Source organism: Nocardia sp. NPDC059177, from assembly GCF_042755165.1.
In the GTDB taxonomy this organism is placed as follows: domain Bacteria; phylum Actinomycetota; class Actinomycetes; order Mycobacteriales; family Mycobacteriaceae; genus Nocardia.
In genome coordinates this window covers 1-106,995 of sequence record NZ_JBHZBX010000022.1, presented here as the reverse complement: position 1 = coordinate 106,995, position 106,995 = coordinate 1, and the positions used below count along the sequence as shown (strand labels likewise).

The following is a 106,995-nucleotide window of genomic DNA, read 5'->3' as shown; positions in this document are numbered from 1 at the left end:
ACTGCTCACCGAACCGGTCCACATCCCCTGAAAACGACACGGTCGCCGCAACCTCTCAGATCGAGAGTGTTGCGACGACCGCGTGAACCCAAGCAGCTTCGGGGCCATTTTCGCGTCAACTCCACTCACCCCCACCCGTTCTCGGCGGTTAAGGGCCGAGAACCGCGGCGCCAGCCGCCCATATCACGGGATGGTGAGGACCTGGCCCGCGTTGATGAGATCCGGGTTGTCGATGCCCGAGGCCGAGGCGATCTCGTGGTAGCGGTTGCCGTCGCCGTAGAAGCGCTCGGAGATGGCCCACAGGGTGTCGCCCGGCTCGACCGTGTAGGTCTGCGCGGCCGGCGGCGGGGGCACTTCTTCGGCGACGGCGGCGGCGACCACCGGCTCCGGGGCGGGCAGCGGGTTGTCGGTATTGGTGGCGGTGGCCCACGCGACCGAGTCGTCGGTGCCGTAGAGCACGACGTTGCGGTCGGGCTGCACGACCAGGCGCTCGACATTCTTGCCGCTGGTGTCGGTGGCCCATGCGCGCGAACCGTCGCCCTTGTAGAGGACGAGGTCGCCGTCGGTCTGCAGGGCCGCGCGCTGCACGTCCTGTCCATGAGTTTGTGCGGCCCACACGACGTTTCCGTCGGGCTCGGACAGCACCAGGTTGCCGTCCGGCTGCAGGGCCAGGGTGTACGCACCGCCGGTGAGGGACTGTCCCAGTCCCAGTTCTTCGCCTACGCGCAGCGTGTCGCCCACGTTCGTCCTTTCGAAGATCCAGTTGCAGAGCATCCGATGAAATGATGCTCGCCGTATGCCACGGCGCCACATCGCAGCCGAATGTAGTCCCCGCGGCGCGGAAATGGACGAGTTATGCGCACGGTTCGCGGAAAGTTCACCACGCGGGTGCGTGCGGCGGGAACGCACCGCCGCGCGGTCTAGGCTGACCGCATGAGAAGCGTCGCGCGCACCGCAGCCCTGCTGGCCGCCCTCACCCTCACCGCCTGCGGCAGCTCCGAATCCCCTGCACCCCAACCGAACACCACCACTGTCGCCGAGGCCCCCGACGCCGCCATCGGCCACCGCTTCACCCCCGACCCCACCATTGTCAACCCCCACTCCGTCCCGATCGATTCCTGGACTCGCCTGAGCGACAACACCATCGCCGTCAACTTCCAGACCGGCAACCCCGAATGCTTCGGCGTAGACGCCACCGTGACCGAATCCCCCACCACCATCACCGTCACTCTCCGCGGCGGCACCCGCGCCGACGCCACCGGCAAAATGTGCACCATGAACCTCATCTTCGGCACCATGGAACTCCCCCTGAACTCCCCCCTCGGCACCCGCCAGATCCTCGGCACCGAATAGCCCGGCTACCCTGATCATCCAGGTAACCGGCGAGTGCCTCGAGCTTCGTTCCCCGCGAACGGCAACGGGCGCCACACCGTGGTAGTGGTGCGGCACCCGTTGGAGCTCAGGCGAACTCAGTGCGCGAAGTGGCGGGCGCCCGTGAGGTACAGGGTGACGCCGGCTTCCTTGCACAGCTCGACGGTGTCCTTGTCGCGAATCGAACCACCGGGGTGGACGATGGCGCGCACACCGGCGGCGACCAGGATCTGCGGCCCGTCGGAGAACGGGAAGAACGCGTCGGAGGCGGCGACCGAACCCTTGGCCCGCTCGCCCGCGCGCTCGACGGCCAGCTTGCAGGAGTCGACCCGGTTGACCTGCCCCATGCCGACACCGACGGCGGCACCGTCGTCGGCCAGCAGGATGGCGTTGGACTTCACGGCACGGCAAGCGCGCCAAGCGAATTCGAGGTCGGCCAGGGTGGTGGCGTCGGCGGGGTCGCCGGCGGCCAGGGTCCAGTTGACCGGGTCGTCGCCCGCGGCGTCGAGCACGTCGCGGTCCTGCAGCAACGCGCCACCGCTGATCGGGCGCAGTTCCACACCCTTGCGCTGCGGCGCCTCGGCGACGAGCACGCGCACATTCTTCTTGCGCTGCAACACTTCCACCGCACCGGGCGCGTAGCCCGGCGCCACGATGACCTCGGTGAAGATCTCCGCGACCTGCTCGGCCATCTCCACGCTGACCTCGCGGTTGGCCGCGATCACGCCGCCGTAGGCGCTGACCGGGTCGGTGGCGTGGGCTTTGCGGTGGGCCTCGGCGATATCGGCGCCGATGGCGATGCCGCACGGGTTGGCGTGCTTGATCACCGCGACGGCGGGCTCGTCGAAGTCGAAGGCGGCGCGCCAGGCGGCGTCACCGTCGGTGTAGTTGTTGTACGACATCTCCTTGCCGTGCAACTGCTGCGCCTGCGCGATACCGACGGTGCCGTCGTTGCTGGTGTACAGCGCGGCGGCCTGATGCGGGTTCTCGCCGTAGCGCAGCACCGCGGCGCGCTCCCAGGAACCGGCGACCCAGCCGGGGAACTGCTCGGTGTCCTCGGCGACGGCGGGCACGGCCACCGAACCCATCCAGCTCGCGACGGCCACGTCGTAGCTCGCGGTGTGCTGGAAGGCCTTGGCGGCCAGCGCGGTGCGCTCGGCGAGGGTGAACCCGCCCGACTTCACCGCGGCGAGCACATCGTCGTAGTCGCTGACATCGACGACCACACCGACCGACGGGTGGTTCTTGGCGGCGGCGCGCACCATCGACGGCCCGCCGATGTCGATCTGCTCGACGCACTCGTCCACGCTCGCGCCGCTGGCCACGGTCTGGGTGAACGGGTAGAGGTTCACCACCACGAGCTGGAACGCCTCGACACCGAGCTCGACGAGCTGCTCGACATGCTCCGGACGGCGGGTGTCGGCCAGGATGCCGGCGTGCACGCGCGGGTGCAGCGTCTTGACGCGACCGTCGAGGGTCTCCGGGAAACCGGTCAGGTCCTCGACCTTGGTGACCGGGATGCCCGCCTCGGCGATCTTGCCCGCGGTCGACCCGGTCGACACCAGTTCCACGCCGGCGGCGTGCAGTCCGGTGGCCAGCTCGACGAGCCCGGTCTTGTCGTAGACGCTCACCAGCGCCCTGCGGATCGCCTTACGTTCACTCACCGGTGTGCTCGCTCATCTGGAATTTCTGCCTTTCGTCCGTCGGAGACAATGCCTCGTGTCGCGACGGCGGCGATGACCTCCGCCAGCAACCGTCGCTCGACAACTTTGATGCGCTCGTGCAGGGTGGCCTCGTCGTCGCCGGGCAGCACGTCGACCGCCTCCTGGGCGAGGATCGGGCCGGTGTCCACACCGCCGTCGACCAGGTGCACGGTGCAGCCGGTGACCTTGGCGCCGTAGGCGAGCGCGTCGCGGACCCCGTGCGCGCCGGGGAACGACGGCAGCAGCGCGGGATGGGTATTGATGAACCGGCCGCCGAAGCGTTCGAGGAACGCGGGGCCGACGATCTTCATGAAGCCGGCGGAGACGACCAGGTCGGGCTGGAAGGCGTCGACGGCCTCGGTCAGCGCCTTGTCCCAGGCGGCCCGGTCGGGAAAGTCCGGCACGGCGACACGGAAGTGCTCGATGCCTGCGGCCTCGGCGTGTTCGGTGGCCTGGCACACCCGGTCGACACCGACCGCGACGATCTTCGCGGGATAGCCGGGCTCGCGCGCGGCGGCCAGCAGCGCGTTGAGCAACGAGCCGGTGCCCGAGGCGAGGACTACGACGGTGGCCGGATTGCTGGTCAGCGCTCTACTCCTGCGTGTGTCGGGTGGCGGCGATCGGCGATACCGCCGGGTCGAGCTTAACGACCGGGTGTCGTGTCACCTTCCGGCAGGTCCGACTCGACCACCTCGGCATCGACGATCTCCGCGGTGGGCTCGGTGGTCGAGCCGGGCGCGGCGATGTTCACCTCGACGTCGTCGTCGATGTCCTCGACGAGTTCGGCGTCGACTTCGACGGCGGGATCGTCCGCGTCGTCGAAGTCCTGATCGTCGTGGTCTCGATCGTCGTAGTCCGGATCGTCGTAGTCCGGATCGTCGTAGTCCGGATCATCGTCTTCCTCGTCGTCGTAGTAGTAGTCGTCTTCGGCGTAGTCGACGTACTCGTCGTCGTAGTCGGCGACCGGTGCGGCCGGGGCCAGGAAGCGGCGCGCGAACACCATCCCAGCGAAACCGCCGAAACCGAACCAGGTCACCATCAGCGGGACCAGCACCAGCAGATCCAGTCCGACCCAGCCCACGGCACCGAGCTGCCCGCTACCGAGCACGCCGAGCACCAGGAACGCCAGCGTCGACAAGCCGGCGCAGGTGAGGGTCGCCCACGGGGCGCCGGGGCGGTCGTCGCTGGTACGGCCGAGTTCGATCCCGCCGAGCACGCCGACCGCGAGCGGGACCAGCAGCAACACCGGCCACCAGGGCGAGGCCGGACCCTCGGGTACCGGGATCAGCGCGGGCACCGCGGGCACCGAGGCCGCGCTCACCCCGAACAGCCCGACCGAGCCGGTGCCGAACTGCACGGCCGCGCCGGTGAGCAGCCCAGCCGCGGCGATCACGACATTGGGCAGATACAGCAGCGACAGCAGGCTCATCCCCAGCACATCGGTGAGGTTGTGCGCCTGCTGGTAGGTCGCCTCGAAGCGGGACAGGTGCGCGAACAGTGAGATCACCGTGGCCAGCGCGGCACAGCCGAGCATCCGCAGCACCGTGCGGCGCGCGGCGCGGGCGCCCAGGACCGCCCAGCCGGGAATCTCGAACGGCAACAGCGCGCACAGCTCGGGCCAGGCCCGGCGGATGATCCCGGCCGCGGCGGCGCCCAGATACAGCACGATCACCCAGCCGAAGGCCGAGACCGGGCCCGGCTGTTCGAGCGGGGTGACACCCGCGGCATCGCCGGTGACGGCCAGGCACACCGCGGTCATCAGCAGCGGTCCCGCCAGCACGGCGGCGGTCAGCCAGGCCAGGTCGATCGGGCGCGGCCGGTTCGGCACAGCGCGCGCGCATTCCCGCGCGGCCAGCCAGATCAGCACGGCGGTGGGAACCAGCGGCAGCAGACCGAGCGTGGTGCGGCCGATGGTGAGTGGAACCTGATGGGCGGCGAGCCAGGCGGCCCCGACCGCGCCGGGCGCGCTGGTGAGCGCGGTATCGGTGGTCAGCATGACCACCAGCACGAGCGTCACCGTGGCCGCCAGCGCGCAGATCGTCGGCCGTGCGGCCACCAGCAGCAGGGTCCGGGCGCGCTCGGGCGACGGTGTCCACCAGCCGGGTTCGCGCCCCGGCGGCGATGCGGCGGTCACCCCGTGGCCGAGCGACCCGGAGGTCCGGCGCACCAGGGCGTTACGGGAGCTCATGACGATTCAGCGTGGCAGCTTCCCCGGCGGGCGCGGGTCAGGCGCGCCGCGAGCCCACAGGCGTACCTGTGGGCTCGCGATCGCCGTCCTGTGCCACCCGCGACGGCCGTGTGTATTCCGGCATGCTCGCCGCGCACGGGCGCCGGGCATACCCGCGGTCTCTACTTCTGGTCGTCGTTCGGGCGGAACGCCGTGGTCGCGTCGGCCGCCGGATCGGCGGTCTGCTCGCCGCCGAACGGCTGTCCGGGCGCGGCGCCCGGCTGCGCGGCGGGCGTGCCCGGCTGGGTGCCGTAGGACGGCGAACCGAAGGCCTGCTGACCCGGCTGGCCACCGAAGGTCTGCGTGGCGCCCTCGTCCGGACGCGGCTGCTGCGGCGCGGCGCCGTAGGGCGACTGCTGCTGCTGCGGCGCACCGTACTGCTGGCCGTACGGCGACTGCTGGCCCGGCTGCTGACCATAGGACGGCTGACCCGGCTGCTGGCCGTAGGACGGCTGCGGCGCCTGCGGCACCGACGGCTGGCTCTGCTGGCCGTAGGGCGACTGCGTCGGGAACTGGCCGCCGGTCGAGGGCTGGCCGTAGCCACCGGGCTGACCGTACTGCTGCTGACCGTAGCCACCCTGCTGGCCGTACTGCTGCTGGCCGTACTGGCCGTACTGGCCCGGCTGCTGCGGCTGAGCCGGTTTCGGCGCGGGCGCCTTGATGATCCCGAGGTCGAACAGCAGCGCCAGCACCAGCAGCACCGCGACGACCAGCGACAGCGCGGTCATCACGAACGAGCCCCACTGCAACTCGGTGCCGTCGCCCGCCTTGATCAGCGACACGACGATGCCGGCGAGCGCCGCCACCGCCACGGCCGCCGCCACACCGCGCACATTCTGCTTGGGTAGCAACGACAGTCCGGCCAGCAGCGCGGCCAGCAGCACCAGCGTGGCGTTCCCCGAGCCGGTGGTCTCGAAGACGGACGCGGTCTCGGTGGTCTTGAGCAGGGTGATGCCCACGAACGGCGCGAAACCGAGCAGGAACGTCACCACACCGAGACCGGCTGCCGCGGCGGTCAGGAGGAAGGGCAGGCTCTTCATGTCCGGACCGTCCGCGGTCGATGGTGCAGCCGCGGCGGCTCCGGTGCTCGGGCCCTGGCTGGGCGCGGCGGGTGTCGCGGGTGCGTTGTACCCGGAGCCCCCGGTCGGGTATGACATGTCGTCGTCTCCTTGTCGAGTCGTGCGCATCGGTCGCGTCGAACTGACTGGTGGTGATCCGGTACTTGACGCTACTGCACGCGCTCTCGCCGGTCATCACCAACCGATCGGGCTGTGGATAAACCACGCCCTGTGGATAAGTCGACGAAGGCCGCCTCCCGTAAACCTGGGAAGCGGCCTTAGTCGTGTGAGATCGATCAGGCGGTATTCAATTCGCCTGTCCCGGGGCCCCTGCGTGGCTACGCAAGCTACCGCCTCCGGGGCCTGACCGGGTCAGGCGGAAGCGATAGACGCCTTCTCCAGGATCTCGCGAGCCAGCGCGGCGGTGGCGGACGGCGTCTTGCCGACCTTCACACCGGCGGCCTCGAGGGCCTCCTGCTTGGCCTGCGCGGTACCGCCGCCACTGGAGACGATGGCGCCGGCGTGGCCCATGGTCTTGCCCTCGGGCGCGGTGAATCCGGCGACGTAGCCGACGACCGGCTTGGTCACGTTGGCCTTGATGTAGGCCGCGGCACGCTCTTCGGCGTCGCCACCGATCTCGCCGATCATGACGATGATCTTGGTCTCGGGGTCCTTCTCGAACGCCTCGATGGCGTCGATGTGGGTGGTGCCGATGACCGGGTCGCCGCCGATGCCGATCGCGGTCGAGAAACCGAAATCGCGCAGCTCGTACATCATCTGGTAGGTCAGGGTGCCCGACTTCGACACCAGGCCGATCGGGCCCTTGCCGGTGATGTTGTTCGGGGTGATGCCGACCAGCGCCTCGCCGGGGGTGATGATGCCGGGGCAGTTCGGGCCGATGATGCGGGTCTTCTCGCCCTTCTCCACGTTGTAGGCCCACGCGTAGGCGGAGTCCTGCACCGGGATGCCCTCGGTGATGACCACGAGCAGCGGGATCTCCGCGTCGATGGCCTCGATGATGGCGTCCTTGGAGAAGGCGGGCGGCACGAACGCGATGGAGGTGTCGGCGCCGGTCTTCTCGATCGCCTCGGCGACCGAACCGAACACGGGCAGCTCGATCTCGTTGCCGTCTTTGTCGGTGTGGGTGACGGTGGTGCCCGCCTTGCGCGCGTTGACACCGCCGACGACGTTGGTGCCCGCCTTCAGCATCAGCGCGGTGTGCTTGGTGCCCTCGCCGCCGGTGATGCCCTGGACGATGACCTTGTTGTCCTTGTTCAGGAAGATGGACATGTTCGTGGTTCCTTACTTGGCGCTGAAGGCGAGTTCGGCGGCCTTGTCGGCGCCCTCGTCCATGGTCTGGGCCAGCGTCACCAGCGGGTGGGCGGCCTCGGCGAGGATGCGGCGACCCTCTTCGACGTTGTTGCCGTCCAGGCGAACGACCAGCGGCTTGGTGGCCGCGGCACCGAGCACCTCGAGGGCGCCGACGATGCCGTTGGCGACCGCGTCGCACGCGGTGATGCCACCGAAGACATTGACGAACACGCTCTTGACCTGCGAGTCGCCCAGGATGACGTCCAGGCCCGCGGCCATCACGGCCGCCGAGGCGCCGCCGCCGATGTCGAGGAAGTTGGCCGGCTTCACGCCGCCGTGGTTCTCGCCGGCGTAGGCGACGACGTCCAGGGTCGACATGACCAGACCGGCGCCGTTGCCGATGATGCCGACCTCACCGTCGAGCTTGACGTAGTTGAGGTCGTTCTCCTTGGCCTTGAGCTCGAGCGGGTCGGTCGCGTCGACGTCGGCGAACTCGAGGTGGCCGGGCTGGCGGAACTCGGCGTTCTCGTCCAGGGTGACCTTGCCGTCCAGGGCGAGGATCTCGTCGGACGGGGTGCGCACCAGCGGGTTGACCTCGACCAGGGTGGTGTCTTCCTTGGTGAAGACCTCCCACAGCTTCTGGATGGTCACGGCCGCGGCGTCGAGCACGTCGGCGGGCAGGTGGCCCTGCTCGGCGATCGACCGGGCGAAGGCCAGATCGACACCCTTGACGGCGTCGACGGGGACCTTGGCGAGGCGCTCGGGGGTCTTCTCCGCGACCTCTTCGATCTCCATGCCGCCCTCGACCGAACACATGGCCAGGTAGGTGCGGTTGGAGCGGTCGAGCAGGAAGGAGATGTAGTACTCCTCCGCGATGTCCTTGGCCTCGGCGACCAGGAGCTTCTTGACGATGTGGCCCTTGATGTCGAGGCCGAGGATGTTCTGCGCGTGAGTGAACGCGTCCTCCGGGGTGGCCGCGTACTTGACGCCACCCGCCTTACCGCGGCCGCCCACCTTGACCTGCGCCTTGACCATCACCGGCTTGCCGATTTCCTCGGCGATCGCGCGCGCTTCTTCGGCCGTGTCGCAAACGCGGCCCTCGGACGAAGGCACTCCGTGCTTAACGAAGAGCTCCTTCGCCTGATATTCGAAGAGATCCATGTACTCACCGTCTCGTCTGCGTTGTTATGACAACGTCTTTGTTGGGGGCCCGACATGCCGTAGCGACTGTTTGCGGGTCGCTCGAAATGCTCAGCTTGTGGGTCGGGTCGGACTCTAACCAGTCACATGGAGGGCCAATCGGCCACATTCATCCTAAGTGGCGCAGGTCACGGCCCTTTACTCGAGGTGCGGAAAACCGCTGGCCACGCCTACTGGCGAGTAGCTTTCGGGCGTTTGCCGACGCTGTGGCAGGTCGGGCCGGGTAAAGCGGATCCGGTCCGACATCTACTACGTTATGTCGTCGACAGACCTCACCCAGGGCGGCCGAAAACGGTGAGTAATCCACTCGCGTTACAGTGACGAATCTCACAGGTAGGTGTAGGTTTCCGGGCAGCGCTTGCCACTCTGCAATCGCTTCGTTACCGTCAATGCGGTCGAAGTCACAACCAGGTCACGACAACCAGGTCACGACTGGCAGGTCAGGACTGAGGAGGACGACAAGCTTGAGGCACTTCAGCACTCGCTTGACACAGCCGTCGGCGATTCGGCGCAGCCGATGAACCACCGCTCCACCTTCTCTCTCGACAATCAGCCGAGCACCGGACATCGTTACCGGTACACCGACGAATACACCTCGCATCCGCAGGGTCGCCGCGCGCCCGCCGCGCAGCCGGAAACCGCATGGCCGCAGACCGATTCGTGGCACGCGGGCAACAGCTGGTCCGACGGCTCGGCCTGGACCCCCGCCGAGGACGAGTGGACCGCCGACGAGTCCGACTCCTACGACTCCGGCACCTACAGCAGCGCCACCTGGGAGCCCCCGGCCGACGGCGCCTACGCCGACCCGCCCGAAACCCATCGCGCCGAACGGCGCGGTGGTGCCCATCGCGTCCCCGCCCCGCCCGCCGCGCTGAAGGGCCGCGCCGCGGTCATCGCCGTGGCCGCCGGCGCGGTCGTCGCCGCGGGCCAGGCCGCGATGGCCTCCCCCGAACAACCCGGCCACGGCGTCGATTACGAGGCCGCGGGCCAGATCCACGAGATCGCCGCGCAGTCGATGAACACCGCGGGCCTCGAAGACAGCGCCACCGCGCCCCAGGTACTCGACGCCAGCACCGTCGCCGACAAGAACGAATTCGGTGACATCCTCGCCAAGGGCGCCAAGTTCGCCGAGGACCTCGCCGCCCAGGAAGCCGCCAAGCTACGACCGCTGTTCGCCAAGTTCGCGTCGGGCAGCTACACCTCCGGTTTCGGCGCCCGCTGGGGCGTCCAGCATCTCGGCATCGACGTCGCCGGTCCGATCGGCACCCCGATCTACACCGTCGCCGACGGCACCGTCATCGAGGCGGGCCCGGCCTCCGGCTTCGGCATGTGGGTCCGCGTCCTGCACGACGACGGCACCGTCACCGTCTACGGCCACATCGACACCGCGACGGTCGCCGCCGGTGAGCGCGTGCTGGCCGGCGATCAGATCGCCACCATGGGCAACCGCGGCTTCTCCACCGGCCCGCACTGCCACTTCGAGGTATGGCTCAACGGCACCGACAAGATCGACCCGGTACCGTGGCTGGCCACCCGCGGCATCAGTTTGGGCTACCAGCGCGACTGAGGACGAGGTGATCAGCGGCACCCTTCCCAGTGCCGCCACACCCGGTTAGCGTTCCAGTCATGGCTGGTACGACGAAGTACACGCAGTTCATCGCTCTCCCACCGGAATCGGTGTGGAGTGTGCTGGGGGATCTCGAGCAGTGGCCGGAGTGGAATCCGGGGGTGCGGTCGGTGCGGATGCACGGACCGGTCGCCGTCGGTGCCACGGGTGACTATCTGCCCGACGGGGATTTCTCGGCGCGCATCCACGGACGATTCGGCAAGCCGTTCACCGTCACCACGGTCGAGCCCGACCGTGAGTTGGGCATCGAACAGCCCGAGCCCGCGGGCACCATGCACCTCACCTGGCGGCTGACCCCGCGCGACGGCGGCACCGAGATCAGCCAGGAGCTGCGCTTCACCGGCCCGTCCGCCGCGGCGGCCCGCGCGATCGTACGCCCCTACATCGAAACCGATGCGCGCGTGAACTTCTCGCGGCTGGCCCGGCTGGCCGGAGTGGTGCCCGCCGACGACGCGCTCACCACCGTCATCGCAGGCGGCACCGGCGCGCTGGGCCTGCAGATCGCCGCCGACCTCACCTGCCGTGGCCATCGCGTCACCCTGCTGACCCGGCGACGCAATCGCGCACTGCCGTTCCGGCAGACCGAATGGGACGGCCGGTCGGTCGGCGCCTGGGCCGCCGAACTGCGCGAACCCGGCCGTCTCGCGGTGATCAACCTCGCGGGCAAGCTGGTCGACTGCCGGCCGACCGAACGCAATATCGCCGAATTGCGTTCCAGCCGAGTCGATTCCACCACCGCGCTGGTCGCCGCGGCCGGGTTGCGGGAGACCCCCGTCGACTACTGGATTCAGGCCAGTACCACCGCGATCTGGTCGGACGCGGGCGAAACCCGGTGCACCGAAACAACTCCCCTGCCGGTCGGCCTGCCGCAGATGACCGGTGTCGCCCAGCCGTGGGAGGACGCCTTCGACCCGGCCCGCGCCGAGCACTGGACGATCCTGCGCACCTCCATCGTCCTCGACCCCGACGCCCCCGCGCTCGAACGCCTCGGCCAGCTCACCAAGGCGGGCCTCGGCGGCCGGGTCGGCCCCGGCGATCAGTGGTTCAGCTGGATCCACATCGAGGACTGGCTCGCCATCGTCCGCGCCGGCCTCGGCCTGGACCCCGAGGTGAGCCTGCCCGACGGCATCCTCGTCGCGGCCACCGACTTCCCGGTCCGCAACACCGAACTCATGGCCACCCTGCGCCGCCTGCTACACCGACCCGCGGCCCCACCGACGCCGGCCGCCCTGCTGGCAGTCGGCGCGGTCGTCCTGCGCACCGACCCCGCCCTGGGCCTCACGGGCCGCCACGCCACCTCGGAAATCCTCCCGAAGACCGGCTTCACCTTCCGCTACCCCACCCTCGACGAAGCCCTGCTGTCCCTGCTGGTGTCCTAAAGTTTCACGATGGTGCGGCTGAACTGGGGGATCAGGCGGATTTTGCCGGCTGAGCCGAAATCGATGGTGACCGTGGCGACCGGGCCGATGCCGTCGACGGCGACCACGCGGCCGAGGCCGTACTTGTCGTCGCTGACTCGATCGCCCACGGCGAGGACGAGGCCGGTGTTGTTGCGTTTGATCGCGCCGCCCGGGGCGGGCCTGCGTTCGGCGGTGCCGCCGCGCACGCCGGGGCGCTGGTCCCAGCCGTCACCGCGGGTCCAGTCGCGGTCGAAGCCGCTGTCCTCGCCGCGGCGGCGGCCGCGCTGGACCGGCGACACCACCGGTTCCAGGCGGCGCCAGTCCAGCAGGTGCTGCGGGATCTCTTGCAGGAAGCGCGATTCCGGGTTCGACACCGGCTGGCCCCAGCCCGAGCGCACCACCGCGCGCGAGAGGTAGAGGCGCCGGCGGGCGCGGGTGATGCCGACGTAGGCCAGGCGGCGTTCCTCGGCGAGTTCGGTCGGGTCGCCCAGCGCGCGCATGTGCGGGAACTGGCCGTCTTCCCAGCCGGTCACGAAGACCACCGGGAACTCCAGGCCCTTCGCGGTGTGCAGGGTCATCATGGTGACCACGCCGGTGCCCTCGTCGGGGATCTGGTCGGTATCGGCCACCAGCGACACCCGCTCCAGGAAGGCCGCCAGCGAGCCCGGTTCCGGTTCGCCGTCGCCGGCCTCGGGCACCAGGCCTTCCTCGCGCGCCGCCTCGGCGTTGTTGAACGCCTCGGAACTGAATTCCCTGGCCACGCTGACCAGCTCGTTGAGGTTGTCCAGACGCGCGCCGTCCTGCGGATCGTCGGAGGCCTCGAGTTCGGCGCGGTAACCGGTGCGATCGAGCACCGCGTCGACGACATTGCCCACATCGGGGTACTCGCTGTCGGCGCGCGCACCCGCCGCGCGGATCTCCTCGAGCAGCTCGAGGAAACCGGCGATGGCCCGCTGCGCCCTGGTGTTGAGCAATGCGACCTTGCCATCGGCCGCGTCGCGCAATGCGGCGGCGAAACCGATGTCGCGCTGTTCGGCGTGCACGGCGACGCAGGCCTCGGCCCGATCACCGATGCCACGGCGCGGGGTGTTGAGAATGCGGCGCAGGCTCACCGCGTCGTCGGCGTTCTCCAGCACCCGCAGGTAGGCCACCACATCGCGGACCTCCTTGCGCTCGTAGAAGCGCACCCCGCCGACCACCTTGTAGGGCAGCCCCATCCGGATGAAGATCTCTTCGAGCGCTCGCGAGTTGTTGTTGGTGCGGTAGAACACCGCGACATCGCCATAGCCTGCGTCGCCCGCGTCGACGAGCCGATCGATCTCCTTGGCGACGAAGGCGGCCTCGTCGTGCTCGTTGTCGGCGACGTAGCCGGTGATCAGTTCACCCTCGCCGGAATCGGTCCACAACTTCTTCTCGCGCCTGCCCTCGTTGCGCGCGATCACCGCGTTGGCGGCGGTGAGGATGTGCTGGGTGGAGCGGTAGTTCTGTTCCAGCAGAATGGTTTCCGCGTCGGGGAAATCGCGCTCGAATTCCTCGATATTGCGGATCGTGGCGCCGCGGAAGGCGTAGATGGACTGGTCGGCGTCACCGACGACGCACAGTTCACCCGGGGCGACAGTGTCTACGGGTTCGTCGCCGGGGGCGCTGTGGTGCCCGACCAGTTCCCGGACCAGTACGTACTGGGCGTGGTTGGTGTCCTGGTATTCGTCGACCAGCACGTGCCGGAACCGGCGCCGGTAGTACTCGGCGACCTGCGGATGGTTCTGCAACAGCGCGACCGTCTCGCCGATCAGGTCGTCGAAGTCCAGGGCATTGGCCGCGCGCAGCCGCTTCTGGTACTCGGTGTAGACCCGGGCGATGAGGGCGGGCAGTTCGGAGTCGTCGGACTCGGCGTCGGCGGCGGCCTTGGCCGGGTCGATCAGTTCGTTCTTCAGGTTGGAAATTGCGGTGGCGAGCAGTCTGGCCGAATATTTTTTGGTGTCGATGTCGAAATCGCGGCTGATCATCGTGAGCAGGCGGCGCGAATCGTCGGCGTCGTAGATGGAGAAATTGGAATTCAGGCCGGGCAACAGGGCAGCCTGCATCCGCAGAATCCGGACACAGCTGGAATGGAACGTCGAGACCCACATGCTGGCCGCGCGCGGGCCGACCAGCCCGGCCACCCGCTCACGCATCTCGGCGGCGGCCTTGTTGGTGAAGGTGATCGCCAGGATCTGCCCGGTCTGCACGCCACGGGCGGCCAGCAGGTAGGCGATGCGGCGGGTGAGCACCGCGGTCTTGCCCGAGCCGGCGCCCGCGACGATCAGCAGCGGCGAACCGGCGTGCACCACCGCGGCGCGCTGCTGCGGATTGAGCCCGTCGAGCAGCCGCTCGGTCTCCTCCGCGCGGCGCTGTTCGCGCTCCTTGCGACGCTGCTCCTGCTCGGCGCTGTGCCGGGCCGCGGCCTCGGCCAGACCGCCCCCGGACGCGGCGCCACCACCGACGTCCCGATTGCGTAACACGGCGCCGCTGGACGCGGCGGCGGGCGCACCGGGATCGGCGGCTGAGGCGTCGTTGGATGAGGAGGTAGCGACCGTGATATCCATCGTCTGTCCACGCTACCGGCGGGCACCGACACACATCGAACTGCCACCGGTCCGTGACGCTTCTCAGGTAATTCACAAACACAACTGTTTTGCATACCTACCGCCCCGTGGCACACTGGGCCACATGGTCAGCGCTTCTCCGCATGCCCGGATCGGCCGACGATCCGATATCGTGGTGTTGGGCCAGGCCATTTGCGCGCTCCCGGGGGGATCAGGTACTGCCCGTCGGGAAAGTTTCAGGGTGAAGGAACAGATCGGGTAACAGGGCGTCCAGTCCAACCGATCCAAGTTCTGACACGAGGAGATGAATGATGAGCACCCCTGCTACGACGACCGGGTCCGATTCGGCACTGCCGCAGTCCGAAGCGGAGATCGAGAAGCTTCGCCTCGAGATCGACCAGCTCGATGCCACGATCCTCGCCGCGATCAAGCGCCGCAGCGAGATCTCCCGGATCATCGGACGCACCCGGATGGCCTCCGGCGGCCCGCGCCTGGTCCACAGCCGGGAGATGAAGGTGCTCGAACGCTTCAGTGAGCTCGGCCAGGAGGGTCACACCCTCGCCATGCTCCTGCTCCGTCTGGGTCGCGGCCGCCTCGGCCGCTAGACCCTCCCCCCAGAACCACGCGGCGAGCCTCCAGTTCGCCGCCTCCGAAAAGGCCGCCCCGGGTGCAACACCATCCCCGGGGCGGTACTTATTTCCAGACCGTGCTCAGGTGAGCGCGATGTACTTCGTGTTGAGATATTCCTCGATGCCCTCGGTGCCGCCCTCGCGACCGAAGCCCGATTCCTTGACGCCGCCGAACGGGGCCGCCGGATCGGAGATGACGCCGCGGTTGACGCCGACCATGCCCGTCTCCATCGCCTCCGCGATCCGCAGCGCCCGGTCCAGATCACGCGTGTAGACATAGCTGACCAGGCCGTATTCGGTGTCGTTGGCCGCCGCGACACCCTCGTCCTCGGTGTCGAAGGTGACGATCGGGGCGACCGGTCCGAACACCTCCTCGCGCAGGATGCGCGCGGTCGGCGGCACGTCACCGAGGATGGTCGCCGGGTAGAACCAGCCGGGACCGCCGGGCGCCTTGCCGCCGAGCAGCAGCTCGGCACCCGCGGCGACGGCGTCGTCGACCAGATCGCTGACGATCTCGCGCTGGTCCTCGCTGACCAGCGGGCCGAGGGTGGTCGCCGGGTCGGTGCCGGGGCCGAGCACCACGGACTCGCTCATCGCGGCGACCAGCTTCGCGGTGAACTCAGCGGCCACCCCGCGCTGCACATGGAACCGGTTGGCCGCGGTGCACGCCTCGCCGCCGTTGCGCAGTTTGGCCAGCATCGCCCCGGCCACCGCGGCATCGATGTCGGCGTCGTCGAACACCACGAACGGCGCGTTGCCGCCGAGTTCCATCGAGGTGCGCAGCAGCCGGTTCGCCGAGGCCCCGACGAGCTTCTTGCCGACCTCGGTGGAGCCGGTGAAGGTGAGCTTGCGCAGGCGCGGATCGTCGATCAGCGGGCCGGTGACAGCACCGGAACGCGAGGTGGTGACGACCGAGAGCACGCCGTCGGGCAGCCCCGCCTCGCTGCACAGTTTCGCCAGCGCCAGCATGGTCAGCGGCGTCGCCCCGGCGGGCTTGACGATCATCGTGCAGCCGGCCGCCAGCGCGGGCCCGATCTTGCGGGTGCCCATGGCCAGCGGGAAGTTCCACGGCGTGATCGCCAGACACGGACCCACCGGCTGCTTGTGCACCATGATCCGGCCGGTGCCCGACGGCGCGTGCAGGTAGCGCCCGTGCACCCGCACCGCCTCCTCACTGTTCCAGCGGAAGAACTCGGCGCCATAGCGCACCTCGTTGCGGCTCTCCGCGAGCGCCTTGCCCATCTCGAGGGTCATCAGCAGCGCGAACTCCTCGGCCCGCGCGGTCAGCTGCTCGAACACCGTCCGCAGGATCTCGCCGCGCTCCCGCGACGGCGTGGCCGCCCACGACTCGCTCACCGCGGCGGCCGCGTCCAGCGCGCGCAGGGCGTCCTCGGGCGTGGCGTCGGCGACCTCGGCGAGTACCGACCCGTCGGCCGGATTGTGCACCGCGAAAGTCCCTCCCCCCGTCGCTTCGACCGGCCCGGAACCGATCCACAAACCCTTGGGCACGAATTCGAGTACGTCGCGTTCAGACACCATGCAGCCAGCCTAAGCCGGAGTGGGGCGAGGCACACCGAACACGGGCGACCACGGTTCCGGTGAGCGAACGACACGGAGCCGGGCCTGACCCGACACGGTAGCCTCGCAGGCGTGAGCAGCGACATCACCGCGTCGGCGGCCTGGCAGGCACTGCACGACCATCATCGCAGCGTCGCGCCGGTACATCTACGACAGTTGTTCGCCGATGATCCGGCGCGCGGCCGTGCGTTGACCGTGCAGGTGGCCGATCTGCACATCGACTACAGCAAGCATCGCGTGACCCGCGAAACCTTGCGCCTGCTGGTCGATCTCGCCGAGGCCGCGGGCGTGCCGCGGCGCCGCGACGAGATGTATGCCGGCGCGCATATCAATACCTCCGAGGACCGCGCGGTCGGGCACATCGCGTTGCGGCTGCCGGTCGGTGACCAGTTGTGTATCGACGGTGCCGACGCCGACGCCGCGGTGCACGAGGTGCTGGACCGGATGGGCGAGTTCGCCGATTCGGTGCGTTCGGGCAAGTGGGTCGGCGCCACCGGTCAGCGTATCCGCACCGTGGTCAATATCGGGATCGGCGGCTCGGATCTGGGGCCCGACATGGTGTATCGCGCGCTGCGCCATTACGCCGACGCCGAGATCGAGGCCCGGTTCGTCTCGAATGTCGACCCGGCCGATCTGGTCGCCAAGCTCACCGGGCTCGACCCGGCGACAACGCTGTTCATCGTGGCGTCCAAGACCTTCTCGACGCTGGAGACGCTCACCAATGCCACGGCCGCGCGGCGCTGGCTGGTGGCCGCGCTGGGCGAGGTCGCGGTGGCCAAGCATTTCGTGGCGGTGTCGACCAATGCCGAGCGGGTCGCCGAGTTCGGCATCGACACCACGCACATGTTCGGTTTCTGGGATTGGGTCGGCGGCCGCTATTCGGTCGATTCCGCGATCGGCCTGTCGGTGATGGTGACCATCGGCAAAGAGCATTTCGGGGAGTTCCTCGGCGGAATGCACGCGGTAGACCGGCATTTCGCATCGGCGCCGCTGGCCGAGAACGGTCCGGTGCTGCTGGCCATGCTGGGTATCTGGTATTCGAATTTCTTCGGCGCGGAATCGCGTGTGGTACTGCCGTATTCGAATGATCTGGCCCGGTTCCCGGCTTATCTGCAGCAGTTGACGATGGAGTCCAACGGTAAGTCGGTGCGGGCCGACGGCACCCCGGTGACGTCGTCGACCGGCGAGATCTTCTGGGGTGAGCCGGGCACCAACGGCCAGCACGCCTTCTATCAGCTGCTGCATCAGGGCACCCGGCTGATTCCGGCGGATTTCCTCGGCTTCGCCCGCTCCACCGACGATCTGCCCACCCGCGACGGCACCGGCAGCATGCAGGACATCCTGATGAGCAACCTGTTCGCGCAGACCAAGGTGCTCGCTTTCGGCAAGACGGCCGAGGAGATCGCGGCGGAGGGCACCGACCCGAAGCTGGTGCCGCACAAGGTGATGCCGGGTAACCGCCCGAGCACGACCATTCTGGCGCCGGAGCTCACCCCGTCGACGGTGGGCCAGCTGATCGCGCTCTACGAGCACCAGGTGTTCGTGGAGGGCATCGTCTGGGGTATCGACAGTTTCGACCAGTGGGGGGTGGAGCTGGGCAAGCAGCAGGCGCTGGCGCTGGCGCCGCTGCTCAGCGATCCGGGCGAGCCCGCGTCGGCGGGTGATTCCTCGACCGACGAGCTCATCGGCTGGTACCGGTCGCATCGTCGCTGACGGCGTCCGGGCGGGGCCGGGCGGCGGCTTTGATCCGAGCGGTGACACTGGAGGTGATAATGGTGACGAAGGTGCCGAACACCACCAGGTCGAACACCACCTGCACCATGGTCGCGATGCGCGCGGCCTGGCCGGCGGCGTGGACGTCACCGTAGCCGATGGTGCCCAGGGTGACCATCGTGTAATACAGCGAGTCGGTGCGGGTCTCCAAGCCGGCGAACTGGCTCGGATCCTGTTGCTGCAGACGGTAGTAGTACAGCGCGAACACCACACAGACGATGCATACCAGCAGCAGCACGCCGTCCACCCGGCCGCCCGCTTCCGCGGGTGCGCGCAGGAAATGATCTATCCGGCGCCAGACCAGCCAGGCCAGCCCGACCACGCCGATGACGAAGGTGACGACCCCGCTCACGCGTCCCGGCCAGGCGTCCAGATCGGTGGCCCACGCCACCGGCACGCTGTAGTACAGCAGCAGCGCGCAGACGGCCGCCGCGGCGTTGCGCAGGACGTGTCCGGGTAGCCGGGCTCGCTGACGTCGCGTCATCGTTCCATGATTGCCGGGTGCGCCCCGTTTTCCGGGGATCCCGCGCCGGTCAGCCGAACCGGTAGCCCGTGCCATGAGCAGTGAGTACGTGCTCGGCGCGCGCCCTGGTGCGGGCGATCAGGTCGGCATTGCGCAGATCGCTGTCGGCGACCTTGACCTTCGCCGCGTCCGGGGCGCGCCCGCCTGCCACATGCCGGTAGAGCAGCCGGGTCGTGAGTACTTCGCGCGGCGCGTCGAGGTACCAGCAGGCGTCGAGCATTCCGCGCACCGCCGCCCAGCCCGGCGCCTCGGCATCGGTGAGCAGCAGGTAGTTGCCCTCGACCACGACGACGCGTTCGTCGCGGATCAGCACACCGCCCTCGGTCGGCTCGTCGATCGCCCGATCGAACAACGGCCACGGCACCGGTTCGCCGACCCGCGCCTCGCGCAGAGCGCGCAGGTCGGCGACGAATCCGGCCGCGTCGAAGGTGTCGGGTTCGCCTTTGCGCGCCAGCGCGCCTCGTTCCCGCAGAACCGCGTTGCGCAGGTGATACCCGTCCATCGGCGCCACCACCGCCGACGCACCGACCGCAGCCCGAAGCCGCTGCGCCAGCGTCGACTTGCCCGCCCCCGGCGGCCCCGCGATACCGAGCAGCACCCGCTGCCCACCGGGGGCCGGCACCGGAATCCGCTGAGCCAGTTCACCCACCGTCAGGACTTCGCTCGCCCGCTCCACCCGCCGAGCCTATCCCCGCGCCTGCGTGGTCAGCGTCGTATCACCACCGGAGTCGACCGGCCACCAGCCACCACCCGACAACCATGCGGGCGGATGACCGCCGACCGGCGCAGGCGAGTCGCCGCGCACCGGCTGGTGGCCGGCGACGTATCACCACTGGTATCCACCAGCCACCACGCGACACCAGCCATCGGCCATGCGGGCGGATGACCGCCGACCGGCGCAGGCGAGTCGCCGCGCACCGGCTGGTGGCCGGCGACGTATCACCGCTGGTATCCACCAGCCACCACGCGACACCAACCATCGGCCATGCTGTCGGTCGACTGCCGGCCGACGCAGGTTGGTCGCCGGGTACCGGCAGGTGGCGCAGGCGACGTCGGTCCTACGGCAGGTCGACGAAGGCGCGTTCGATGATGGCGCCGGTGTTCGCGCCGACCGGGAGGGTGCCGAAGGCGATGCCCCAGTCGGCGCCGAGGCGGGTGGCGCAGAAGGCGTCGGCGACGGCGGGGTGGCCGTGGCGCACCAGTTGCGCGCCCTGGAGGACCAGCGCCATCAGTTCGACCACCCGGCGGGCCCGGTATTCGATGTCGGACAGGTCGGTGAGTTCCTTGCCGACGCGGTCGATCGCGTCGTCGAGGCGCGGATCGGCACCGCGGGCCAGCCCCACCTCGGCGAAATACGCCTCGACCGTCTCCGGCTGACGTCCCATGGCGCGCAACGCGTCCAGCGCCGCGACATTGCCCGAGCCTTCCCAGATCGACATGAGCGGTGCCTCGCGGTACAGCCGCGGCATGCCCGACTCCTCGACGTACCCGTTGCCACCCAGGCATTCCAGCGCTTCGGCGGTATGCGCGGGCGCGCGCTTGCATACCCAGTACTTGGTGATGGCCAGCGCGATCCGGCGCAGCGCCGCCTCCGCCGGATCCCCGCTCGCGCGGTCGGTGGCCCCGGCCAGCCGCATCATCACGGTGGTGGCCGCGTCGGATTCGATCACGAGATCGGCGAGCACATTGCGCATAGCGGGCTGGTCGATCAGCTTGGCGCCGAACGCTTCCCGGTGCCGCGCGTGGTGCACCGCGGTGACCGCGCCCAGCCGCATGCCGATGGCCGAACCGAGCACGCAGTCGAGCCTGGTCATATTGACCATCTCGATAATGGTCTTCACCCCGGCGCCCTCGGCGCCGACCAGCCAGCCGGTGGCGTTCTCGTACTCGATCTCCGAGGACGCGTTGGACTTGTTGCCCAGCTTGTCCTTGAGGCGCTGGATCCGGATCGGGTTGCGGGTGCCGTCGGGCAGCACGCGCGGCAGCAGGAAACAGGACAGGCCGCCGGGCGCTTGCGCGAGGGTGAGGAACATGTCCGACATCGGCGCCGAGGTGAACCACTTGTGGCCGACGACGCGGTACGAGCCGTCGGGCTGCGGGGTGGCGGTGGTGGTGTTGGCCCGCACATCGGAACCACCCTGCTTCTCCGTCATCGACATGCCCGCGATGAGGCCGGCTTTGGTGGACGGTTCGCGCAGGCCGAATTCGTAGGTGCGCGAGCCGAGCAGGGGCTCGTATTTCGCGGCGAGTTCCGGGTTGTGGCGCAGGGCGGGCACCACGGCGTAGGTCATCGAGATCGGGCACATGTGGCCCGCGTCGGCGACACCCCAGGTGTAGAACTTGGCGGCGCGGGCGGTGTGCGCGCCGGGGCGCTGGTCGAGCCAAGGCGAACCGTGCATGCCGTGTTCGACGGCGACGGTCATCAGATCGTGCCAGTGCGGATGGAATTCGACCTCGTCGACGCGGCGACCCCAGCGGTCGTGGGTGTGCAGCACCGGCGGGTATTCGTTGGCGAGCCTGCCCCATTCCTGGGCGGCGATCCCGCCGGCGAGCGCGCCGAGTTCGCGCACCTCCGCCTCGGCCCAGCCCGCACCTTCCCGGTGCAGGCCCTCGAGCAGCGCGGGGTTGCGCGCCGCGTCGAAGGGGACGAGCGGGGGTACCTGGTTGAACACTTCATGGGTCGACACGGCCGACTCTCCTTCGACTACAACGATTCCGGGTGCGCGCCCAGCGCGCGCACAGCGAATGCGACCAATTCGGGAATGACGGTTTCGGCGCGCGGAGTGTCGGCCAGCGGACCGACCAGCACCTCGCCGATCGCGCCGACCAGCGCGGCGGCGCTGAGGTGCGAATCCTGCGGTGGTAGTTGACCATCGGCGACGCCGAGGGCGATGGCGTCCTCGAAGGCCGCGGCGAACGCGCGGCGGAACTCCAGGCGTTGCACGTCGACGGCGGCGTCGACCGGTTCGGCCAGCAGGACGTAGGCCAGTTTCGGGTTCTTCAGCGCGCGCCCGGCGAAGGTCTCGACCGCCGCGCTCACCCGGTGCAGTACGTCACCGTCGGCCGCCGCCGCGCGGACCGCGTCGACCTCACGGGCGACCACCGTCTCGAACACCGCGGCCACCAGTTCGGCCTTGTTCTCGAACTGCTTGTAGACCGTGCCGGTCGCGATCCCGGCCTCCCCCGCGACCGCGGCCATCGACAGCCCGGCGAACCCGGCGCGGGAGAGCACCCTGGTCGAGGCCTGCACGATCAGCGCCCGTTGCGCGTCGAGCCGGGCCTGCACAGCCGGGGTTCTGCGGTACACCATGTAAGAAGTGAACCACCGATTCACTGCTTCACGCAAGGGTGACTAGAGTCGGACGGCAATGGACCGCCTCACCGTCGTCGACGAGATCTTCCTGCGCACCCACCGCGGCATGGGCACCCCGATCGCCCTGCAAGGCCTGTGGCGCATCCCCGACGCGATGGACCCCGCCCTCCTCCACGCGATCCACACCCACCTCCGCACCGGCCCCCTCGCCCGCCGAGTCGCTGCCTCCCGCGTCCCCGGCGCCCGCCGCACCTGGCAACTGAACACCCGAGCCCACCCCCTCGACCTGCACGGATTCACTCCCCCATCCACCACCGCGACCGCCACCGAGCCCGGCCCGCTCGCCCCCTCCGCCAACACCTCCGCCCGTTTCACAGCAGCAGTCCCTCCTGCGGCTGCCTCCACATCAGCCGCGATCACCCCGGCCGTCGCCGGCGGTGAGCCCCTCGGCGAGGAGGCGATTCTCCCGTGGGCCGATCTGCTCGGGTGCGGCCTCGACCCCGAGTTCGGCCCCGGCTGGCGCCTGTCCGCGGCGGCACTCCACAACGGCGGTACGGTCGTCGCCCTGACCTGCTCACACGCACTCGCTGACGCACGAGGCCTGATCCACGCCGTCGCGACCGCGCTCGACCAGCTCGCGACCGGTCACCCCGTAGAGCCGACGCGAACATCAGGCCGTTCCGACTGGGCCGACGCTCGCGCACAATGGTCGACGATCATCACCGGAACCGCTCGCGCCCTGCGACGAGGTCTCCCGAAACCGCCCGCGACCGTCGAGCCCGACACCACCCCTGGCCGCACCGTGCACAGCACCCTGCTCACCTTCGACGCGGCCGCATGGGACGGCACCGCCGCCGACGCGGGTGGCACGCCGAACAGCCTGTTCATCCATCTGGTCGCGAACATCCTGTGGGAGAGCGGGTTCGACCGTCCGGTGCTCGCCGCCAGTCTGCCGGTCGACACCCGCGACGAACCGCGCGTCGACAACGACCTCGCGGTGACCGAGATCGAGATCGTCCGCGCCGACACTCCGGCGACACTGCGCGACAAGGCGCGCGCCGCCTATCAGCGCCGGATGACCAGCCCCGCCGGCCTCCCCGAGGAGATCCTCCAGGTGCTCTCCGACCGCTGGGCCTACGCACTCAGCAAGGGCGCCGGCGAACGAGACATCCTGTGCTCCAATATCGGAACGCTGCCGAACACCCTGCGCACAGTCGGCCCGCACCACTGCGACCGTGTCGCCGCCCGCGCGATCCACCCCGGCCTCACCACTTTTCCCCGCACCCGCCTGTCGGGCTACCTCTCCCGCCTCGGCGACACCTACACCCTCGCCCTCGTCGGCCTGGCAGCGTCACCGGAAACCCTCACCCCCGCGATCACCGACACCTGCCACACCGCCGGCCTGACCCCCACCGCCTGGTGACTCACAAGCTGGACAATTGATCACCAGGCCTCCAGGGAGACATCGGCCGAGAAGGAAAATCCCTGATGGCCTGGTGATCAATCGTTCAGGTGGCTGTCATTGCAGTTGAACAGGGCCTCGGCGACATCGAGGGCCGTTGGGCCGCCATCATGAGCCCGGCGACGGCGGGGTGGTCGAGCAGCCGATCACGCAGGCCGAGCGCGAACTGGATCACTGCGGCGGTCCATTCGACGCACTCGGCACCGAGTGGGCCGAGCGGCACCGCCGACAGCACCCGGTCGATCACCGCGCGCTCGAGCGCGTAGCAGCGCGAGGGCGGTGTCGACGACGTGCTCCTCGGTGAACGAGCGCCGCGCGCGCCGGCCCGCCTCCGCCTCCGTCATGCGACGGACTGTACTGATCCGCCCTCGCGCGGTGCCCCGCGTGTCGTCGCGGCAGGTCAGGGCGTGATGCCCAGGCGGGTCGCCAGCCATGGGAGCTGATCGCGCAGACCCTGCGCCCAGACCCCGAAACTGTGCCCGCCGGGGACGATGTCGAGGTGCACGTCCATTCCGGCCTCCTTGGCGGCCTGGTACATGCGTTCCACCTGCGGGCGGTACAGGTCGTCGTCGGCGCCGACGACGAAGGCGCCGGCGGAATCGGGGTAGGTGCGCGAGTGCAGCAGGTCGAGCGGGTTCACCCGGGTGAACGCCTCGGCGTCGCCGCCGAAGGCCTCGTCGACGGTGCGCTGCCTGCTGCCCAGGGTCGGTTCGTCCTGGCCGGACAGGTCGAGGAAGGTCGGGTAGACCTGCGGGAAGTTGGTGGCCAGCTGCAAGGCGCAGGTGCCGCCGTAGGACAGTCCGCCGACGGCCCAGGCGCGCGGATCGGGATCGATCTGCAGGTGCTCGCGTGTCCAGGCCGGCACGTCGACGGCCAGATAGGTGGCGGCATTGCCCAGCCGCGAATCCAGGCACAGCGGGTTGGCGAGCTGCGAGCCGGTGCCGTCGGCGACGACGACCACCGGTGCCAGGCCGCCGTGCGCGCGGGCGAAGTCGTCCATCGTCGTGACCAGCTGTCCGCCGACGAGCCAGTCCTCGGGTGCCCCCGGTTCCCCGGCGAGCAGCACCAGCACCGGCAGCAACGGCCGCGGATCGGCGAAATAGGCTGGGGGAAGGTAGATCTCGGCATCGCGTGCCGCGAATCCGGAGGCGGTCGGCGGTATCGTCGCGGTCAGTACCCGGCCGCTGTCGGGGAGTCCGCCGGGCGCGGTCCACACCGTGGTCAGCGGACGGCCGGTGACCACCTGCGCGCTGCGGGTCAGCTCGCTCGCGTCGATCCGGTCGATGGCGTCGACCCCGAACACCGTGCCCACCGTCGGATACGACTCGTAGACCAGGTTGACCCGGACGCCGACCGCCACCAGCACCATGATCGCGGCCAGCAACGTCACCAGCGCGGTGGTCCACTTCCGGCGCACCAGGATCCGGGGCACCACGAGCAGCACGGCGGCGATCGCGATCCCGATCAGCACGTACACCGACACCGCGATCGGGTCGGGAAACGGCCGCCACAGTTCCTCGACGATCAGATACAGCGCGGCGGTCAGCACGGCGGCGCCGAGCAGCACGACCGGCACCACCGCGACGACGTACCGACGCACCCGGGGGAACAGCAACCAGCAGCCGGCAACCACCCCGGCAACGGTGAGCACCACCGGCAGCCACCCGGTGAGCAACGACAGATCGGTGAATTTCGCCATCGCTGACCTCCACAGATGCCCGACCGCTATCTCTGGACGTACCGTACACAGACGACTTCACCGCGCCCGTGCGGCGCACTCGCAGCAAAGGTGGATCGAATGGACGAGAACACAGCTGCCGCCGACCAGCGCCCGTTCGCCCCGATCGGCGCGGTGCTGCGCCGGGTGCCGTTCACCACCGGGTTTCTGGTCGTGGTCGTACTGCTCGGCCTGGCCGGCGGCGGCCTCTGGCGCAGACTCGACCAGACGTCCTGGTTCCACGACATCGCCTACGGCTGGCCCGCGCTGCGAGAAGGCTCCTGGTGGACGCCGGTGACGGGCTGGTTCTTCGGCCTCACCCCGGCCCAATATTTCATGATGGCCGTGTTCTTCGCGGCCGCCGTCGGCTGGACGGAATGGCGGCTCGGCACCGCGCGCACCGCGCTGGTCTGTGTGAGCGGTCAGCTCGCCGGTGTCCTGGGTGCCTCGGTGACGGTCGGGCTGCTCGCCCACACCCATCTCGCCTGGGCCGACCGGCTGGCCGAGGTGCGCGATGTCGGTTTCACCACCGCGGCCGTCGCGGCGCTGGCGGCGGTGTCGGCGACGCTGCTCTCGCCGTGGCGGTTGCGGGTGCGTGCCGCGCTGGTGGCGTATGTGGCGATCACCTTCCTGTTCGAGTCGACCTTCGCCGATCTCATGCATGTGCTCGCCGTGCTGATGTGGCTGCCGCTGGGCGAAAAGCTGTTCAGCAGAACCGAACACGGCTTCTGGCCGCGCACCCGGCGCGAGGTGCGGATGCTGGCGTTCGCCGGGCTGCTGGTGATCGCGGCGGTCTCGGTGACGGTGTATTTCTTCCCCAGCGACACCCTGCTCGGCCCGACCGGCGACGAACGCGGCTCGCTGTGGAGCACGCTCGTCACCGTCGTGGTGATCGCGGTCGTCGCCGATCAGCTGCGCAGGGGCAGGCACTGGGCGTGGTGGGTGACCGTCGGCTACGGCACCCTGCATGTGGTACTCACGCTGGTCCTGCTCGGTGTGGCCATCGGCACCGACTACGCCACTACCGGCGCGGTCACCGTCGGCACCGCCCTGCTGTGGGCCGGTGAGCTGGCCCTGGTCTACGGCGGGCGCGGCGCGTTCCGGGTGCCTGCCCGCAGCCGGATCACCGAGGGCGCGCTCGCGGGCACCGACCCCGCCGTCGCGGTGCGCGAACTGCTCGCCCGCCACGGCGGCAGCACCATGTCGTGGATGACCACCTGGCCGGAGAACAAGCACTGGTTCGCCGCCGACGGCGAACGCTGTGTCACCTATCAGCGACACGCGGGCACCGTCATCGCGCTCACCGATCCGATCGGCCCACCGGATCTGCTGCCCGACACCATCGCCCGCTTCACCGACCGCTGCGAGGCCGACGGCCTGGTACCGTGCCTGTTCTCCACCACCGGTGCCGTCGCCGAGCTGGCCGGCGAACTCGGCTGGCGCAGTACACAGATCGCCGAGGACACCATCGTCGACCTGCCGCAGCTGGAGTTCAAAGGCAAAGCGTGGCAAGACATCCGGTCGGCGATCAACAAGGCGAACAAGGAAGGCGTCACCTTCCGGATGGTCCATCTCGACGAGGAACCCTTCGCCGTGCTCGCGCAGGTGCGGGCGATCTCCGAGGAGTGGGTCGGTGAAAAGGGGCTGCCGGAAATGGGATTCACGCTCGGTGGGGTCGAGGAGGCGCTCGATCCCGCCGTGCGGGTCGGCTTGGCGATCGATGCCGACGGCAGCGTGCACGGGGTCACCTCGTGGCTGCCGGTGTACGCGCCGGGCGGGGAGATCCGCGGCTGGACCCTCGATGTGATGCGCAGGCGGCCCGACGGCTTCCGCCCGGTGATCGAATTCCTGATCGCCTCGGCCGCGCAGACCTTCAAAGAGGAAGGCGCCGAGATCGTTTCGCTCTCGGGCGCGCCGCTGGCCCGCAGTGCGGACGCCGGCAACGCCGAACCGATCGATCGTCTGCTCGACGGGCTCGGCGCCGCCATGGAGCCGTATTACGGTTTCCGGTCACTGCATTCGTTCAAGGCGAAGTTCCAGCCCCGCCACGAACCGGTCTACCTGTGCTATCGCGACGAGGCCGACCTGCCGCGCATCGGGATCGCGCTGACGAAGGCGTATCTGCCCGAGGTGTCGGCCAAGGATCTGATGGCGCTGGGCGCGCACTGAGCGAGTCAGCCGACCGGCACCGCGCACACCCGCGCCGCCACCTCGGCGGGCACCTCGATGCCCGGTTCCAGATCGCCGGCGGGGATCGGCTCGCCCCAGACCTGACGCAGGGGCAGCACACCGGCCCAGACGCCGCCGGTGGCGATGTCGTCGGCGTCGTCGTTCGGGCCGCCGGTGCGCACCTTGACCGAGGCCTCGGTGAGGTCGAGCGCGACCACCATGGTCGCCGCCATTTCCTTGCGGTTGGGTGGGCGCACCCGGTCCCAGGAGCCGGGGGCGGAGTGTTCGACGATCACCGCCAAGGCGTGGTCGCGCTCGGCGTCGTCGGTGACCAGCACGGCCTCGCCACGGATCACCGCGGACCGGAAGTTCATCGAGAAGTGCATGGCCGAGCGGGCGTACACCAGACCGTCGACGTGGGTCACCGCGACCGAGATCTCGGTACCGACGGCGGCGCGCAGGTTGCCCGCGCCGGTGGAGCCGTGCAGGTAGAGGGTGTCGCCGTCGCGCCCGTACACAGTCGGCAACACCACCGGCGACCCGCCGAGCAGCACGCCGAGATGGCAGACCAGGCCCGCGTCGAGCACGGCGTCGAGGACGGCCCGGTCGGCGATGCCGCGTTCTTTGGCGCGGGTCAGGGTGCTGCGCGGGGTCGGTGAGAGCGCGGGGCGGGTGGTGTTGGTCATAAGATGAGCTTCGCCCAACAATTGGACCGTGAGGAGGTCCAATTCATCGGTAAATCAACAGTCCACTTCGAGGTGAACGTGATGCTCGACGAACTGCCGATCCCGCTGGACCGCGACGCACCCGAACCGCTGCCGGTGCAGGTCGCCGATGCCCTGCGCGCCGCGGCGACCGGTGGGCTGCTGCGCGTGCACGACCGGTTGCCGTCCTCGCGGGCGCTCGCCCAGCGACTCGGGGTCAGCCGGGCCGTGGTCGCCACCGCCTACGACCAGCTGCACGCGGAAGGCTGGCTGACCGGGCGGCGCGGCTCGGGCACCTACCTGAGCACCGCGCCCGCGACGGCCCCGCCGAGCACCCCGCCGGACGCGGCCACCGCCCTCGACACCGACCTGCTCGACCTGAGCCCCGGCGCGCCGTGTGTGGAAGCCCTCGACCCCGCGGCGTGGCGGCGGGCCTGGCGGGCGGCCGGTGACGACCCCGGCGACGCTCGCAAGAACCGGGCGGGCGAACCGGCCTATCTGGCGGCGGTCGCCGAGCATCTGCTGCGTCATCGCGGACTGGCCGCCGGGTCGGCCTCGGTCGTGCTGGCCACCGCCGGGACCAGCGCCGCGGTGGGCGAGCTGGCCGCGGCGCTGCTGCGTCCCGGGGATCGCGTCGCCATGGAGGATCCCGGGTATCTACGGGCCACCGGGGCCCTGGTGGCGGCGGGGATCGAGGTCGTCGCGGTACCGGTCGACGGTGACGGACTGCGCGTCGACCGGATTCCGGCCGATGTGCGGGCCGTGTATTGCACACCGGCGCACCAGTTTCCGCTCGGCGCGCGAATGCCCGCCGCCCGGCGAGTCGAATTGATCGAATTCGCCAGGGCAGCGGGCATCTTCGTCATCGAGGACGACTACGACGGCGAATTGCGTTATGACACAGCGCCGCTCCCCCTGCTCGTCTCGATGGCTCCCGATGTCGTCGTGCACCTCGGCACCACCAGCAAGATCATCGCCACCACCCTCGGCGTCGGCTGGCTGGTCGCCCGCCCCGACATCGCCGAGTCCGTGCTGGCCCATCGCGTGCGCACCGGCACCGCACCGAGCCCGGCAGGACAGCGCGTCCTGAGCGAATTCGCCCGCCACGGCGACCTGGCCCGGCACCTGCGCAGGCTGCGCCGGGTGGTGCCGCCGCGCCGCGCGCTCGTCGTCGGCGAACTCGCGCGGCGCGGTCTGCCCGTGGTCGGCGACGACGCGGGCTCACACCTGGTCGTCGAACTCCCCGACGCGGCCGCCGAGCGCCACGCCGTCGACCTCGCCCGGGCCGGCGGAGTACTCCTCGACGGCCTGGCCCGCCACCATCTCGCCGCCGAACACCGTTTCGGCGTCGCCATCGGCTACACCGCGCAGACCACCGCCGAGCTGGCCAGAGCCGTGCCGATCGCCGCCGACAGCCTCGCCGCGGCCCAGCGCGCCGCCACCGCACGGTCGTAGCATGGACGCCAGGCCCCTCGCGGGCGCTGTTCGCCTGGCACTACCCCTCCGAGCATCGAAGTGGTGAGCACATGACCGAACAAGACATCCTGGCGCGGATCAAACAGCTGGTCGCCGACGAGCACGAGCTGCGTGCCAAAGCCACCTCGGGCGAGATCGACCCGGTCGCCGAACGCCGGCAGCTGGCCCAGCTCGAGGTGATGCTCGACCAGGCCTGGGACCTGTTGCGGCAGCGACGCGCCCGCGCGGGCGCCGACGAGTCCCCCGAGGACACCTCGATGCGCCCGGCCCGTGAAGTCGAGGGCTATCTGCAGTGACCGACGCCGACTACGACGTCATCGTCCTCGGCGGCGGACCGGCCGGGGAGAACGCCGCCGCCTACGCCGTCGCGGGCAGCGACCGCACCGCCGCGCTGGTCGAACACCAGCTGTTCGGCGGGGAATGCAGTTACTGGGCGTGTATGCCGAGCAAGGCGCTGTTGCGGCCGGGTGCGGTGCTGAGCCTGGGCCAGGCGATGCCCGGTGTCACGGCGAGCGGCCCCCAGGTGGCCGACGTGCTGGCCCGGCGCGACAGCTTCGTACACGGCTACGACGACGGTTCCCAGGTCGACTGGGCGAAATCGGCCGGGATCGAGCCGGTCCGCGGCACCGGGCGGCTGGCCGGTGAACGGCGGGTCGAGGTCGTCACCCCCGAGGGCGAGGTGCGGGTGTTGCGCGCCCGGCACGCGGTCGTGCTGGCCACCGGCACCACCGCGGCGATCCCCGAGCTGGCCGGTGTCCGCGAGGCACTGCCGTGGACCTCCCGCGACGCCACCGGGATGACCGTGGTGCCGCGGCGCGTGGCCATCATCGGCGGCGGTGTGGTGGCCTGCGAGACGGCGACCTGGCTGGCCGAACTGGGCGCACAGGAGGTGACGCTGCTGGTGCGCGGCGACCGGCTGCTGCCGCGCGCCGAACCGTTCGCCTCGGAGCTGATCCTGCGCGGTCTGCGCGACACCGGCGTCGTCACGGTGCGGCTGCACACCGAACCGCTGCTGGTCTCGCGCCGCGACCCGGTCGACACCGGCGTCGGCCGCATCCACGGCGGCCCGGTCACCCTGGTCCTCGGCGACGGGGAACTCGAAGTCGACGAACTGATCGTCGCCACCGGCCGCGCGCCGGCCACCGACGGACTCGGGCTCGACACCGTCGGCCTGCCCGCCGGCTATGTCGACGTCGACGACCAGCTCACCGCACGAGGCGTGCCCGGCGACTGGCTCTACGCCGTCGGCGATGTGAATCACCGTGCGGCACTGACACATATGGGCAAGTATCAGGCCAGGGTCTGCGGTGACGTGATCGCCGCGCGCGCCGAGGGCAAGCCGCTGGACAGCCCGCGCTACGTCGCGAGCGCCGACCATCAGCAGGTGCCCCAGGTCGTCTACACCGCGCCGGAACTGGCCTCGATCGGGCTGACCGAACACGAGGCGCGCACCGGCGGACACGCCGTCGACACGGTCGAACTGGATATCGCGGTGGCTGGCTCGGCCCTGGCGCGCGACGATTTCCGGGGGCGCGCGAAACTGGTCGTCGACACCGCCTCCGATCGCCTGCTCGGCGCCACCTTCGTCGGCCCCGACATGGGCGAACAACTGCACGCGGCCACCATCGCGGTGCTGGGACGGGTGCCGCTGACGACGCTGTGGCACGCGGTGCCGGCCTATCCGACCGTCAGCGAGTTCTGGTTGCGGCTGCTGGAGGCCTGGCGGGACCGCTGACACGCTATTTGAGCAGCCGCGACATCCGCCGGTCGGCGAGCACTTTGCCGCCGGTCTGGCAGGTGGCGCAGTACTGGAACGAGCGCTCCGCGTAGGACACCTCGCGCACGATGTCCCCGCACACCGGGCATTTCTCGCCGGTGCGCGCATGCACCCGCATACCGGAGCGTTTCTCACCCTTGAGCCGGGCCGCGTCCTGCCCGGCCGAACGCCGCACCGCGTCCAGCAGCACCTCGCGCATGGCGGTGTATAGCTGCGAAACCTTGTCCGCCGGTAGCGTTTTCGTATTGGCGAACGGGGAGATCTTCGCGGTGTGCAGGATTTCGTCGGAGTAGGCGTTGCCGATTCCGGCGATCAGCGTCTGGTCGACCAGCGCGGTTTTGAGACGCTGTGAAGTGCTCGACAGCAGTTCGGCGAATTCGTCCTCGGTGACGGCCAGCGCGTCCGGACCCAGCCGCGCGATCCCCGGCACCAGCTTCGGATCCTCGACGACGTACACCGCCAGCCGCTTCTTCGTGCCCGCCTCGGTCAGATCGATCGACGGCGTCGCGCCCTCGGGCGTGAAGAAATGCACGCGCAAGGCCAGCGGGCTCTTGCCGCCGGGCTTGGGCGGCAACGGATTCGGCTCGTCCACCCAGCGCAGCCAGCCACCCCGGGACAGATGGGTGATCAGCCACAGGCCAGCACACTCCATGCCGAGGAATTTTCCCCAGCGGCCTGCGCCGGTGACATCGCGGCCGGACAAGGCGGTGACCGGTGGGTCGAAGGTTTTCACGGCACTCAGCGCGGCGACGTCGACCCGGCCCACCACGGCGCCCACCGCATGGTCCCGCAGGAACTGCGCCAGGGCCTCTACCTCGGGTAGTTCGGGCACCCGGCCAGTTTATCCCTCAGTTCGCGCGCAGGAGGTAGACGTCCATGATCCAGCCCTTGGCGGCGCGGAGTTCGGTGCGGCGGGTGATGATTTCCTGTTCGACCTCGCGAAGGTTGCCTTCGATCAGGGTTTCGTCGGGCATACCCAGATAGGCGGCCCACCAGATGTGGATGTCGGGGCCGGGGATCGCGGTGAACGAGCAGTCGCCGTCGAGCATCACCACTGTCGAGCCGGGGCCGAGGCCGTCCTCGCGGAGGCGGCGGCCGGTGGTGACGTGGACGGGCTCGCCGATGCGGTGCAGAACCATGCGGTGGCGGGCGGCGAGGGCGGCGATGCTGGTGACACCGGGGATCACCTCGTAATCGAAGCTGGTGTGGCCGCGGGACAGGACGTGCTCGATCATGCGCAGGGTGCTGTCGTAGAGGGCGGGGTCGCCCCAGACCAGGATCGCGCCGGCGCCCTCGACCTGGTCGAACGCGGTTTCCAGGAGTTCGGCGCGGCGTTCGTGCCAGTCACGCACGACACCGGCGTAATCGTCGGGGGTGCGGTCGCGGGGCGGATCGGTGATCTCGATGACGCGGTGCGGGCCGTCGACGTGCTCGGCCAGGATCGCGGTGCGCACGTCGACCAGTTCCTGTTTCTCGGCGCCCTTGCCGATCACGAAGAAAGCCTCGGCCCGCCGCATGGCCTTGACCGCCTGCATCGTCACCTGGTCGGGGTCACCGGCACCGATACCGATCACGTAGAGCTTGCGCATACGCGGAGAGCTTGCCAGGTGCCGCGCGTCGTAGAATCGGCAGCCGTGGCCATCCCTGATACGCAGTACGAGGATCTGCTCCGGCACGTGCTCGAGCACGGCACGCCCAAATCCGATCGCACCGGTACCGGAACCCGCAGCATCTTCGGTCATCAACTGCGCTACGACCTGTCCACGAGCTTCCCGCTGATCACCACCAAGCGGGTCCACCTGAAGTCCATCGCCTACGAGTTGCTGTGGTTCCTGCGCGGCGACTCCAATGTCTCCTGGCTGCGCGAACACGGCGTCAGCATCTGGGACGAGTGGGCCGACGCCGAGGGCGAGCTCGGCCCGGTCTACGGCGTGCAGTGGCGGTCCTGGCCGACCCCCGACGGCACCCACATCGACCAGATCGCCCAGGTGCTGCACACCCTGCGCACCGACCCCGATTCACGGCGGATGATCGTCTCGGCCTGGAATGTGGCCGACCTGGACAAGATGGCGCTGGCACCCTGCCACGCGTTCTTCCAGTTCTACGTGGCCGACGGCAAACTGTCGTGCCAGCTGTATCAGCGCAGCGCCGACCTGTTCCTCGGCGTGCCGTTCAATATCGCGAGCTACGCCCTGCTCACCCTGATGGTGGCCCAGCAGACCGAGCTCGAGCCCGGCGAATTCATCTGGTCCGGCGGCGATGTGCACATCTACGACAACCACGTCGACCAGGTGCGCGAGCAGCTCACCCGCGAGCCGTACCCGTTCCCGCAGCTGCGCCTGCGCCCCGCGACCAGCCTGTTCGACTACGTCTACGACGACATCGAACTGTCCGGCTACCAGCACCATCCGTCCATCAAGGCGCCGGTGGCGGTGTGAGCGGTCAGGCCCGCGGGCGGCACACCCAGGCGGCGACAGCGTGAATCGTTCGATCGGCCTGATCTGGGCACAGGCCAACGGCGGCGTGATCGGGGTCGACAACACGATCCCGTGGCGGGTGCCCGAGGACATGGCCAATTTCAAGGCCACCACCATGGGCCATCCGGTGATCATGGGCAGGCGCACCTGGGACTCGCTGCCCGCGTCGTACCGGCCGCTGGCCGGCCGCCGCAACATCGTGGTCACCCGTCAGACCGATTGGGCCGCCGAGGGCGCCGAACGGGCCGGTTCCCTCGCCGAGGCGCTGGCGCTGGCCGGTGACGTGGACATCTGGGTCGCCGGCGGTGGCGAAATCTATCGCGCCGCGCTCCCGTTCGCGACGGCGCTGCAGGTCACCGAGATCGACACCACCGTCCCCGGTGACGCGTTCGCCCCGGTCATCGGACCCGAATGGCAGGCGCCCGACACGCCGTGGCTGGAGTCGAAAACCGGTCTGCGGTATCGCGTTCGCAACTACACCCGCGCGGCGGCAACATCCGGCTAACGGTCAGCGCAAAACACCGGACCGGGCGCGAGGTCTCGGGCATACTCCTCGATACCAGCCCGCGAGAAGCCTGCGAAAGGCGCGTTGCCATGGACAAGAAATCGCTGACCGCGGTGGCCCGACAACAGCTCAAGCTAGCGGCCACCTCGACGAGCGGCCGGAGTTCCCAGACCGTCGTCGGCGGCCACACCCACGCGCTGCGGCAGACCGTTGTCGCGCTCACCGAGGGCCAGAGCCTGGCCGAACACGACAACGCGGGCGATGTCACCATCCAGGTCCTCACCGGCACCCTGGTGCTGATCGCGGGCACCGACGAATGGAAGGGCTCGGCCGGCGACCTGATCGTCGTCCCGCGTGCCCGCCACAGCGTCAAAGCCGTCGACAATGTGGCGTTCCTGCTGACCGTCGCCAAGTCGTAGCGGTGCCGTGTGCCCGGAATGTGCTGACACACCCGGGCACTGATCGGCGGTGTCGGTGGGGCGCCGTACGCTGAACGGCATGGGTGAGCCACAGCCGGTCCTCGATCCACTCACGCCCGCCGCGATCTTCCTCGTCGCCACCATCGACGAGGGCGGCGAGGCCACCGTCCGCGATCTCCTGTCCGATATCTCCGGTCTGCGCCGCGCGGTCTCTTTCCGGGTGCCCGGCGAGGGACTGACCTGCATCACCTCGATCGGCTCGTCGGCCTGGGACCGGCTCTTCGCCGGCCCCAAACCCGTTGAGCTGCACGAGTTTCCCGGCTACACCGGCGCTGTGCACAGCGCTCCCGCCACCCCGGGCGACCTGCTGTTCCACATCAGAGCCGAAACCCAGGGCGCCTGTTTCGAACTCGCCATGGTGATCGGTGCCCGGTTGCGGGGCGCGGCCACGATCGTCGACGAGACCGTCGGTTTCCGCTATTTCGAGCAGCGCGATCTCCTCGGCTTCGTCGACGGCACCGAGAATCCCGAGGGCACCGCGGCCGCGTCGGCGGCCCTGATCGGCGCCGAGGATCCGGACTTCACCGGCGGTAGCTACGTGATCGTGCAGAAGTACACCCACCCGCTCGACCAGTGGAACGCGCTGACCATCGAAGAGCAGGAACGGGTCATCGGGCGCACCAAACTCGGCGACTACGAACTGCCCGACGACGTGAAACCCGCGAACTCGCACGTCGCGGTGAACACCCTGATCGACCCCGACGGCACCGAACGTCAGATCATCCGCGCCAACATGCCCTTCGGCACCATCGGCCAGGGCGAGTTCGGCACCTATTACATCGCCTACGCCGCCACCCCGAGCGTCACCGAGCGGATGCTCGAGCGCATGTTCACCGGCACCGACGAAGCGGCCTACGACCGCATCCTCGATTTCTCCTTCGCCGTCACCGGCAGCCTGTTCTTCACCCCGACCATCGATTTCCTCGACGACCTGCCCGACGCCCCCGCATCCGTCGCCGCCGAAACAGGCTCCGACGCGCTCGCCGAATTCGTTCCGGTGGAACAAGCGAACGCGGCGGCGGCGTTGTCCACGAACGGCTCACTCGGCATCGGTTCGATGAAAAGGAGTAACTGAATGAACAACCTGCATCGTGAACTCGCGCCGATCAGCGGCGAGGCGTGGGAGGCCATCGAGGAGGAGGCCACCCGCACCTTCAAGCGGCACATCGCGGGCCGCCGCGTGGTCGACGTCTCGGGTCCACACGGCACCGACTACTCCGCGGTCGGGCTGGGCCGGACCGCGCCGATCACGGCCCCCGGCGACGGTGTGCAGGCCAGACAGCGCCTCGTCGCGCCGCTGGTCGAGTTGCGGGTGCCGTTCACGTTGTCGCGGCCGGAACTCGACGATATCGAGCGTGGCGCCAACGACGCCGACCTCGACCCGGTCAAGGAGGCGGCCAAGAAGATCGCCTTCGCCGAGGACCGAGCGATCTTCGAGGGCTATTCGGCCGCGCAGATCACCGGCATCAGGGCCGCGGCGTCCAATGCCTCGATCGCGGTCCCCGAGGATGTCCTCGCCACGCCGGAAGCCATCGCGCAGGCACTCACCGAGCTGCGTCTGGCCGGTGTCGACGGCCCGTACTCGGTGCTGCTCAGCGCCGATCTGTACACCGAGGTCAGCGAAACCTCCGACCACGGGCATCCGGTCCGCACGCATATCGAGCGGCTGCTGCCCGACGGCGAGATCATCTGGGCGCCTGCCATCGACGGCGCCTTCGTGCTCACCACCCGTGGCGGCGATTTCGATCTCCGGATCGGCCAGGATCTGGCCATCGGCTACCTCAGCCACGACGCCGAATCGGTCCAGCTGTACTTCCAGGAGAGCCTGACCTTCCTGGTCAACACCGCGGAGGCGGCGGTAGCGCTCGACGCCCGGTGACCGCGCTGCCCGGTTCTGCCAGAATCGGGTCAGCAAGGTCGGCGGCACGCGGCACCGACCGTCAAGGAACAGCGGGAGGTCGCATGGCTGCGGTACGTGTCGGAGTCGTGCCGATGGGACGGAGCCTGCTCTACTGCCTGATCGGCGCGCTGGTCACCACCGGCGTCGTCGGACTGTTCCTGGCGATGTTCGGGGTGAACCGGGTCTTCTTGTGGATCCTGATCGGCGCGGTGCCGGGCATCCTGGTGGGCGCGGCGCTGTTCGTGCGCGATGTCGTCGAGCTGACCGAGCCGGCGATCTATGTCCGCACGCCGTTCCGTTCCGCGACCGTGCCGTGGGACCGGGTCGTGGCGGGCCGCTTCACCCTCGACCAGCACGGCCGCTGGGCCCTGGCACTGGACCTCAACGGCGGCACCAGCGACGAACTCGTCCTGCTGTCGATCCCGCCGGTGGTCCGCCCGGTGGCGGGCGCCTACGACATGCGCAAGCGGGAACAGGTCACCGAGATCCGGGAAATGCTGCGCGCCAAGCGAATCCCCATCACGGTCCTGCCCGAGATCGCGTCCGCGCTCAACCAGCACTGGCAGATCGCCCCGCCGACCGCCCGCTGAGCCGCTACGCGCCTGCCGGGGCATATTCGGCACCTGGACACCTGATCACCAGGCATTGGTGGAGATCGCTTCTCGGGCGATGTCTCCCTGGTGGCCTGGTGATCATCTGTCCAGGTGGGGTGTGTCGGCGAGGGCGGTCGCGGTGGGGTTGGTGACGTCGCGGAGGACGCGCAGGGCGGTGATCAGGCCGTCGAGTTGGGTCGGGGTGAGCAGGCCGGTCAGCCATCGGTCGAGGGCGGCCAGGTAATCGGGGAGGACCTGCTCGAGGCGATGGGCGCCGGCGTCGGTGAGGGCCGCGTAGGCGCTGCGGCGGTCGGCGGGGTCGAGGCGGCGCTCCACGAGACCGGCCTTGGCCAGGCGGTCGACCAGGCGGGTGACGCCGCTGGTGGACAGCTCGGTCTGGGCGGCCAAGTCGGACATCCGCAGGCGATGCCCCGGTGACCGACTCAGGCGCATGAGCGCGTTGAGGTCGAGGCCGGACAGGCCGTGCGCGTTCCAGGTCGGTTCGAGTTTGGCGAGCAGGCCGCTGTGCGCCTCGAAGAGCAGACCGGCCACGGTCAGCCGGGGATCGTCGAACAGTTCTTGCACGGTCATGTCCCCCACAGTAGCCGATTGTTGCCACGCGGATAGTTGACACGCGGAATACTTCCGCGTAGACCTATGAGTACGCAATATTCCTCACCGCAACTAATGGAGTGATCATGCAGCACAACACCTGGGTCGCCGGTTTCCGCACGGGCGTGATCAGCCCGGACGAACAGATCAAACTCGCCACCTCGCGGGAATTCGGCGACGAGACAGTGCGCCAGATCCTGCACCTGGCCGGTGGCGGCAGCGCGGTCCGCGTGCGGCTGACCAACCGCTACGGCGCCGTCCCTCTGACGATCGGCGCGGCCAGGATCGCACTGCGCAAGGCGGGCTCGACGATCAACCCCGACACCGCGCAGGTGGTGCGCTTCGACGGCGCCGAGCGCGTGTTCATCGCGCCGGGCGGCGATCTGGTGAGCGATCCGGTCGAACTGCCGGTCGAGGGCGGTGACGACCTGATGCTGAGCCTGTACCTGCCCGACCCCACCGGCCTGGCGACCTTCTCCCACCAGCCGAGCGAGATCTCCTACGTCACCACGGGTGATCACGCGGCCGACACAGAACTCTCTGACGCACAGGAGATTCCGGCTCGCTTCTTCGTCACCGGCATCGACGTCCTCGCACCCGCCGGGATCCCGGTCGCCGTCGCCCTCGGCGACTCGTGGTTCGAAGGTTTCGGTACGAGCACGAGCGCCAACCGCCGGTCCGTCGACGCGCTCAACGACCGGCTCGAACGCGGCTGGGTCGTCAACAACGGCATCTCCGGCAACCGGCTCACCGCCCGCGAGATCGGCGAATCCGGTACCGCCCGCGTCGATTCCGACGCGCTCGAGGTGCCGGGCGTCACCGATATCCTGCTCAACTTCGGCATCAACGACCTGATCCTCGGCGCCATGGCAGGCCAGCCCTCGGCCACCGCCGACGAGCTGATCACCGCCTTCACCGCACTCGCGGCCCGCGCCAGGACAGCGGGCCTGCGGATCCACGCCGCCACCATCGGCCCGTACGCCGGCTGCGTCTACCCCGGGATGCCGCTGGCCGAAACCCAGCCGGCCCGCGCCACCGTCAACGAATGGCTGCGCACCACCGATGTTTTCGACTCGGTCTTCGACGTCGACCGCGCGGTGGCCGATCCCGCCCGCCCCGATTTCCTGCGCGCCGAGTTCGACTGCGGCGACGGCATGCACCTCAACGATGCCGGTGCCACCGCCATGGCCGCGACGGTCGACCTCACCGCCCTGTTCCGCGACGCCTGATCAGCCGAAGACCGCCACGATCCCGATGAGCGCGCCCCCCTGACACGAGGTGCCGTTCGGTGCTCACAGCCCGTACTTGCGGACGAACTCCTCGGTGAGGTCGACCGCCGGCAGACCGTGATCGGTGGCGCGGGTATCGGTAGCGGTTTCCTCGATCAGCTTCGCGGGCTCCGGGGGCAACCGCCGCCATTGCGCCCGGGGATCGGCCGCATCGTTCTGGTGCTCACTCATCGTCCACCCCTTTCACTGTCCAGAATAGTGGAGCGCGGCGGACTTCGGCAGCTGCCAGATCCGGCTGCCCAGGTCGCGACCGGGAATGACCCTGGGCCCGCCACGGGGTCAGCACATGCGGGAGCGGGTCGCCTACGGGCTCGTCTGGCCGGTCAGCGGGGTGACCGCGAAAGTGCGGGGTTTCGTGCGGGCGACCACGGACACGACGGTCAGCTCGGCACCAGGGCGGCGGTCCGGAGTAGCTGGTGCTCCTGTTGTGGGGTGACCGCCATGACGGCTTCCGCTACGGCGAGGCAGGCGCCGAGTCTGGGTGGGTTGCGGAGGCCTGAATCCTGGTCCAGGAGCAGGCGGATCGCGGCCCACGGAAGGTTGACGTCGGCGAAGGCGGTGTGGAACAGGCCCGCGGAGGGGCGGGGGTTCGCTTCGAGCAGTACCGGTTCGCCTCGGCGGTAACGTAATTGGACGTTCGTGAGGTAGGCCAGTTCGACATCGACCGTGGCCACCGGGCGGGGTGCGCAACGCAGGCCTGCCATGGTGAGCGGGCGGTCGTGCGGCAGAACTCCCCTATCCCGGTTCCGGGTCGCGCACACTTCGGAACGAAAGACTGCACGTCACGCGGGGCAGCGTGGGCTTGCGAGGAAGGAGGCCGCCGGGGTCGAAGGTGACCTCGAACGGCGCGCGCAACGTCACGGGGCTACCCGCTGACGCTCGGTGGGTCAGTTCGTACTCGCCCTCGGTCCCCAGCGAGTAGGCGAACAACACCGGTAGCTGCTCGTCGACGAGTCGGCCCTTGAACGAATTGATCTCGAATCGCCAGTAGGTCGGAATGCCGGCTTGCGCGTACAAAACCGGCTTCACCAGGCGATCCTGCAAGGTGGTCGACTTCGACACGACCTCGACAGCAAGTTCGACCTGACCGGCCGGTATCCCACGCCCCTGCCAGTCGATCGCCCCCGTGACCACCATGAGATCGGGAATAGGCTCGTCATCACCGATGAGAGTGCCGACGCCGTCGAGGACGACGCGGTCGACCGGAACGGCTGCGTCGAGGACCTGTGTCAGCCGCTTGATCAACCACTGATGCATCGGCTTCGGCGCGACATTCACAACGAGCTGGCCATTCAGCACCTCGTATCGCAGTCCGTCATCGGGCATCTGGTCGAGATCCGTGGCAGTCCAGCGATCGGAGTGCGGCATGGGCATCGCCATCCGAACACCTCCGATTCGTCGGACACAGCGCGCCACTCGCGCCGAACGATTCGAGTCTAGCGGCTGAGGGGCGTGGACGCTGCTCGCCTACCAGGGGAAACAGGTAGGCGAGCAGCCATGCCTTACTCGGCGACGATCACCGTGACCGCACCGTCGGCCGCGTCGGTCGGCTCGCCCGGGGTGACGAACCAGTGGGTGACCTCGCCGTCGGTGAGGTCGTCCGCGACCGCGCCGTCGGGCAGGACCGACAGGGCGCCCGCGGTGGCCGCGACCAGGAATTCCTGGACGGCGGCCGGGCCGGTGGCGTGGGTGGTGAAGGTGGTGCATTCGTAGTCGATGCCGTGGGTGTCCCGCAGGGTTTCGGCGAGGGCGAGCGCGGCGCTCTGGGTGAGCGTCGAGGTCGCCTCGGCGGTGGCCAGGACGAAGGCGGGGTGGTCTTCGGTCAGCGGGCTGACCCGGTCGGCGTAGGAGACGGGATGCGCTGCGGCGGCGGCGATCTCGGCTTCCACGTCGGGCAGGATCACCCATTCGCCCGCGACACCGGCGACCGGTTCGGCGCTGATACCGAAGGACGCGCCCGTCGCCGCGATCTCCACACCGGTGAGCGCACCGGCGAACAGGACTGCGGCACCGGACTTCTGGACCGCCCAGGCGGCCAGCACCGAGTCCACGCCGCGGGGCAGCGAGATCGCGACCACGTCACCGGGGCCCGCACCGCGCGCGATGAGCACGCGGGCCAGCTGCGAGGACTTGCGATCCAGTGCGCTGTAGGCGATTTCGCTGTCACCGCGCAGCAGGGCGGGGGCCTGCGGGTCGGCTTCGACGACTTCGGCGAGCACCTTGGCCACCGTCTGCGCACCGACACCGGCCGTACCGACCGGAGCCGAAACCGCCGCGGTCACACCGGATTCGGCGAGCAGCTCGGCACGTTCGCCCGCGTCGAGGATGTCGATGTCGCCGACCAGGCCGGTCGGGTTGTCGAGCAGCTCGTCGAGAACCCGCAGCAGTCGCGCGGACAGCGTGCGGACCTCGTCCTCGGTGTAGGTGCTGCGCAGGTAGCGCATGGTGATCTCGATGGTGGCCTCGGCCATCACCACCAGCGTGAGCGGGTAGTGGGTGGCGTCGTCGAGGCCGACACCGGTGACCTGCATGCCGTCGATCGAGCTCGCCGCGGTGACGGCGTCCTTGTCCATCGGGTAGGACTCGAACACCAGCAGCGTGTCGAACGCCGCGCCCGCCCCGGCCACCCGCTGGATGTCGGACAGGCCGACGAAGTGGTGGCTGAGCAGGTCGGCCTGCTCGGCCTGGACCCGCTTGGTCAGCTCCTCGGCGCTGATCCGGTCGTCGATCTGGATCCGCACCGGCAGGGTGTTGATGAACAGGCCGACCATGGATTCGACGCCGGGCAGTTCGGCCGGGCGGCCGGACACGGTCGCGCCGAACACCACGTCGTCGCGGCCGGTGAGGCGCCCGACGACGATGCCCCACGCGGTCTGCAGCAGCGTGTTCACGGTGACTCCGAGTTCACCGGCGAACTTGCCGAGTGCCCTGGTGCGGTCGGCGTCGATCTCGACGATGACCTTGCCGAGCTCGTAGCGTTCCTCGGTGCGCGGCGCGGGCGCCAGCTGGGTGGGGCCTTCGACCCCGGCGAGGGCCTCGGACCAGACCCGCAGCGACACTTCGCGATCCCAGCCCGAGAGGAAGGACAGGAAGTTGCGGTAGGAGGCCACGCGCGGCAGCGCGGTGAGGTCACCGTGCACCGCGTAGAGGACCAGCAGGTCGCGCATGAGCAGCGGCATGGACCAGCCGTCGATCAGGATGTGGTGCACCGTGATCGCCAGGTGGGACGTGCCATCGCCGGTCTTGTAGAGGCCGAAGCGGATCAGCGGGGCCGTGGCCATGTCGAACTGGTTGGCCCGGTCGGCGACCAGCAGCTGCTGCATGCGCGGCAGGCGCTCGTCCTCGGGCAGGTCGGTCAGGTCGACCTCGCGCCACGGGACCTCGAGCTCCGACATCACGACCTGCACCGGCTGACCGGCCGAGTCGGTGACGAACGCGGTCCGCAGGTTCGGGTACCGGTCCAGCACGGCCTGGGCCGCGCGCCGCAGCCGCTCGGTGTCGAGGGTGCCGGTCAGGTCGAGCACGGCCTGCACGGTGTACACGTCGACGGTCGCCGAGCTGAGCATGGCGTGGAACATCAGGCCGGCCTGCAGCGGCGAGAGCGGCCACACCTCGGCCAGGGCCGGGTAGTCGCCCTCCCACAGCTCGATATCGGACTGGTCGACCCGCACCAGCGGCATGTCGGACGGGGTGAAACCGCCCGCGTCGGTGCGCTGTGCGTGCGTAGCCAGTGCGGTCAGCGCGGCCACGAACAGGTCAGCGAACTCCTGGGCCTGGTCCTGAGTGAGCAGCCCGGTCGGGAACGCGATGTTCGCGCCCAGCTGCGGGCCCTCGTCGCCGTCGTTGACGATGGCGTTGATGTCCAGCGTCGCGTTGGCGGGCATGTCCAGGTCCATCTCGGCGTCGAGCTGACCCAGATCGGCCACCGGCACCCAGCCGAGTTCGGCGAGTTCGGCGGGGATCTCCCCCGCTGTCGCGCGACCGAGGTAGTTGAAGCTGATCTGGCCGACGCTCGGCAGATCGGCACCCTCGGTGGTCAGGTACTCGAGCATGCCGTAGCCGATGCCCTTGTCGGGCACGCCCAGCATCTGCTCCTTGACCGACTTGATCACCTCGCCGAGCACGGCGCCGCCCGCGAAGGCGTCGTCGAGATCGGCACCGGCCAGATCCAGGCGGACCGGGAAGGCGGTGGTGAACCAGCCGACGGTGCGGGACAGGTCGGCACCGGCGACGATCTCTTCCTGGCGGCCATGGCCTTCCAGCTTGATCAGCGCCGCGGTACCGGATTCGTCACCGCGCCACCGGGATACGGCCAGTGCGAGTGCGGTGAGCAGACCGTCGTTGACGCCACCGTGGTAGAGGCCGGGGATGGCCGTGAGCACCGCGTCGGTAACCTCCGGCGACAGGGTGACCTGCACCCGGTCGACGGTGGCGAAGGTGTCGACCTGCGGGTCGAACGCCCGCGCGCCCAGCCGCGGGTCGGCGGTGGCCGAGACCTCGCGCCAGAACGGCAGTTCCGCGCGACGGTCGGTCGACTGCTCGACCAGGCTGTGCGCCCAGCGCCGCATGGAGGTGCCGTTGGCGGGCAGCGTCACCGGCTGACCTGCGGCGATCTGGCCCCAGGCCATGCCGAGGTCCGGGATCAGGATGCGCCAGGAGACGCCGTCGATCACGAAGTGGTGGCCGACGATGAGCAGTGCGTCGCGACGGCGCGGGCCCTCGGCGTTCTCGCCGAAGGCGAACCAGACGAACTGCACCATGGCGGCGTCGGCGGGATCGAGCCGGCCCATGGCCTCGTCGTATTCGACCGAAGCCTGCTTGGACAGCTGCTCGTCGGTGATCTCACCGGGCACCTCGACGCGACGCACCAGCGCGGTCACATCGACCTCGCCCGGCGCCAATGCCTCGAAGACCCAGCCCTTTTCGGCATCCTTGGCCACCCGCGAGCGGAGCACATCGTGGTGGTCGAAGACCGCGCCGATGGTGGCGTGCAGGACCTCGTCGGTGATGTTCTCCGGCAGGCGCAACACCATCGACTGGGAGAACCGGTCGTAGGTGGAACCGCTGCTGAGGATCTGGCGCATGATCGGCAGCATCGGGATGTCACCGACACCGCCGCCGGGCAGTTCCTCGAGCACGATCTGGTCGGCGTCGCCCGCGAGCACGGCGATCTCGGCCAGGCCTGCCACGCTGCGCTTCTCGAACACATCGCGCGGCTTGAACAGCACGCCACGGTCCTTGGCCCGCGAGACGAGCTGGATGGACAGGATCGAGTCACCGCCGAGGGCGAAGAACGAATCATCCAGGCCGACGGCGTCGACACCGAGCACCTCGGCGAAGACGGTGGCGATGATCGCCTCGACTTCGCTTGTCGGCGTGCGGAACTCGCGCGGGGCGAGCACCGGCTCGGGCAGCGCCCGGCGGTCCAGCTTGCCTGCGGGGGTCAGCGGGATCTCGTCGAGCACCATGACGGCGGCGGGCACCATGTGCGCGGGCAGCTGCTGCGCCGCGTATTCGACCAGTTCGGCCGGGTCGGCGGCCGTGCCGGGGGTGGCCCGGACGTAGGACACCAGGATGGTGGCGCCCGCGTCGGTGGTGCGGCCGATGGTCGCGGCGAACTCGACATCGTCGTGCGCGGTGAGGACCGCGTCGATCTCGCCCAGTTCGATGCGGAAACCGCGGATCTTCACCTGGAAGTCGTTGCGGCCCACATACTCCACGACGGCCTTGCCGTTGACGGTGCGCCAGGCGACGACGTCACCGGTGCGGTACAGGCGCTCGCCCACCGTGGCGCCGCCGGCCACGGCGTACGGGCTGGCCACGAAGCGCTCGGCGGTGAGGCCGGGGCGCGCGTGGTAGCCGCGGGCCAGCGCGAGGCCGCCCAGGTACAGCTCACCGGCCACGCCCTCGGGGACCGGGCGCAGGCGGTTGTCGAGCACGAACACGGTGGCGCCGGCGATGGGGCCGCCGATGTTCATGGTGTCGCCGGGCAGCAGCGGGTCGGACAGGTTGGTCGCGATGGTCGCCTCGGTGGGGCCGTAGGCGTTGTAGAACCGGTGCTGTGCCGGGTCGGTACCGGCGCTGTGCCAGTTCGCGACCAGGTCGACGGGGGCCTTGTCGCCACCGACGATCAGCGCTTCCAGCCCGGCCAGTGCGGCCGGTTCCATCGACGCCGCGACGAGAGGGGTGAGGAACACGTGGGTCAGCTGCTGGCCCACGATGATCTCGGCCAGTTCCTCGCCACCGACCACGCCGACCGGCGTGATGACCAGCGCGCCCGCCGAGCCGACGGCCAGGAGGAACTCGAGGATCGACGCGTCGAACGACGGGGACGCGAACGCCAGGGTGCGCGCGTCCTTGCCGAGCCCGAACTGCGCCACCTGGGCGGCGGCGAAGTTGGCCACACCGGTGTGGGAGACGACGACGCCCTTGGGCAGGCCGGTCGAACCCGAGGTGTAGATCATGTACGCCGTGTTGCCGGTCCGGACGGCGCCGTTGCGGTCGGCGTCGGTGATCGGCGCGGCGGACTGTTCAGCCACCTCGGCGTGCAGGGCCGCGTCATCGAGCACCAGCCAGTCACCCAGGGCGGGCGCGGGCAGGTGGTCGACCTCGGCGGCGATCGTAATACCCAGTGCCGCACCGGAATCCGACATCATGTGCGCGATGCGCTCGGCCGGGTACTTCGGGTCGACCGGCAGGAACGCCGCACCCGACTTGATCACGGCCCAGCTGGCGAGGGTGGTTTCCAGCGAGCGCTGCATGGCGATGGCGACGACCGTCTCCGGTGCGGCGCCACGCGCGATGAGCACGCGGGCCAGGCGCGAGGAGGCCGCGTCCAGCTCGTCGTAGGTCAGCGAACGGGCCCCGCCCGGCTGCGCCGCCGCGAGCGCACCGGACATGCCAGCGCCCGCGCGGTGGTCGAGCCCGCCGGGTGGCGTTTCGTCCACCGCTCCTACGGAATCCACCTTTGCGTCAACGTGACCGGCCACGGCGTCGCGGGCATCGGCGTCCGCCGACGCACCCGCCAGCCGCGCGTCATCCAGGGTGCCGAGGAGTGCGCGGAGCAGTCCAGTGTCGTCCGCTGCGCCCGGTGCGACGATCGCTTGACCGGTCGGGTTGGTCGCCACAGCCTCGGCCAGCAGCTCCGGCAGGGTGCTCGTCGACGCGGCAGGACCGCCGGTGCGGGTGAGCAATTCGGTGCGCTCGACCGTGTCGAGGAGTTCGAGATCGCCGATCGGGGTGGTGGTGTCGGTGACGACCTCGGCGAGCAGGCGCTGGAAGCGCTGCGCGAACTTCTCGACCGTGGACTGGTCGAAAAGGTCACTGGCGTAGGAGAACTCGGCGTAGGCGCCCGCGGTGTCACCGGCCTGCGCCTCACGCACGGTGAGCAGCAGGTCGAACTTGGCGGTGTCGACGTCGAAGTCGACCGCCGAGACCGACAGGCCGGGCAGTTCGAAGCCGGCGTCGGGCAGGTTCTCGAACGACAGCGCCACCTGGAACAGCGGGTGCCGCGCGGTGGAGCGCTCGGGGTTGAGCAGTTCCACCAGGCGTTCGAACGGGATGTCGGCGTGCGCGAAGGCGGCCAGGTCGGCTTCCTTGGCCTGGGTCAGCAGCTCGGTGAAGCTGAGCTGTGCGCCGACCTGGGTGCGCAGGGCCAGGGTGTTGACGAACATGCCGATGACGTCGTCGAGTTCGGCTTCGCCACGACCGGCGATCGGGGTGCCGATGACGATGTCCTCGGTGCCCGACATGCGTGCCAGGAACACCGCGAGGGCGGTGTGCACGACCATGAACAGCGTCGCGTTCTGTTCGCGGGCGATGGCCGAGAGTCCGGCGTGGATCTCGGTGTCGATCGGGAACAGGACCCGGCCACCGGCGAAGGACTGCGTGCTCGGACGCGGCCTGTCGAGGGGCAGGTTCAGTTCGTCAGGGACGCCGGCGAGGGCGCGCTTCCAGTAGTCGGCCTGCTGGGAGATCAGGCTCGTCTCGTCGGTTTCGGCGCCGAGGACCTCGCGCTGCCAGACGCTGAAGTCGGCGTACTGCACCGGCAGCGGTGCCCAGCCGGGAGCTTCCCCGGTGGTACGGGCGGCGTAGGCCACCATGACGTCGCGGGTCAGCGGCGCCATCGACCAGCCGTCGGCGCTGATGTGATGGGCGACGAAGACGAGCACGTACTCGTCACCTGCGCCGGCAGGCGCATCGCCCTCGGGCACTACGCGAAGCAGCTTGGCGCGCAACGGAACTTCGTCGAGTACGTCGAACCCGGTCGAGATCAGCGCGGCGATCTTGTCGCGAACCTGGTCGGGGGCAACGGTTTCCGGCGTCAGATCCGGGACATTGCCTTCGACCGGCAGGATCACCTGGTGCGGCGTGCCGTCGGTCGACGGGTACACCGTGCGCAGGGTCTCGTGCCTGGCCAGCACATCGGCGACCGCGAGTTGCAGCGCCTCGACATCCAGCGCGCCCGACAGGCGGACGGCGACCGGGATGTTGTTGACCGCGGAGCTGGTGTCGAACTGGTTCAGGAACCACATGCGCTGCTGCGCGAGCGAGAGCGGCACCTGCGCCGGACGCGGTCCGGCGACGAGCGCGCGCCTGCCACCGGCACCCACGCCCTGTTCCACCTTCACCGCGAGTCCGGCCACGGTCGACGCCTCGAAGAGCAGGCGCACGGGCACCCGGCTGTCCAGGGCGGCGCCGAGGCGGGCCGCGACCTGGGTGGCCAGCAGCGAGTTGCCGCCGAGGGCGAAGAAGTCGTCGTCGGCGCCGACGCGCTCGGCGCCGAGCACGTCCGCGTACACGCCGGCCACGATCTCCTCGATCGGGGTGGACGGCGCGCGGAAGGTTTGGGCCTCGAACTCCGGTTCCGGCAGCGCCTTGCGGTCGAGCTTGCCGTTGACGTTGAGCGGCAGCGCGTCCATCACCACGAACGCGGCAGGCACCATGTACGACGGCAGCCCGGCGGCCAGCGTCGACTTCACCTGCGCCACATCGATTTCCGCGACGCGACGGGCAGCGCCCTCGGACGCGTCGCCATTCGATACAGCGCCGACCAGGTACGCGACGAGGCGGTCGCCGGTGCGCGGGTCGGACTTCGCGATGACGGCGGCCTGCGCGATCTCGGGCAGTGCGAGCAGCGCGGCCTCGATCTCGCCGAGCTCGATACGGAAACCGCGGATCTTCACCTGGAAGTCGGTGCGGCCGCGGTAGTCCAGCTCACCGTTGTGCCAGGCCACCAGGTCACCGGTGCGGTACATGCGGGTACCGGCGGTGAACGGGTTGGCTACGAAACGGTCGGCGGTCAGGTCGGCGCGGCCGAAGTAGCCGCGCGCCAGCTGGGCGCCCGCGAGGTACAGCTCGCCGGCGACACCGTCCGGCACCGGGCGCAGCCGCGCGTCGAGCACATACACCTGGCTGTTCCACTCGGGCCCACCGATGGAGACCGAACCCTGGTCGGCGGCGTTCACCCGATGCGAGGTGATCGAGACCGCGGCCTCGGTGGGGCCGTACAGGTTGAACAGTTCGGTGCGCGGGAATGCGGTGCGGAACCGCTGCGCGAGCGAACCGGGCAGCGCCTCACCGATGGCCAGCACCCGCCACAGCGAATCGGGCATACCCGAAGCCAGCAGCGCGTCGAGCATGGACGGCACCACGTGCAGGGTCGTGACCCATTCGCGCGACATCAGCTCGTTCAGGTACGCCGGGTCGCGATGACCGTCGGCCGAGGCGATGACCAGGCGGCCACCGCAGACGGCGGCCGACCAGAACTCCCAGACCGAGAGGTCGAAGGTGGCGGCGGTCTTGAGCAGGACCGCGTCGGCGGCGTCCATGCCGAACTCGATCAGCTTCCACTGGAGCTGGTTGGCGATGGCGCCGTGCGGCACCGCGACGCCCTTCGGGCGGCCGGTGGAGCCGGAGGTGAAGATCACGTACGCGGTGTGTTCCGGACGCAGCGGCTCGGTGCGCTCCGTATCGGAAACCGGTGCGGCGCTGACCGCTTCGAGATCCAGCTCATCGATGCGCACCAGCGGCGCGACATCGGTGCTGAACTCGGCCTCGGCGTTGGTCACCACACAGACCGGTGCCGCCGTCTCGAGGATGTACCCGGACCGTTCGGCCGCCTGATCGGGATCGATCGGCACGTACGCGCCACCGGACTTGGTCACCGCGTACATCGCGACGATCAGGTCCACCGAGCGGCGTAGTGCCAGCGCGACGCGGGACTCCGGGCCGACACCGAGCGAGATCAGGTGCCGGGCAAGGCGGTTCACCTTCGCGTCGAGTTCGGCGTAGGTGAGCTGGGCGCCGTCGTCGGTGACCAGGGCGGTCGCCTTCGGATCGGCGGCCACTGTCGCGTCGAGCAGCGAGACCAGGGTGGCCTCGGTGTCGACGCGGTAGCCGGTCGCGTTGCGGGCGTCCAGGATCTGGGCGCGTTCGGCCGGTGCGAGCAGTTCGATCTCGCCGACCGCGGTGCGCGGGGTGGCGACGATCGCGCCGAGCTGGCGGACGAAACGCGCCACGAAGCCCTCGACCGTGGCGTGATCGAACAGATCCGTCGCGTAGGTGAAGATGCCCGAAATGCCTTCGGGCTCACCGGCATCGCCGTAGCGGTCGGTGGCGATCAGGTGCAGGTCGAACTGCGACAGCTGCGAGTCGATGTCGAGACCGGACACCGTCAGGCCCGGCAGCTCCAGGGTGGCGCGGCTGAGGTTCTGGAACGACAGGCCGACCTGGAACAGCGGATGCCGCGCGGTGGAGCGGACCGGGTTGAGCACCTCCACCAGACGCTCGAACGGCACATCGGCATTGGCGAACGCCGCGATGTCGTCCTCGCGCTGGCGGGCCAGCAGTTCGGTGAACGCCTCGCCGCCGTCGATCTTGGTGCGGAACACCAGGGTGTTGACGAACATGCCGATCATGTCGTCGAGGGCGGCCTCACCACGACCGGCCATCGGGGTGCCGATGGCGATGTCGTCGGTACCCGAGAGCCGGGCCAGCAGCACCGCGAGGGCGGTGTGCACGACCATGAACAGCGTCGCGCCCTCGGCACGGGCCAGTTCGACCAGCGCGCGGTGGGTGTCGTCGTCGATCTGGACGTCGACCTTGCTGCCGGCGAAGGTCTGCACCGCCGGGCGCGGGCGGTCGGCGGGCAGGTCGAGCTGATCGGGCAGCTCGGCCAGGGCCTGCTTCCAGTGCGCGACCTGCTTGGACGCCATCGAGTCCGGATCGTCCTCGCTGCCGAGTAGTTCGCGCTGCCAGATGCTGTAGTCCGCGTACTGCACGGCCAGCGGCGCCCAACCGGGCTCCTGACCGGTCGAGCGGGCCGCGTAGGCGGTCATCAGGTCGCGGGTCAGCGGGGCGACCGAGGAACCGTCACCGGAGATGTGGTGCACAACCAGGGCGAGCACGAATTCGCCCGCGATGCTTCCGGCGGGCCCGGAGGAGGTAGCGGAGCGTGACCACGCAGAGCCCTCGGAAGCATCGCCATCGGATACAGCGTTGTCGACACGGAACAGCGCGACCTTGAGCGGCACCTCGACGGTGACATCGAAGATGGTCGACATCAGTTCCGCGACAGCCGATTCCATCTCATCGGCCGCCACGGTGCGCTCGATCAGTTCCGGCGCGGCCTGGGCGGGCGACAGGATGACCTGTGCCGCACCGGCTTCGGTCTGCGGGTAGACCGTGCGCAGGATCTCGTGGCGCGACACCAGATCGGTGATCGCGGCGCGCAGCGCGGCCACGTCGAGATCGCCGGTGAGGCGGACCGCGACAGGCACGTTGTAGGCCGCCGACTGGGTGTCGAAGCGGTTGAGGAACCACATGCGCTGCTGGGCGAGCGAGAGCGGGATGTGCTCGGGGCGCGGGCCCGCGGTGAGCGCCTTGCGATCACCGGTCTCGGCATGCTGCTCGATGCGGTGCGCCAGCGCCGACACCGTGGACGCCTCGAACAGCAGGCGCACGGGGATGCGGGTGTTCAGCGCCTCGCCCAGGCGGGCGGCGACCTGCGTCGCCAGCAGCGAGTTGCCGCCCCAGGCGAAGAAGTCGTCGTCGAGACCGAACCGCTTGTCGGCATCCAGGCGCAGAACTTCCGCGAAGGTGGCGGCCACTAGCTGCTCGCTCGGGCTCACCGGCGCGCGGAACACGGCCTTCTCGACCTCGGGCTCCGGCAGGGCCTTGCGGTCGAGCTTGCCGTTGGCGTTGAGCGGCAGGGCGTCGAGCTGCAGGAACACGGTCGGGACCATGTAAGACGGCAGTTCGGCGGCCAGCGCCGCCCGCAGCGCGAGCTTGTCGACCTCGGCGCGGGCAGCAGCGGAGCGCGCCGTCGCAGCGCCATCGGCCGCCGCTGTGCCATCGCTCGCGGCGCCACCTGTCACCGCTTCGGCGGTCGCGGCGTCACCGGTCACGGCTTCGGCGGTCGCGGCATCGGCGACGACGTAGGCGACCAGGCGATCACCGACGACGGGGTCGGTGTGCGCGAGCACGGCAGCCGAGGTGATGCCGGGCTGACGCAGCAGCGCGGCTTCGATCTCGCCGAGCTCGATGCGGAAGCCGCGGATCTTGACCTGGAAGTCGGTGCGGCCGCGGTAGTCCAGTTCGCCGTCGGCGTTCCAGGCCACCAGGTCGCCGGTGCGGTACATGCGCTCGCCGAGTCCGGTGCGACCGGCGGGCGCGGAGGCGGTAGCGGAGCGTGACCACGCAGCGCCCTCGGGAGCACCGGCGGCGGACCCAGCGAACGGGTCGGCGACGAAGCGGTCGGCGGTGAGATCGGCGCGGCCGTAGTAGCCGCGGGCGAGCTGGGCGCCGGCGAGGTAGAGCTCGCCGGAGACGCCGACCGGTACCGGGCGCAGGCGCGAATCCAGCACGTAGACACGGCTGTTCCACTCGGGCGAACCGATCGACACCGACACCTGGTCGGCATCGGTCACCGCGTGGCTGGTGATCGAGACCGCGGCCTCGGTCGGGCCGTACAGGTTGAACAGTTCGGCGGAATTGCCGGTGCGGAAGCGCTGCGCGGTGGACGCAGGCAGCGCCTCACCGATGGCGAGGACGCGGCGCAGCGTGCGCGGCAGCGCGGCACCGGATTCGGTGAGCAGCGCGTCGAGCATCGACGGCACCGCGTGCAGGGTGGTGACGCCGGTGGACCGCATCAGGTCGTTGAGGTAGGCCGGGTCGCGGTGACCGTCGGCGGTGGCGACCACCAGGCGGGCGCCGGCGACGGCGGCGGTCCAGAACTCCCAGACCGAGAGGTCGAAGGTCGCGGCCGTCTTGAGCAGCATCGCGTCGTCGACGCCGATACCGAATTCGGCTGTCTCCCACAGCAACTGGTTGACGATCGCGCCGTGCGAAACCGCGACACCCTTGGGCTTGCCGGTGGAACCGGACGTGAAGATCACGTACGCGGTGTTCGCGGGCAGCAGGTCACCTCGACGCTCGGTGATCGCGGCCGGGCTGACCGCACTCAGATCGAGCTCGTCCAGGACGACCACTTCCGCTGCCGCCGTACTGAATTCGGCATTCGCCGTGGTCAGCACGACTGCGGGCGCGGCCGTCTCCAAGATGTAGTCGGTGCGCTCGGCAGGCTGATCCGGGTCGATCGGCACGTACGCCGCACCCGTGCGCGCCACCGCGTACATCGCGATGATCAGCTCGGCGGAGCGGCGGATGGCCAGCGCCACCCGGTCCTCGGCGCCGATGCCACGCGAGATCAGATGCCGCGCGAGGCGGTTGACCTCGGCATCGAGCTCGGCGTAGGTCAGCTCGCGACGGCCGTCGACCATCCGACCGGCCGTACCGGCGATATGCGCCGCGTCCACGGACGCGCTCGGGTCGGACACCGCCTCACGGTCTGCCGGTGCCGCACCCTCGGGCGCGCCGCCATCGGCCACTGCCTCGCCGTTCACCGGTGCCGAACCCGTCGGCGCGCCACCGTCGGACATCGGCTCGTCGACGACCAGCGCCACCGCATCCGGTGTCGCCGCGACGGCCGCGTCGAGCAGCGACACCAGGGTGGCATCGGTGTCGATCGCGTGTGCGGTGTCGTTCCAGCGGGTGACGATCCGCGCGGATTCCTCGGCTTCCAGCAGGTCGATGTCACCGACCGGGACGGTCGCGTCGGCCGCCACCGCGTCGAGCACGCGGACGAAGCGGTCGGCGAAGCTCTGGACCGTCGCCTCGTCGAACAGGTCGATGGCGTAACCGAATTCGGTGACCAGCTGGGCCGGGGCGCCGTCGTCGGTGTAGCGGTCGTAGAGGGTGACGTGCAGGTCGGTCTTGGCCAGCTGCGAGTCGTAGTCGACGGCGCTGACGGTCAGGCCGGGCAGTTCGAAGGTGGTGTCGGCCAGGTTCTGGAACGACAGGCCCACCTGGAACAGCGGGTTGCGCGCGGTCGAGCGGACCGGGTTGAGCACCTCGACCAGGCGCTCGAACGGCACGTCGGCGTTGGCGAAGGCTTCCAGGTCGCGTTCGCGCACGTCGGCGAGCAGTTCGGCGAAGGTGGCGCCGGTGTCGACAGCGGTGCGGAAGACCAGGGTGTTGACGAACATGCCGATCAGGTCGTCGAGTTCGCGCTCACCACGGCCCGCGATCGGGGTGCCGACGGCGATGTCGTCGGTGCCCGACAGACGGGCCAGCAGCACCGCGAGGGCGGCGTGCACGACCATGAACAGCGAGGCGTTGCTGGCCCTGGCCAATGCGTGCAGCGCGGCGTGGCGGTCCGGGTCGATCTCGAAGCGGATCGCCTTGCCCTGGAACGACTGCGCGGGCGGGCGCGGCCGGTCGGCGGGCAGTTCGAGCTGGTCGGGCAGGTCGGCGAGGGCCTTGCGCCAGTAGGCGACCTGCTTGGCGGCGAGGGATTCCGGGTCGGTCTCGTCGCCGAGGACCTCGCGCTGCCACAGCGCGTAGTCGGCGTACTGCACCGGCAGCGGCGCCCACTGCGGGGCCTCGCCCTGCACGCGGGCCACGTAGGCGGCCATGATGTCGCGCGCCAGCGGGCCCATGGAGGAACCGTCGGCGGAGACGTGGTGCACGGTGAACGCCAGCACGTGGTCGGTGGCATTGAGCTCGAACAGCGCGACCTTGAGCGGCACCTCTTCGGTGACGTCGAAGGTGGTCATCGCGAATTCGATGACCGCGCCGAGCAATTCGGCTTCGGCGACCGCGATGTGGTGCACCACGGCGCGGCTCTGCGAGATCGGCAGGATCACCTGGTGCGGGCCGTCGGCCGAGCGCGGGTAGGTGGTGCGCAGCATCTCGTGCCGGGCGAACACGTCACCGATGGCCTGCTCGAGCGCGGGCACATCGAGTTCGCCGGTGAGGCGCACCGCGAGGGGGATGTTGTCCACGGCCGAGGTCGAGGTGTCGAACTGGTTGAGGAACCAGTAGCGCTGCTGGGCCGGCGAGAGCGGAACGATCGCGGGCCGCTCCCCCGCCGTCAGGCGCGGGCGGGTCCGGCCGGAGCCGGCATTGTGCTCGGCGCGGGCGGCCAGCGCGGACACCGTGGACGCCTCGAACAGGTCGCGCACCGCGAGCTGGGTGTCCAGGGCTGCGCCGATGCGGGCGGTGACCTGGGTGGCCAGCAGCGAGTTGCCGCCGAGTTCGAAGAAGTCGTCGTCGGCGCCGACGCGGGTCACGCCGAGCACGTCGCCGAAGGTACCCGCCACGATCTCCTCGATCGGGGTCGAGGGCGCCCGGAACACCTTGGCCTCGAACACCGGCGCGGGCAGCGCCTTGCGGTCGAGCTTGCCGGAAGCGTTGAGCGGGAACGCATCCAGGATCACGAACGCGGTGGGCACCATGTAGCCCGGCAGCGCGCCGCCGAGTTCGGTACGCACATTGTCGAGGTCGATGGTCGCGCCGGCGGCCGGGATGAGATAGCCGACCAGCTGATCGCCGAGGCGATCGTCGGAGCGCACGACCACGACCGACTGGGCGATCGCGGGCAGTGTGGTGAGCGCGGACTCGATCTCGCCGAGCTCGATGCGCAGACCACGCAGCTTCACCTGGAAGTCGGTGCGGCCCAAGTATTCCAGTTCACCGTCGGCGGTCCAGGCGACGAGGTCACCGGTGCGGTACATGCGGGCGCCGTCCTCACCGAACGGGTCGGCGACGAAGCGGTCGGCGGTCAGATCCGGCCGCGCGACATAGCCGCGCGCCAGCTGCGCACCGGCCAGGTACAGCTCGCCGGGCACCCCGACGGGTGCCGGGTGCAGGCGCGAATCCAGCACGTACACCTGGGTGTTGAAGACCGGGGCGCCGATCGGCACCGAGGTGGTGTCGGCGTCGGTGACCTCGTGGAAGGTGACGTCGACGGCGGCTTCGGTGGGGCCGTACAGGTTGTGCAGGGCCGCGCCGGTGAGCGCGCGCAGGCGCTGGGCGGTCGGCGCCGGCAGTGCCTCACCCGAGGCGAAGACCAGGCGCAGGCTGCTGTCGGCCGGTGCCACGGCGGCGGCCTCGGCCAGTTCGGCCACGAACACCGACATCATCGACGGCACGAAGTGCGCGGTGGTCACACCCTCGGCCGCGATGACCTCGGCCAGATACGCCGGATCGCGATGGCCATCCGGCTTGGCGACAACCAGACGCGCACCGATCTGCAAGGGCCAGAAGAACTCCCACACCGACACATCGAACGTCGCCGGAGTCTTCTGCAACACCACATCATCAGCGGTCAGACCATAGGCGGCCTGCATCCACACCAGACGGTTGACGATCGCACCATGACTGACCGCCACACCCTTCGGGCGACCGGTCGAACCCGAGGTGAAGATCACGTACGCCGTGTTCTCCGGCCGCAGCGGCGCGATGCGCTCGGCATCGGTGACCGGAGCGTCGGAGTAACCCGACAGGTCCAGGTCCTCGATGGTCAGCGCGGTGGTCGAGCCCGCGTCGAATTCGTCACCGGCCGTGGTCAATACGCAGATCGGCGCGGCGGTCTCGAGCACGTAGTGGGTGCGCTCGGCCGGGTGGTCGGGGTCCAGCGGCACGTACGCGCCACCGGCCACGCTCACCGCGTACATGCCGATCACCAGATCCAGCGAGCGGCGCATACCGAGCGCGACCATGGTGTCCGGGCCGACGCCCTGGGCGATCAGATGGCGGGCCAGGCGGTTCACACTCGCGGCGAACTCACCGTAGGACAGAGTTGTCCCCTCGAAGGTGAGGGCGGGCGCGTCCGGGCTGGTCGCGGCCTGTGCCTCGAACAGCGACACCAAGGTGGCGGCCCGGTCGACCGGGTGCGCGGTGGCGTTCCAGTCGGTGACGACCCGGCGGTATTCGGCCGGGGCAAGCAGCTCGACCTCGCCGATCGGGCGGGCCGGCTTGGCGACGACCGCGGTCAGCATCCGCACCAGCCGCTCGGCCAGGGCGGCGACCGTGCCCGCGTCGAACATGTCGGTGGCATAGGCGAATTCGGCGGCCATGCCGTCGGCGGATCCGTCGGCACGGTGCCGGTCGGCCAGGTTCAGGTGCAGATCGAACTTGGCGGTCACCACGTCCAGGGGCACGCCGGCGACCTCGAGACGGGGCAGCGCGAAGGCGGCCTCCCCGGTGTTCTGGAACGACAGCATCACCTGGAACAGCGGGTGCCGTGCCTGCGAGCGGGCCGGGTTGAGGATCTCCACCAGGCGCTCGAAGGGCAGGTCGGCGTGGCCGAAGGCGGCCAGGTCGTGCTCCCTGGTGCGGTCGAGCAGCGCGGTGAACGGCTCGGCCGGGTCGACGGTGCTGCGCAGGACCAGGGTGTTGACGAACATGCCGATCGCGTCGTCGAGCACCGCTTCACCACGGCCGGCGACGGCGGTGCCGATGGCGATGTCGTCGCTGCCGGACAGGCGCGCCAGCAGGGCGGCGAAGGCCGCGTGCACGACCATGAACAGGCTGGCGCCGTGTTCGCGGGCGAGCGCGGTGAGTCCGGCGGTCAGCACGGGGTCGATCGAGAACTCGTGCACGCCACCACGATTGGACGCGACAGCCGGACGCGGCCGGTCGGCGGGCAGATCGAGCTGGTCGGGCAGCCCGGCCAGATGCCGGGACCAGTAGGCCACCTGCTGGGCGATCATCGAGGACTCGTCGGTCTCGGCGCCGAGGGTCTCGCGCTGCCACAGCGCGAAGTCGGCGTACTGCACCGGCAGCGGGGCCCAGCCGGGCGCCTCGCCGCGCGAGCGGGCCGAGTAGGCGATCATCACGTCGCGGGCCAGCGGGCGCACCGACCAGCCGTCACCGGAGATGTGGTGCACGACGAAGACCAGCACGTGGGTGTCGGGCTGCGAGCCGTCCATCGAACCGGCGATGCGCAGCAGCGCGGCCTTGACCGGCACCGCGGCGGTGACGTCGAAGCCGGTGAGCACGAGATCGCTGATGCGCTCGCGCAGTTCGTCCTCGCCGACGGTGATCGGCTCCAGCGAGATCTGCGCCGCGCCGGCGGGCAGCACGACCTGCACGCCCTGGCCATCGGCGGTCTCCGGGTAGACGGTGCGCAGCACCTCGTGCCGCTCGATCACATCGGCCACGGCCTGGCGCAGCGCGTCCACGTCGAGTTCGCCGGTGAGGCGGACCGCGAGGGGGATGTTGTTGACCGCGGAGTCGCTGTCGAAGCGGTTGAGGAACCACATGCGCTGCTGGGCCAGCGAGAGCGGGATCTGCTCGGGGCGCGGTCCGGCGACGAGCTCGCGGCGGCTGCCGCTGCCCGCATGGTTCTCCACCTTGGCGGCCAGCGCGGCCACCGAAGGCGCCTCGAACAGCACGCGCACGGGCACCCGGGAGTCCAGGGCCGCGCCGAGGCGGGCCACGACCTGGGTGGCGATGAGCGAGTTGCCGCCGAGGTCGAAGAAGTCGTCGTCCAGGCCGACGGCCCGGTCCCCGGTCAGGCCGAGCACCTCGGCGAAGGTGGCGGCGACGATCTCCTCGACCGGCGTGCGCGGCGCGCGGAATTCGCGGGCCTCGAACACCGGGTCGGGCAGGGCGCGGCGGTCCAGTTTGCCGTTGGCGCTGAGCGGCATCTCGTCGAGCACGACGAACGCGGCGGGCACCATGTAGGACGGCAGCTGGGCGGCCAGATGCGTACGCAGCGTGTCGATGTCGACGGTCTCGCCGGAGGCGGGCACGACGTAGCCGACGAGCTGGTCGCCGGTGCCCGCGTGCGAGCGCACGACCACCACGGCCTGGGCGACGGCGGCGTGCGCGGTGAGCGCGGCTTCGATCTCGCCGAGTTCGATGCGTAGACCGCGCAGCTTCACCTGGAAGTCGGTGCGGCCCATGTAGGTGATGACGCCGTGGGCGTCGCGGCGCACCAGGTCACCGGTGCGGTACATGCGGGCGCCGCCATCATCGAACGGGTCGGCGACGAAGCGGTCGGCGGTGAGGTCGGGGCGGCCGAAGTAGCCGCGCGCCAGCTGGTCACCGGCCAGATACAGCTCACCGGCGACCCCGGCGGCGACCGGGTGCAGGCGCGAATCCAGCACGTAGGCCTTGGCGTTCCACACCGGCGCGCCGATCGGGACGGCGCCATCGACCTGGTCGGCGACCGGGGCGTGGGTCGCGTGCACGGTGAACTCGGTGGGGCCGTACAGGTTGAACAGGGCGGCGTCGCTGACCCGGCGCAGCGCCGTGACCGCGTCGCCAGTGAAGGCCTCACCGGCGATCAGCAGGGCACGCAGTGAGGACAGCGCTCCGCCGCGCACTGCGGCGTCATCGATGCTGCCCGCGAAAACGGTGAGCATCGACGGCACGAACGAGGTCATCGTGACCCGCTGTGCGGCAATGACATCGGCCAGGTACTGCGGGTCGCGGTGGCCGTCGGCACTGGCGACGACCAGCCGGCCGCCGGTGCTCAGCGGACCGAACAGCTCCCACACCGACACGTCGAAGGTGGCGGGCGTCTTGAACAGCACCACATCGTCGGCGCCGATGCCGTATTCGCCGGTGATCCACCGGATCTGGTTCACCACGGCGGCGTGCGCGACGGCGACGCCCTTGGGGCGGCCGGTCGAGCCGGAGGTGAAGATGACGTACGCCGGGTGCTGCGGACGCAGCGGGGCGAGGCGATCGGCGTCGGTGACCGGGGTCGCCGGGTACGCGTCGAGGTCGAGCGTGTCGATCGCCAGGGTCAGCGGGCTGTTCTCGGCGGCATCGCCGACCGGGGTGGCGGCCGAACTGTCCGCGGGCGCGAATCCGTCGCGGGTCGTGGTGAGGACGACCACCGGGGCCGCCGTCTCGAGCACATACGCGATGCGGTCGGCGGGCTGGTCCAGATCCAGCGGCACATAACCGCCACCGGCCTCCTGCACCGCGTAGGCGGCCACGACCAGGTCGATGCTGCGGCGCAGGCCGAGGGCGACCAGGGTCTCCGGGCCGACGCCTGCCTCGATCAGGCGATGCGCCAAACGGTGGACGCGCGTGGCGAATTCGGCGTAGGTCAGGGTTTCGCCGGTGGCCGGGTCGACCAGGGCGACCGCGTCCGGCGTGGCCGTGGCCTGACGGGCGAACTCGTCGACGAGGGTGCCCGCGCCCGGCAGTTCGCGCGCGGTGTCGTTCCAGCCACGCACGGCCAGGTCGGCCTCGGTGACATCGAGCAGGGCGATATCGCCGACGGCGCGTTCCGGGGCGGCCGCGAGCTGGGTGAGCAGGCGGGCGAAGCGGGTACCGAAGCGATCCATGGTGGCCGCGTCGAACAGATCGGTGGCGTAGATCAGCTCGGCGACGATCCCCGCAGGAGAATCACCCGCCTTCGCAGTGTTGGATCGATCCGCTCCCGAGGGCCCTGCGTGGTCACGCTTCGCTAGCGTGTCCCAGCCCGCCGGTCGCTTCTCGGTGAGCACGACCTGGAGGTCGAACTTGGCCACGTCGATCGGCAGGTCGACCCCGCTGACGGTGAGGCCGGGCAGTTCCAGGCTGGTCTGGCCGGTGTTCTGGAAGGCCAGCATGACCTGGAACAGCGGGTGACGCGCCTGCGAGCGGGCCGGGTTGAGGATCTCCACCAGGCGCTCGAACGGCAGGTCGGCGTGACCGAAGGCGGCGATATCGCGGGCGCGGACCGCACCGAGCAGGTCGGTGAAGCTCGCGTCGCCGTCGACCTCGGTGCGCAGCACCAGGGTGTTGACGAACATGCCGATCAGGTCGTCGAGCGCGCGTTCGCCACGGCCGGCGATCGGGGTGCCGATGGCGATGTCGGTCTCGCCGGACAGGCGCGAGAGCAGCAGGGCCAGTGCGGCATGGGTGACCATGAACAGCGTCGCGCCGCGGGTGCGGGCCAGCTCGGTCAGCGCCGCGTGGGTGGCGGCGTCGATCTCGAAGGTGTGGGTGGCGCCGCGACCGCTGGCGACCGCGGGGCGCGGGCGGTCGGCGGGCAAGTCGAGCTGCTCGGGCAGGCCGCGCAGCTGTTCGCCCCAGAACGAGATCTGCTGGGCGATCACCGATTTCGCGTCGTCCTCGTCGCCGAGCACGCCGCGCTGCCAGAGCGCGAAGTCGGCGTACTGGACCTCGAGCGGCCGCCAGGCCGGTTCAGCGCCTTCGACGCGGGCGCTGTAGGCGGTCATCACGTCGCGGGTCAGCGGGCCCATGGAGAAGCCGTCGGACGAGATGTGGTGCACCACCAGGGCGAGCACGTGCTCGGTGGGGCTCAGCTCGAACAGCGCGGCCCGGAACGGCACCTCGGTGGTGACGTCGAAGGCCGTCAGCACCAGCGCCGAAAGCCGTTGCGGCAGTTCGCCGGCGGTGGTCTCGATCGGTGCCAGGTCGGGAATGACCTGGCCGGTCGGCACGATCACCTGGTGACCGGCGCCGCCGACCTCCGGGTAGTAGGTGCGCAGGGATTCGTGGCGGGCGAGCACATCGGCCACGGCCACCTGCAACGCCTGCCGGTCGAGCAGACCCGACAGCCGCACGGCGGCGGGGATGTTGTCGACCGCGGACTCCGGGTCGAAGCGGTTGAGGAACCACATGCGCTGCTGGGCCAGCGACAGCGGCACCCGGGCGGGACGCTGCTGCGGGACCAGTGCGGCGCGGCGCTCGGTACCCGAGTGGGTCTCGGCCCGCGCGGCCAGCCCGGCCACAGTCGATGACTCGAACAGCTCGCGCACGCCGATATCGGTTTCCAGGGCGGCCGACAGGCGTGCCGCGACCTGGGTGGCGGTCAGCGAGTTGCCGCCGAGGGCGAAGAAGTCGTCGTCGAGGCCGACCCGGTCCAGGCCGAGCACGCCGGCGAAGGTGGTGGCGACGATCTCCTCGACCGGGGTGGTCGGGGCGCGGAACACCGCGGCCTCGAACACCGGCGCGGGCAGTGCCTTGCGGTCGAGCTTGCCGGAGGCGTTGAGCGGGAACTCGTCGAGGACGATGATCACCGCGGGCACCATGTAGGCGGGCAGGTTGGCGCCCAGTTCCTCCCTGGCGTCCTCGATGTCGACGGTGCGGCCGGTCGCCGGGATGACGTAGGCCACCAGCTGATCACCGGTGTGCTGATCGCCGCGCACGACGACCACCGACTGGGCGACCTCGTCCAGGCCGGTGAGCGCGGACTCGATCTCGCCGAGCTCGATGCGCAGACCACGCAGTTTCACCTGGAAGTCGGTGCGGCCCAGGTATTCCAGCTCGCCGTGCTCGGTCCAGGCGACGAGGTCGCCGGTGCGGTACATGCGCTCGCCGTCCTCACCGAACGGGTCGGCGACGAAGCGGTCGGCGGTCAGGTCCGGCCGGGCGACATAGCCGCGCGCCAGCTGGGCGCCCGCGAGGTAGAGCTCACCCGCGACACCCACGGGAACGGGCCGCAGGCGCGCGTCGAGGACGTAGACCTGGGTGTTGTAGACCGGCGCGCCGATCGGGACGGTGTCCACATCGGTGTCGGTGACCTCGTGGAAGGTGACGTCGACCGCGGCCTCGGTGGGGCCGTACAGGTTGTGCAGGGCCGCGCCGGTGAGTTCGCGCAGGCGGTGCGCGGGCTTGGGCGGCAGCGCCTCACCGGAGGCGAACACCAGCCGCAGCGACGCGCAGCGCGCGGCGGCGGCGTCGGCGACGAACACCGCGAGCATCGACGGCACGAAGTGGGTGACGGTGACGCCCTCGGCCGCGATGATCTCAGCCAGATACACCGGATCACGATGACCATCCGGCTTCGCGACCACCAGACGCGCACCGATCTGCAAGGGCCAGAAGAACTCCCACACCGACACATCGAACGTGGCCGGAGTCTTCTGCAACACCACATCATCAGCGGTCAGACCGTATTCGGCCTGCATCCACACCAGACGGTTGACGATCGCACCATGGCTGACCGCCACACCCTTCGGGCGACCGGTCGAACCCGAGGTGAAGATCACGTACGCCGTGTTCTCCGGCCGCAGCGGCGCGACCCGTTCGGCGTCGGTGAGGCGGGTGTCGGCGTAACCGGCCAGGTCGAGCAGGTCGATGCGGACCTGCGCGGTGTCGAGTTCCAGATCGGTGCCCGAGGTGAGCACACACACCGGATCCGCCGTCGCCAGAATGTATTCCGTGCGCTCGGCCGGATGATCGGGGTCCAGCGGCACGTACGCTCCACCGGCCACGCTCACCGCGTACATGCCGACCACCAGGTCCAGCGAGCGGCGCATGCCCAGCGCCACATAGCTTTCCGGGCCGACGCCGCGGTCGACCAGCCAGCGGGCCAGGCGATACACCTGCTGACCGAACTCGGCGTAGGAAAGACTCGTTCCCTCGAAGGTGAGGGCGGTCGCGTGCGGGGTGCGGGCCAGCTGGGCCTCGAACAGCGAGACCAGGGTGGCCTGCTGGTCCACCTCGTGCGCGGTGGCGTTCCAGTCGCGCACCACCAGTTCGCGTTCGGCGGCGTCGAGCAGTTCGATATCACCCACGGCCACACCGGGTTCGGTGGTGATGGCGGTGAGCACCCGGATCAGGCGCTCGGCGATGCGGTGCACGGTGGCGGCGTCGAACAGGTCGCTCAGGTAGCCGGCGCGAATGCGCAGCTGGGTGTCGAGCTGGGCGATCAGTGACAGCGGGTAGTGCGTGGCGTCGGCGGCGTCCAGGCCGGTGACGGCCATGCCGTCGATATCGGCGGCCTGGGCCTTGATGCCCTCGGCGTCGACCGGGTAGGACTCGAAGACCACCAGCGAGTCGAACAGGCCACCGATGCCGGCGGCGGACTGGATCTCGGCCAGGCCGATGTAGTGGTGGTCGAGCAGGTCGGCCTGCTCGCCCTGGGTGCGGGTCAGCACCGCGCGCACCGATTCGGCGGCGTCGAAACGCACCCGAACGGGGACGGTGTTGATGAACAAGCCGACCATGGATTCCACGCCGGACAGCTGCGCGGGACGGCCGGAGACGGTGGTGCCGAAGAGCACGTCGTCGCGGCCGGTCATCCGGCCGAGCACGATCGACCAGGCGACCTGCAGCACGGTGTTCGGGGTGACGCCGAGATCGGCGGCCAGTGCGACCAGGCGGGCCGTGGTCGGCTCGTCGAGGTCGAACAGGTACTCCGCCGACAGCGCCGCGATCTCGCGGCCTGCGTCGGGGCGGGCCAGCAGGGTCGGTTCGGTGACCCCGCGCAGGGCGTCGGACCAGGCCGCCACCGACACCGAATGATCCTGCTGGGCAACCCATTCCAGGAAGTGCCGGTAGGAGCGGACGGCGGGCAGCGCGCTGGTGTCACCGTGCAGGGCGTAGAGGGCGAGCAGGTCGCGCATGACCAGCGGCGTCGACCAGCCGTCCAGGAGGATGTGGTGGTTGGACACCACGAAACGCCACTCGTGCTCGGCGACGCGGATCAGGGTGAACCGGATCAGCGGCGGGGCGGCCAGGTCGAAGCGGGCGGTGCGGTCGGCTTCGACGAGGTCGGCGAATTCACGGGTTTCGGTTCGGTCGTGTTCGGTCCAGGCCACGGGGGCGTGGTCGAGCACGATCTGGACGGCATTGCCGTCGTGGTCGGTGACGAACGCGGTGCGCAGGGTCTCGTGCCGGTCCAGCAGGGCCTGGGCGGCGGCGCGCAGACGGGTGGCGTCGACCCGGCCGGTGAGCGTCAGGACCGCCTGGGCGGTGTAGACGTCGACCGAGCTGGCGGCCAGGCGCGCGTGGAAGAACAGACCGGCTTGGAGCGCCGCCAGCGGCCACACCTGGGTCAGTTCGGGGTAGCGCTGTTCCCAGATTTCGATATCGCGCTGGGTGGAGCGCACGAGTGCGAAGTCGGACGGTGTGTGCCCGCCGGCGTCGGCCGAGTTGGCGTGCCGGGCAACGGCTTCCAGCGCAGTGATCCACAGGTCGGCGAATTCGCGGACCTCGTCGGCGTCGAGCAGAGTGCTCGGGTAGCCGATATTGGCGCTGAGCTTGTCGCCGACGACGATGGCGTTGACATCCAGGGGTGCCATGGCCGGCATGTCGGCGTCGTAGGCGCCGCCGAGGGCGGCCAGTTCGGGCGCGGGGATCCAGCCGAAGCCGCGCAGCGCGTCGGGGACGTCGCTGTCGGCGACGCGGCCCAGGTAGTTGAAGCTGATCTGGCCGGGCAGCTGGGTGGGCAGTTCGGCGGCGGTGTCGGCGTTCATGTACCGCAGCAGGCCGTAGCCGATGCCCTTGTCGGGCACGGACAGCAGCTGTTCCTTGACCGCCTTGACGGCCTGGCCGAGGGCGGGACCACCGGCGAGGGCGGCGTCGATGTCGATGCCGGCCAGGTCGAGGCGGACCGGGAAGATCGCGGTGAACCAGCCGACGGTGCGCGAGAGGTCGGCGCCGGGCGCCGCCTCTTCCTCACGGCCGTGGCCTTCCAGACGAACGAGCAGGGCGTCGTCGCCCGAACGGGTGCCGGCTCGGTGACCGGCGCCATTGCCCAGCGCGTTGCCCGCCGAGCCGGTGACCCGGGTCGAGCGCCACTTGGCCGCGGCCAGGGCCAGCGCGGTCAGCAGACCGTCGTTGACGCCACCGTGGAACAGGGCGGGCACGGTGGTGAGCAGGGCCTTGGTGACCTCGGCGGACACCTCGACCGGCAGCTTCTCGATGACACCGGAGACGTCGACCGCCGGGTTCATCGGCCGCTCGGTGAGCAGCGGATCCGGGGTCGCCACGACCTCGCGCCAGAAGTCCAGCTCGGCGGTGCGCTCGGGGGTGCGCGCCTCGTCGGCGAGCGCGTGCGCCCAGGCCCGCATGGACGTGGCGGGGGCGACCAGTTCCGGCTGCTGACCAGCGGAGAGCTGGCCCCACGCGGCGACGAAGTCGGGCACGAGAATGCGCCAGGAGACACCGTCGACCACGAGGTGGTGGGCGATGACGATCAGTCGGCCCGCACGCGCGGTCGACGTGGCGTTCGGCGCCGATCCGGTCGCGGTGGGCTCGAGCCAGAGGAAGCGGACGACGACACCGGTGGCCGGATCGAGCCGGTCGAGGCCGGCATCCAGTGCGGCGGAGGCGATCTCGACCAGCTGCTCGTCGGTGGCGTCGGCCGGGAAGGTGCTGTGGTCGATGAGCGCGTCGGCGTCGACGGTGCCGGCCGGCGCGGTCTCGACGATCCAGCGGCCATCGGCGCGGTGCAGGCGCGAGCGCAGCATGTCGTGGCGGTCGATGACCGCGCCGACGGTGGCGGCGATACCCGCGCGATCGATGCCGACCGGCAGTTCCAGCGCCATGGTCTGGTTGAACCGGTCGAACGAACCGGAGCGTTCGGCCATGAACCGCACGACCGGGGTCAGCGGCATCTCGCCGACACCGCCACCGGGCAGTTCGGCCAGGGTGATCGCGGTGGCCGCGGCGATATCGGCGGTTTCGGCGACGGCGGCCAGACCGGCGACCGTGCGCTGTTCGAAGACGTGGCGCGGGGTGAACAGCACGCCGCGGGCCTTGGCCCGGGAGACGAGCTGGATGGAGACGATCGAGTCGCCGCCGAGGGCGAAGAACGAGTCGTCCACGCCGACCCGCTCGACCCCGAGCACCTCGGCGAAGACTTCGGCGATGGTCTGCTCGATCGGGGTGCGCGCGGCCCGGAAGGTGACCTCGGTGGCGAACACCGGTTCCGGCAGCGCCTTGCGGTCGAGTTTGCCGACCGGGGTCAGCGGCACGTGGTCGATCACCATGATCGACGCAGGCACCATGTAGGCGGGCAGCCGGTCCTCGACGTGCGCGGTCAGCGCCGCGACATCGATCGAATGACCCGGCGCGGCAACCGCATACGCGACCAGCGAGACCGCGCCCGCGGTGCTCTTGTGGCCGAGGGTGGTGGCGAAGTCGACGGTCTCGTGCGCGGCGAGCGCCGAGTCGATCTCGCCGAGTTCGATGCGGAAGCCGCGGATCTTGACCTGGAAGTCCGAGCGGCCGACGTATTCGACGGTACGTTCGGCGGTCCAGCGAACCACGTCGCCGGTGCGATACATCCGCTCCCCCGGCACGAACGGGTCGGCGACGAAGCGGTCGGCGGTCAGGCCGGGACGGGCGTGGTAGCCGCGCGCCAGCTGGATGCCCGACAGATAGAGCTCACCCGCGACACCTACCGGAACGGGCTGGAGCTGGGCGTCCAGGATCAGCGAGCGCATGCCGCGAGTGGGGCCACCGATGGTGACCAGCTCGCCCGGCGTCAGCGCGGCGCTGATATTGGTCATGATGGTGGTCTCGGTGGGGCCGTAGCCGTTGTGGAAGGCACGAATCGTACCGTCCGCCAATGGAACCGCCCACTTGCCGACCAGGTCGGCGGGCACCGCTTCACCGCCGGCGACCAGTACCCGCAGCGAGTCCAGGCCGCTCGGGTCGAAGGTGGCCAGGGCGGCGGGGGTGATGAAGGCGTGGGTGACCCGCTCGGTACGGATCAGTTCGGACAGTTCGTCACCGCCGTAGACACCCGGCGGGACGACGACCAGCGCGCCGCCGCGGGCCAGCGCCAGCAGCAGTTCCAGGATCGAGGCGTCGAACGAGGGGGACGCGAAATGCAGTGCGCGACTGTCGGAGTCGAGCGCGTAGCGCTGCGCCTGCTCCTCGCCGAAGTTGGCCAGACCGGCATGGGTGACCACGACACCCTTGGGCACGCCGGTCGAACCGGAGGTGTAGATGACGTAGGCGGGCTGCTCGGGGGTGGTCGCGCGCACCAGCTCGTCGTCGGCGATCGGGCCGCCGTCGAAGCGCGTGAGGTCGAGGTCGTCGAGCACGAGCCAACCGGCCGCGTCCGAGCTGCCGGGCGTCACCTCGCCGTCTTGCGCGCCACCGATGCCGGCCTGCTCAGTGGCCGAGGAGTCGCTGGTGTCGGGGGCGGCGATGTCTGCCCGCTCAGCGGGCGAGGAGCCCGCGATGTCGGGCAGGCCGCCCAGCACCGAGGCGACCGTAATACCCAGTGGCGAACCGGAATCGGTGACCATGTGGGCGATGCGGTCGGCCGGGTAGGTCGGGTCGACCGGGACGAAGGCGGCGCCGGTCTTGGCGACAGCCCAGGCGGCCAGCACCGAATCGGCCGAACGGGGGATACCGATCGCCACGAGGTCTTCGGCACCGATGCCCTCGGCGATCAGCAAGCGCGCCAGGCGGTTCGAGCGTTCGTCCAGGTCGGAGTAGGACAGAGCTGTCCCCTGGAACACGACGGCATCGCCGGTCGGGTTCTGGGCCACGGCCTCGGCCAGCAGGTTGCGCAGGGTGCGGGCGGGCACCGGTGGTTCGCCGACGCGGAACACCAGGTCGGCCCGCTCGGCGGCATCGAGGACGTCGATGGCGCCGATGGTCATCGTGGCATCGGCGGCGACGGCTTCGAGGACGCGCTCCCAGCGGGTCGCGATGGTGTCGACGGTGGCTTCGTCGAACAGTTCGGTGGCGTAGTTCAGGGCCAGCGCCATGCCGCCGCTGCCGGGTTCACCGAGCTCGGAGAGGGTGAACTGCAGGTCGAAGCGGGCGACGCTCTCGTCCAGATCGAGCGCCGACACGGCGAGGCCGGGCAGTTCCAGGGTGGTGCGGTCCAGGTTCTGGAAGGCCAGCATCACCTGGAACAGCGGGTTGCGCGACTGGGAGCGCTCCGGCGCCAGCAGTTCCACCAGCCGCTCGAACGGCACATCGGCATTGCCGTAGGCATCGAGGTCGGCCTTGCGGGACTGCTCGAGCAGGTCGGTGAAGGACTCGGCCGGGCGCACGCCGGTGCGCAGCACCAGGGTGTTGACGAACATGCCGACCAGGTCGTCGAGGGCCTGCTCACCACGGCCCGCGATGGGGGTGCCGATGGCGATGTCGTCGGAGCCGGACAGGCGCGCGAGCAGCACCGCGAGCGCGGTGTGCATGACCATGAACAGCGATGCGCCTTGCCGGCGCGCCACCTCGTCGAGCGCGGCGATGAGCTGCGGGGACAGCTCGCGGTGCACGGTGGCGCCGCGATGCGAGGCGATGGCCGGGCGGGCCCGGTCGAACGGCAGGGTCAGCTCGTCGGGGAGGCCGGCGAGCTGGGTCTGCCAGTAGCCGACCTGGCGCGACATCAGCGAGTCGGTGTCGTCTTCGGTGCCGAGGACCGCGCGCTGCCAGATCGCGAAGTCGGCGTACTGCACCGGCAGCGGCGCCCAGCCGGGCGCGGTGCCCTGGGCGCGAGCGGTGTAGGCGAGCATCACGTCGCGGGTCAGCGGGGCGATGGAGAAACCGTCGGCGGCGATGTGGTGCACCACCACGACGAGCACGTGCTCGGTGTCGGTGACCTTGAACAGCCGGGCGCGCAGCGGAACCTGTTCGGCCACATCGAATCCGGCGGAGACGAACTCGGTGACGGTACCGAACAGCTCGCCCTGCGCGACCGTGACCGGGCGCAGGTCCAGCGAAATGCGTTCCGCCGCAACGATCTGCTGCACCGGGGTGCCGCCGTGCTCGGGGTAACGGGTGCGCAGCGACTCGTGCCTGCGGACCAGGTCGGCCAGTGCGAGCGCGAGCGCCTCGGTGTCGAGGGCGCCGGTGAGGCGGATCGCGACGGGCAGGTTGTAGGCGGCGGAGGTGGTGTCGTACTTGTTGAGGAACCACATGCGCTGCTGCGCGAACGACAGCGGCACCAGTTCACCCTCGGTGCGCTCGCGGGCGACGAGCGCCGCGCGGGCGGTGCCGCCGGTGTGCGATTCCACCCGGGCCGCAAGGGCTTCCACGGTGGAGGCTTCGAACAGCGCGCGCACCGGCACGGTGGCGCCGAGCGCGGCGCCGATGCGGGCGACCACGCGGGTGGCGATGAGCGAGTTGCCGCCGAGGTCGAAGAAGTCGTCGTCGACGCCGACCCGGTCCAGGCCGAGGACGTCGGCGAAGACCGCGGCGACGGTCTCCTGCACCGGGGTGACCGGGGCGCGGAAGGCACGTGCTTGCACTGCCGGGGCGGGCAGCGCGCGACGATCCAGCTTGCCGTTGACGGTCAGCGGGATCCATTCCAGGCGCACCAGCGCGGCCGGGACCATGTAGGCGGGCAACTGTTCGGCGGCACCGCTGCGCACGGCGTCGAGGTCGGGCTCGGCGTCGCCGTCGGCGACCACGTAGGCGACGATGCGCTGGTCACCGGGCTGATCCTCGCGCACGATGACCGCGGCCTGCGCGATGCCCGGCTGCGCGAGCACGGCGGCTTCGATCTCACCGAGTTCGATGCGGAAACCGCGAACCTTCACCTGATCGTCGGCGCGGCCGAGGTATTCGAGTTCGCCGAAGCGGTTCCAGCGCGCGAGGTCACCGGAGCGGTACAGCCTGCTGCCGCCCTGGTTCGGGCCGGCGAGGGGGTTGGCGACGAAGCGGGTGGCGGTCAGGTCGGGGCGGCCGAGGTAGCCGCGCGCCAATTGCGGTCCGGCGACGTACATCTCACCCGCGACACCGACCGGCACCGGTCGCAGCCTGCTGTCGAGCACGAACACCGACAGTCCGGCGATGGCCCGGCCGACGACCGAACCGGCCGCTGCCGCAATGGTTTTCGCGTCGAGCGCGCGGAACGACACGTGCACCGTGGTCTCGGTGATGCCGTACATGTTGACCAGCGTCGGCGAGCTGTCGCCGTGGCGGGCGACCCAATCCGAGAGCCTGCGCAGTTCGAGGGCCTCGCCACCGAAGACGACGTAGCGCAGGGCCAGGGGTTCCAGGCCGGGGCCGGCGATCCGGTCGGCCTCGGCGAGCTGGTAGAACGCCGACGGCGTCTGGTTGAGCACCGTCACCTGCTCGACCCGCAGCAGTTCCAGGAACTGTTCGGGCGAACGCGAGGTGTAGTAGTCGACGACGATCAGCGAGCCGCCGAACAGCAGCGGACCCCACAGCTCCCACACCGAGAAGTCGAAGGCGTAGGAGTGGAACAGCGTCCACACATCGCGCGGGCCGAAGCCGAAGTCACGATCGGTGTTGGCGAACAGGCGCACCACATTCCGGTGCGCGACCGCGACGCCCTTGGGGCGCCCGGTCGAGCCGGAGGTGTAGATGACGTAGGCGACGTGGTCCGGCGAGAGCGGCGCGATCCGGTCGGCGTCGGTGATCGGCAGATCGTCGGCGTCCTCGATATTGCCGGTCTCCACCGCGAAGCCGTCGAGCACCACCGAGGGCAGGTGCGCGGGCACGCTCACCTGGACGGTGGAGTCCAGGACCACGCTGGTGGGCCGGGAGTCCTCGAGTACGTAGGCGATGCGCTCGGCCGGGTAGGTGGGGTCGACGGGCACGTAACCGGCGCCGGTCTTGACCACGGCCAGCAGCGCGACGACCAGATCCAGCGAACGCGGCAGGATCACCGCGACCAGCGATTCCGGGCCCGCGCCGTCGGCGATCAGCCTGCGTGCCAGCACATTCGCGCGCCGGTCGAGTTCGGCGTAGGTCAGCGATTCGACGCCGAACTTGGCGGCGATGCGGTCGGGGTAGGCCGCCGCGGCCGCGTCGAACAGGTCGACCAGGGTGGTGTGCGAGTTGGCGAACAGCCCGCGGCGATGGCCCGCGGGGGTGGTGGCGTCGTGGACGACCGGCAGCCCGATGGCGTCGGTACCCGAGGACACCCAGCGCTGGGCGACATCGCGCTGTTCGGCCTCGCCGAGCAGGTCGATGTCGCCGACGATCACGTCGGGGTTGTCGGCGACGCTGCGCAGGATGCGGACCAGGCGGTCACCGAAGGCGGCGACGGTCTCGGCGTCGAACAGATCGGTGGCGTAGTTCCAGGACATGGCCAGCGAACCGTCGGCGGCCTCGCCTACGGTCAGCTGCACGTCGAATTTCGCTGTGCCCGGGTCGAAGTCGACCACATCGAGGTCCAGGCCGGGCAGTGCGACGGTGCCGGTGTCGGCGGCGGTGGCCGCCTCGAAGGTGAGCGCCACCTGGAACAGCGGGTGGTGGGCCTGCGAGCGGGTGGGGCTGAGCACGTCGACGAGCCGTTCGAAGGGCACGTCGGCATTGGCGAAGGCCGACAGGTCGACCTTGCGGACCTGGTCGAGCAGGTCACCGAAGCTGCCGCCGAGGTCGACCTCGCTGCGCAGCACCAGGGTGTTGACGAACATGCCGACGAGATCGTCGAGCGAGCGCTCGCCACGCCCGGCGATGGGGGTGCCGATGGCGATGTCGGTGCTGTTGGACAGGCGCGCGGCCCAGGTGGCCAGCGCCGCGTGCATCACCATGAACAGGGTGACGCCGTGCGCGCGGGCGATCTCGGTCAGCGCGCGATGCAGACCGGCGTCGACCGAGAAGCGGTGCAGGTCACCGGCATTGGTGGCGATCTCCGGTCGCGGCCGGTCGGCGGGCAGTTCGAGCTGATCGGGCAGATCACGCAGCTGCTCGGTCCAGTAGGCGAGCTGGCTCGTGGCGACCGACTCCGGATCGGACTCCACGCCGAGCACCTCGCGCTGCCACAGCGTGTAGTCGGCGTACTGCACCTCGAGCGGCGCCCACGCGGGGACCTCGCCCCTGACCCGTTCGGTGTAGGCCACCACGACATCGCGCAGCAGCGGACGCAGCGAGAAACCGTCACCGCTGATGTGGTGCATGACGAGCACGGCGACGTGGTTCCGCTCGTCGATACGCAGCAGGCTCGCGCGGAACGGCACCTCGCGGGTGACGTCGAAGTGCACGCTCGCCAGTTCGACCACCCGGGCGAGCACCTCGTTCGCGGCGACCGGCTGGGCAGGCAGCGCGAAGCGGACCTCGTCGGCGGGCAGGACCTGCTGGTAGCCGGCGCCTTCCACTTCCGGGTAGAAGGTGCGCAGCGACTCGTGCCGGGCGGTCACGTCGGCGATGGCGGCTTCCAGCGCGGCGACATCGAGGTCGCCGGTGAGGCGGATCGCCACCGGGATGTTGTTGACCGCGGTGCGGTTGTCGAAGCGGTTGAGGAACCACATCCGCTGCTGGGCCTGCGAGAGCGGCACCAGTTCGGGGCGCGGCTGCGGCACCAGCGGGATGCGCCCGCCGCGGCCGGTGGCGGTCTCCACGCGCGCGGCCAGCGCGGCCACGGTCGAGGCCTCGAACAGCGCCCGCAGCGGCACCTGGGTGTCGAGCGCCTCGGACAGGCGCGCGGCGACCCGGGTGGCGACCAGCGAGTTGCCGCCGAGTTCGAAGAAGTCGTCGTCGAGGCCGACCTGGCCCGCGCCGAGCACCTCGGCGAAGGTGGCGGCGACGATCTGCTGCACCGGGGTGACCGGCGCCTGGAAGGTGCGCGCGGCGAACACCGGCGCGGGCAGCGCCTTGCGGTCGAGCTTGCCGGAAGCGTTGAGCGGGAACGCGTTCAGCACCACGTAGGCGGCCGGCACCATGTACACCGGCAGTTCGGCGCCGAGCGCGTCCTTGACCGCGTCGGTGTCGACGGTCGCGCCCTGCCGCGGGATGACGTAGGCGACCAGCTGGTCACCGGTGCGCTCGTCAGCGCGGACCACGACCACCGACTGGGCGATCTGCGGCAGCGCGGTGAGCGCGGACTCGATCTCGCCGAGCTCGATGCGCAGACCGCGCAGCTTCACCTGGAAGTCGGTGCGGCCCAGGTACTCCAGTTCGCCGTGCGCGATACGACCGGCGGAGGTCGCGGAGCGCGTATCGCCCGCGGACGCGGTCCAGGTGACCAGGTCGCCGGTGCGGTACATGCGCTCGCCGGGGTTGAACGGGTCGGCGACGAAACGGTCCATGGTGAGGTCGGGGCGACCCACATAGCCGTGCGCCAGCTGCACGCCCGCGAGATAGAGCTCACCCGCGACACCCACCGGAACGGGCTTGAGCCGCGAATCCAGTACGTAGAGACGGGTGTTGAACACCGGGGCGCCGATCGGCACGGTGTCGGTGTCGGCGTCGGTGACCTCGTGATAGGTCACGTCGACCGCGGCCTCGGTGGGGCCGTACAGGTTGTGCAGCGCGGCGCCGGTCAGCTCGCGCAGGCGCTGCGCGGTCGGCGCGGGCAGCGCCTCACCGGAGGCGAACACATTGCGCAGCGAGACACAGTCCGCGGCAAGCGGTTCGGTGACGAACACGGCCATCATCGACGGCACGAAGTGCACCGTGGTGACCTGTTCGGCCGCGATCAGCCGGGCCAGGTAGGCCGGGTCGCGGTGCCCGTCCGGCTTGGCGACGACCAGGCGCGCGCCGACCTGCAAGGGCCAGAAGAACTCCCACACCGACACGTCGAAGGTGGCGGGCGTCTTCTGCAGCACCACGTCGTCGGCGGCCAGGCCGTAGGCGGCGTGCATCCACACCAGGCGGTTGACGATCGCGGCATGGCTGACCGCGACGCCCTTGGGCCGGCCGGTCGAGCCGGAGGTGAAGATGACGTAGGCGGTGTTGCCCGAGCGCAGCGGGCGATGCCGGTCGGCGTCGGTGACCGGCTCGGCCGAGTGGCCGGACAGGTCCAGTTCGTCGATGCGCACCTCGCGACCGGCGGCCGCGGGCAGGCTCTCCCCGGAGGTCAGCACGCACACCGGCTGCGCGGTGTCGAGGATGTGCTCGATGCGCTCGGCCGGGTGATCGGGGTCAAGCGGCACGTAGGCGCCACCGACGGCGGACACGGCGTACATGCCGACCAGCAGGTCGATCGAGCGCCGCATGCCAAGGGCCACATACGATTCCGGGCCGACACCGGCATCCTTGAGCCAGCGCGCCAGCTGACGCACCCGCACGGCGAACTCGGAATAGGTGAGCGTCTCGGAGAGACTCGATGAGGGGTGGTGGTCGGGCGACGGGTGGGCCAGACTCGTCCCCTCGAAGGTGAGCGCGGTCGCGTCGGGGGTGCGCGCGACCTGCGCCTCGAAGAGAGCGTAGAGGGTGGCCGGGTCGTCGTCGCTGGGGGTGCTCAGCGCGGCGTCGACGGCGAATTCGGTGTCGTTCCAGCGGTCCAGCACCAGGGTGCGTTCGGCGGCGTCGAGCAGTTCGATATCACCGACGGCGGCCGACGGATCGGCCACGATCGCGGTGAGCACGCGCAGCAGCCGCGCACCGAAGGTGGCCGCGAATCCGGCGTCGAAAAGGTCGGTGGCGTAGACGAGTTCGGCGTCGAGGTGACTGTCGTCGTCGGCCGGGACCTCGCTGAGCGCGAGTTGCAGGTCGAACTTGGCGGTGTGCTGGTCGATCCCCAGCTCGGAGACCGTCAGGCCGGGCAGTTCCAGGGTGGTGCGGCCCAGGTTCTGGAAGGAGAGCATCACCTGGAACAGCGGGTGGCGCGACTGCGAGCGGGCCGGGTTGAGCACCTCGACGAGGCGTTCGAACGGCACGTCGGCGTGCGCGAACGCGGCCAGGTCGTGCTCGCGGACCTGCCCGAGCAGCTCGGCGAAGGACGCGGCCGGGTCGACCTGGGCGCGCAGCACCAGGGTGTTGACGAACATGCCGACCAGGTCGTCGAGCGCCTGCTGTCCACGACCGGCGACCGGGGTGCCGATGGCGATGTCGGAGGTCCCCGACAGCCGCGCGAGCAGCGCGGCGAATGCACTGTGCACCACCATGAACAGCGTGGTGCCGCGCTCGTGTGCGAGCTGGTTGAGCGCGTCGACGAGTTCGCCGGGCACCTCGAAGCGGTGTGTGCCCGCCTGGTAGGTGGCCTGGGCGGGCCGCGACTTGTGGCCGAGGCGCAGCTCGTCAGGCAGATCGGCCAGCGCACCGCGCCAGTGCTCGAGCTGCTCGGAGATCAGCGAGGTCGGGTCGTTCTCGTCGCCGAGGGTCTCGCGCTGCCACAGCGCGTAGTCCACGTACTGGACGGCCAGGGGCGGCCAGCCCGGCTCGGCGTTGGCGGTGCGCGCGACATAGGCGGTCATCAGGTCGCGCACCAGCGGGCGCAGCGAGAAGCCGTCGGAGGCGATGTGGTGGACCACCATCACCAGCACGTGCTCGCGCTCGCTGAGCTCGTAGACGCGCAGGCGCACCGGCGCGGTGGCAGTGACGTCGAAGCCGCGACGGGCGAACTCGTAGAGCGAGATCGCCATGTCGGTCTCGTCGGCCTCGATCAGTTCCAGGTCGGGAATCGAGACGGCGGCGGCGAGCACCTTCTGATAGGCGGTGCCGTCGTGTGAGGGGTAGACGGTGCGCAGGGATTCGTGGCGGGCGATCACGTCGGCGACCGCGCCACGCAGGGCGGGCAGGTCGAGCAGGCCTTGCAGGCGGACCGCGACCGGGATGTTGTAGGTGCCGTTGTCGCCGGTGTCGGCGATGTCGAAGCGGTTGAGGAACCACATGCGCTGCTGGGCGAGCGACAGCGGCGGGTGCTCGGGGCGCGGCCGCGCGGTGAGCTCGGCGCGCAGACCGCTGCCCGCGTGCGATTCCACCCGGGCGGCCAGCGCGCCGACCGTCGGCGCCTCGAACAGGGTGCGCACGCCGACCTCGGCGTCGAGGGCCTTGCTCAGGCGCGCGGCGACCTGGGTGGCGACCAGCGAGTTGCCGCCGAGAGCGAAGAAGTCGTCGTCCACGCCGACGCGTTCGGCGCCGAGCAGATCGGCGAAGATCTCGGCCACGATCTCCTCGATCGGGGTCGAGGGCGCGCGGAACACCTTGGCCTCGAACACCGGCGCGGGCAGCGCCTTGCGGTCGAGCTTGCCGGAAGCGTTGAGCGGGAAGGCATCCAGCACCACCAGCGCCGAGGGCACCATGTAGGTGGGCAGTTCGGCCGCGATGCCCGCCTTCACCATGGCCACGTCGATGCCCGAATCCGGTTCGGGCACCACATAACCCACGAGCTGGTCGCCCGCGTGCGCGTCGGCGCGCACGACCACGACCGACTGCGCGACGCCCGGCTGGGCCAGCAGGGTCGCCTCGATCTCGCCGAGCTCGATGCGCAGACCGCGCAGCTTCACCTGGAAGTCGGTGCGGCCCAGGTAGTTCAGTTCGCCGTCGCGGGTCCAGGTGACCAGGTCACCGGTGCGGTACATGCGCGAACCGGCCTGCCCGTACGGGTTGGCGACGAACCGATCGGCGGTGAGATCGGCGCGATTGAGGTAGCCGACGGCGAGCTGCTCGCCCGCCAGATACAGCTCACCCGCGACCCCGGGGGCCACCGGATGCAACCGCGAATCCAGCACGAACACCTTGGTGTTCCACACCGGACGGCCGATCGGCACCGACTCCACGTCGGCGTCGACGACCTCGTGATAGGTGACGTCGACCGCGGCCTCGGTGGGGCCGTACAGGTTGTGCAGGCGGGCGCCGGTGAGTTCGCGCAGGCGCTGCGCGGTCGGCGCGGGCAGCGCCTCACCGGAGGCGAACACCTGCCGCAACCGCACGGCACTGCCGTTGCCGTTGTTGCCCAGCGTCGAGACGAACACCGACAGCATCGATGGCACGAAGTGCGCGGTGGTGATGCCGCGCTCGGCGATGACCTGGGCCAGGTACACCGGGTCGCGGTGCCCGTCGGGCTTGGCGACGACCAGGCGCGCACCGGTCTGCAAGGGCCAGAAGAACTCCCACACCGACACGTCGAAGGTGGCAGGGGTCTTCTGCAGGACCGCGTCGGCGGCGTCGATCGGGTACTCGTGCTGCATCCACAGCAGCCGGTTGACGATCGCGGCGTGATCGACCGCGACACCCTTGGGCCGACCGGTCGACCCCGAGGTGAAGATGACGTAGGCGGTATTGGTGGCGCGCAGCGGCCGTGTACGTTCGGCGTCGGTGATCGGGGCCGCGCTGAAATCGGCGGGCAGTTCGATGTTCTCGACCGCCAGCACGGTGACGCCGTCGGCCTCGAAGGCGTCGCGACGGCTGGTGAGCACCAGCTGTGGCTGCGCGGTCTCGATGATGTGACCGATGCGGTCGGCGGGCTGGTCGGGATCCAGCGGCACATAGGCCGCACCGGCCTGCAGCACCGCGTACATGGCGACGACCAGCTCGGTGGACCGGCGAATGGCCAGTGCCACATGCGATCCGGGGCCGACGCCCTCGGCGATGAGTTTGCGGGCGATGCGGTTGGCCCGCTCCTGCAGCTCGCGGTAGGTCAGTTCCTCGTGTTCGAAGACCAGGGCGAGCGCGTCCGGGGTGGCGGCGACCTGGGCGTCGAACAGCGAGACCAGGGTGGCGTCGGGGACCGCGCGGGCGGTGTCGTTCCAGTCGACGAGGACCTGCGCGTGCTCCTCGGGCGCGAGCAGATCGATATCGCCGACGGCGACCTCGGGGTCGGCCACGATCGCGGCGAAGATGTTGTCGAGCCTGCGCGCGAACGCGGCGACCGTCGATTCCTCGAAAAGGTCGAGGGCGTAGGAGAACTCGGCCGACATGCCGCCGGCCTCCCCGTCGGTGTCCTGCACCTCGGTCAGGGTCAACTGCAGGTCGAACTTGGCCAGCTGGGAGTCGTAGTCGATGCCGCTGACCGACAGGCCGGGCAGCTGCAGCGAGGCCTGCTTGTTGTTCTGGAACGACAGCATCACCTGGAACAGCGGGTGCCGCGCCTGCGAACGCGGCGGGTTGAGCACCTCGACGAGCCGCTCGAACGGCACGTCGGCGTGCGCGAACGCTTGCAGGTCGGTCTCGCGGGCCTGGTCGAGCAGGGCCGCGAACGGGGTCGCGCCCTCGACCTGGGAGCGCAGCACCAGGGTGTTGACGAACATGCCGACCAGGTCGTCGAGGGCCTGGTCACCACGGCCGGCCACCGGCGTGCCGATGGCGATGTCGCTGGTGCCGCTGGCGCGGGCCAGCAGCACGGCCAGCGCGCTGTGCATGACCATGAACAGCGAGGCGTTGTAGCGGCGGCCCAGTTCGACCAGGGCGCGCTGGGTGTCGCCGGAGATGACGAAGCTGTAGGTGCCGCCGCGATAAGTGGCCACCGGCGGACGCGGGTGGTCGGCGGGCAGCACCAGCTCGTCGGGCAGATCGGCGAGTTCGCGTGCCCAGTAGTCGATCTCGGAGGAGATCAGCGACTTGGGGTCGTCCTCGGAGCCGAGGACCTCGCGCTGCCACAGCGCGTAATCCGCATACTGGACCGGCAATTCGGCCCAGGTCGGCGCCTCCCACGAGGTGCGCGCGGCGTAGGCGACGATGACATCGCGCGACAGCGGCGCCATCGACCAGCCGTCGGCGGAGATGTGGTGCACCACCATGCCGAGCACGTACTCGGTCTCGCTGATCTCGAAAAGCCGTGCGTGCAGCGGTACTTCGCTGGTCACGTCGAAGGCCATCGAGGCCAGGTCGATCAGGTGGTCGATGAGGTTGTCCTCGGTGACCCGGTACGGGGTCAGGTCGGGGACGATCTGCGCGGCGTCGAGTACCACCTGCACCGGGCCGTTGCCCGACTCGGGGAACACGGTGCGCAGCGACTCGTGCCGGTCGATCACGTCGATGACGGCGACCTGGAGCGCGGCCACGTCGAGTTCGCCGGACAGCCGGATGGCGACCGGGATGTTGTTGACGGCCGAGGCGGTGTCGAAGCGGTTGAGGAACCACATGCGCTGCTGGGCCAGCGACAGCGGCACCAGGTCGGGCCGCTCGCGCGCGACCAGCGCCTTACGGGCACCGTCACCGGCCTGCGACTCCACCCGCGCGGCCAGTGCCGCGACGGTGGGTGCCTCGAACAGCATGCGCACCGGGACCCGGGTGTCCAGGGCGATGCCGATGCGGGAGGCGACCTGGGTGGCGATCAGCGAGTTGCCGCCGAGTTCGAAGAAGTCGTCCTCGACGCCGACCCGGGAGAGCTCGAGTACGTCGGCGAAGACCTGTGCGACGATCTGCTCGATCGGGGTGGTCGGCGCGCGGAACTCGCGCACCTCGAACACCGGCGCGGGCAGCGCGCGGCGATCGAGCTTGCCGTTGACCGTCAGCGGGATCGCGGCCAGCACCATGATCGAGGACGGCACCATGTAGGCCGGAAGACGCTGCGCCACATGGTCGGTCAGCTCGGCGATGTCGATGGACCGGCCCGGCACCGCGACCACATAGGACACCAGCGAGGTGCTGCCGCCCTTGTTCTTGTGGCCGATGCTGACCGCGAAGTCGACGGTCTCGTGCGAGGCGAGCGCGGAGTCGATCTCGCCCAGTTCGATACGGAAACCGCGGACCTTCACCTGGAAGTCGGAGCGGCCGACGTATTCGACATTGCGGTCGGCGGTCCACCGCACCACGTCACCGGTGCGGTACATCCGCTGGCCGGGCGCGTACGGGTTGGCGACGAAGCGATCCGAGGTCAGCGCGGCGCGCGCGTGGTAGCCGCGCGCCATGCCGACGCCGCCGATGTAGAGCTCACCGGCCACGCCCACCGGTACCGGGCGCAGGCGGTCGTCGAGGATCAGGGTGTGCACGCCGCGGATCGGGCCACCGATGACGACCCGCTCCCCCGGGATCAGGCCCTCGGAGAGGTTGGAGGCGATGGTGGTCTCGGTGGGGCCGTAGACATTGCCCAGCATGCGGCGCGAGCCGTCGGGCAGGCGGACCGCCCACTTGGTGACCAGCTCCGGCGGGACCGCCTCACCACCGGCCGCGAGCACGCGCAGGTGGTCGAGGCCGCGGGCGTCGAAGGTGGCCAGCGCGGCCGGGGTGACGAAGGCGTGGGTGACTTCCTCGGTGATGAGGATGTCGCGCAGTTCCTCACCGCCGTACACACCCGGCGGGACCACGACGAGCGTGCCGCCACGGCCCAGCGCCAGCAGCAGTTCCAGCACCGACGCGTCGAACGACGGCGAGGCGAAATGCAGTGCGCGGGTGTCGGAGTCGAGCGAGTACAGCTCGATCTGCTCGGCGCAGAAGTTGGCGACGCTGGCATGGGTGACCACGACGCCCTTGGGCACACCGGTGGAACCGGAGGTGTAGATCAGGTACGCGGGCTGCGCGGGATCGGTCGGGCGGACCAGTTCGCGCGGGGCCAGCGGGGCGTCGGAGATGTCGTCGAGGTCGATGTCATCGATCTCGAGCCAACGTACCGTATCCGGCACCTCGCCGGCCTCACCGGTGACCGTGATACCCACGGACACACCGGCATCGGTGATCATGTGCGCGATCCGGTCGGCCGGGTAGTTCGGGTCGACGGGCACGAACGCTGCGCCGGTCTTGGCGACCGCCCACACCGCGAGCACCGACTCCAGCGAGCGCGGCACGGCCACGGCGACGAAGTCCTCGGCGCCAAGGCCCTGCTGGATCAGCAAGCGCGCCAGCTGATTCGAGCGGCGATCCAACTCGCCATAAGAGACGGCTGTCCCCTCGAAAACGACGGCGGTCGCCTCGGTGTCGCGGGCGGCCTGGGCCATCAGCTGCGGCAAGGTGCGCGCGACCGCGGCGGGGGCACCGTAGCGGGTGACCAGGTCGGTGCGCTCGGCGTCGTCGAGGACGTCGATCGCGCCGACGGTGACGGCCGGGTCGGCCAGGATCGCGGCGAGTACCCGGCGCCAGCGCAGCAGCAGTTCTTCGACGGTCGACCGGTCGAACAGGTCGACGGCGTAGGTGAGCACGCCGGTCAGGCCGGACAGCGATCCGGTGGTGGTGTGCTCCTCGGTGAGGGTCCACTGCAGGTCGAACTTGGCCATGTCGACCTCGACCTCGTCGGCGCTGACCGTGAGACCGGGCAGCTCCAGCGTGCCGTGCGACATCTCCTGGAACGAGAGCACCACCTGGAACAGCGGGTGGCGCGCCTGCGAACGCGACGGGTTGAGCACGTCGACGAGCCGCTCGAACGGCACATCGGCATTGGCGAAGGCCGACAGATCGGTCTCGCGGGTGCGCGCGAGGAACTCGCTGAACGGCTGGGCCGGGTCCACATCCGAGCGCAGCACCAGCGTGTTGACGAACATGCCGATCAGGTCGTCGAGTGCCTGCTCGCCACGGCCGGCGATGGGCGTGCCGACGGCGATGTCGGTGGTGCCGGACAGGCGCGCGAGCAGCACGGCCAGCGAGGCGTGCACCACCATGAACAGGGTGACGCCGTTGGCGCGAGCCAGCGCGGCGAGCTGGGCGTGGGTCTCGGCGTCGATGCCGAAGCCGACGCGCGCGCCACGGAAGCTCTGCTGCTGCGGACGCGGGCGATCGCTGGGCAGATCGAGCTGATCGGGCAGGCCGTCGAGGGTGCGCTGCCAGTAGTCGAGCTGACGCGCGGCCATCGACGCGGGATCGCTTTCAGCACCGAGCAATTCGCGCTGCCACAGCGTGTAGTCGCGGTACTGCACCGGCAGCGGCGTCCAGGCCGGCGCCTGCCCGGCGGAGCGGGCCAGGTAGGCGGTGGCGACATCGCGGGCCAGCGGGCCGAAGGAGAAGCCGTCGGCGGCGATGTGGTGAACCACGAAGGCGACCGCGAATTCCGGTGTGCCATTGGTCGATCCGCCGGTCACCTGGTAGATCCGCACGCGGATCGGCAGTTCCAGGGTGACGTCGAAACCGGTGGAGGCGAACAGGATCAGTTCGTCGCGCAGCAGCGACTGGTCGATCGGGGTCACCGTGATGCCCAGATCGAACTCGTCGGCGCCGAGCACCTGCTGGAAGCCGCCGTCGGCGTCCGGGAAGACAGTGCGCAGCGATTCCTGGCGCACCACAACGTCATTGAGCGCGGCGATCAGCGCGTCGACGTCGACGCGGCCCTTCATCTGCACCACGAATGGCAGGTTGTAGGTCGGCGCGGCGGGATCGAACTGGTTGATGAACCACATCCGCTGCTGGGCCAGCGACAGCGGCACCTGCTCGGGATGCGGCTGCGCGATCAGCGGCGGGCGGGCCTCGGAAACATCAGCGGGCGTGACAGATTCGGCCCGCGCGGCCAGCCCGGCCACGGTCGGGGTCTCGAACAGCGCGCGCACACCCAGCTGGATGCCGAAGGCGGCGCCGATACGGGCCACCACCTGGGTGGCGACCAGCGAGTTGCCGCCGAGTTCGAAGAAGTTGTCGTCGGCGCCGACCCGTTCCTGGCTGAGCACGTCGCCGAAGATGCCGGCAACGATCTGCTCGGCCGGGGTCCGTGGTGCGCGGAAATCGCCTGCGGCGGCACTGAACACGGGCTCGGGCAGTGCCTTGCGGTCCAGTTTGCCCGAGGTGTTGAGCGGGAAGGCGTCGAGCACCATGATCGACGCGGGCACCATGTAGCTGGGCAGCTTCTCGGACACGAAACGGGTGAGTGTGGCCGGGTCGGCGGACTGGCCGGGCGCGGACACGAGATAGGCCACCAGCTGTTGGCCGGTCGCGGTGTCGACCACGAGCACGGCCGCCTGGCTGACGGTCGGGTGCGCGAGCAGGTCGGTCTCGATCTCGCCGAGCTCGATGCGCTGACCACGGAACTTCACCTGGAAGTCGGTGCGGCCGATGTATTCCAGGACGCCGTCAGCGGTCCAGCGCACCAGGTCACCGGTGCGGTACATGCGCTCGCCGGGGGCGCCGACGGGGTTGGCGACGAAGCGGTCCGAGGTCAGGTCGGGGCGGCCGCGGTAGCAGCGCGCCAGCTGACGGCCCGCCAGGTACAGCTCACCCGGGGCACCGATCGCGGCCGGGCGCAGCCGCGAATCCAGCACGTAGACTTCGACATTCCACTCGGGGATACCGATCGGCACCGTGACGGTGTCGGCCTCGGTGGCCTCCCAGTAGGTGACCGAGACCGCGGCCTCGGTCGGGCCGTACAGGTTGTGCAGGCCGGCGTCGGAGATGGCGCGCAGCCCGGCGGCGGTCTCCGGCGGCAGTGCCTCACCGATCACGAAAACCGCACGCAGCGTGGCACATTGGGTCTGGGTGGCGTGCGAGACGAAGACGGTGAGCATGGACGGCACGAAGTCCGTCACGGTGACGCCGTGGCGTTCGATCATGTCCGCGACGTAGAGCGGATCGCGATGACCGTCCGGCGAGGCGATGACCAGCTTCGCACCGACCAGCAGCGGCAGGAAGTAGCCCCACAGCGAGACGTCGAAGGTGGTGGCGGTCTTCTGCAGGTAGACGTCGTCGGCGGTCAACCGGTACTCGTCGAGCATCCACAGCTCTTGGTTGACGATCGCGTGGTGGGTGACCGCGACGCCCTTGGGACGGCCGGTGGAACCCGAGGTGTAGATGACGTAGGCGGTGTTGTCCGGGCGCAGCGGGGACAGCCGGTCCGCGTCGGTGACCGGGGCGTCGGCGAAGGCGGCGGTATCGAGGGTGTCGATCTCCACGCGCGCGACGGTCGCGGGCAGGTCCAGGTCGTCGCGGGTGGTGGTCAGCACGCAGACCGGTGCCGCGGACTCGAGGATGTAGGCGGTGCGGTCGGCCGGGTGATCGGGGTCGATCGGCACGTAGGCGCCACCGGCGCGCAGCACCGCGTGCATGCCGACGACCAGGTCCAGCGAGCGGCGCATGCCGAGAGCGACCAGCGACTCCGGGCCGACGCCGTCGGCGATCAGGAACCGGGCCAGCCGATTGACCCGGGCGCCGAACTCGGCGTAGGTGAGGGTCTCGCCCTCGAAGTCCAGGGCGATGGCCTCGGGGGTCAGCGGGATCTGCGCGTCCAGCAGGGCGGGCAGCGTGGTCGCGGGGACCTCGTGGGCGGAGTCGTTCCACTCGGTCAGCGAACGCTCGAGCTCGGCGGCACCGGTGACCGGCAGCTGCCAGACCGGCAGCGCGGCGTCGGCGGCCAGGAAACGGTCGAAGAACTCCAGGAACCGGCCGTGGTGGGTGGCCGCCTCGGCCGCCGAGTACAGGTTCGGGTTGGTCTCGAAGTCGATGTGCGAGCGGGTGCCGCCGTGCGACTGATAGAAGTTGACGCCCAGGTCTTCGATCGAGCCGGTGGAGAGCACATTGAGCGTGCCCTCCATCTCCCCGAAACGCAGCGCGTTGTCGAAGAGCATGATGTTGACCCACGGACCGAAGAACTCGGTGGCCACCATGCCATCGCCGGCGGAATCGCGGCGGATGTCCTCGTGGCGGTAGCGCTGGTGGCGCAGCGCACCGGAGACCTCGGTGGTCACCGCGCGCAGCAGTTCGGCGACGGTGGTGTCGTGACCGACGCGCAGTCGCAGCGGGACGATATTGGAGGTCACACCGCCGGAGCGGCGCATGACCGCGGTGGTGCGGCCGGTGACCGGGAGGCTGAGGATGACATCGGAGGTGCCGGTGATCTGGGCCAGGTAGGCCGCGAAACCGGCGATCAGCAGCGGCGCCGAGGTGGTGTCGTGGCGGGTGATGGCCGTCTCGAACAGGGCGTCCTGCGCCTCGCTCAGCGCCGCGCTGGTGATGTCGTTGACCGGCGAGGGCGGCGCCGACCGGCCGGTGAGGCTGCTGCCCTCTTCCAGGCCCGCGACGCGCTGGGCCCAGTGCGCCTTGTCGGATTCGAAGCGGGTGCTCTCGCGGTAGGCGATCTCGGAGTCGTAGAGGGTGCGCAGGTCGGTGGCCTTGCCGGCCGGGGCCTCGACGCCGGTGACGGCCGCGGTGTAGAGCTGTGCCGTGCGATTGACGAAGTTGTTGGCGCCGAAGCCGTCGAGCACGATGTGGTGCACGCGCGCGTACCAGTACCAGCGCTCGTCCTCGAGTTGCAGCGCGGCGGCCTGGACCAGGCGGTCGGCGACGATGTCGAGCGGACGGCTGTATTCCCGGCGCATCCACTCGGCGGCGGCGGCCTCGGGGTCGGTCTCGGCGCGCAGGTCGACATAGATGAGGGTGTCGTCCTGGGTGAGGTCGACGGTCTGCATCGGTTCGCCGTCGATCTCGACGATGCGCAGGAAGCCGGACTGCTGCTCGGCGGCGGCCTCGGAGCTGGCTCGCTCGAGCACCGGGACGTCGAGGCGGCCACGCAGGTCCACATACTGGGCGATGTTGATCGGCACCTGTGGGTCGACGTGCTGCGCGTACCAGATACCCAGCTGTGCGGGCGAGAGCGGGAAGTACTCCTCGCCGTTTCCGCCGAAATCCAGCCGGTCCAACCCAAACCTCGCTTCCGGAACACCAGGCGGCGCTCCCCGACGACACCGGAACGCAGGCGCCTCAGCTGTAGACCACAGCGTGGCGCCTGCGTCTCGGGTTCAGTTCTCGAAATCAATCAGGCAAAAATGTCCATTGGCACTATCTGTCGGCCACGGCGATCTTGTTACATGGCTGAGACCATGCTCGTGATCGACGGCCCGGCAGCGCCGGTGTGCTCTTCGCAAACCATCGCACCAATCTACCGGTGAGCTCGCCCGGCAACCAACCACCTCCATAGCGATGCGACATCGCCCCAGGTAAATCGCCAGCGCCCCGTTAGCTGACGCTTGTCTGTGTTCTCACATCGTCGCGGGCACCATGCGGCGGCGCGGTGAATGAGTCGTGGCTCACACCGACTGGTCGGTAGTGGAACGGACCCTGGCCGGGTCGTAGAGATGGGACTGGGCGCAGTCGATCGCCACCGTCAGCGCGCGGCCGACCAGGATGACCGCGGCCTGCCGCAGCCCCGCGGCCTCGACCTGGCCGGCGATGTCGCTCAGCGTGCCGCGCAGCACCAGCTGCTCGGGCTGACTGGCCCGGTAGACGACCGCGACCGGGCAGTCCGCGCCGTACTCCGCGACCAGCTCCGCCGCGATCACCCGGATGCGGGTGATCGCGAGATGCAGCACGAGGGTGGCGCCGGTGGCGGCGAAGGCGGACAGCGCCTCGCCCGCGGGCATCGCGGTCGAGCGGGCCTGGGTGCGGGTGAGCACCACCGACTGGACGACCTCGGGAACCGTCAGTTCGGTACCGAGCGCGGCCGCGGCCGCCGCGTAGGCCGGGACGCCCGGGGTGATGTCCCAGGGGACGCCGTGCGCGTCGAGGCGACGGGTCTGTTCGGTGAGCGCCGAATAGATCGACGGGTCACCCGAGCACAGCCGCGCCACGTCCCGACCCGCCCCATGCGCGCGGACCAGCTGCTCGGTGATCTGGTCCAGATCGAGCCCCTGCGTATCGATGAACTCGGTACCCGGCGCGCAGTGCGCCAGCACCTCGGGGTCGAGATAGGTCCCCGCGTACAGGCAGACCGGGCTCTCGCGCAGCAGCTTCACCGCGCGCACCGTGAGCAGGTCGGCCGCGCCGGGGCCGGCCCCGATGAAGTGCACAGTCATGCCAGCAGCGTAAATCGCGGGTGACGCGCGGGCGGGCCGGGGGCGGACACCACGCGCGGGCGGCGCGCAGCAAGTAAGTTCGGAGTCCGCCGGTGAGTGCCGGCACACAGACAAAGGGGGACCGTGGTGGCGACGACTACCCGACGGACCGGGCGAACACTGGGTGTGAGCATCGCGATGACCGCGCTCGTCGCGGCCGGGTGCACCACGGGCGCACCGATCCAGGGCACGCCGACCTCCTCGATGGACAGTTTCGTCCCCACCGAAGACAATCGGGACCCCTCACTGCAGATTTCCGGGGTCGTCACCGCCGAGTTCCCGCCCGGCAAGCACGTGACGAGTACCCAGCGAGTGGCCTATCCGGCGATCCCGCCGCTGGGCGGGCCGCACGACGCGCGCTGGGCCGCCTGCGACGGCGTCGTCTACGACCAGCCGGTACGCACCGAGAACCTGGTGCACTCCCTGGAGCACGGCGCGGTCTGGATCGCTTACGACCCGGCGCAGGTGAGCACGGAGGACCAGGAGACGTTGCGCGCGAAGGTGATCGACAAGCAGTACACGGTGATGTCGCCGATTCCCGGTATGGCCGAGGCGATCTCGCTCCAGTCCTGGGGCCACCAGCTGAAGCTCGACAGCGCCGGCGACGAGCGGATCGACCAGTTCATCGTCTCCCTGCGCGAAAACCCCTACACCACACCGGAAGTCGGCGCAACCTGCTCGTCCCCGAGCTTCGATCGCACCGACCCGCCACCGTTCGACCCGAGCACGCCCGGTCCGGACGCGGTGCCGATGGACGGCTAACCGGTCATGTCGAAGTGCGCGACGACCTTCGTCGGGCGCAAACGCACCACCAGCTCCCCCGGCACCCCGTTGCGCTTGCCGAACTCCTCACCCCGCTCCGCCCCCATATAGCGGGCGCCGATCGCGGTGGCGGTGCGCACGAGTTCGTCGAGGTCCTCGGAGAGGGTGACCGTGCCCTGCACCTGAACCAGCGCGTAGGGCGGTTCCTCGAGGTCCACACACAGGGCGACCCGCGGATCACGGGCGAGGGCACGGCCTTTGGCGGTGGTCTTGCCGGTATTGAACACCAGCTCGTCCCCCTCGACGACAAACCACACCGGCGTGACCAGCGGCCTCCCGTCGGCGGCGACAAACGCCACTTTCCCCGTCCGGGTGCCGTGGGAGAGAAATTCGCGAACCTTGGGATCAGCGAGATTTTCCATACGCACCAGCGTAGGTGCTGGACACGTGATCACCAGGCAACTACGTAATGGCCTGGTGATCTCGAGCTGCCCTAGATGGCGCCCCGGGTGCGGGCGGTGGCCACGGCGGAGGTGCGGGACTTGACGCCGAGTTTGGCGTAGATGTGCACGAGGTGGGATTTGACGGTTGTCTCGCTGAGGAAGAGTCGCTTGGCGATCTCCCGGTTGGACAGGCCGGCGGCGACCAGCCGCAGCACCTCCACTTCGCGGGGGCTCAGGGTGGTGTCGGCGCGGCGGACCCGGGTCATCAGACGTGAGGCGACGGTCGGCGAGAGCACGCTTTCGCCCGCGGCGGCGGCGCGGACGGCGGCGAGGAGTTCCGGCGGCGGGGTGTCCTTGAGCAGGTAGCCGACCGCGCCCGCCTCGATGGCGCCGAGGATGTCGGCGTCGGTGTCGTAATTGGTGACGACCAGGACGTTCGGCGGGTCTGCCAGTGCGCGCAGGCCCGCAGTGGCCGAGGCACCGGAGCGGCCGGCGCCGAAGCGCAGGTCCATCAGGACCAGGTCGACCGGGGTGGCGGCGCAGAAGGCCACGGCCGCATCGGCATCGGCGACGTCCCCGACGACGGTGATGTCCTCGGCCGCCTCCAGCAGGGCGCGCAATCCGGCGCGGACGATGGCGTGATCGTCGGCGAGCAGCAACCGGATCACGGGACCGTGCCCAGCGGGAAGGACACCGTGACCGCGGTGTGCCCGGGCTCGGATTCCACCGTCATGGCACCGCCCTGCTGTTCGACGCGGCTGCGCATCGCGGCCAGCCCGAACGCGCCGGCGCGCGGACCGCGCAGCACCGCGGGATCGATGCCGCGGCCGTCGTCGACGATATCGAGGTGCACGTCGGTGTCGTCGTAGGTGAGGGTGACCCGCATGCGCGCGGCGGCCGCGTGTTGCACCACATTGGCGACGGCGCTCTGCGCGATCCGCACCAGCGCGGCCTCCACCGGCATCGGCAGGCGCTCCGGTTCGCCTTCCACCAGCAGCTGGGTGGACAGGGTGGGTGATTGCGCGCGATCACAGATCCGCGCCAGCGCGTCGGCGAGTGACTGCCCGTCGAGGGCGGCCGGTGCCAATTCGTCGATGAGCCTGCGAGTTTCGGCCAGATCCTCCGCGGCGGTCTCGCGGGCGAGCCGGATCCGGTCCAGCGCGGGATGATCCGGCGCCGCCTGCTCGGCGGCGTGCAACAGCAGCTGGATACTGCTGAGCCCCTGCGCGACGGTGTCGTGGATCTCTTTGGCCAGCCGTTCCCGCTCGGCCAGCTTGCCCGCCGTGCGTTCCCGCTCGGCGAGAATCGCTCGGGTGCCGAGTAATTCGTCGATCAGCCGCTCGCGCTCGACGGCCTCCCGGTACAGCGCCTGATAGCCGAGCCCGATCCCGATCGCCACCGCCGCCCCGAGCACCGGCCCCACCGCCGCGGCCACCGACCAGCCCCGATGCGCCGCGAACCCGACCACCCCGACCACCGTCGCCAGTACCACCGCGGCCAGCCCCCAGCGCCGTGACAGCAGATGCAGGTAGAGGAAGAACAACCCGAACGCCAGATACACCGCGTCCGGCGTGAGCCCGAGCAACATCAGCCACAGCACGGTGAGAGCGGCCAACCAGCCCCACACCACAACGGAATCGCCGTCCGCCGCACCACGATCCGACCGGTCACCGAACTCCGGCGCCGACAGCTCATCGGACTTCGGTCCCGACGCACTGCGATCCGACCCGCTACCGGACGCAGACGGCTCACCCGAACCCGACCCCACCGACACACCAGGATCCGACCCACTGCCGAACCCCGACACAGACAGCCCGCCGAACTTCGATTCGTCCACGACGGCCCCGATCGGCCGTGATGCCCACCGCACATCGTCGACCGCCGACGCGGGTACCCCGGCGGCCAGTTTGTTCCCGCGCAAGCGGGGCAGTTCGGTGCCCGCGAAGTAGACCAGGAGCCAGAGGATGGTCAGCACGACCACCACGGCGCCATGTCCCCCACCGCCGGGCAGGACCGCGCGCACCGCGACGACCGCGGCCAGCACCGTGACCAGCACGTGCAGGCCGAGGCGCAGGGTGGTGACGACCGGCGTCAGGGGGGACGAGTGCACTCGACCAGCATATGTGCGGCAACCGGGGCGGCATCCATCGAAAGGTGTAAAGGCGGGCAGTCCTTGGGTGGACAGCGATTCCTGCGCGGGTGCGATGGCGGGACCCGTGCGCGCGGCGAGAGTGGAGGCATGTTCGTCGCACTCCGAGATCTGCGAGCCGCCCGCGGCCGCTTTCTGCTGATCACCACCGTGGTGCTGCTGGTGGCGGTGCTGGTCAGCTTCCTCAGCGGCCTCACCGCCGGGCTGGCGCACCAGAACATCTCCGCTGTCCAGGGCCTGCGCGCCGATCGGGTGGTGTTCGCCGAGACCGGCACCGATCCGTCGTTCGACGCCTCGGTGCTGACCGAGGAGCAGATCGCGCGATGGCAGGCGGCGGGCACCGTCACCCCGGTCGGCATCTCGCGGACCAGGGCCGAACACGCGGGCGCGAGCCCGGTGCAGGTCGCCTTGTTCGGCGGCGACCCCGCCGCATTCGGCAATCATCCAGCTACCGCACCGGGCGCGGTCGTGCTGAGTTCCGGTGCGGCCAGGGAACTGTCGGCCGGCACCGGCGACACCGTACTGCTCGCGGGGCACGAGTTCACCGTCGCCGCGGTCGCCGGGGACGAGTGGTACAGCCACACTCCGGTGATCTGGACGAGCATGCCGGACTGGCAGGCGGCCAGCCCGCGCGCCGGTGCGGCGACCGTGCTCGCGGTGACCGGTGACAGCCCCGCCGGACTCGACGCCGAAGCGGGGACGCGGACCGTGCCCGCCCGCGAGGCCGTGCAGGCGATCGGTTCCTACCAGGCCGAGAACAGCTCGCTCACCTTGATGACGGTGCTGCTGTTCGCCATCTCCGCGCTGGTCATCGGCGCCTTCTTCACCGTGTGGACGGTGCAGCGCCAGCCCGATATCGCCACCATGAAGGCGCTCGGCGCCACCACCGGTTCGCTGGTCGTCGACGCTCTCGCCCAGGCCGCGATCGTTCTGGTGACCGGTGTCGCGGCCGGCCTCGGCATCACCGCGGTGACCTCGCTGTTCCTCGGTGACGCCATGCCGTTCGTGCTCTCCCCCTCGACCACCCTGATGCCCGCGGTGGCGCTGATCGCGCTCGGCCTGGCCGGTGCGGCGGTCGCATTGCGCTTCCTGTTCACCACCGATCCGCTGACCGCGCTCGGCGCGACCCGCTGAAGGACTCCCCATGGCACTCACCCTCACCGATGTCACCCTCACCTACGCCGACGGCGCCGGCAGGCTCACCGCCCTCGACCGGGTGCACCTGCGGGTTCCCGGCGGCACGATCGCCGCCGTCACCGGCCCGTCCGGCTCCGGCAAGTCGAGCCTGCTCGCGGTGGCGGCGACGCTGATCCGGCCCGACGCGGGCCGCGTCGAGCTCGACACCGATTCGGGCAGTATCGAGCTCGCGACGCTGAGCAGGCGCGCGGCCGCCACGATCCGCCGCGAAACGATGGGCATCGTGTTCCAGCAGCCGAATCTCATTCCGGCGCTCACCGCCGTGGAGCAACTCGAGGTCACCGCCCACCTGGGCGGCCGCTCCCGTGCCCGGCGCGGCGTAACCCGTTCCCGCGCACTGGAGCTCCTCGATCTGGTCGGGCTGGCGGACCATGCGCGCAAGCGTCCGGCGCAGCTGTCCGGCGGGCAGCGCCAGCGCGTCAATATCGCCCGCGCCCTGATGAACGATCCGGCGCTGCTCGTCGTCGACGAACCGACCAGCGCGCTGGACTCCGAACGCGGCGCGGCCGTGCTCGACCTGATCGCCACCATCGCCCGCGAGCATCGCGCGGCGACCGTGCTGGTCACCCACGACCCCACCCACCTGCACCGCATGGACGCCGTCTACCGCATGACCGATGGCCACCTCAGCACCCTGGCGGTCCCCGCCGCCGCCTGACCAGGGCAGACTGGACCGATGAGCGCACCGAGGCAGCTGATCGTCGTCGACGCGGCCAATGTCGTCGGTTCGCGGGCCGACGGCTGGTGGAAGGATCGCGCGGGCGCCGCCCGCCGCCTGCTCACCGCCCTGGCCGAGTTGACCACGCGCCTGCCCGACACCACCGATATCACCGTGATCCTCGAAGGCGCCGCCAAACCGGCCGCCGACACCCCGACACCGCCACGCCTGCGCATCCTGCTCGCCGATGGCTCCGGCGACGACGCGATCGTCGAAGCCGTCACCGCGGCAACCGATTACGCCGAACTCACTGTCGTCACCGCCGACCGCGAACTCCGCACCCGCGTCACCGCCCACAACGCCACCACCGTCGGCCCCACCTGGCTATGGAACCAGCTCACCTGATCGCGCCCGGCTACAGGTCCGGCGCGTTCGTGTCGAAAGCAGCGACCCCCAGCTCTTTCCATGCGGTCAGCAGCTTCCGGTCACCCGAAGCCGCGACCAGGTCAGAATCCTCCAACTGCGCCGCTGCCGCGCAGTGGACAGCATCGTAACCACGCAACGCGTACATCTCGGCGAACTCCGACGCTGTCCGAACCAGAGTTTCGTCCACCTCGGTAACGTTGATCTGCTCCCAGTAGTCGTCACGCAGCCGCTTGGCCGCCGCGAACTCGGCACTGCTGAGCCGACCCATGCGGTGTGCCTGAGCCAGCGCCGCCGCCGATTCCACGTAGAGCAGCCGACACGAGACAATGTCGTCGGCGAGGTCCCAGAACCGGCGGCACGCGGGGCTCCCCGGCTCGACGACCAACAGCGGAATGAACGCCGCGGTATCCAGGTAGCCGATCACCGGCGCTGGTCGTCGACCAGGTCGGAAACGATTCCGCCGCCCTGAATCGGCTCAGTCGTCGTCTGCTTGCGTTTACGTGCAGGTTGAATCCGTCCCTCTTTGCGCAATTGCTCCAACGCGGTCAACCGATCGACAGGGACGATCCGGGCTATCGGATTCCCGTGGTCGGTGATTGTCACCGACCGTCCCGAGCGCACCTCCGCCAGATGGCGGCTGAGATGATCCCTGAGGTCTCGCACACCGATCTCCATCGACCCTCCTGAAGTGGCCATAATTATTATTACCATTGTAGCCATATTTGCCAGACTCTGGACGATTCACAGCGCTGAGTTCATCAGCGCAACGCGGCCAGGGCCATCTCCCGCAGGACCGGCCTGGCCTTGCCCGCGCTGGCCTTGGTCGCACTGTGCGGGGTGGAGTTGATCAGGCCGAAGGCGGCGTGCGCCTGGATGCGGGCGGTTTCCTCGGTCAGGCCGGGGCGCAGCTCGCGCAGCACGCCGACCCACACCTCCACGTACTGGCGCTGGAGGCGGCGCAGGGTGCGGCGGTCGGGGACGGGGACGTTGTCCAGGTCGCGGTCCTGGATGCGGATGAGTTCGGGGTCGCCGAAGGCGAAGTCGAGGTGGAAGTCGACCAGGTCTTCCAGGGCTTGGGCCGGGGAGTCTGCCGTGGACACCACCGCGCGTCCGCCGTCGTAGAGCCGCTCACTGACGCCGACGAGGAGTTCGACCAGCAGTGCCTCCTTGTTCGCGAAGTGGCGGTAGACGGCGGGGCCGCTGATGCCGACGGCCGCGCCGAGGTCGTCGAGGCGGACGCCGAGGAAGCCACGGTCGGCGATCAGCCGGGCGCCCGCGGCGAGCAGCTGCGCGCGGCGCTGGGCTTTGAGCTGTTCACGGCGGGTCACCGGGACGGATTCGGTACTGGACATCCGGGCGCTCCCTAGCTCACTCTGGACAACTCGGTTAGTCAAGATTAACCTGAATTTCAGTTATTGGCGATTAACCGGATGGCAGGATGGTGTGATGTCGAGCAATCGGGACGCGCACGGCGCGCTCGTCGCGGAGCTGCGGGAACGGCTGGCCACGGCCGCGCTGGGAGGCCCGCGGAAGTCCCGCGAGCGGCACGTGGCCAGGGGCAAGCTGCTCCCGCGCGAACGGGTCGACCAGCTGCTCGATCCCGGCAGCCCGTTCCTCGAGCTGTCCCCGCTGGCGGGCAACGGCATGTACGGCGACGAATGCCCAGGCGCGGGCGTGATCGCAGGCATCGGCCGCATCGCGGGCCGCGAGTGCCTGGTGCTGGCCAACGACGCCACCGTCAAGGGCGGCACGTACTACCCGATCTCGGTGAAGAAGCATCTGCGCGCGCAGGAGGTGGCCGCGCAGAACAACCTGCCGTGCGTGTACCTGGTCGACTCCGGCGGCGCCTTCCTGCCGCATCAGGACGAGGTGTTCCCCGACCGCGAGCACTTCGGCCGCATCTTCTACAACCAGGCGAACATGAGCGCCAAGGGCATCGCCCAGATCGCGGCGGTCATGGGCTCGTGCACCGCGGGCGGCGCGTATGTGCCCGCGATGGCCGACGAGGCCGTCATCGTGCGCGATCAGGGCACCATCTTCCTGGGTGGTCCGCCGCTGGTGAAGGCGGCGACCGGCGAGGTCGTCACCGCCGAGGAACTGGGCGGCGGCCTGCTGCATTCGCGCACCTCCGGCGTCACCGATCACTTGGCCGACGACGACCGCGACGCGCTGCGCATCGTCCGCAAGATCGTCGGCACGCTGGGTCCCAAGCCCGAGGCACCGTGGGAGGTCCTGGAAAGCACCCCGCCCGCCAAGGACACCGACGAGCTCTACGACGTGGTCCCCGTCGACGCGCGCACCCCCTACGACGTGCGCGAGGTGATCGAGCGGATCGTCGACGGCGAGGCCGGGTTCCACGAGTTCAAGGCCGAATACGGCAAGACCCTGGTCACCGGGTTCGCCCGCATCCACGGTCACCCGGTCGGCATCGTCGCCAACAACGGCGTGCTGTTCAGCGAATCCGCCATGAAGGGCGCGCATTTCATCGAACTGTGCGACAAGCGCAAGATCCCGCTGCTGTTCCTGCAGAACATCACCGGCTTCATGGTCGGGCGCGACTACGAGGCGGGCGGTATCGCCAAGCACGGCGCGAAGATGGTCACCGCGGTGGCCTGCGCGCGGGTACCGAAGCTGACCGTGGTGATCGGCGGCTCCTACGGCGCGGGCAACTATTCCATGTGCGGGCGCGCGTATTCGCCGCGCTTCCTGTGGATGTGGCCGAACGCGCGGATCTCGGTGATGGGTGGCGAGCAGGCCGCCTCGGTGCTGTCGACGGTGCGCGGCGAGCAGCTCGACAGCGCGGGCCAGCCCTGGTCGGACGAGGATCAGGAGGCGTTCAAGGCCCCCATCCGCGAGCAGTACGAGACCCAGGGCAACCCCTACTACGCCACCGCGCGCCTCTGGGACGACGGCGTGATCGCGCCGTCGGACACCAGAACCGTGCTCGGCCTTGCCCTGTCGGTGTGCGCGCAAGCACCACTCGAGCCCGTTTCCTACGGCGTCTTCCGGATGTGAGGGACATGCTGAACAATTCCACCCCCGTCGAGTTCGACACCGTGCTGGTCGCCAATCGCGGCGAGATCGCGGTGCGTGTGATCAAGACCTTGCGCGCCATGGGTATTCGCTCGGTCGCGGTGTACAGCGACGCCGATGCCGGTGCCCGCCACGTGCGCGAGGCCGATGTCGCGGTGCGCCTGGGGCCCGCACCCGCGCGGGAGAGCTATCTGTCGATCGAGAAGGTCGTCGACGCCGCGATCCGCACCGGGGCGCAGGCCGTGCATCCGGGTTATGGCTTCCTGTCGGAGAATTCGGCGTTCGCCGCGGCGCTGGCCGACGCGGGCATCGTGTTCCTCGGCCCGCCGGCGAAGGCGATCGAGGTGATGGGCGACAAGATCACCGCCAAGAAGACGGTCACCGCGTTCGGCGTGCCCGTGGTGCCCGGCATCGCCGAGCCTGGGCTCACCGACGAGCAATTGGTCACCGCAGCGGCCGAAGTCGGCTATCCGGTGCTGGTGAAGCCGTCCGCCGGTGGTGGCGGCAAGGGCATGCGGCGGGTCGAGCGGCCCGAGGACCTGCCCGCGGCGCTGGTCAGCGCACGACGCGAGGCGGGTGCCGCCTTCGGTGACGACACGTTGTTCCTGGAGCGGTTCGTCACCCGGCCCCGCCATATCGAGGTGCAGATCCTGGCCGACAAGTTCGGCAATGTGGTGCATCTGGGCGAACGCGAATGCAGCTTGCAGCGCAGGCATCAGAAGGTGATCGAGGAAGCGCCGTCGCCGCTGCTCGACGCCGCGACCAGGGCCCGGATCGGGACCGCGGCCTGCGATACCGCGCGCAGTGTCGACTATGTCGGCGCGGGCACGGTGGAGTTCATCGTCTCCGCCGACCGGCCCGACGAGTTCTTCTTCATGGAGATGAACACCCGCCTGCAGGTCGAGCATCCGGTGACCGAGCTGATCACCGGTGTCGACCTGGTGGAATGCCAGGTGCGGGTGGCCGCGGGTCAGCGGCTGACCCGCACGCAGGACGAGATCCACCTGGTAGGCCACGCGGTGGAGGCGCGCGTCTACGCCGAGGACCCGGGACGCGGTTTCCTGCCGACCGGCGGCACTGTGCTCGCGCTGGACGAGCCGGGGGACCCGGCATTTTCGTGCAATTCGGCCGTCGGCAGTCAGAATACTGACTGGGGCGCGCAGAATTGCACGAATACGCCGGGCGTGCGGGTGGACTCGGGGCTTCTCGAGGGCACCGTAGTCGGCAGCGATTACGACCCGATGCTGTCGAAGGTGATCGCCTACGGCGACACCCGCGCCGACGCCATCGCCCGGCTCGATCGCGCGCTGGAACACACCGTCCTGCTCGGCGTGACGAGCAATATCGAGTTCCTGCGCTACCTGCTCGCCGACGACGACGTGCGGGCCGGACGCCTGGACACCGCCCTGCTCGACCGCCGGGTCGGCGATTTCCACCCCGCCACCGTCACCGACGACGAGTTCCTCGCGGCCGCCGCCTACCGCTGGCTGCGGGAGTGGCCTGCCACCGGCGGCGATCCGTGGTCGGTGCCCTCGGGCTGGCGGCTGGGTGCACCGGCCCCCACGGCGCTCCGGCTCGCCGCCGGGGATCGCATCCGCCACGTGTTCCTCACGGGCACACCGGACTCCGCCACGGTGCGACTGACCGACGACGACACCGCACCCACCGCCTCGTCCGGGCAGGTGAGCGCGCCGGTCCCGCACCAGCAGCACGCCTCCGGCGTCCCCGCCGCCCCACCGCACCCATCCACCGTGCCGCCCCAGCCGGGCGAGCCCGCCGGCGACAGCGCCCGCTCGCTCACCGCCACCCTGTCCGGGGACCGGCTCACCCTCACCGTGGACGGTCTGCGCCACACCTATCGCGTCGCCGAGGCCGACGGCCAGGTATGGGTGAGCACCGGCGGGAGCGTCGCGGTGCTGCGGGAAGTCGCCGAGGCGAGTGTCCGCGGCGACGCGGCCCATGTCGGTGACGCCGAGATCCGCAGCCCCATGCCGGGTTCGGTGATCGCCACCCCGGTCGCCAACGGCGCGACCGTGGCGGTCGGCGACCCCGTGATCGTCATCGAAGCCATGAAGATGGAGCACACGCTCACCGCCCCCGTCGCGGGCACCGTCGAGGTGCTGGTGCCGCCCGGTACGCAGGTGAAGCTGGACCAGGTGCTGGTCCGGGTGCTCGCCGAAACCGTTGTCGCAGAGACCGAGCGCGAAGGAACCAACGCATGACCGACTACCTGTCCACCGGCTCGCTGCCGGACGAATACCGTCAGCTCGCCCTGACCGTGCGCGATTTCGCCGAGCAGGTCGTCGCGCCGGTGTCGGCGAAACACGATGCCGAGCACAGCTTCCCGTACGAGGTCGTGGCCGGCATGGCCGAGATGGGCCTGTTCGGCCTGCCTTTCCCCGAGGAGTTCGGCGGCATGGGCGGTGACTATTTCGCGCTGTGCCTGGCGCTCGAGGAACTCGGCAAGGTCGACCAGAGTGTGGCCATCACCCTCGAGGCCGGCGTCTCGCTGGGTGCCATGCCGATCTACCGCTTCGGTGACGACAAGCAGAAGGCCGAGTGGCTGCCCCAGCTCACCAGCGGCCACGCGCTGGCCGGTTTCGGGCTCACCGAACCCGACGCGGGCTCCGACGCGGGCGGTACCCGCACCACCGCCGTCGAGGACGGCGAGAGCTGGGTGATCAACGGCAGCAAGCAGTTCATCACCAACTCCGGCACCGATATCACCCGCCTGGTCACCGTCACCGCGGTCACCGGGCAGAGCGGCGGCAAGAAGGAGATCTCCACCATTCTGGTGCCGACCGCCACCCCCGGTTTCGTCGCCGAACCGGCCTACAACAAGGTCGGCTGGAATGCCTCGGACACCCATCCGCTCAGCTTCACCGATGTCCGGGTGCCGCGGGAGAACCTGCTCGGCGAACGCGGCCGCGGCTACGCCAACTTCCTGCGGATTCTCGACGAGGGCCGCATCGCCATCGCCGCGCTCGCGGTCGGCGCCGCGCAGGGCTGTGTCGACGAGAGCGTGCGCTACGCGGGTGAGCGCCAGGCCTTCGGTCAGGCGATCGGCCGCAACCAGGCCATCGCCTTCAAGATCGCCCGGATGGAGGCGCGCGCGCATGTGGCCCGCACCGCCTACTACGACGCGGCGGCACTGATGCTGGCGGGCAAGCCGTTCAAGAAGGCAGCATCGATCGCGAAGATGGTCGCCAGCGAGGCCGCCATGGACAACGCCCGCGACGCCACCCAGATCTTCGGCGGCAACGGCTTCATGAACGAATACCCGGTCTCGAGGCACTACCGTGACAGCAAGATCCTGGAAATCGGCGAGGGCACGACGGAGGTACAGCTGATGCTGATCGCACGGGAGCTGGGGCTGTGAGCGCGCCTGATCACGGCGGCCCGGAGGCGGCAGCGGAGCGTGACCACGGAGGGCCTCGAGAGCAGGCGCCATCGAGCACCGAAACGCGCCGGGTCGTCCAGCGGGGATTGTGGTTCGAGGAGTTCGAGATCGGCACGATCTACGAGCACCGCCCCGGCCGCACCATCACCGAGGCCGACAATGTCCTGTTCACCACGCTGACCATGAACACCCAGGCCCTGCACCTGGACGCCGCCTTCGCCGATGCGCAGCCGCCGTTCAACCAGCGCCTGGTGAACTCGATGTTCACCCTGTCCACGCTGATCGGGCTCTCGGTCGCGCAGCTGACCCAGGGCACCCTGGTCGCCAATCTCGGCTTCTCCGAGATGACGCTGCCCGCCCCGCTGTTCCACGGCGACACCATGTACGCCGAAACGCTGGTCACCGGCAAGCGCGAGTCCAAGAGCCGCCCGGGTGAGGGCATCGTGAACTTGACCCACACCGCGCGCAATCAGCACGGGGTGATCGTGGCGACGGCGGTCCGCCAGACCCTGGTCCGGAAGGAGCCCACCGCATGAGCGTGCCCACCTGGGAGCCGACCGGACCGGCCTGGCTGTTCTGTCCGGCCGACCGGCCCGAGCGCTTCGCCAAGGCCGCCGCGGTCGCCGATGTGGTGATCCTCGATCTCGAGGACGGGGTCGCCGCGGGTGACAAGGAATCGGCCAGGAAGGCCATGCTCGAGACCCCGCTCGACCCCCGGCACACCGTGATCCGGGTGAACGCGGCCGACACCGCCGACCACGCCGCCGACCTGGCCGCCCTCGCGCAGACCCCCTACCGGCGCGTCATGCTGCCCAAATGCGAATCGGCCGAACAGGTTCGAGGGCTGGCGGGCTACGAGGTGATCGTGCTGATCGAATCGCCGCTCGGCGTGGTGCGGCTGGCCGAGTCGGTCGCCGCCGAGAACGCGATCGGGGTCATGTGGGGCGCCGAGGACCTGATGGCCGGGCTGGGCGGCAACTCCAGCAGGCACGCCGACGGCAGCTATCGCGATGTCGCCCGCCATGTGCGCTCGACGAGTCTGGTGACGGCCAAGGCTTTCGGGCGTTTCGCCCTGGACTCGGTCTACCTGGACATCAAGGATCTGGAAGGGCTCGCGGTGGAGACGCTCGACGCGGTGGCCGTCGGCTTCGACGCCAAGGTGGCCATCCATCCGAGTCAGGTGGCGGTGATCCGCGAAGGCTACGCGCCCGACGCCGACGAACTCGATTGGGCACGAAGGGTACTCGCCGAGGTACCGAACCATCGGGGTGTCTTCGCGTTCGAGGGACGCATGGTCGACGCACCGGTGCTGCGGCACGCCGAGCGGATCGTCCGCCGGGCCGAGCTACCCGGCTGAGCAGCACACCCGGCGCGGGCCGAATACCGTTCGCGCGCCGGGGTAATCGACGGCCGGGGCAGTTCCGGCCCGCGTAACCCAGTACGAGGAGGACATCCGGTGCAACCGCAATGGGAACCGACCGCCCAGGACATCGCGTCGGCACGGATCACCGACTTCGCCGCCTTCGTCAGCGGCCGGACCGGCGAGCAGTACCCCGACTACCAGTCGCTGTGGCAATGGTCGGTCGACGACATCGCCGGCTTCTGGCAGGCGCTGTGGGACTACTTCGAGCTCGGTGAGCACGCGGGCGAGGTCCTCGGGTCGCGGGAGATGCCCGGTGCGCGATGGTTCCCCGGTACGCGGCTGAACTATGTCGACCAGATCATCCGGATGGCTCAGCCGGGCAGGCCCGCGATCATCGCGCTGCACGAGGACACCGACCCGCACGAGATCTCCTGGGCCGAATTGATCGAGCAGGTCACTGTTTTCGCGCGCACGCTGCGCGAACAGGGGGTCGAGGCGGGCGACCGGGTGATCGGCTACCTGCCCAATATCCCCGAGGCGATCGTGGCCTTCCTGGCGACGGCGAGCATCGGCGCGGTGTGGAGCGCGTGTGGTCAGGACTATTCGGCCAAGGCTGCGCTGGACCGGCTCGGGCAGCTCGACCCGACGGTGCTGGTCACCGCCGACGGCTACCGCTTCGGCGGCAAGGCCCACGACAAGCGCGCCGATATCGCCGCGCTGCAAGACGGGCTGCCCGGACTGCGCGCGACCGTCGCGGTGTCCCAGCTCGGACTCGACGTACCCGGCGCGCTGCCGTGGTCGGACGCGGTGGCCGACGCGGGTCTCGGCGTGATCGAGACGACCCCGGTCGATTTCGATCATCCGCTCTGGATCGTGTTCTCCTCCGGCACCACCGGCCTGCCCAAGGGCATCGTGCACGGCCACGGCGGCGTGCTGCTCGAGCATCTCAAAGCCGTTGCCCTGCAATCCGATATCGGCCCCGAGGACACCTTCTTCTGGTTCACCAGCCCCAGCTGGATGATGTGGAACTTCCAGGTCGCCGGGCTGCTCACCGGATCGACCATCGTCACCTACGACGGCAGCCCGACCGCCGGCTCCCCGGATGCACTGTGGCGCCTGGCCGCTCAGGTGCGCGCGACGGTGCTCGGCACCAGCCCCGGCTATGTCCTCGGTTGCATCAAGGCCGGTTCGGTGCCGCGCTCCGATCACGATCTGTCGGCCCTGCGCACGGTCGGAATCACCGGCTCGGCGCTGCCGGTGTCGAGCGCGCTGTGGCTGGGCGAGAACGCGGGCGAGCACGTGCAGGTGAGTTCGATCAGCGGTGGCACCGATGTGGTGTCGGCGTTCATCGGTGGCGTGCCGACGGTGCCGGTGTGGCCGGGCGAGCTGTCGGCGCCGTATCTGGGCGTCGCCCTGGACGCCTTCGACGAGGCGGGCGAATCGGTGCGCGGCGAGGTCGGCGAGCTGGTGGTGACCGCGCCGATGCCGTCGATGCCGGTCGCCTTCTGGCGTGACGAGGACGGAAAGCGTTACCACGGCGCCTATTTCGACACCTATTCCGGCATCTGGCGGCACGGTGACTGGATCACCCTGACCGGGCACGGCAGCATCGTCGTACACGGCCGTTCCGATTCCACCCTCAACCGCCACGGCATCCGGATGGGCAGCGCCGACATCTACCAGGTGGTCGAGCAGTTCCCGGAGATCGCCGAAGCCCTGGTGATCGGCGCCGAACAGCCCGACGGCGGCTACTGGATGCCGCTGTTCGTCGTCCTCGCGCCCGGCGCCGAACTCACCGACGACCTGCGGACCCGGATCAGCACCGCGATCCGCACCGAGGTCTCCCCCCGGCACGTGCCCGACGAGATCCGCGCCGCCCCCGGCATTCCGCACACCCGCACCGGCAAGAAGCTGGAGGTGCCGATCAAGAAGCTCTTCCAGGGCGCCGATGCGGCCCGGGTGGTCGAACGCAGCGCCGTCGACGACCCGGAGCTGCTGGACTGGTATGCCCGGATCAGCCCTCCTCACTAGGCCTAATACACTTCTCGCATGAATGTCGGCGAGTCTCGTGGGGTGCGTGGGTCGGTAGTCGGCGGCGGAGCGGGCGAAGGGGTGCGGCGGCGGCCGAAGAATCGGCGGGCCCAGATCGCGGCCACCTCAGCGATGGCATTCGGCGCCGCCGGGTATCACGGGGTGAGCATGGAGGACATCGCCTCCGGGCTCGGTATCAGTTCGGCCGCGCTGTACCGGCACTATCCGAGCAAGTACGCGCTGTTCCGCGAGGAGCTGCTGCGCGTCGGGCAGTCCTTCACCACCTCGATCGAGATCCCCGCCGACGAGACGGTGGGCGCGGCGCAACGGTTGCGGCACATGCTGACCGGGCTCACCGGCGCCACCGTGGAGAACCGCGCGACCGTCACCCTGGTCCGCTGGGAAGGCCGCTACCTGGAGCCGGCCGACCGCCAGGTGCTCGACGACCACCGCGCCGCGGTCCTGCGCGCCTTCGGCGAGCAACTCGCGATCCTGCGCCCCGAACTCACCCCCGCCGACCTGCGCATGCTCTCGACCGCCATGCTCGGTGTGATCACCAGCATCGCCGACCATCACGCCGCCCTGCCCGTCCGTGCTCTCACCACCCTGCTCGGCGGCGCCTGCCTTGCACTGGCCGGTCCCGGATTGCCGCCCGCCGCAACGGCTTCCGAGCCGTCGACCCGGATCGAGATCCCGGAGGCGTTCAAACACGAACTGCTGCTGCGCAAAGCGGTCGACCTGTTCCACGAGCGCGGATACCCGAATGTCAGCGTCGAGGACATCGCCTCGGCGGCCGGGCTGTCGGCGGCCTCGGCGGTGTACCGGTTCTATCGCGGCAAGGCCGACATCCTGGCCGCCGCGTTCCGGCGCGCGGCCGACCGGGTGTCCGGTGCGATCGGGCGGGCGGTCGCGAGCACCGCCGACAGCGGCGCGGCACTGGACCAGCTGATCGGCCAATTCGTCGCCGACACCTTCGACGAGCGGGCGCTCGCGGTCGTCTACTACGCCGAGTTCGGGCACGTGCCCGTCGAGGAGCGCGCCGTGCTGCGCAATATCCAGCGGCTGAGTGTGCAGGAATGGGCGCGGCTGGTGCGCGAGGTGCGGCCCACGCTCTCGGCGGCCGAGGCGCGGTTCCTGGTGCACGCGGCGTTCGCGATGGTGATCGACCTGGGTCAGGCCTACGGTGACGATCCGGTCGCCTGCCGGGCCAGGGCGGGTTTCCTGATGCGGCGGGTGCTGCTCGGCTGAGCCGGCCCGCGGATTTCACCCGTTGCGTGTGAGGCGCGGCGGCGCGGGCCCGCCCTAGGGTGGCGCTCGATGCCATCGAACGGAGCGTGGATGGACGGTCGGGAGCCCCGCGGGCTGAGCAGACGGGCACTACTGGGTTGGGGCGCGGCGGCCACGGTCGCCGCGGCACTGCCCGCCTGCGGCACCGAGGAGCCGATCCCCACCGGCGACTGGCACACCGGCCCCACCGATGTGCTCGGCACCGCGATCAACGCTTACGTCTACGGCTATCCGCTGATCATGCTGGACATGATGCGGGCGGTCAGCGCGCCGACCAACGTCCTCGACCACAGCACCCTGCCCGACCCGCTCGATCGCGGGGTGGCCCGGCTCAGCCACGACATGCTCTACAGCCAGGCCTGGCTCGACCTGTCCGAGGAGCCGATGGTGCTGCAGATCCCCGGGATGGAAGCCGACCGGTACTGGGTCTTCCAGCTGATCGACGGCTGGGGCAACACCGTGCACGACCTGACCAGCAAGGATCCCCGCACCACCGTCGACGCCGACGGCCCACCGTTCACCTATCTCGTCGCCGGGCCGAGTTGGTCGGGCAAGGCACCCGCGCACACCGTCGAGCTCCGGATGCCCTCGGCGATGTCGACGATCGTCGGCCGAATCCAGATCAACGGCACGGCGGACGCGCCGCGGGTCAACCAGCTGCAGCAGGAGATGAAACTCATCCCGCTGCGCCGGTGGGAAGCGGGCGACTTCGACGCGACGGTGACCCGGGTGCATCAGATCGACCGCGGCACCGAGCCCCCGGTGAAACGGATCGCCGCCCTCGACGGGCGCACCTATTTCAACCGGATGTGCCGGCTCATGCTGACCAACCCGCCCCCCGACGCCGACAAACCGCTGCTGCGCTCCCTGGCCACCATCGGCGTGCAGCCCGGCGGCACCGTCGACGAGCTGCCCGACGAACCGCTGAACGAGGCCGTCCGCCAGGCCCACCGCCGCATCGATACCTGGGTCGACCCCACCGCCCGCAATGTCAACGGCTGGGAGATCCCCCTTCAGCTCAGCGACTTCGGCACCGACTACCTGCGCCGCGCCGCCCTCACCATGCGCTCCCCCGGCTTCGCCCCCATCCGTAATGTCCTCTACGCCACCATCCGCTCGGCCCCCACCACCGATGCCGCGGGCAACCCCCTCCGCTACCGCATCCGCTTCGCCCCCGGCCAATGGCCGCCGACCGACGCCTTCGCCTCCGTCACCGCCTACGACATCCAGGGCTTCCTGGTCCCCAACCCCGACGCGATCTACTCCGTCGGCCACGTGCCGCCGATCGACCGCGCCTCCGACGGCTCCATCGAAATCGCCATCCAGAACGAAAACCCCGGCCCCGCCACCCCCGCCGGCAACTGGCTCCCCATTCCCGCTGCCGGCGACTTCTCCCTCACCCTCCGCCTCTACGCACCGAAAGAGGCTGCGCTGGACGGACAATGGGTTCCACCACCGATGGATCTCGTGCAGTAATCGACCCACGACGACCAGGAGATGGCATGAGCGACAGCAATTTCACGACCTCGGACGCCGGCATTCCGGTACCCAGCGACGAACACTCACTGACCGTCGGTCCGGACGGCCCGATTCTGCTGCACGACGCCTATCTGATCGAGAAGATGGCGCAGTTCAACCGGGAGCGGGTGCCGGAGCGGCAGCCGCATGCCAAGGGCGGCGGCGCTTTCGGCACCTTCGAGGTCACCGACGATGTCAGCGCCTACACCCGCGCCGATGTCTTCCAGCCCGGCACGAAAACCGAGGTGCTGGCCCGGTTCTCCTCGGTCGCCGGTGAGCGGGGCAGCCCCGACACCTGGCGTGATCCGCGCGGATTCGCGCTGAAGTTCTACACCACCGCCGGGAACTTCGACATGGTCGGCAACAACACGCCAGTTTTCTTCATGCGCGACCCGATGAAGTTCCAGGAATTCATCCGATCCCAGAAACGCCGCGCCGACAACAACTTACGCGACAACGACATGCAGTGGGATTTCTGGACGCTGTCGCCGGAATCCGCGCATCAGGTGGCCTGGCTGCTCGGCGATCGAGGGATTCCCCGTTCCTGGCGGCACATGAACGGCTATTCGAGCCATACCTACCTCTGGTACAACGCGAACGGCGAACGGTTCTGGGTGAAATATCATTTCAAAACCGATCAGGGCGTGGAGTTCCTCACCCAGGAAGAAGGCGACCACTACGCCTCCGCCGACGGCGACCACTACGTGCGTGACCTGTGGGAACACATCAAGGCCGGTTCGTTCCCCAGCTGGACCCTGCACATGCAGATCATGCCGTTCGACGACGCCAAGACCTACCGCTTCAACCCCTTCGACCTGACCAAGGTCTGGCCGCACGGCGACTATCCCCTGATCAGGGTCGGCCGCCTCACCCTGAACCGCAACCCCACCGACTACCACACCGAAATCGAGCAGGCCGCCTTCGAACCGAGCAACGCGGTCCCCGGCACCGGCCCCAGCCCCGACAAGATGCTGCTCGGCCGCTGGTTCTCCTACCCCGATGCCCACCGCCACCGCATCGGCTCGAACTACGCGCTGCTGCCGGTCAATTCCCCCCACGCGGCCCCCACCCACACCTACACCAAAGACGGCGCCATGCGCTACACCAACGTCACCGACCCGGTCTACGTCCCCAACTCCAAGGGCGGCCCGCACGCCGACCCGAAGATCTCAGGCCCGGTGATCGGCTGGCACACCGACGGCGAAATGGTCCGCACCGCCTACACCCTCCGCCCCGACGACTCCGACTTCGGCCAAGCCCACACCCTGGTCCGCGAAGTCCTCGACGACCCAGCCCGAGACCGCCTCGTCAACAACGTCGTAGGCCACCTCCTAGCCGGCGTCACCGAACCCGTCCTCGCCCGCGCCTTCGACTACTGGCGCAATATCGACCCCGAGGTAGGCAACCGCATCGAACAGGAAGTCCGCCAGGGCCAGTCCTGAACGTCGAGAAGCCCGCTTCGCATCGGTAGCGAAGCGGGCTTCCGCATGCGGCCACCGGGAAACTCAGTCGATCAATTCGACCCGGCACGGGAGCCCGGGCGCCCGGCTCAGTTTCGCGTCGCTGGTCAGCAGGGGTACGTCGAGCCGGGCGGCCAATGCGGCATACAAGCCGTCATAAAAGGTGATCGTATGCCGGAGCTGCCACGCCTCCTCGGACAACCAACCATGAATGGCGTAGCGACGGTCGATCATCGTCGCCAGCATGCGCAGGCCGATCGCCGCTGTTGCCGGGTCGATGAGCTCTTTACGTTCATGACGCCGCAACACATTCCCGACCTCGGCATCAATCAGATGCGGCGCATGACAGGTCGCCGTTTCGATCAGCCGTCCAACCGCCTTGCCGACCGCGTCCTTAGAGCTCCTATCCAGTTCGATTGCTGAGGCGTCGCCAACAGATCAGTGCCGCACCAAGATTCATGAACCCGTAGTGGATGTCGGTACGACGTT

At 69.8% G+C, this 106,995-nt stretch carries 61 protein-coding genes; 30 read left to right on the top strand and 31 right to left on the bottom strand.

Annotated elements, in window-relative coordinates:
• Window positions 1–183 precede the first annotated feature (183 nt).
• The gene (locus ACFXK0_RS24320; protein ID WP_379413041.1) at window positions 184–741 is read right to left on the bottom strand and encodes a LysM peptidoglycan-binding domain-containing protein; all 558 of its coding nucleotides are present in this window, start codon (window positions 739–741) and stop codon (window positions 184–186) included.
• Window positions 742–933: 192 nt separating this feature from the next.
• Between ACFXK0_RS24320 and ACFXK0_RS24315 the strand changes: the two genes are divergently transcribed.
• Window positions 934–1,353 carry a hypothetical protein gene (locus ACFXK0_RS24315; protein ID WP_379413039.1) on the top strand — a complete coding sequence of 140 codons (420 nt, stop codon included), beginning with the start codon at window positions 934–936 and terminating at the stop codon, window positions 1,351–1,353.
• A gap of 116 nt (window positions 1,354–1,469) precedes the next feature.
• Here the strand turns inward: ACFXK0_RS24315 and purH are convergent, their stop codons facing one another.
• From purH to sucC, 6 genes are all read right to left on the bottom strand, one after another.
• Window positions 1,470–3,035: a bifunctional phosphoribosylaminoimidazolecarboxamide formyltransferase/IMP cyclohydrolase gene (gene purH / locus ACFXK0_RS24310; RefSeq protein WP_379413037.1), complete on the bottom strand. Its 1,566-nt coding sequence runs from the start codon at window positions 3,033–3,035 to the stop codon at window positions 1,470–1,472.
• Window positions 3,032–3,661, bottom strand: coding sequence for a phosphoribosylglycinamide formyltransferase (purN, locus tag ACFXK0_RS24305; RefSeq protein ID WP_379413046.1), 630 nt, complete (start codon window positions 3,659–3,661; stop codon window positions 3,032–3,034). Before purN ends, purH begins: the two co-directional genes overlap by 4 nt.
• 56 nt (window positions 3,662–3,717) lie before the next feature.
• A complete protein-coding gene (locus ACFXK0_RS24300) occupies window positions 3,718–5,262 on the bottom strand; it encodes a DUF6350 family protein (RefSeq protein ID WP_379413035.1) in 1,545 nt (514 codons plus the stop codon).
• A 161-nt stretch (window positions 5,263–5,423) separates the two neighbouring features.
• Window positions 5,424–6,458 (bottom strand): DUF5336 domain-containing protein, encoded by a 1,035-nt coding sequence (locus ACFXK0_RS24295; protein ID WP_379413034.1) that lies wholly within the window; start codon window positions 6,456–6,458, stop codon window positions 5,424–5,426.
• A 273-nt stretch (window positions 6,459–6,731) separates the two neighbouring features.
• A complete protein-coding gene (gene sucD / locus ACFXK0_RS24290) occupies window positions 6,732–7,649 on the bottom strand; it encodes a succinate--CoA ligase subunit alpha (protein ID WP_379413033.1) in 918 nt (305 codons plus the stop codon).
• A gap of 12 nt (window positions 7,650–7,661) precedes the next feature.
• On the bottom strand, window positions 7,662–8,831 hold the full coding sequence (gene sucC, locus ACFXK0_RS24285) for an ADP-forming succinate--CoA ligase subunit beta (RefSeq protein ID WP_379413032.1): 1,170 nt from the start codon (window positions 8,829–8,831) through the stop codon (window positions 7,662–7,664).
• A 556-nt stretch (window positions 8,832–9,387) separates the two neighbouring features.
• On the opposite strand from sucC, the gene ACFXK0_RS24280 reads away from it, so the two are divergent.
• Together ACFXK0_RS24280 and ACFXK0_RS24275 are read left to right on the top strand one after the other, a co-directional pair.
• Window positions 9,388–10,437, top strand: coding sequence for a M23 family metallopeptidase (locus ACFXK0_RS24280; RefSeq protein WP_379413031.1), 1,050 nt, complete (start codon window positions 9,388–9,390; stop codon window positions 10,435–10,437).
• Between the two features lie 59 nt (window positions 10,438–10,496).
• On the top strand, window positions 10,497–11,876 hold the full coding sequence (locus ACFXK0_RS24275; protein WP_379413030.1) for a DUF1731 domain-containing protein: 1,380 nt from the start codon (window positions 10,497–10,499) through the stop codon (window positions 11,874–11,876).
• Here the strand turns inward: ACFXK0_RS24275 and ACFXK0_RS24270 are convergent.
• A complete protein-coding gene (locus ACFXK0_RS24270; protein WP_379413028.1) occupies window positions 11,873–14,482 on the bottom strand; it encodes a UvrD-helicase domain-containing protein in 2,610 nt (869 codons plus the stop codon). The genes ACFXK0_RS24275 and ACFXK0_RS24270 overlap by 4 nt on opposite strands.
• 311 nt (window positions 14,483–14,793) lie before the next feature.
• Between ACFXK0_RS24270 and ACFXK0_RS24265 the strand changes: the two genes are divergently transcribed.
• Entirely contained in the window at window positions 14,794–15,087 is a 294-nt protein-coding gene (locus ACFXK0_RS24265) for a chorismate mutase (RefSeq protein ID WP_022566231.1), read from the top strand.
• Window positions 15,088–15,192: 105 nt separating this feature from the next.
• On the opposite strand, the gene ACFXK0_RS24260 is transcribed toward ACFXK0_RS24265, so the two are convergent.
• Window positions 15,193–16,650 (bottom strand): NAD-dependent succinate-semialdehyde dehydrogenase, encoded by a 1,458-nt coding sequence (locus ACFXK0_RS24260; RefSeq protein WP_379413027.1) that lies wholly within the window; start codon window positions 16,648–16,650, stop codon window positions 15,193–15,195.
• 111 nt (window positions 16,651–16,761) lie between these two features.
• On the opposite strand from ACFXK0_RS24260, the gene pgi reads away from it, so the two are divergent.
• Complete coding sequence (gene pgi, locus ACFXK0_RS24255; RefSeq protein ID WP_379413025.1) at window positions 16,762–18,402, top strand: glucose-6-phosphate isomerase; 1,641 nt, start codon at window positions 16,762–16,764, stop codon at window positions 18,400–18,402.
• Here the strand turns inward: pgi and ACFXK0_RS24250 are convergent.
• The 4 genes from ACFXK0_RS24250 to ACFXK0_RS24235 form a co-directional block, all read right to left on the bottom strand.
• Complete coding sequence (locus tag ACFXK0_RS24250) at window positions 18,371–18,946, bottom strand: potassium channel family protein (RefSeq protein WP_379413023.1); 576 nt, start codon at window positions 18,944–18,946, stop codon at window positions 18,371–18,373. The two genes, pgi and ACFXK0_RS24250, sit on opposite strands and share 32 nt — an antisense overlap.
• A gap of 49 nt (window positions 18,947–18,995) precedes the next feature.
• A complete protein-coding gene (locus ACFXK0_RS24245) occupies window positions 18,996–19,661 on the bottom strand; it encodes a nucleoside/nucleotide kinase family protein (protein WP_379413021.1) in 666 nt (221 codons plus the stop codon).
• Between the two features lie 382 nt (window positions 19,662–20,043).
• Window positions 20,044–21,672, bottom strand: coding sequence for an acyl-CoA dehydrogenase family protein (locus ACFXK0_RS24240; RefSeq protein WP_379413020.1), 1,629 nt, complete (start codon window positions 21,670–21,672; stop codon window positions 20,044–20,046).
• Window positions 21,673–21,689: 17 nt separating this feature from the next.
• Window positions 21,690–22,295 (bottom strand): TetR/AcrR family transcriptional regulator, encoded by a 606-nt coding sequence (locus ACFXK0_RS24235; protein WP_379413018.1) that lies wholly within the window; start codon window positions 22,293–22,295, stop codon window positions 21,690–21,692.
• A gap of 58 nt (window positions 22,296–22,353) precedes the next feature.
• Between ACFXK0_RS24235 and ACFXK0_RS24230 the strand changes: the two genes are divergently transcribed.
• Window positions 22,354–23,721: a hypothetical protein gene (locus ACFXK0_RS24230; RefSeq protein WP_379413016.1), complete on the top strand. Its 1,368-nt coding sequence runs from the start codon at window positions 22,354–22,356 to the stop codon at window positions 23,719–23,721.
• Between the two features lie 85 nt (window positions 23,722–23,806).
• Here the strand turns inward: ACFXK0_RS24230 and ACFXK0_RS24225 are convergent, their stop codons facing one another.
• Both ACFXK0_RS24225 and ACFXK0_RS24220 read right to left on the bottom strand, forming a co-directional pair.
• Window positions 23,807–24,007, bottom strand: a complete 201-nt coding sequence (locus ACFXK0_RS24225) for a hypothetical protein (RefSeq protein WP_379413015.1) — start codon at window positions 24,005–24,007, stop codon at window positions 23,807–23,809.
• Window positions 24,008–24,160: 153 nt separating this feature from the next.
• Window positions 24,161–25,459 carry an alpha/beta hydrolase gene (locus tag ACFXK0_RS24220; protein ID WP_379413013.1) on the bottom strand — a complete coding sequence of 433 codons (1,299 nt, stop codon included), beginning with the start codon at window positions 25,457–25,459 and terminating at the stop codon, window positions 24,161–24,163.
• A gap of 99 nt (window positions 25,460–25,558) precedes the next feature.
• On the opposite strand from ACFXK0_RS24220, the gene ACFXK0_RS24215 reads away from it, so the two are divergent.
• Entirely contained in the window at window positions 25,559–27,646 is a 2,088-nt protein-coding gene (locus ACFXK0_RS24215) for a bifunctional lysylphosphatidylglycerol flippase/synthetase MprF (RefSeq protein WP_379413011.1), read from the top strand.
• Window positions 27,647–27,651: 5 nt separating this feature from the next.
• On the opposite strand, the gene ACFXK0_RS24210 is transcribed toward ACFXK0_RS24215, so the two are convergent.
• Window positions 27,652–28,332: a pyridoxamine 5'-phosphate oxidase family protein gene (locus ACFXK0_RS24210; RefSeq protein ID WP_379413010.1), complete on the bottom strand. Its 681-nt coding sequence runs from the start codon at window positions 28,330–28,332 to the stop codon at window positions 27,652–27,654.
• Window positions 28,333–28,335: 3 nt separating this feature from the next.
• Here ACFXK0_RS24210 and ACFXK0_RS24205 point away from each other — a divergent pair, with 3 nt between their 5' ends.
• The 3 genes from ACFXK0_RS24205 to ACFXK0_RS24195 all read left to right on the top strand — a co-directional run bounded on the left by ACFXK0_RS24205 (window position 28,336) and on the right by ACFXK0_RS24195 (window position 31,561).
• Window positions 28,336–29,805 carry a PLP-dependent aminotransferase family protein gene (locus ACFXK0_RS24205; RefSeq protein WP_379413009.1) on the top strand — a complete coding sequence of 490 codons (1,470 nt, stop codon included), beginning with the start codon at window positions 28,336–28,338 and terminating at the stop codon, window positions 29,803–29,805.
• Between the two features lie 71 nt (window positions 29,806–29,876).
• Window positions 29,877–30,122, top strand: a complete 246-nt coding sequence (locus ACFXK0_RS24200; protein WP_379413007.1) for a DUF2630 family protein — start codon at window positions 29,877–29,879, stop codon at window positions 30,120–30,122.
• Complete coding sequence (locus ACFXK0_RS24195; protein ID WP_379413005.1) at window positions 30,119–31,561, top strand: dihydrolipoyl dehydrogenase family protein; 1,443 nt, start codon at window positions 30,119–30,121, stop codon at window positions 31,559–31,561. Before ACFXK0_RS24200 ends, ACFXK0_RS24195 begins: the two co-directional genes overlap by 4 nt.
• A gap of 4 nt (window positions 31,562–31,565) precedes the next feature.
• On the opposite strand, the gene ACFXK0_RS24190 is transcribed toward ACFXK0_RS24195, so the two are convergent.
• Both ACFXK0_RS24190 and cobF read right to left on the bottom strand, forming a co-directional pair.
• Entirely contained in the window at window positions 31,566–32,435 is an 870-nt protein-coding gene (locus ACFXK0_RS24190) for an Fpg/Nei family DNA glycosylase (protein WP_379413004.1), read from the bottom strand.
• Window positions 32,436–32,451: 16 nt separating this feature from the next.
• Window positions 32,452–33,192, bottom strand: coding sequence for a precorrin-6A synthase (deacetylating) (cobF, locus tag ACFXK0_RS24185; RefSeq protein WP_379413003.1), 741 nt, complete (start codon window positions 33,190–33,192; stop codon window positions 32,452–32,454).
• 45 nt (window positions 33,193–33,237) lie between these two features.
• Between cobF and ACFXK0_RS24180 the strand changes: the two genes are divergently transcribed.
• The 6 genes from ACFXK0_RS24180 to ACFXK0_RS24155 all read left to right on the top strand — a co-directional run bounded on the left by ACFXK0_RS24180 (window position 33,238) and on the right by ACFXK0_RS24155 (window position 37,554).
• Window positions 33,238–34,041, top strand: a complete 804-nt coding sequence (locus ACFXK0_RS24180; RefSeq protein ID WP_379413002.1) for a thymidylate synthase — start codon at window positions 33,238–33,240, stop codon at window positions 34,039–34,041.
• 40 nt (window positions 34,042–34,081) lie between these two features.
• On the top strand, window positions 34,082–34,585 hold the full coding sequence (locus ACFXK0_RS24175; protein ID WP_379413001.1) for a dihydrofolate reductase: 504 nt from the start codon (window positions 34,082–34,084) through the stop codon (window positions 34,583–34,585).
• Window positions 34,586–34,674: 89 nt separating this feature from the next.
• Window positions 34,675–35,004 (top strand): cupin domain-containing protein, encoded by a 330-nt coding sequence (locus tag ACFXK0_RS24170; protein WP_379413000.1) that lies wholly within the window; start codon window positions 34,675–34,677, stop codon window positions 35,002–35,004.
• Window positions 35,005–35,083: 79 nt separating this feature from the next.
• Window positions 35,084–36,139 carry a Dyp-type peroxidase gene (locus ACFXK0_RS24165; RefSeq protein WP_379412999.1) on the top strand — a complete coding sequence of 352 codons (1,056 nt, stop codon included), beginning with the start codon at window positions 35,084–35,086 and terminating at the stop codon, window positions 36,137–36,139.
• Window positions 36,140–36,943, top strand: coding sequence for a family 1 encapsulin nanocompartment shell protein (locus ACFXK0_RS24160; RefSeq protein WP_379412998.1), 804 nt, complete (start codon window positions 36,140–36,142; stop codon window positions 36,941–36,943). It abuts the gene before it with no gap.
• Window positions 36,944–37,026: 83 nt separating this feature from the next.
• Window positions 37,027–37,554 (top strand): hypothetical protein, encoded by a 528-nt coding sequence (locus ACFXK0_RS24155; protein ID WP_379412997.1) that lies wholly within the window; start codon window positions 37,027–37,029, stop codon window positions 37,552–37,554.
• A gap of 102 nt (window positions 37,555–37,656) precedes the next feature.
• Here the strand turns inward: ACFXK0_RS24155 and ACFXK0_RS24150 are convergent, their stop codons facing one another.
• On the bottom strand, window positions 37,657–38,148 hold the full coding sequence (locus ACFXK0_RS24150) for a MarR family winged helix-turn-helix transcriptional regulator (protein WP_379412996.1): 492 nt from the start codon (window positions 38,146–38,148) through the stop codon (window positions 37,657–37,659).
• A 107-nt stretch (window positions 38,149–38,255) separates the two neighbouring features.
• Here ACFXK0_RS24150 and ACFXK0_RS24145 point away from each other — a divergent pair, with 107 nt between their 5' ends.
• Complete coding sequence (locus tag ACFXK0_RS24145; RefSeq protein WP_379412995.1) at window positions 38,256–39,398, top strand: GDSL-type esterase/lipase family protein; 1,143 nt, start codon at window positions 38,256–38,258, stop codon at window positions 39,396–39,398.
• 63 nt (window positions 39,399–39,461) lie between these two features.
• Here the strand turns inward: ACFXK0_RS24145 and ACFXK0_RS24140 are convergent, their stop codons facing one another.
• The 5 genes from ACFXK0_RS24140 to cobM form a co-directional block, all read right to left on the bottom strand.
• Window positions 39,462–39,629, bottom strand: a complete 168-nt coding sequence (locus ACFXK0_RS24140; RefSeq protein ID WP_379412994.1) for a hypothetical protein — start codon at window positions 39,627–39,629, stop codon at window positions 39,462–39,464.
• Window positions 39,630–39,838: 209 nt separating this feature from the next.
• On the bottom strand, window positions 39,839–40,132 hold the full coding sequence (locus ACFXK0_RS24135) for an ATP-grasp domain-containing protein (RefSeq protein WP_379412993.1): 294 nt from the start codon (window positions 40,130–40,132) through the stop codon (window positions 39,839–39,841).
• 61 nt (window positions 40,133–40,193) lie between these two features.
• The gene (locus tag ACFXK0_RS24130; protein WP_379412992.1) at window positions 40,194–40,838 is read right to left on the bottom strand and encodes a Uma2 family endonuclease; all 645 of its coding nucleotides are present in this window, start codon (window positions 40,836–40,838) and stop codon (window positions 40,194–40,196) included.
• 122 nt (window positions 40,839–40,960) lie between these two features.
• A complete protein-coding gene (locus tag ACFXK0_RS24125) occupies window positions 40,961–85,588 on the bottom strand; it encodes a non-ribosomal peptide synthase/polyketide synthase (protein ID WP_379412991.1) in 44,628 nt (14,875 codons plus the stop codon).
• Between the two features lie 387 nt (window positions 85,589–85,975).
• Window positions 85,976–86,740 (bottom strand): precorrin-4 C(11)-methyltransferase, encoded by a 765-nt coding sequence (cobM, locus tag ACFXK0_RS24120; protein ID WP_379412990.1) that lies wholly within the window; start codon window positions 86,738–86,740, stop codon window positions 85,976–85,978.
• A gap of 165 nt (window positions 86,741–86,905) precedes the next feature.
• On the opposite strand from cobM, the gene ACFXK0_RS24115 reads away from it, so the two are divergent.
• Window positions 86,906–87,541, top strand: coding sequence for a DUF3105 domain-containing protein (locus ACFXK0_RS24115; RefSeq protein WP_379412989.1), 636 nt, complete (start codon window positions 86,906–86,908; stop codon window positions 87,539–87,541).
• On the opposite strand, the gene ACFXK0_RS24110 is transcribed toward ACFXK0_RS24115, so the two are convergent.
• The 3 genes from ACFXK0_RS24110 to ACFXK0_RS24100 all read right to left on the bottom strand — a co-directional run bounded on the left by ACFXK0_RS24110 (window position 87,538) and on the right by ACFXK0_RS24100 (window position 90,094).
• Window positions 87,538–87,963, bottom strand: coding sequence for a PPOX class F420-dependent oxidoreductase (locus tag ACFXK0_RS24110; protein WP_379412988.1), 426 nt, complete (start codon window positions 87,961–87,963; stop codon window positions 87,538–87,540). The two genes, ACFXK0_RS24115 and ACFXK0_RS24110, sit on opposite strands and share 4 nt — an antisense overlap.
• 71 nt (window positions 87,964–88,034) lie before the next feature.
• Window positions 88,035–88,652 (bottom strand): LuxR C-terminal-related transcriptional regulator, encoded by a 618-nt coding sequence (locus ACFXK0_RS24105; RefSeq protein ID WP_379412987.1) that lies wholly within the window; start codon window positions 88,650–88,652, stop codon window positions 88,035–88,037.
• A complete protein-coding gene (locus tag ACFXK0_RS24100; protein ID WP_379412986.1) occupies window positions 88,649–90,094 on the bottom strand; it encodes a sensor histidine kinase in 1,446 nt (481 codons plus the stop codon). Before ACFXK0_RS24100 ends, ACFXK0_RS24105 begins: the two co-directional genes overlap by 4 nt.
• Window positions 90,095–90,223: 129 nt before the next feature.
• Here ACFXK0_RS24100 and ACFXK0_RS24095 point away from each other — a divergent pair, with 129 nt between their 5' ends.
• The 3 genes from ACFXK0_RS24095 to ACFXK0_RS24085 are packed head-to-tail and all read left to right on the top strand — an operon-like array spanning window position 90,224 to window position 92,393.
• Window positions 90,224–91,267 carry an ABC transporter permease gene (locus ACFXK0_RS24095; protein ID WP_379412985.1) on the top strand — a complete coding sequence of 348 codons (1,044 nt, stop codon included), beginning with the start codon at window positions 90,224–90,226 and terminating at the stop codon, window positions 91,265–91,267.
• A 10-nt stretch (window positions 91,268–91,277) separates the two neighbouring features.
• Entirely contained in the window at window positions 91,278–91,988 is a 711-nt protein-coding gene (locus ACFXK0_RS24090) for an ABC transporter ATP-binding protein (protein ID WP_379412984.1), read from the top strand.
• 18 nt (window positions 91,989–92,006) lie between these two features.
• The gene (locus ACFXK0_RS24085; protein WP_379412983.1) at window positions 92,007–92,393 is read left to right on the top strand and encodes a hypothetical protein; all 387 of its coding nucleotides are present in this window, start codon (window positions 92,007–92,009) and stop codon (window positions 92,391–92,393) included.
• 10 nt (window positions 92,394–92,403) lie between these two features.
• Here the strand turns inward: ACFXK0_RS24085 and ACFXK0_RS24080 are convergent, their stop codons facing one another.
• From ACFXK0_RS24080 to ACFXK0_RS24070, 3 genes are all read right to left on the bottom strand, one after another.
• Window positions 92,404–92,838: a type II toxin-antitoxin system VapC family toxin gene (locus ACFXK0_RS24080; RefSeq protein ID WP_379412982.1), complete on the bottom strand. Its 435-nt coding sequence runs from the start codon at window positions 92,836–92,838 to the stop codon at window positions 92,404–92,406.
• On the bottom strand, window positions 92,835–93,089 hold the full coding sequence (locus ACFXK0_RS24075) for a type II toxin-antitoxin system Phd/YefM family antitoxin (RefSeq protein ID WP_379412981.1): 255 nt from the start codon (window positions 93,087–93,089) through the stop codon (window positions 92,835–92,837). The genes ACFXK0_RS24080 and ACFXK0_RS24075 overlap by 4 nt, the downstream gene beginning before the upstream one ends.
• 83 nt (window positions 93,090–93,172) lie before the next feature.
• Window positions 93,173–93,766 carry a TetR/AcrR family transcriptional regulator gene (locus ACFXK0_RS24070; RefSeq protein ID WP_379412980.1) on the bottom strand — a complete coding sequence of 198 codons (594 nt, stop codon included), beginning with the start codon at window positions 93,764–93,766 and terminating at the stop codon, window positions 93,173–93,175.
• A gap of 94 nt (window positions 93,767–93,860) precedes the next feature.
• Here ACFXK0_RS24070 and ACFXK0_RS24065 point away from each other — a divergent pair, with 94 nt between their 5' ends.
• The 9 genes from ACFXK0_RS24065 to ACFXK0_RS24025 all read left to right on the top strand — a co-directional run bounded on the left by ACFXK0_RS24065 (window position 93,861) and on the right by ACFXK0_RS24025 (window position 106,488).
• The gene (locus tag ACFXK0_RS24065; protein ID WP_379412979.1) at window positions 93,861–95,429 is read left to right on the top strand and encodes a carboxyl transferase domain-containing protein; all 1,569 of its coding nucleotides are present in this window, start codon (window positions 93,861–93,863) and stop codon (window positions 95,427–95,429) included.
• Window positions 95,430–95,434: 5 nt separating this feature from the next.
• Entirely contained in the window at window positions 95,435–97,669 is a 2,235-nt protein-coding gene (locus ACFXK0_RS24060) for a biotin carboxylase N-terminal domain-containing protein (protein ID WP_379412978.1), read from the top strand.
• The gene (locus ACFXK0_RS24055) at window positions 97,666–98,826 is read left to right on the top strand and encodes an acyl-CoA dehydrogenase family protein (protein WP_379412977.1); all 1,161 of its coding nucleotides are present in this window, start codon (window positions 97,666–97,668) and stop codon (window positions 98,824–98,826) included. The genes ACFXK0_RS24060 and ACFXK0_RS24055 overlap by 4 nt, the downstream gene beginning before the upstream one ends.
• A gap of 107 nt (window positions 98,827–98,933) precedes the next feature.
• Window positions 98,934–99,383: a MaoC family dehydratase gene (locus tag ACFXK0_RS24050; protein WP_379413044.1), complete on the top strand. Its 450-nt coding sequence runs from the start codon at window positions 98,934–98,936 to the stop codon at window positions 99,381–99,383.
• Window positions 99,380–100,204, top strand: coding sequence for an HpcH/HpaI aldolase/citrate lyase family protein (locus tag ACFXK0_RS24045; protein WP_379412976.1), 825 nt, complete (start codon window positions 99,380–99,382; stop codon window positions 100,202–100,204). The genes ACFXK0_RS24050 and ACFXK0_RS24045 overlap by 4 nt, the downstream gene beginning before the upstream one ends.
• Window positions 100,205–100,303: 99 nt before the next feature.
• Complete coding sequence (locus tag ACFXK0_RS24040) at window positions 100,304–102,241, top strand: acetoacetate--CoA ligase (RefSeq protein ID WP_379412975.1); 1,938 nt, start codon at window positions 100,304–100,306, stop codon at window positions 102,239–102,241.
• A gap of 18 nt (window positions 102,242–102,259) precedes the next feature.
• Complete coding sequence (locus ACFXK0_RS24035; protein ID WP_379412974.1) at window positions 102,260–103,489, top strand: TetR/AcrR family transcriptional regulator; 1,230 nt, start codon at window positions 102,260–102,262, stop codon at window positions 103,487–103,489.
• Between the two features lie 90 nt (window positions 103,490–103,579).
• A complete protein-coding gene (locus tag ACFXK0_RS24030) occupies window positions 103,580–105,004 on the top strand; it encodes a DUF1254 domain-containing protein (protein WP_379412973.1) in 1,425 nt (474 codons plus the stop codon).
• A 26-nt stretch (window positions 105,005–105,030) separates the two neighbouring features.
• Window positions 105,031–106,488, top strand: a complete 1,458-nt coding sequence (locus ACFXK0_RS24025; RefSeq protein ID WP_379412972.1) for a catalase — start codon at window positions 105,031–105,033, stop codon at window positions 106,486–106,488.
• 63 nt (window positions 106,489–106,551) lie between these two features.
• Here the strand turns inward: ACFXK0_RS24025 and ACFXK0_RS24020 are convergent, their stop codons facing one another.
• A complete protein-coding gene (locus ACFXK0_RS24020; protein WP_379413042.1) occupies window positions 106,552–106,872 on the bottom strand; it encodes a type II toxin-antitoxin system VapC family toxin in 321 nt (106 codons plus the stop codon).
• Window positions 106,873–106,995: the final 123 nt, after the last annotated feature.

Excerpts from the sequence above, each read along its gene's own strand:
- ACFXK0_RS24260 (WP_379413027.1), bottom strand. The coding sequence starts at position 16,650 with ATGGTGTCTGAACGCGACGTACTCGAATTCGTGCCCAAGGGTTTGTGG.
- sucD (WP_379413033.1), bottom strand. The coding sequence starts at position 7,649 with ATGTCCATCTTCCTGAACAAGGACAACAAGGTCATCGTCCAGGGCATC.
- ACFXK0_RS24160 (WP_379412998.1), top strand. The coding sequence starts at position 36,140 with ATGAACAACCTGCATCGTGAACTCGCGCCGATCAGCGGCGAGGCGTGG.
- ACFXK0_RS24275 (WP_379413030.1), top strand. The coding sequence starts at position 10,497 with ATGGCTGGTACGACGAAGTACACGCAGTTCATCGCTCTCCCACCGGAA.
- ACFXK0_RS24265 (WP_022566231.1), top strand. The coding sequence starts at position 14,794 with ATGAGCACCCCTGCTACGACGACCGGGTCCGATTCGGCACTGCCGCAG.
- ACFXK0_RS24295 (WP_379413034.1), bottom strand. The coding sequence starts at position 6,458 with ATGTCATACCCGACCGGGGGCTCCGGGTACAACGCACCCGCGACACCC.
- ACFXK0_RS24060 (WP_379412978.1), top strand. The coding sequence starts at position 95,435 with ATGCTGAACAATTCCACCCCCGTCGAGTTCGACACCGTGCTGGTCGCC.
- ACFXK0_RS24215 (WP_379413011.1), top strand. The coding sequence starts at position 25,559 with ATGGACGAGAACACAGCTGCCGCCGACCAGCGCCCGTTCGCCCCGATC.
- ACFXK0_RS24095 (WP_379412985.1), top strand. The coding sequence starts at position 90,224 with ATGTTCGTCGCACTCCGAGATCTGCGAGCCGCCCGCGGCCGCTTTCTG.
- cobM (WP_379412990.1), bottom strand. The coding sequence starts at position 86,740 with ATGACTGTGCACTTCATCGGGGCCGGCCCCGGCGCGGCCGACCTGCTC.
- ACFXK0_RS24270 (WP_379413028.1), bottom strand. The coding sequence starts at position 14,482 with ATGGATATCACGGTCGCTACCTCCTCATCCAACGACGCCTCAGCCGCC.
- ACFXK0_RS24205 (WP_379413009.1), top strand. The coding sequence starts at position 28,336 with ATGAGCTTCGCCCAACAATTGGACCGTGAGGAGGTCCAATTCATCGGT.
- ACFXK0_RS24155 (WP_379412997.1), top strand. The coding sequence starts at position 37,027 with ATGGCTGCGGTACGTGTCGGAGTCGTGCCGATGGGACGGAGCCTGCTC.
- ACFXK0_RS24315 (WP_379413039.1), top strand. The coding sequence starts at position 934 with ATGAGAAGCGTCGCGCGCACCGCAGCCCTGCTGGCCGCCCTCACCCTC.
- ACFXK0_RS24150 (WP_379412996.1), bottom strand. The coding sequence starts at position 38,148 with ATGACCGTGCAAGAACTGTTCGACGATCCCCGGCTGACCGTGGCCGGT.
- ACFXK0_RS24065 (WP_379412979.1), top strand. The coding sequence starts at position 93,861 with ATGTCGAGCAATCGGGACGCGCACGGCGCGCTCGTCGCGGAGCTGCGG.
- sucC (WP_379413032.1), bottom strand. The coding sequence starts at position 8,831 with ATGGATCTCTTCGAATATCAGGCGAAGGAGCTCTTCGTTAAGCACGGA.
- ACFXK0_RS24130 (WP_379412992.1), bottom strand. The coding sequence starts at position 40,838 with ATGGCGATGCCCATGCCGCACTCCGATCGCTGGACTGCCACGGATCTC.
- ACFXK0_RS24170 (WP_379413000.1), top strand. The coding sequence starts at position 34,675 with ATGGACAAGAAATCGCTGACCGCGGTGGCCCGACAACAGCTCAAGCTA.
- ACFXK0_RS24235 (WP_379413018.1), bottom strand. The coding sequence starts at position 22,295 with ATGGTGTACCGCAGAACCCCGGCTGTGCAGGCCCGGCTCGACGCGCAA.
- ACFXK0_RS24075 (WP_379412981.1), bottom strand. The coding sequence starts at position 93,089 with ATGGAGATCGGTGTGCGAGACCTCAGGGATCATCTCAGCCGCCATCTG.
- ACFXK0_RS24140 (WP_379412994.1), bottom strand. The coding sequence starts at position 39,629 with ATGAGTGAGCACCAGAACGATGCGGCCGATCCCCGGGCGCAATGGCGG.
- ACFXK0_RS24055 (WP_379412977.1), top strand. The coding sequence starts at position 97,666 with ATGACCGACTACCTGTCCACCGGCTCGCTGCCGGACGAATACCGTCAG.
- ACFXK0_RS24035 (WP_379412974.1), top strand. The coding sequence starts at position 102,260 with ATGAATGTCGGCGAGTCTCGTGGGGTGCGTGGGTCGGTAGTCGGCGGC.
- ACFXK0_RS24230 (WP_379413016.1), top strand. The coding sequence starts at position 22,354 with ATGGACCGCCTCACCGTCGTCGACGAGATCTTCCTGCGCACCCACCGC.
- ACFXK0_RS24030 (WP_379412973.1), top strand. The coding sequence starts at position 103,580 with ATGGACGGTCGGGAGCCCCGCGGGCTGAGCAGACGGGCACTACTGGGT.
- ACFXK0_RS24025 (WP_379412972.1), top strand. The coding sequence starts at position 105,031 with ATGAGCGACAGCAATTTCACGACCTCGGACGCCGGCATTCCGGTACCC.
- ACFXK0_RS24210 (WP_379413010.1), bottom strand. The coding sequence starts at position 28,332 with ATGACCAACACCACCCGCCCCGCGCTCTCACCGACCCCGCGCAGCACC.
- ACFXK0_RS24085 (WP_379412983.1), top strand. The coding sequence starts at position 92,007 with ATGAGCGCACCGAGGCAGCTGATCGTCGTCGACGCGGCCAATGTCGTC.
- ACFXK0_RS24250 (WP_379413023.1), bottom strand. The coding sequence starts at position 18,946 with ATGACGCGACGTCAGCGAGCCCGGCTACCCGGACACGTCCTGCGCAAC.
- ACFXK0_RS24300 (WP_379413035.1), bottom strand. The coding sequence starts at position 5,262 with ATGAGCTCCCGTAACGCCCTGGTGCGCCGGACCTCCGGGTCGCTCGGC.
- cobF (WP_379413003.1), bottom strand. The coding sequence starts at position 33,192 with ATGCGCAAGCTCTACGTGATCGGTATCGGTGCCGGTGACCCCGACCAG.
- ACFXK0_RS24220 (WP_379413013.1), bottom strand. The coding sequence starts at position 25,459 with ATGGCGAAATTCACCGATCTGTCGTTGCTCACCGGGTGGCTGCCGGTG.
- ACFXK0_RS24280 (WP_379413031.1), top strand. The coding sequence starts at position 9,388 with ATGAACCACCGCTCCACCTTCTCTCTCGACAATCAGCCGAGCACCGGA.
- ACFXK0_RS24110 (WP_379412988.1), bottom strand. The coding sequence starts at position 87,963 with ATGGAAAATCTCGCTGATCCCAAGGTTCGCGAATTTCTCTCCCACGGC.
- ACFXK0_RS24145 (WP_379412995.1), top strand. The coding sequence starts at position 38,256 with ATGCAGCACAACACCTGGGTCGCCGGTTTCCGCACGGGCGTGATCAGC.
- ACFXK0_RS24070 (WP_379412980.1), bottom strand. The coding sequence starts at position 93,766 with ATGTCCAGTACCGAATCCGTCCCGGTGACCCGCCGTGAACAGCTCAAA.
- ACFXK0_RS24045 (WP_379412976.1), top strand. The coding sequence starts at position 99,380 with ATGAGCGTGCCCACCTGGGAGCCGACCGGACCGGCCTGGCTGTTCTGT.
- ACFXK0_RS24200 (WP_379413007.1), top strand. The coding sequence starts at position 29,877 with ATGACCGAACAAGACATCCTGGCGCGGATCAAACAGCTGGTCGCCGAC.
- ACFXK0_RS24090 (WP_379412984.1), top strand. The coding sequence starts at position 91,278 with ATGGCACTCACCCTCACCGATGTCACCCTCACCTACGCCGACGGCGCC.
- ACFXK0_RS24165 (WP_379412999.1), top strand. The coding sequence starts at position 35,084 with ATGGGTGAGCCACAGCCGGTCCTCGATCCACTCACGCCCGCCGCGATC.